96 protein-coding genes (1 of these 96 running past the window's edge) are annotated in these 109,153 nt (G+C 67.0%); 46 read left to right on the top strand and 50 right to left on the bottom strand.

Going from position 1 to position 109,153, the window contains the following annotated elements; all coding sequences use genetic code 11:
- The 10 genes from AC5P7U_RS16370 to AC5P7U_RS16325 form a co-directional block, all read left to right on the top strand.
- On the top strand, positions 1-1,607 hold a 1,607-nt coding region (locus AC5P7U_RS16370; protein ID WP_495221272.1), incomplete at its 5' end, for a DUF2345 domain-containing protein.
- On the top strand, positions 1,597-2,535 hold the full coding sequence (locus tag AC5P7U_RS16365; protein WP_006451560.1) for a DUF4123 domain-containing protein: 939 nt from the start codon (positions 1,597-1,599) through the stop codon (positions 2,533-2,535). The genes AC5P7U_RS16370 and AC5P7U_RS16365, both read left to right, overlap by 11 nt.
- Positions 2,522-5,440 (top strand): T6SS effector BTH_I2691 family protein, encoded by a 2,919-nt coding sequence (locus AC5P7U_RS16360; protein WP_495221271.1) that lies wholly within the window; start codon positions 2,522-2,524, stop codon positions 5,438-5,440. The genes AC5P7U_RS16365 and AC5P7U_RS16360 overlap by 14 nt, the downstream gene beginning before the upstream one ends.
- A 13-nt stretch (positions 5,441-5,453) precedes the next feature.
- Positions 5,454-6,167: a putative type VI secretion system effector gene (locus tag AC5P7U_RS16355; protein WP_414555959.1), complete on the top strand. Its 714-nt coding sequence runs from the start codon at positions 5,454-5,456 to the stop codon at positions 6,165-6,167.
- A gap of 153 nt (positions 6,168-6,320) precedes the next feature.
- Positions 6,321-6,488: a hypothetical protein gene (locus tag AC5P7U_RS16350; protein WP_495221270.1), complete on the top strand. Its 168-nt coding sequence runs from the start codon at positions 6,321-6,323 to the stop codon at positions 6,486-6,488.
- A 78-nt stretch (positions 6,489-6,566) separates the two neighbouring features.
- Positions 6,567-7,391, top strand: a complete 825-nt coding sequence (locus AC5P7U_RS16345; RefSeq protein ID WP_414555957.1) for a hypothetical protein — start codon at positions 6,567-6,569, stop codon at positions 7,389-7,391.
- Positions 7,388-8,119, top strand: coding sequence for a putative type VI secretion system effector (locus AC5P7U_RS16340; RefSeq protein ID WP_414555956.1), 732 nt, complete (start codon positions 7,388-7,390; stop codon positions 8,117-8,119). The genes AC5P7U_RS16345 and AC5P7U_RS16340 overlap by 4 nt, the downstream gene beginning before the upstream one ends.
- Positions 8,120-8,178: 59 nt before the next feature.
- Positions 8,179-8,415 (top strand): hypothetical protein, encoded by a 237-nt coding sequence (locus AC5P7U_RS16335; protein ID WP_414555954.1) that lies wholly within the window; start codon positions 8,179-8,181, stop codon positions 8,413-8,415.
- Positions 8,412-9,581 (top strand): hypothetical protein, encoded by a 1,170-nt coding sequence (locus tag AC5P7U_RS16330; protein WP_414555952.1) that lies wholly within the window; start codon positions 8,412-8,414, stop codon positions 9,579-9,581. The genes AC5P7U_RS16335 and AC5P7U_RS16330 overlap by 4 nt, the downstream gene beginning before the upstream one ends.
- Positions 9,578-10,345 carry a putative type VI secretion system effector gene (locus AC5P7U_RS16325; RefSeq protein ID WP_414555950.1) on the top strand — a complete coding sequence of 256 codons (768 nt, stop codon included), beginning with the start codon at positions 9,578-9,580 and terminating at the stop codon, positions 10,343-10,345. Before AC5P7U_RS16330 ends, AC5P7U_RS16325 begins: the two co-directional genes overlap by 4 nt.
- 44 nt (positions 10,346-10,389) lie before the next feature.
- Here the strand turns inward: AC5P7U_RS16325 and AC5P7U_RS16320 are convergent, their stop codons facing one another.
- From AC5P7U_RS16320 to AC5P7U_RS16310, 3 genes are all read right to left on the bottom strand, one after another.
- A complete protein-coding gene (locus AC5P7U_RS16320; protein ID WP_495221269.1) occupies positions 10,390-11,610 on the bottom strand; it encodes a multifunctional CCA addition/repair protein in 1,221 nt (406 codons plus the stop codon).
- A gap of 113 nt (positions 11,611-11,723) precedes the next feature.
- On the bottom strand, positions 11,724-11,960 hold the full coding sequence (locus AC5P7U_RS16315) for a hypothetical protein (RefSeq protein WP_495221268.1): 237 nt from the start codon (positions 11,958-11,960) through the stop codon (positions 11,724-11,726).
- Positions 11,961-12,026: 66 nt separating this feature from the next.
- Positions 12,027-14,012 (bottom strand): transglycosylase SLT domain-containing protein, encoded by a 1,986-nt coding sequence (locus AC5P7U_RS16310; protein ID WP_495221267.1) that lies wholly within the window; start codon positions 14,010-14,012, stop codon positions 12,027-12,029.
- A 151-nt stretch (positions 14,013-14,163) separates the two neighbouring features.
- Between AC5P7U_RS16310 and AC5P7U_RS16305 the strand changes: the two genes are divergently transcribed.
- The 3 genes from AC5P7U_RS16305 (at position 14,164) to AC5P7U_RS16295 (ending at position 18,172) form a co-directional block, all read left to right on the top strand.
- The gene (locus tag AC5P7U_RS16305; RefSeq protein ID WP_414555152.1) at positions 14,164-14,571 is read left to right on the top strand and encodes an ExbD/TolR family protein; all 408 of its coding nucleotides are present in this window, start codon (positions 14,164-14,166) and stop codon (positions 14,569-14,571) included.
- A gap of 57 nt (positions 14,572-14,628) precedes the next feature.
- Positions 14,629-15,078: a biopolymer transporter ExbD gene (locus tag AC5P7U_RS16300; RefSeq protein WP_495221266.1), complete on the top strand. Its 450-nt coding sequence runs from the start codon at positions 14,629-14,631 to the stop codon at positions 15,076-15,078.
- Between the two features lie 232 nt (positions 15,079-15,310).
- On the top strand, positions 15,311-18,172 hold the full coding sequence (locus tag AC5P7U_RS16295; RefSeq protein ID WP_006469928.1) for a TonB-dependent receptor plug domain-containing protein: 2,862 nt from the start codon (positions 15,311-15,313) through the stop codon (positions 18,170-18,172).
- A gap of 86 nt (positions 18,173-18,258) precedes the next feature.
- On the opposite strand, the gene fhuE is transcribed toward AC5P7U_RS16295, so the two are convergent.
- The 4 genes from fhuE to AC5P7U_RS16275 all read right to left on the bottom strand — a co-directional run bounded on the left by fhuE (position 18,259) and on the right by AC5P7U_RS16275 (position 22,321).
- A complete protein-coding gene (gene fhuE, locus AC5P7U_RS16290; protein WP_414555150.1) occupies positions 18,259-20,418 on the bottom strand; it encodes a ferric-rhodotorulic acid/ferric-coprogen receptor FhuE in 2,160 nt (719 codons plus the stop codon).
- Between the two features lie 227 nt (positions 20,419-20,645).
- Positions 20,646-21,122 (bottom strand): hypothetical protein, encoded by a 477-nt coding sequence (locus tag AC5P7U_RS16285; protein ID WP_495221264.1) that lies wholly within the window; start codon positions 21,120-21,122, stop codon positions 20,646-20,648.
- A gap of 74 nt (positions 21,123-21,196) precedes the next feature.
- Positions 21,197-21,748: a M23 family metallopeptidase gene (locus AC5P7U_RS16280; protein WP_197564714.1), complete on the bottom strand. Its 552-nt coding sequence runs from the start codon at positions 21,746-21,748 to the stop codon at positions 21,197-21,199.
- A gap of 90 nt (positions 21,749-21,838) precedes the next feature.
- Positions 21,839-22,321, bottom strand: coding sequence for an Lrp/AsnC family transcriptional regulator (locus tag AC5P7U_RS16275; RefSeq protein WP_308309122.1), 483 nt, complete (start codon positions 22,319-22,321; stop codon positions 21,839-21,841).
- Positions 22,322-22,393: 72 nt separating this feature from the next.
- On the opposite strand from AC5P7U_RS16275, the gene AC5P7U_RS16270 reads away from it, so the two are divergent.
- The gene (locus tag AC5P7U_RS16270) at positions 22,394-23,263 is read left to right on the top strand and encodes an EamA family transporter (protein WP_308309121.1); all 870 of its coding nucleotides are present in this window, start codon (positions 22,394-22,396) and stop codon (positions 23,261-23,263) included.
- Between the two features lie 65 nt (positions 23,264-23,328).
- On the opposite strand, the gene AC5P7U_RS16265 is transcribed toward AC5P7U_RS16270, so the two are convergent.
- From AC5P7U_RS16265 to AC5P7U_RS16250, 4 genes are all read right to left on the bottom strand, one after another.
- Positions 23,329-24,066 carry an endonuclease/exonuclease/phosphatase family protein gene (locus AC5P7U_RS16265; protein WP_180879119.1) on the bottom strand — a complete coding sequence of 246 codons (738 nt, stop codon included), beginning with the start codon at positions 24,064-24,066 and terminating at the stop codon, positions 23,329-23,331.
- A gap of 53 nt (positions 24,067-24,119) precedes the next feature.
- Positions 24,120-24,953, bottom strand: coding sequence for a thiol:disulfide interchange protein DsbA/DsbL (locus AC5P7U_RS16260; RefSeq protein ID WP_414555147.1), 834 nt, complete (start codon positions 24,951-24,953; stop codon positions 24,120-24,122).
- A gap of 106 nt (positions 24,954-25,059) precedes the next feature.
- Complete coding sequence (locus AC5P7U_RS16255; protein ID WP_049457690.1) at positions 25,060-25,710, bottom strand: thiol:disulfide interchange protein DsbA/DsbL; 651 nt, start codon at positions 25,708-25,710, stop codon at positions 25,060-25,062.
- 106 nt (positions 25,711-25,816) lie between these two features.
- Positions 25,817-26,617, bottom strand: a complete 801-nt coding sequence (locus tag AC5P7U_RS16250) for a c-type cytochrome (protein WP_053450785.1) — start codon at positions 26,615-26,617, stop codon at positions 25,817-25,819.
- 156 nt (positions 26,618-26,773) lie between these two features.
- Between AC5P7U_RS16250 and yihA the strand changes: the two genes are divergently transcribed.
- A complete protein-coding gene (yihA, locus tag AC5P7U_RS16245; protein WP_053450784.1) occupies positions 26,774-27,376 on the top strand; it encodes a ribosome biogenesis GTP-binding protein YihA/YsxC in 603 nt (200 codons plus the stop codon).
- 73 nt (positions 27,377-27,449) lie between these two features.
- Here the strand turns inward: yihA and AC5P7U_RS16240 are convergent, their stop codons facing one another.
- The 3 genes from AC5P7U_RS16240 to AC5P7U_RS16230 form a co-directional block, all read right to left on the bottom strand.
- Positions 27,450-28,421 (bottom strand): MBL fold metallo-hydrolase, encoded by a 972-nt coding sequence (locus tag AC5P7U_RS16240; RefSeq protein ID WP_495221263.1) that lies wholly within the window; start codon positions 28,419-28,421, stop codon positions 27,450-27,452.
- A gap of 644 nt (positions 28,422-29,065) precedes the next feature.
- Positions 29,066-29,890: a helix-turn-helix transcriptional regulator gene (locus AC5P7U_RS16235; protein ID WP_495221262.1), complete on the bottom strand. Its 825-nt coding sequence runs from the start codon at positions 29,888-29,890 to the stop codon at positions 29,066-29,068.
- Positions 29,887-30,591: a VIT1/CCC1 transporter family protein gene (locus tag AC5P7U_RS16230; protein WP_271260773.1), complete on the bottom strand. Its 705-nt coding sequence runs from the start codon at positions 30,589-30,591 to the stop codon at positions 29,887-29,889. The genes AC5P7U_RS16235 and AC5P7U_RS16230 overlap by 4 nt, the downstream gene beginning before the upstream one ends.
- Before the next feature lie 152 nt (positions 30,592-30,743).
- Between AC5P7U_RS16230 and AC5P7U_RS16225 the strand changes: the two genes are divergently transcribed.
- Positions 30,744-32,108, top strand: a complete 1,365-nt coding sequence (locus tag AC5P7U_RS16225; protein WP_495221261.1) for a glutamate--cysteine ligase — start codon at positions 30,744-30,746, stop codon at positions 32,106-32,108.
- Positions 32,109-32,231: 123 nt separating this feature from the next.
- Here the strand turns inward: AC5P7U_RS16225 and AC5P7U_RS16220 are convergent, their stop codons facing one another.
- Positions 32,232-33,290 (bottom strand): NAD(P)-dependent alcohol dehydrogenase, encoded by a 1,059-nt coding sequence (locus tag AC5P7U_RS16220; RefSeq protein ID WP_006469517.1) that lies wholly within the window; start codon positions 33,288-33,290, stop codon positions 32,232-32,234.
- Between the two features lie 107 nt (positions 33,291-33,397).
- On the opposite strand from AC5P7U_RS16220, the gene AC5P7U_RS16215 reads away from it, so the two are divergent.
- Entirely contained in the window at positions 33,398-34,282 is an 885-nt protein-coding gene (locus tag AC5P7U_RS16215) for a LysR family transcriptional regulator (protein ID WP_312564187.1), read from the top strand.
- A 67-nt stretch (positions 34,283-34,349) separates the two neighbouring features.
- Here AC5P7U_RS16215 and AC5P7U_RS16210 read toward each other — a convergent pair whose 3' ends face one another.
- Positions 34,350-35,003: a TetR/AcrR family transcriptional regulator gene (locus AC5P7U_RS16210; protein ID WP_495221259.1), complete on the bottom strand. Its 654-nt coding sequence runs from the start codon at positions 35,001-35,003 to the stop codon at positions 34,350-34,352.
- A gap of 84 nt (positions 35,004-35,087) precedes the next feature.
- Here AC5P7U_RS16210 and AC5P7U_RS16205 point away from each other — a divergent pair, with 84 nt between their 5' ends.
- Positions 35,088-35,783 carry a DAPG hydrolase family protein gene (locus AC5P7U_RS16205; RefSeq protein WP_006469489.1) on the top strand — a complete coding sequence of 232 codons (696 nt, stop codon included), beginning with the start codon at positions 35,088-35,090 and terminating at the stop codon, positions 35,781-35,783.
- 12 nt (positions 35,784-35,795) lie between these two features.
- Here AC5P7U_RS16205 and AC5P7U_RS16200 read toward each other — a convergent pair whose 3' ends face one another.
- Positions 35,796-36,212, bottom strand: coding sequence for a VOC family protein (locus tag AC5P7U_RS16200; RefSeq protein WP_197563947.1), 417 nt, complete (start codon positions 36,210-36,212; stop codon positions 35,796-35,798).
- Positions 36,213-36,257: 45 nt separating this feature from the next.
- On the opposite strand from AC5P7U_RS16200, the gene AC5P7U_RS16195 reads away from it, so the two are divergent.
- Positions 36,258-37,004 carry an SMI1/KNR4 family protein gene (locus tag AC5P7U_RS16195; RefSeq protein ID WP_414555146.1) on the top strand — a complete coding sequence of 249 codons (747 nt, stop codon included), beginning with the start codon at positions 36,258-36,260 and terminating at the stop codon, positions 37,002-37,004.
- A 50-nt stretch (positions 37,005-37,054) separates the two neighbouring features.
- Here the strand turns inward: AC5P7U_RS16195 and AC5P7U_RS16190 are convergent, their stop codons facing one another.
- A complete protein-coding gene (locus AC5P7U_RS16190) occupies positions 37,055-38,158 on the bottom strand; it encodes an alkene reductase (RefSeq protein WP_197563949.1) in 1,104 nt (367 codons plus the stop codon).
- Between the two features lie 130 nt (positions 38,159-38,288).
- On the opposite strand from AC5P7U_RS16190, the gene AC5P7U_RS16185 reads away from it, so the two are divergent.
- The 5 genes from AC5P7U_RS16185 to AC5P7U_RS16165 all read left to right on the top strand — a co-directional run bounded on the left by AC5P7U_RS16185 (position 38,289) and on the right by AC5P7U_RS16165 (position 43,192).
- Complete coding sequence (locus AC5P7U_RS16185) at positions 38,289-39,194, top strand: LysR family transcriptional regulator (RefSeq protein ID WP_006469459.1); 906 nt, start codon at positions 38,289-38,291, stop codon at positions 39,192-39,194.
- 70 nt (positions 39,195-39,264) lie between these two features.
- Positions 39,265-39,540: a formaldehyde-responsive transcriptional repressor FrmR gene (frmR, locus tag AC5P7U_RS16180; protein WP_008266233.1), complete on the top strand. Its 276-nt coding sequence runs from the start codon at positions 39,265-39,267 to the stop codon at positions 39,538-39,540.
- 58 nt (positions 39,541-39,598) lie between these two features.
- A complete protein-coding gene (locus tag AC5P7U_RS16175) occupies positions 39,599-40,708 on the top strand; it encodes an S-(hydroxymethyl)glutathione dehydrogenase/class III alcohol dehydrogenase (RefSeq protein WP_049455904.1) in 1,110 nt (369 codons plus the stop codon).
- 50 nt (positions 40,709-40,758) lie between these two features.
- Positions 40,759-41,589: an S-formylglutathione hydrolase gene (gene fghA / locus AC5P7U_RS16170; RefSeq protein ID WP_495221257.1), complete on the top strand. Its 831-nt coding sequence runs from the start codon at positions 40,759-40,761 to the stop codon at positions 41,587-41,589.
- A 157-nt stretch (positions 41,590-41,746) separates the two neighbouring features.
- Positions 41,747-43,192: a GGDEF domain-containing protein gene (locus AC5P7U_RS16165; RefSeq protein WP_049455906.1), complete on the top strand. Its 1,446-nt coding sequence runs from the start codon at positions 41,747-41,749 to the stop codon at positions 43,190-43,192.
- A gap of 34 nt (positions 43,193-43,226) precedes the next feature.
- On the opposite strand, the gene AC5P7U_RS16160 is transcribed toward AC5P7U_RS16165, so the two are convergent.
- Both AC5P7U_RS16160 and AC5P7U_RS16155 read right to left on the bottom strand, forming a co-directional pair.
- Positions 43,227-43,697, bottom strand: coding sequence for a hypothetical protein (locus AC5P7U_RS16160; protein ID WP_308308758.1), 471 nt, complete (start codon positions 43,695-43,697; stop codon positions 43,227-43,229).
- Positions 43,698-43,702: 5 nt separating this feature from the next.
- Complete coding sequence (locus AC5P7U_RS16155) at positions 43,703-44,149, bottom strand: universal stress protein (RefSeq protein ID WP_308308759.1); 447 nt, start codon at positions 44,147-44,149, stop codon at positions 43,703-43,705.
- A gap of 141 nt (positions 44,150-44,290) precedes the next feature.
- Here AC5P7U_RS16155 and AC5P7U_RS16150 point away from each other — a divergent pair, with 141 nt between their 5' ends.
- The 4 genes from AC5P7U_RS16150 to AC5P7U_RS16135 all read left to right on the top strand — a co-directional run bounded on the left by AC5P7U_RS16150 (position 44,291) and on the right by AC5P7U_RS16135 (position 49,405).
- The gene (locus AC5P7U_RS16150; protein ID WP_049455908.1) at positions 44,291-45,199 is read left to right on the top strand and encodes a LysR family transcriptional regulator; all 909 of its coding nucleotides are present in this window, start codon (positions 44,291-44,293) and stop codon (positions 45,197-45,199) included.
- Between the two features lie 176 nt (positions 45,200-45,375).
- On the top strand, positions 45,376-46,890 hold the full coding sequence (locus tag AC5P7U_RS16145) for an MFS transporter (RefSeq protein WP_495221256.1): 1,515 nt from the start codon (positions 45,376-45,378) through the stop codon (positions 46,888-46,890).
- 23 nt (positions 46,891-46,913) lie between these two features.
- Positions 46,914-47,996, top strand: a complete 1,083-nt coding sequence (locus tag AC5P7U_RS16140; RefSeq protein ID WP_197563954.1) for an HlyD family secretion protein — start codon at positions 46,914-46,916, stop codon at positions 47,994-47,996.
- The gene (locus AC5P7U_RS16135) at positions 47,993-49,405 is read left to right on the top strand and encodes an efflux transporter outer membrane subunit (protein ID WP_197563955.1); all 1,413 of its coding nucleotides are present in this window, start codon (positions 47,993-47,995) and stop codon (positions 49,403-49,405) included. The genes AC5P7U_RS16140 and AC5P7U_RS16135 overlap by 4 nt, the downstream gene beginning before the upstream one ends.
- Positions 49,406-49,510: 105 nt before the next feature.
- Here AC5P7U_RS16135 and AC5P7U_RS16130 read toward each other — a convergent pair whose 3' ends face one another.
- The 5 genes from AC5P7U_RS16130 to AC5P7U_RS16110 form a co-directional block, all read right to left on the bottom strand.
- Positions 49,511-49,849 (bottom strand): hypothetical protein, encoded by a 339-nt coding sequence (locus AC5P7U_RS16130; protein WP_006469105.1) that lies wholly within the window; start codon positions 49,847-49,849, stop codon positions 49,511-49,513.
- A 77-nt stretch (positions 49,850-49,926) separates the two neighbouring features.
- Entirely contained in the window at positions 49,927-50,868 is a 942-nt protein-coding gene (locus AC5P7U_RS16125; RefSeq protein ID WP_006469103.1) for a DegV family protein, read from the bottom strand.
- 95 nt (positions 50,869-50,963) lie between these two features.
- A complete protein-coding gene (locus AC5P7U_RS16120) occupies positions 50,964-51,596 on the bottom strand; it encodes a 2-hydroxychromene-2-carboxylate isomerase (protein ID WP_006469101.1) in 633 nt (210 codons plus the stop codon).
- A 20-nt stretch (positions 51,597-51,616) separates the two neighbouring features.
- Positions 51,617-52,900 carry an amidohydrolase family protein gene (locus tag AC5P7U_RS16115; RefSeq protein WP_006469099.1) on the bottom strand — a complete coding sequence of 428 codons (1,284 nt, stop codon included), beginning with the start codon at positions 52,898-52,900 and terminating at the stop codon, positions 51,617-51,619.
- Positions 52,900-54,309 (bottom strand): amidohydrolase, encoded by a 1,410-nt coding sequence (locus tag AC5P7U_RS16110; RefSeq protein WP_312564185.1) that lies wholly within the window; start codon positions 54,307-54,309, stop codon positions 52,900-52,902. Before AC5P7U_RS16110 ends, AC5P7U_RS16115 begins: the two co-directional genes overlap by 1 nt.
- 159 nt (positions 54,310-54,468) lie before the next feature.
- On the opposite strand from AC5P7U_RS16110, the gene AC5P7U_RS16105 reads away from it, so the two are divergent.
- The gene (locus AC5P7U_RS16105; RefSeq protein ID WP_005414446.1) at positions 54,469-55,245 is read left to right on the top strand and encodes an AMP nucleosidase; all 777 of its coding nucleotides are present in this window, start codon (positions 54,469-54,471) and stop codon (positions 55,243-55,245) included.
- 43 nt (positions 55,246-55,288) lie between these two features.
- A complete protein-coding gene (locus AC5P7U_RS16100) occupies positions 55,289-55,828 on the top strand; it encodes a DUF924 family protein (protein ID WP_495221254.1) in 540 nt (179 codons plus the stop codon).
- Positions 55,829-55,900: 72 nt separating this feature from the next.
- On the opposite strand, the gene grxD is transcribed toward AC5P7U_RS16100, so the two are convergent.
- The 3 genes from grxD to AC5P7U_RS16085 form a co-directional block, all read right to left on the bottom strand.
- Positions 55,901-56,827: a Grx4 family monothiol glutaredoxin gene (grxD, locus tag AC5P7U_RS16095; RefSeq protein ID WP_008265709.1), complete on the bottom strand. Its 927-nt coding sequence runs from the start codon at positions 56,825-56,827 to the stop codon at positions 55,901-55,903.
- 171 nt (positions 56,828-56,998) lie between these two features.
- Positions 56,999-57,616, bottom strand: coding sequence for an SGNH/GDSL hydrolase family protein (locus tag AC5P7U_RS16090; protein WP_006468826.1), 618 nt, complete (start codon positions 57,614-57,616; stop codon positions 56,999-57,001).
- 3 nt (positions 57,617-57,619) lie between these two features.
- Positions 57,620-58,894: a pyridoxal phosphate-dependent aminotransferase gene (locus AC5P7U_RS16085; RefSeq protein ID WP_053450757.1), complete on the bottom strand. Its 1,275-nt coding sequence runs from the start codon at positions 58,892-58,894 to the stop codon at positions 57,620-57,622.
- A gap of 113 nt (positions 58,895-59,007) precedes the next feature.
- Between AC5P7U_RS16085 and rsgA the strand changes: the two genes are divergently transcribed.
- Together rsgA and AC5P7U_RS16075 are read left to right on the top strand one after the other, a co-directional pair.
- Positions 59,008-60,117 (top strand): ribosome small subunit-dependent GTPase A, encoded by a 1,110-nt coding sequence (rsgA, locus tag AC5P7U_RS16080; protein ID WP_008265397.1) that lies wholly within the window; start codon positions 59,008-59,010, stop codon positions 60,115-60,117.
- Positions 60,118-60,309: 192 nt separating this feature from the next.
- The gene (locus AC5P7U_RS16075; protein WP_197564439.1) at positions 60,310-61,563 is read left to right on the top strand and encodes a flavohemoglobin expression-modulating QEGLA motif protein; all 1,254 of its coding nucleotides are present in this window, start codon (positions 60,310-60,312) and stop codon (positions 61,561-61,563) included.
- 450 nt (positions 61,564-62,013) lie between these two features.
- Here the strand turns inward: AC5P7U_RS16075 and AC5P7U_RS16070 are convergent, their stop codons facing one another.
- The 6 genes from AC5P7U_RS16070 to AC5P7U_RS16045 form a co-directional block, all read right to left on the bottom strand.
- Positions 62,014-64,314 (bottom strand): TonB-dependent receptor, encoded by a 2,301-nt coding sequence (locus tag AC5P7U_RS16070; protein ID WP_197564438.1) that lies wholly within the window; start codon positions 64,312-64,314, stop codon positions 62,014-62,016.
- Positions 64,315-64,462: 148 nt separating this feature from the next.
- Entirely contained in the window at positions 64,463-65,005 is a 543-nt protein-coding gene (locus AC5P7U_RS16065; RefSeq protein ID WP_197564437.1) for a hypothetical protein, read from the bottom strand.
- Positions 64,980-65,600 (bottom strand): hypothetical protein, encoded by a 621-nt coding sequence (locus tag AC5P7U_RS16060; protein WP_414555144.1) that lies wholly within the window; start codon positions 65,598-65,600, stop codon positions 64,980-64,982. Before AC5P7U_RS16060 ends, AC5P7U_RS16065 begins: the two co-directional genes overlap by 26 nt.
- A gap of 207 nt (positions 65,601-65,807) precedes the next feature.
- Positions 65,808-66,548, bottom strand: coding sequence for an acetoacetyl-CoA reductase (phbB, locus tag AC5P7U_RS16055; protein WP_006468753.1), 741 nt, complete (start codon positions 66,546-66,548; stop codon positions 65,808-65,810).
- A gap of 24 nt (positions 66,549-66,572) precedes the next feature.
- Complete coding sequence (locus tag AC5P7U_RS16050; RefSeq protein ID WP_049456280.1) at positions 66,573-67,901, bottom strand: CitMHS family transporter; 1,329 nt, start codon at positions 67,899-67,901, stop codon at positions 66,573-66,575.
- Between the two features lie 75 nt (positions 67,902-67,976).
- Complete coding sequence (locus tag AC5P7U_RS16045; protein ID WP_008268165.1) at positions 67,977-69,113, bottom strand: OprO/OprP family phosphate-selective porin; 1,137 nt, start codon at positions 69,111-69,113, stop codon at positions 67,977-67,979.
- Positions 69,114-69,346: 233 nt separating this feature from the next.
- On the opposite strand from AC5P7U_RS16045, the gene AC5P7U_RS16040 reads away from it, so the two are divergent.
- From AC5P7U_RS16040 to AC5P7U_RS16025, 4 genes are read left to right on the top strand one after another with little or no spacing between them, the layout of a single operon-like run.
- Positions 69,347-70,036 (top strand): response regulator transcription factor, encoded by a 690-nt coding sequence (locus AC5P7U_RS16040; RefSeq protein WP_019662067.1) that lies wholly within the window; start codon positions 69,347-69,349, stop codon positions 70,034-70,036.
- Positions 70,029-71,420, top strand: coding sequence for a sensor histidine kinase N-terminal domain-containing protein (locus tag AC5P7U_RS16035; RefSeq protein ID WP_197564441.1), 1,392 nt, complete (start codon positions 70,029-70,031; stop codon positions 71,418-71,420). The genes AC5P7U_RS16040 and AC5P7U_RS16035 overlap by 8 nt, the downstream gene beginning before the upstream one ends.
- Positions 71,417-72,472, top strand: a complete 1,056-nt coding sequence (locus tag AC5P7U_RS16030; protein ID WP_197564436.1) for an ABC transporter substrate-binding protein — start codon at positions 71,417-71,419, stop codon at positions 72,470-72,472. The genes AC5P7U_RS16035 and AC5P7U_RS16030 overlap by 4 nt, the downstream gene beginning before the upstream one ends.
- 28 nt (positions 72,473-72,500) lie before the next feature.
- Entirely contained in the window at positions 72,501-73,151 is a 651-nt protein-coding gene (locus AC5P7U_RS16025; RefSeq protein WP_008268765.1) for a response regulator, read from the top strand.
- Positions 73,152-73,684: 533 nt separating this feature from the next.
- On the opposite strand, the gene AC5P7U_RS16020 is transcribed toward AC5P7U_RS16025, so the two are convergent.
- Together AC5P7U_RS16020 and AC5P7U_RS16015 are read right to left on the bottom strand one after the other, a co-directional pair.
- Positions 73,685-76,327, bottom strand: a complete 2,643-nt coding sequence (locus AC5P7U_RS16020) for a PAS-domain containing protein (protein ID WP_197563791.1) — start codon at positions 76,325-76,327, stop codon at positions 73,685-73,687.
- Positions 76,328-76,393: 66 nt separating this feature from the next.
- On the bottom strand, positions 76,394-77,560 hold the full coding sequence (locus AC5P7U_RS16015) for an OprO/OprP family phosphate-selective porin (protein ID WP_008268245.1): 1,167 nt from the start codon (positions 77,558-77,560) through the stop codon (positions 76,394-76,396).
- Between the two features lie 334 nt (positions 77,561-77,894).
- Between AC5P7U_RS16015 and AC5P7U_RS16010 the strand changes: the two genes are divergently transcribed.
- Together AC5P7U_RS16010 and AC5P7U_RS16005 are read left to right on the top strand one after the other, a co-directional pair.
- A complete protein-coding gene (locus AC5P7U_RS16010) occupies positions 77,895-79,238 on the top strand; it encodes a dicarboxylate/amino acid:cation symporter (RefSeq protein ID WP_006468434.1) in 1,344 nt (447 codons plus the stop codon).
- A 230-nt stretch (positions 79,239-79,468) separates the two neighbouring features.
- Positions 79,469-81,760 carry an NADP-dependent malic enzyme gene (locus AC5P7U_RS16005; protein ID WP_006468371.1) on the top strand — a complete coding sequence of 764 codons (2,292 nt, stop codon included), beginning with the start codon at positions 79,469-79,471 and terminating at the stop codon, positions 81,758-81,760.
- Positions 81,761-82,180: 420 nt separating this feature from the next.
- Here the strand turns inward: AC5P7U_RS16005 and AC5P7U_RS16000 are convergent, their stop codons facing one another.
- Entirely contained in the window at positions 82,181-85,525 is a 3,345-nt protein-coding gene (locus AC5P7U_RS16000) for a GH92 family glycosyl hydrolase (protein WP_006468272.1), read from the bottom strand.
- Between the two features lie 376 nt (positions 85,526-85,901).
- On the opposite strand from AC5P7U_RS16000, the gene AC5P7U_RS15995 reads away from it, so the two are divergent.
- The 3 genes from AC5P7U_RS15995 to AC5P7U_RS15985 are packed head-to-tail and all read left to right on the top strand — an operon-like array spanning position 85,902 to position 88,542.
- Positions 85,902-86,099, top strand: coding sequence for a zinc-finger domain-containing protein (locus AC5P7U_RS15995; protein WP_005410967.1), 198 nt, complete (start codon positions 85,902-85,904; stop codon positions 86,097-86,099).
- Positions 86,100-86,114: 15 nt separating this feature from the next.
- Entirely contained in the window at positions 86,115-87,230 is a 1,116-nt protein-coding gene (locus tag AC5P7U_RS15990) for a glycosyltransferase (RefSeq protein ID WP_197563790.1), read from the top strand.
- Complete coding sequence (locus tag AC5P7U_RS15985) at positions 87,211-88,542, top strand: O-antigen ligase family protein (RefSeq protein ID WP_197563792.1); 1,332 nt, start codon at positions 87,211-87,213, stop codon at positions 88,540-88,542. The genes AC5P7U_RS15990 and AC5P7U_RS15985 overlap by 20 nt, the downstream gene beginning before the upstream one ends.
- 139 nt (positions 88,543-88,681) lie before the next feature.
- Here the strand turns inward: AC5P7U_RS15985 and AC5P7U_RS15980 are convergent, their stop codons facing one another.
- Positions 88,682-89,599 carry an LpxL/LpxP family Kdo(2)-lipid IV(A) lauroyl/palmitoleoyl acyltransferase gene (locus AC5P7U_RS15980; RefSeq protein ID WP_197563789.1) on the bottom strand — a complete coding sequence of 306 codons (918 nt, stop codon included), beginning with the start codon at positions 89,597-89,599 and terminating at the stop codon, positions 88,682-88,684.
- A gap of 60 nt (positions 89,600-89,659) precedes the next feature.
- Between AC5P7U_RS15980 and waaA the strand changes: the two genes are divergently transcribed.
- On the top strand, positions 89,660-90,958 hold the full coding sequence (waaA, locus tag AC5P7U_RS15975) for a lipid IV(A) 3-deoxy-D-manno-octulosonic acid transferase (protein WP_197563788.1): 1,299 nt from the start codon (positions 89,660-89,662) through the stop codon (positions 90,956-90,958).
- Between the two features lie 241 nt (positions 90,959-91,199).
- Entirely contained in the window at positions 91,200-92,426 is a 1,227-nt protein-coding gene (locus tag AC5P7U_RS15970) for an amino acid transporter (RefSeq protein WP_197563787.1), read from the top strand.
- Between the two features lie 98 nt (positions 92,427-92,524).
- On the opposite strand, the gene AC5P7U_RS15965 is transcribed toward AC5P7U_RS15970, so the two are convergent.
- The 3 genes from AC5P7U_RS15965 to AC5P7U_RS15955 all read right to left on the bottom strand — a co-directional run bounded on the left by AC5P7U_RS15965 (position 92,525) and on the right by AC5P7U_RS15955 (position 95,364).
- A complete protein-coding gene (locus AC5P7U_RS15965; protein ID WP_006468194.1) occupies positions 92,525-93,883 on the bottom strand; it encodes a TolC family outer membrane protein in 1,359 nt (452 codons plus the stop codon).
- 16 nt (positions 93,884-93,899) lie between these two features.
- A complete protein-coding gene (locus AC5P7U_RS15960) occupies positions 93,900-94,547 on the bottom strand; it encodes a protein-L-isoaspartate O-methyltransferase family protein (protein WP_006468193.1) in 648 nt (215 codons plus the stop codon).
- A 136-nt stretch (positions 94,548-94,683) separates the two neighbouring features.
- A complete protein-coding gene (locus AC5P7U_RS15955) occupies positions 94,684-95,364 on the bottom strand; it encodes a TetR/AcrR family transcriptional regulator (protein WP_197563786.1) in 681 nt (226 codons plus the stop codon).
- A gap of 117 nt (positions 95,365-95,481) precedes the next feature.
- Here AC5P7U_RS15955 and AC5P7U_RS15950 point away from each other — a divergent pair, with 117 nt between their 5' ends.
- On the top strand, positions 95,482-96,612 hold the full coding sequence (locus AC5P7U_RS15950; RefSeq protein ID WP_197563785.1) for an efflux RND transporter periplasmic adaptor subunit: 1,131 nt from the start codon (positions 95,482-95,484) through the stop codon (positions 96,610-96,612).
- 4 nt (positions 96,613-96,616) lie between these two features.
- Positions 96,617-99,778 (top strand): efflux RND transporter permease subunit, encoded by a 3,162-nt coding sequence (locus AC5P7U_RS15945; protein WP_006468190.1) that lies wholly within the window; start codon positions 96,617-96,619, stop codon positions 99,776-99,778.
- Positions 99,779-99,861: 83 nt separating this feature from the next.
- Here the strand turns inward: AC5P7U_RS15945 and AC5P7U_RS15940 are convergent, their stop codons facing one another.
- Positions 99,862-100,767, bottom strand: a complete 906-nt coding sequence (locus AC5P7U_RS15940; RefSeq protein ID WP_006468189.1) for a LysR family transcriptional regulator — start codon at positions 100,765-100,767, stop codon at positions 99,862-99,864.
- Between the two features lie 117 nt (positions 100,768-100,884).
- On the opposite strand from AC5P7U_RS15940, the gene AC5P7U_RS15935 reads away from it, so the two are divergent.
- Positions 100,885-101,658, top strand: a complete 774-nt coding sequence (locus AC5P7U_RS15935) for an SDR family oxidoreductase (RefSeq protein WP_495221252.1) — start codon at positions 100,885-100,887, stop codon at positions 101,656-101,658.
- 107 nt (positions 101,659-101,765) lie between these two features.
- On the opposite strand, the gene leuB is transcribed toward AC5P7U_RS15935, so the two are convergent.
- From leuB to ilvG, 8 genes are all read right to left on the bottom strand, one after another.
- Positions 101,766-102,827, bottom strand: a complete 1,062-nt coding sequence (gene leuB / locus AC5P7U_RS15930; RefSeq protein ID WP_414555222.1) for a 3-isopropylmalate dehydrogenase — start codon at positions 102,825-102,827, stop codon at positions 101,766-101,768.
- A complete protein-coding gene (leuD, locus tag AC5P7U_RS15925) occupies positions 102,817-103,395 on the bottom strand; it encodes a 3-isopropylmalate dehydratase small subunit (protein ID WP_049456961.1) in 579 nt (192 codons plus the stop codon). The genes leuB and leuD overlap by 11 nt, the downstream gene beginning before the upstream one ends.
- A complete protein-coding gene (gene leuC, locus AC5P7U_RS15920; RefSeq protein ID WP_495221251.1) occupies positions 103,395-104,813 on the bottom strand; it encodes a 3-isopropylmalate dehydratase large subunit in 1,419 nt (472 codons plus the stop codon). The genes leuD and leuC overlap by 1 nt, the downstream gene beginning before the upstream one ends.
- Before the next feature lie 60 nt (positions 104,814-104,873).
- Positions 104,874-105,647, bottom strand: coding sequence for a class I SAM-dependent methyltransferase (locus AC5P7U_RS15915; protein ID WP_053450731.1), 774 nt, complete (start codon positions 105,645-105,647; stop codon positions 104,874-104,876).
- Positions 105,648-105,657: 10 nt separating this feature from the next.
- Positions 105,658-107,244 (bottom strand): 2-isopropylmalate synthase, encoded by a 1,587-nt coding sequence (locus AC5P7U_RS15910; RefSeq protein ID WP_164242302.1) that lies wholly within the window; start codon positions 107,242-107,244, stop codon positions 105,658-105,660.
- Complete coding sequence (locus tag AC5P7U_RS15905) at positions 107,241-108,344, bottom strand: threonine dehydratase (RefSeq protein ID WP_447376201.1); 1,104 nt, start codon at positions 108,342-108,344, stop codon at positions 107,241-107,243. Before AC5P7U_RS15905 ends, AC5P7U_RS15910 begins: the two co-directional genes overlap by 4 nt.
- Positions 108,345-108,440: 96 nt before the next feature.
- Positions 108,441-108,692, bottom strand: a complete 252-nt coding sequence (locus AC5P7U_RS15900; RefSeq protein WP_005419108.1) for an ACT domain-containing protein — start codon at positions 108,690-108,692, stop codon at positions 108,441-108,443.
- A protein-coding gene (gene ilvG, locus AC5P7U_RS15895) for an acetolactate synthase 2 catalytic subunit (RefSeq protein ID WP_495221250.1) crosses the window boundary here: on the bottom strand, positions 108,676-109,153 show its 3' end. 1,259 nt of this gene lie beyond the right edge of the window; 478 of the gene's 1,737 nt are visible here — the last part of the coding sequence; its start codon lies off the right edge, out of view; its stop codon occupies positions 108,676-108,678. The genes AC5P7U_RS15900 and ilvG overlap by 17 nt, the downstream gene beginning before the upstream one ends.

Here is a 109,153-nt window from a genome sequence, read left to right as displayed (position 1 = left end):
GGCTGGCCTATGGCCAGGCGCCGGGGGAGGTGTCCACCGCGCTCTACGACAACCGCTTCGTCGCCATCCCCGCCGAAGTGAACTACCGGCCACAGACCGAGGACGGCCACGGCGCGCACCTGCATCCGCGGCCGACCATCAACGGCACGCTCAGCGCGATCGTGGTCAGCGATGGCGACCCGCTGCTGTCCGACCGCGACCATCGCATCAAGGTGCAGTTCCCGTGGCAGCGCGGCGGCAACGCCAGCAGCGGCCTGGCCCATCCCGGCGGCGACGACAACGCACCGGCCAATGGGGGCGCCTGGACCTGGGTGCGGGTGATGACGCCGTGGGCCGGCGACAACTGGGGCGGCGTGGTGCTGCCGCGGCGTGGGCAGGAAGTGCTGGTGGCGTTCCTGGAAGGCGATATCGACCGCCCGGTGGTGGTCGGTGCGGTCTACAACGGCCGTGGCCAGCAGGACGCGCAGCACAACCAGATCAACGGCGGGGGCGCCACCGCCACCGGCAACGCCGCCGCCTGGTTCGAGGGCAACGACCACGCCGCGGTGTACACCGGTTTCAAGAGCCAGGCGCTGGCCGACAGCCAGGGTGGCACCGGCGGTTACCAGCAGCTGCGCTTCGACGACACGCCCGGGCAGGGCCGCGCGCAGCTGTCCACTACCCAGCACGAGACCACGCTGACCCTGGGGCATCTGAAGGGAGGCCAGGACAACGTGCGCGAGGGTGAGCGCGGCTTTGGCGTGGAGCTGTCCACCCAGGCACAGGGCGCACTGCGCGCCGGCCGCGGCCTGCTGCTGACCACCGAGCAGGGCGCGCCACAGATGGCCGCGCCGCAGGCATTGAGCCAGCTGCAGGAAAGCCAGCAACTGCTGCAGCAGCTGGCCGAATCGGCCGCCAACCAGCAGGCGCAGCTGCCCGGCGAGCCGAACGAGCTGCCGGTGGACACCACCCTGACCGAGCTGCAGGAGACGCTGCGCGCCACCCACAGCGGCAGTGCCGCCGGCAGCATCGCCGGTGGCGAGGGTGAAGCGCCGGGCTGGAGCGCGCCGGTGCTGCTGGGCAGCGGCGTGGCCGGTGTGCTGAGCCTGACCCCGGCCGACCAGGTCTGGGTGAGCGGCACCCACACCACGTTGGCCAGCGGCGTGGCACTGAACTGGATGACGCAGGGCTCGCTGACGATGGCGGTGGCCGGCGGTCTGGTGCTGTATACCGCCGGCGTGCAGCCCAGCGGTGAAAGCCCGAACCAGGAGCGCGGCATCGCGTTGCACGCCGCGCAAGGCAAGGTGAGCGCGCGTGCGCACAAGAACCAGATGATCGTGGCGGCCAAGACCAAGGTACGCATCGCCAGTACTGAAGCGGACGTGCAGCTGTCGGCACCGAGCAAGCATCTGCTGGCGACGGCGGCAGGGGCCTACATCCGCATTGAGGGCGACAACATCGAGCTGGGCGCGCCGGGAAAAGTGGAGTTCAAGGCCAGCCAGCGGGATTGGGTGGGGCCGCTGATCAGTTCGGAGGAGACCGACGTTCCAGCTGGGCAGTTCAGTGGCTGCGAGCCGCACTTGAACGCAGCAGTATGCCGACAGGAAGGGTGCGCTGATGTCGGTTGAATCGTTGTGCGAACAGCTGATCGGTATCGATCGCAGCAGCGCAGGTCAGTGCCACCTGCTGATGCAGCCAGCTGTAGAGCGATCTGAGATGGGCGAGGCCTTTGACGCGCTGCTGGAATCGGCTGGAATCCAACCGATCCCGATCGCCATTCGACAGATACCAAAAACCCTGTGGCCGTTCCTGATCCCGCTCGACCTCAGCAAAGGAATGCACTCCCTGTTGTCTGGTCAGGCGGTGGAAATGGCGATGGCACAGCGCTCGGCATCGTCGCTGCTGGCTGCGCGCCCACAGCGTGCGTGTGCGTGGGTATGGACGCCGTTGCTGACACCACAGCTGGCCAGACAGCTTGCCGAGCGTGCGGTGGCGCACTGCCCGCATGCGCAGGGCCGGAAGCGGTGGCTGCGCTTCTACGACCCGATGGTGACGGATCTGTTCCTGCAGTGCTCATCGCGCTCGCAACGGGCGTATCGGTTTGAAGGTGTGACCACGTGGATGTTCCTGGACCGGTGGGGAGAGTGGGCCATCAGCAACGCTGTCGCGCCTGCACTGCGCGGTGACCCTGCCGTGTCCTGGCCCGAGCTGGAATCCATTGGTGCATTGAACCAGGCGTGGATCGGCGCGCTGCGGGCCGGAACCCCACCGGATCGCGCCACGTTCGCGCAGGTGCAGTGCAGTGTCGGAGAGGGGCGCCGTTGTGGTGTCTCCAGTGGTACTGATCTGGATCTGTTCGCCACGCATGCGCTCTTGATCGGGCCTCAGTTCCACAGGCATCCCACTGTCCAGACGCTACTGGCGCAGATCGCGCACGGTGAGCGGTATGGCGATCTGATTCGACGGATTGGAGACACGGAGTGGCAGGACATCCGCATCGCGGCGTCCGCACACGCAAGTGCGATCAAGGGAGACGGGGCACATGACGCGCGATAGCAAAGATAGGTACGACTCCAGCGGGCCCTTCACGGGTGAAAGCAACGTCGGGATCCGCAGCGCGGGCAGTCCAGACATCGTCGATCTTCCGGCGGTTGCCGCCACGCTGCCGGACGAGACAGAGAAATCAGCCTGCGACGTCTGCCGCTCCACTGGGCTGGCCATCCTGCCGGTGCGCTACACGGTGGTGCCTGCCAGCTGCAACGTGAGCCTTGGTGGCCTGTCGCCCGCACACGCCAGCGACGTTGATGTAAGTGCGGCGGGATACACCTACGCGCTCAGAACGTTGCGCCAGGGTCTGCTGTACCTGTACTACGAGCAGGGTCCCTACGGTCCGGAGTACTGGGAGTGCTACGCCATCGCCGAAAACGGCACCCTGTGGCGGCAACCCACCGCCTACAGTGCGCGCGCGATCGCAGGCGGTGGCCTGCCCAGCTGTGGCCGCAGTGGCCACGATCCGATGCGCACGGAGTTCATCACCATCCAGCGCCCGCATGTATGCGGGACGGTCTGGCTGGCCTACTCCCAACACCCCTGGACGCCAGCGACGTTGGATCGCTATGGATCCGACCCGGCCCTGCGCGCCGAGCGGATGCAATCGATCGAGCCAGCCAGATGGATCACGTCGGCGAGAGCAGAAGGCGACCAAGCGCCATTGAAGGATGCCGCCGGGCTGGCCTCGATCATGGAATATCGATGGCTGGATAACCCCTCAGGCGATCCGCCAGACCTTCCGTACAGCAGCGCACTCCCGGGTGCCTCTAATCCGGACGGGGCGCTTCGCAACGTGCGGCTGCACGCGCATGGCACGCGTTACCCCTGGTCGCGGCGGGATTACCCTCGTAGCGACGGTGTCGACCCGCGCCAGCAGCGGTTTGAGCGCCTGAAGCAACACAGCAGCAACGGGCGCATCGGCAGTGATCGTCAGGAGTACCCGCCCATGCTGCTGGGCTTGTGGGATGCGGTTGGCGTCGTGCACGAGCTCAGTGGTTACTGCAATGACCTGGTCGCCTGCATCAACCAGTTCAAGAGCGAGCGCGAACTGGAAGTCAGCGCTGTTGACCAGATCGAACAGATCTCGCGCCTGCTGGAGCTCAACGGTGCGGTGATGGCAGGGAACTACGCAGCACAGACCGTCCGCGAGGTGGAGCGGCAGCGCCGCCTCGGCAATCCCTCGCTTCCCTCATGGGACCCCAAGGTAAAGCTCTCCGAGGAGGAGAAGCGGGAACTCGCGCGGGAGTATGAGCGCCAGTTCCTGCCGCTCTATCTGAAGGACGCCCAGGATGCGTGGAAAAACAAGTACTGGCCGCTGATTGACGAGCCCCGTTTCACCGCGTTCAAGAGAAACATGGACGCGATGACGCAACAAGTACTCGACCGGCTGGGACCGAAGATGTCGGTGCTGGTTGCCTGGCTCCGCCACGATCTGCTGCTGGCGACGCTGGAAGACTTTGACGGCAAGTCTGCGGCGCAAGGGGAGTGGTTCGAGGAGATCATCACAGAGGCGATCGCCGTGCTTGGTATGCACGAGATAGGCCGTGCGTTGCTGACTGAACTGTCCCACGATATAGAAGTTACCGGAAGAAAATCCCTGCTCTGGCGAGTCATTGCGAAGAACGACGAAGAGTCTCGCAAGGAGCTGCAGCAGACACTCACGGCGGCGCAGGTGTGCGCCAACACGATTCTCGATGTGGCCGGCGCAGGCTGGGCGGCATTTGTCGCAGGCACCGCGCATCTGAAGTCTTACTTGGCCCTTTACCGCAAGTTGGAGGCGGCGCAGAAGGAGGCCGCGCCCCCCACGGCCAGTGCCCGCATCCTTCGCGACAGTGGCGTCGATCGCTTCGTCACTACCGCAGGTGCCTACCTTCTGAATCGATTCCCGATGAAGGGCATCCAGGACACCGCCGGCAATGCGATGGTCCGGTTCGTGCTTCTGACGCGGGCGCTGATGGAGCGCGATGAGGCTATCAGCCTGGTGGCCGAAGAGCTGAGCAGTGGCCAGCACGGCAAGCGCTACTTCCTGGAGCGCATCCAGTTCTACCGAACCAAGGACAGTGCACTGCCGATGCAGTTCGCGCTTCGGGACCTGGAGCTGCATCACGGCGCGCTGGCGATGCGCAAGCGTTGGCAAGCTGCGGCAGAAAGCAGCCGGAATGTGGTGCGCCTTAGTTCGCTGACCGGCGTGCTGGAAATGGTGAATTTCATCCATCTGGCCACGAAGGTGGACAAGCAGACGCGAGACTACGCGACCTTACTGGCCTCTGGAATGTCGCTTGTGGCTGTGTATACCAGTGTGCATGAAACGGTAGCCAAGGAGTTCTTTGGCGCGGGTAGCGCCAGTGCCATACGGATGAAGGTTGCCGGAAGTGTGATGGCGGGGGCGGGTAGTTTTATTGGGGCGTACTACAGCGTCCTGGAGGCTGAGAAGGCAAGTGAATTTGGTATGCGCGCCCCTATAGCGTTGGTGATAAAGGGGGGAGCAATGGCAGCTACCGCCTCTGCTCAGTTCTTGACCGCTCTTGCCTATTCTTCCCCTGTCATTGAGCGCGTGGTAGGACGCAACTCACTAACGATCGGCCTTAGAGGTTTAAGGGCTGGCATTGAGGTAGCGGCGGGTGGAGAAGGCGGGCACATCGTTTCCTCTCAAGCCATGAAACGTATCGGTACATGGATCTTGCGACTTAGTGGATGGGAGGTAGCTTTGGGTCTTCTGCTCGTCGAAGTTTTGATATGGGCTGTTAGCGCGAATGATCTGGAGAAGTGGTGTATGACCAACGTCTTCGGTAAGAGGATTGGTGACAGGTCGAGAGGGCGTCGCTCGCCCGACGATGTCTATGCGACTGCACAGGAGCAGCAGCTGGCATTTGACAGGGCTATTGGCTCGGTTTCGATTCGGTCTCAATAGGTGGGGTGCTCTAGTGAGTGTTGGTGAGGACGTGTTGCTTGAAACAGAGATCGGAACTATTTCCGGTCAGAGGGTTAAGTACGTCATGGAGAATATTTTTTGGCGAGATGGGGATTGCGTGGGAATGGCTGCGACTGGTGCTTTGTCCGCTGCGCTGGGTCATAGCGGCGTCGCTGCCGGTATGGCGGTGATGTCTTCAGAGGAAATGGAAGAGCCGGTTGCGAGGGTTGAGTTTTTACTCGGTGAGGTGCCTGTTGAAGGGCTGCTTTGGAACTGGCCTTTCAGCGAGGGAGATTTCGTCAGGGTAGTCGGAAAGCGAGATGGCGAAGGGAAATTCTTCGCTCTATCAGTGCTTGATGAGAGTAAGAGATTAATTGTTTCCTATCCGCATGTAAGTGCCGGAAGTTGGGCGCATTGGATTTCTGTAGCGAAGTATTCTCTTATGTTTGCCGTTCCATACTGGGCAGTCTTCTTGGGTATTTTGTCTGTAGTCTCGTCATTGTCGGTTGAGATTCTTGTGTACGCATATTTTGCAGGGATAGTTTTTTCTCTTGCGGTTGGGTACCGGATTGGGCGCAGATTCACTCGCTATGCAAAGATGGCGGATTCGATATTCTCTGCGCTTGGTTGGAGTCGAGGGGCGGCAATTGACTTGCGGAAGATAACAAGGGCGGCGCGCCAAAAGGGTGATCATGTTGCATTGGGTGATACCTATTTCAGATACTGATCGATGTGAGTTTATTGCGGAATTCAAGCCAAACTTCCTTGGTCAGGGGAATTGGGATGACCGCATTGCACTTGGCGGTGCATGCTTTGACTATTAACATTGCGAGGTTATGCGTGCTGATGGCGCCTGACATCTAGCGCCTTTGGGCGGCCCGTGCACAGTGGCGTTGATCGCTTCGTCACCACCGCCGGCGCATTCCTGCTGAATCGATTCCCGATGAAGGGCATCCAGGACACCGCCGGCAATACGATGGTCCGGTTCGTGCTTCTGACCCGATCGTTGATGGAGCGCGATGAGGCTATCAGCCTGGTGGCTGAATAACTGAGCAGTGGCCAGCAAGGCAAGCGCTACTTCCTGGAGCGTATCCAGTTCTACCGAACGAAGGGCAGTGCACTGCCGATGCAGTTCGCACTTCGCGATCTGGAACTGCATCACGGCGCGCTGGTGATGCGCAAGCGTTGGCAGGCAGCGGCAGAAAGCAGCCGGAATGTGGTGCGCCTTAATTCACTGACCGGCGTGCTGGAAATGGTGAATTTCATCCATCTGGCCACGAAGGTGGACAAGCAGACGCGTGACTACGCGACGTTATTGGCCTCTGGAATGTCGCTTGTGGCTGTGTATGCCGGTGTGCACGAGACCGTGGCGAAAGAGTTCTTTGGTGCGGGTAGCGCCAGTGCCATACGGATGAAGGTTGCCGGGAGTGTGATGGCCGGGGCGGGTAGTTTTATTGGGGCCCTTTACAGCCTCGCTGACGCTCTGAGCTCTTTCAGGAATGGCAAATACGCTCTGTCCACGGTGCTCTTGGTCAAAGGCGGGACGGTTGGGATAAGCGGGTCTGCTCAATTTTTGACGGCGCTTGCCTATTCATCTCCTGTAATCGAGCGGACTCTCGGGAAGAATGCGCTCACCCTAGGGCTGAGAGGACTGCAAGCTGGACTTGAGATCGCTGCCGGAGGGGAGGGCGGAAGTATAGTCGCATCGCAAGCTATGAGGCGCGTTGGCGTATGGATTTTGCGACTAAGCGGATGGGAGTTGGCTCTAGCCCTGCTGGTCATCGAAGTCCTGATATGGGCGATCATCCCAAACGAGTTGGAGAAATGGTGTGCGTCAAACTCATTTGGAAAGAATGCTGGGAAGAGAGGAAGTAGCTTCTACGCAACAGCGCGGGAGCAACGGCTGGCGTTCGAGAAGGCTCTTGGCTCTGTGTCGATGAGGACGCAATGATTACTCAAGAGCAGGTGGGACTTGGGGGCAATGGCCCCCTCGAGACTGAGGTCGGTGTAGTCTCCGATCTTCGAGTTCAGCATGCTGTCAAGAATATATTCTGGCGCGATGGTGATAGTGAAGGAATGGCAGCAACTGGTGCCTTCGCAGCTGCGCTAGGCCTCAGTGGACCAGCAGCGGGTATGGCGATGATGTCTGCGGAGGAAATGGCCGAGCCGGTCACTAAGGTCGAGTTCCAGCTTGGTGATCTCGCCGTAGAAGGGCTTCTCTGGAACTGGCCATTTAGCGAAGGTGATCTTGTTCGAGTTGTCGGGACACGGGATAGCGAAGGAAAATTCTTTGCTATCTCTGTTCTTGATGAGCAGAAGAGGTTGATCGTCTCCTACCCGCACGTTAGTGCTGGCTCGATAGCGCATTGGATTGTCGTTCTGAAACTATCACTAATCGTATCGATTCCTTGGTGGGGACTTATAATAGGGTGGTTTGCCTGGATGACCTCCGCGCCATTTAATTTCTTGGCTCGTTCGTACTTGATTGGTGTTCTCGTATTTTGTGTAGTTGGGTATCGAATTGGCCGTAGATTTGTCAGTTACGCCAGAATGGCGGATTCAGTTTTCTCTACGCTTGGGTGGAAGGGGGCGAGGCGAATGAATCTTCGTAGAGTGACTAAGAGGAAGCGACAGCCGGGCGACCATCCCGCCCTAGGCGATACCTATTTCAGATATTGAATGGTGTTTGTCAGTGTTGGGGCGATGACCGGCAGGTAGTCGACCGGCTGGTACCCAAGATGCGTGTGCTGGTTGCGTGGCTCCGCCACGATCTTCTGCTCGCAACGCTGGAGGACTTTGATGGCCAATCTGCGGCGCAGGGAGTGTGGTTTGAGGAGATCATCGCCGACGCCATCGCGGTGCTTGGCATGCACGAGATCGGCCGAACGCTGTTGACTGAACTGGCTGGCGATCTGGCTGTGACCGGAAGATCGTCCTTGCTGTGGCGGGTCATTGCACAGAACCAGGACGCTTGAAGACCTTCATCTCCAACTATCGCAAGCTGGAGGCTGCGCAGAAAGAGGCAGCACCTTCCACCGCCAGTGCCCGCATCCTTCGCGACAGTGGCGTTGATCGCTTTGTAACCATTGCCGGCGCATTCCTTCTGGATCGATTCCCGATGAAGGGCATTCAGGACACTGTCGGCACTCCCATGGTCCGGTTCGTGCTTCTGACGCGGGCGCTGATGGAGCGCGATGAGGCCATCAGCCTGGTGGCCGAAGAGCTGAGCAGTGGTCAGCAGGGCAAGCGCTACTTCCTGGAGCGTATCCAGTTCTACAGAACCAAGGGCAGCGCGCTGCCGATGCAGTTCGCGCTTCGGGACCTGGAGCTGCATCATGGCGCGCTGGCGATGCGCAAGCGTTGGCAGGCAGCGGCGGAAAGCAGCCGCAATGTCGTCCGTTTGAACTCCCTTACGGGCGTGTTGGAGATGGTGAATTTCATCCATCTGGCAACCAAGGTGGATAAGGACACGCGCGACTACGCAACGTTACTGGCGTCCGGCATGTCGCTTGTGGCTGTGTATACCAGTGTGCATGAAACGGTAGCCAAGGAGTTCTTTGGGGCGGGCAGTGTGAGTGCCATTCGGATGAAGGTTGCCGGCAGTGTGCTGGCGGGAGCAGGTAGTTTTACTGGGGCGGCTTACAGCTTGTCAGATGCGGAACAAGTCTACGCGTATCGAAACAAGATGGCGCTCGTAGCGCATCTTGCCAAGGCCCTGACGCTGGCGACGATCGGATCATCTCAATTCCTAACCGCGCTCGCTTACTCATCCCCTGTGATCGAGCGCAGCATTGGGCGGAATTCGTTGACTTTGGGGCTGAGAGGACTGAGGGCTGGACTTGAGGTGGCGGCCACGGAGGGTGGGAATGTCGTTGCGTCGCAGGCTATGAAGCGAGTCGGTGTGTGGATGCTGCGATTGGCAGGATGGGAGGTTGCATTGGTTCTGCTCGGCATTGAAATATTTGTATGGGCCATTAGCCCAAATGACTTGGAGACGTGGTGCATGACAAATGCGTTCGGAAAGAAGGGAAGCAAGGCTTTAGGAGGAACTCTCTTGTCTAGCAAAAGCTATGTAACTTCACTAGAGCAGCAAGTGGCTTTTGAAAAGGCTATCGGCTCAGTTTCCGTGAGGCCGCAGTGAGTATCGAACTCCAAGTGAACCCTGCCGGAAATAGGTCGCTAAATAGGTCGCTGGATACTCACGCTGGCATCATCTCTGACTTGAAAGTTCAGCATGTAGTGCAGAACGTCTTCTGGCGGAGAGGAGACCGTGAGGGCATGGCAGCGACTGGCACAATCGCGGCAGCGTTTGGGCTTAGCGGTCCGGCCGCAAGTATGGCGATGATGTCTGCTGAGGAAATGGAGGAGCGGGTTGCGTGGGTTGAGTTTCGGCTCGGCGCAATCAAAGTAAAAGCAATGCTCTGGAACTGGCCATTCCTGGAGGGCGATGATGTCCGAGTGGTTGGTCGACATGAGGACGACGGAAACTTCTTCGCCCTTTCAGTCCTGCAAGAACAGAGTAGGCTGATTGTGTCTTATCCGCACGTTAGTGCGGGCACGTGGGCTCATTGGATGACGGTGGCAAAATATTCCCTGATGTTCTCGGTGCCTTGGTGCGCACTTGTTATCGGATTTTTTTGGCTGGTTCAGCTTAAGGATAGTATTGGCAGGAATGAAGGCGGAAGTGTGTTGGTAGCTCAGGCCTACTTGGTCTGCGTTTTGCTCTTCTGCTTCATCGGATACAGAATGGGGCGGCGTTTCACTCGGTTTGCAAAGATGGCTGATGCAATATTCCAGACGCTTGGTTGGCCCAACGCAAAGCGGATCAATCTGCGGCGGATCACCAAGCAGAAGCGTCAGCCGGGCGACCACCCCGCCTTGGGCGATACCTATTTCAGGTACTGACCATCAGCGACTGACACGGCGCCTTCCCAGCAAGCCGCACATTCCTATCGCGCTGCCGCAATCGCCTTCACCCTGGCCCTCGCCAGGGCCTCGCCCACCGCAGGGCCCTTCAAATGGACTAGGTCCAAATCCCGCGCCTGCACCGACAGCGCCGCCTGGTGCAGGCGCTTGAGCGTTTCACCCTGTGGGTAGTCGGCATCCTCAAATCCCAGCCGGCCCCGCTTGTCGGCCTCGCAGCACAGCGCGATGCGGGCCACGCGCTCGGGCCGGCGCAATGCATCGCAGCGGCCCAGCAGCTCCAGCACGGTGGCATCGCGTAGTTCATCGATGCGGTGCACGTTCAAGTGCTCGCGGCAGACCGCTTCGGCCAGTTGCTGGTGCTCGGTGGGAATCTTCATCCGCGCGCACAGATCCTTCAGCGGCTTGATGCCGCGCTGCTCGTGCATGATGTGGCGCGGCCATTCGTCCGGCGGGGTCAGGCCCTTGCCGAGGTCGTGGGTGAGGGCGGCGAAGCCGACCAGGTCATCACCCGGCGCCAGTTTCGCGGCCATGTCGCTGACCATTTCCTGGTGGATGCCGGTGTCGACCTCCGGGTGGAACTCCGCGCGCTGCGGCACGCCGTACAGTGCTTCCAGCTCGGGCAGGATCGGGCCCAGCGCATGCGCGTCGTGCAGCGTGCGCAGGAAGGCAGAGGGCCGTTCACTGGCCAGCGCCTTGCGCAGTTCCTGCCACACTCGCTCCGGCACCAGTGCATCCAGTTCGCCACTGGCGGCGACCTCGCGCATCAGCGCCATGGTCTCTTCGGCAACGGTGAAGCCCAGTGGCGCGAAGCGCGCCATGAAGCGCGCCGCGCGCAGCACGCGCAAGGGATCTTCGACGAACGCAGGGCCGACGTGGCGCAACACGCGCTGTTCAAGATCACGCACGCCGCCGTAAGGGTCGACCAGCGCGCCGGTGCCTTCGTCGCAGGCAATGGCGTTGATGGTGAAGTCGCGGCGCTGCAGGTCCTCTTCCAGCGTCACCGCCGGATCGGCGTCGACCACGAAGCCGCGATAGCCGCGGCCGGATTTGCGCTCGGTACGTGCCAGTGCGTATTCCTCGCCGGTCTGCGGGTGCAGGAATACCGGGAAATCGCGGCCCACCGCAGTGTAGCCCTGCGCTTCCATCTGCGCGGGTGTGGCACCGACCACCACCCAGTCGCGGTCGCCGGCGGGGCGCTGCAGCAGGCGGTCGCGCACGGCGCCGCCGACAAGATAGATCTTCATGGGGCGATGATCGCATGGTCGGCGCAGATGCACCGGTAGTGCCGGCTGCTGGCCGGCAACCCGTGGACAATGGCGGTTGCCGGCCAGGGGCCGGCACTACCGATGCAGAGGCATTACGCCAGGCCGCGCCATTCCGGCACGAACAGGCCGGCCAGGAACCACAGCCCGTAGACGATCCACAGGCAGAGGAAGTACAGCTTGATCTGCGCTTCGTCCCACAGGCTGCCCCAGCTGTCGACGAAGGCCAGTGACTTCCAGCCTTCCATCCAGGCCGCGCCACCCCAGCGCAGCACCCAGGTGGCGAGCAGGCTCCAGGCGGCGAACATCCCGATCCAGGCCAGCAGGCTCATCGTTTCCCTCCCCAGGGAATGGATACCGGGCAGTGCCGGCCAGCGGCCGGCACTACCGTGTTGCGATCAATCGCCGCCCTGGTCGGCGTTGGCGGCGCAGCTGAAGCTCTTGCGCTTGTCCACCAGGCGGCCCATCAGGCGGTCGCTCAGCGGCAGCGCATCGCCGTTGAGGCGCCAGTCGTAGATCACGCTGAAGGCCAGCACGCGGGCCACGTACTCACGGGTTTCCTTGTAGCTGATCGTTTCGATCCACAGGTCCGGATCGAAGCCCGGTCGCTGGCCCTGCCAGCGGGCGGTCGGGGTCGGGCCGGCGTTGTAGGCAGCGATGGTCACGTACGGCAGGCCGTCGTACTTGTTCATCAGCTGGCGCAGGTACGCGGTACCGATGGCGATGTTGGTGTCCGGGTCGTACAGACTGTCGGCACCGCCGTAGCCGGTCAGGCCGATCGACTTGGCCACGCCGGCACCGGTGGCCGGCAACACCTGCATCAGGCCCATTGCGTTGGCAGGCGAGCGCGCGCGCGGGGTGAAGGTGCTCTCCGCGCGGATTTCCGCCGCCACCCAGGCCGGGTCGATGGCGTTGCGTGCCGATTCGCGGCGGATGGTGGCGTCGTGGTGCAGCGGGAAGCGCAGGTCGTACAGGCGCTGTTCCTGCGGCTGCTTGCCGAGTGCGAACACGGCGCGGTCGAACCAGCCGTTGTCCTGCGCCACGCGCACGGCGAGGCGGCGCTGGGTGTCATCGAAGCGCGACAGCGCGCTGTTCCATTCGGCCACGGCCCAGCCGGTGCGGTCGATCTGGTACAGCGCCATCGCACGCTGGATGGCCGGGTCGCGCGCGATCACGGCCTGCGCCTGCGCGCTGTCGTTCGGCTTCCACGGGCACAGCGTATAGCCCTGCTGCAACTTGTCGGCGGCGAGGAAGCCGTGGAAGGTGGGGGCACGTGCGGCATCGCGGAACAGCGCCTGGGCCTGCTGTGCCTGGCCGGTCTTCTCCAGCATGCGGCCTTCGAAGTAGCGCCAGCGCGGGTCGCTGCGTTGCTTGCTGCCCATCTTGCGCAGCGCGGTCAGTGCCGCCGGCCAGTCGCCACGCGACATGGCCTCGCGCACGCGCCATTCGTGCAGGCGCTCGTCATACGCTGACTCCGGCACCGCATTGAGGCGGCGCGCCGACTCCGGCAGATAGGAGGCCACCGTCCACAGCGCGATCTGGTACAGCACCTGGCCCTGCTGGTCGGCGCTCAGGCCGAGGGCCTGCGCGTACTGCGGCAGCTGCTGCTCGGTGGCGCCCGGGTCGGCCTTGGCCAGTTTGGCCAGGCCATCGGTGGCGATGCGCCGGCTGCGCTCGTTGCGCGGCCAGTTCAGTGCGCTGGCGTTGGGTTTGTCGACGAAGGCGGCGTACGTGTTGGCCAGTGCCAGGTCGGTGGAGGGCAGGCCGCGCGCTGCACTGCGCATCACCGCCGGCTGCTGCGCGTCGGCGGCGGCGTCGATGCGTTCCCAGCGCAGCGCGTCACTCAGCCCGCCCTGCGCCTGCAGCACGGCGAAAACCGCATCGCAGCCGTCGGGCAGCGACTTGCCGTTCTTGCGCCACAGGTCCTGTGCCTCGCTGATCCACTGCGGATCGACCTTGCCGGTCACCTGGCGCGCGGTCAGCTGGGCGCAGCGCAGGCCGGCGTTGTCGGTCGGTGCCCAGTTGGCCAGCAGGGTCGGCCAGTCCTGGCGTCGCGCGACCGAGGGCAGCCACACGCTGCGGAAGGTGGTGGCCACGGCCTGGCCGTCGTAGCGCTTGAGGAAGGCCTGTGCCTGTGCGGTATCGACGGTATCGATGTTGCGGCGCAGGTTGGCGTACTCCAGCCAGCCATAGGCCGGGTGGCGGCTGAGCGCACCGGCCTGGCCGGGATCGAACTGGCCGCGCTCGGCGGCAGCGATGGCGGCTTTCAGCTGCGCGTTCTGGGCATCGAGGGACTGGGCATTGGCGCAGCCGATCAGCAGCGTGGTGGCCAAGGGCAGCAGGGACAGGGCGGTCGAAGAGCGTCGGGTCATGGCGCCCAGCATAGCGGGCGCTGGCTGAATTCAGTTTCGCATTGCGTGCACGCCGCAGCTCGGCAACGGCAGCTGAATGTTGCGGATACCGGCACTGCCATTCGGGGCGGCACGCGCCGTAGTGTCGGCCTTGGGCGAACCGCCCGGCTGCAGGGAGCGGCACATGGCGTTCAGTAGCGCAGGACGAAGCGGCCCGCTGGCGGAGATCAATGTCACGCCACTGGTGGATGTGATGCTGGTGCTGTTGATCATCTTCATCGTGACCGTGCCGATCGTGGCCCGGCCGATTGCCGTGCAGTTGCCACAGGCCACCGATCGCACGATCGATCGCCCGGAACCGCCACCGCCGATCGAGCTGCGCCTGGATGCGTCCAACCAGCTGAGCTGGGACGGGCAACCGATGGCGATCGGCGATCTGCAGGCGCGCCTGCAGGCGCAGGCGGGTGAGCACGCCGGCAACCTGCCGGAGCTGCGTATCGCCACCGATCCGGCGGCCGAATACGAAGGCATGGCCAGGATCCTGGCCGCCGCCGAGGCGACCGGCATGGAGCGCATCGCCTTCGTGCGGTGAGTGGGTCAACGGGCGGCCTGCCATCGGCAGGCCACCCTCCCTGCGACGGAGCGCGGTATGCAATACGGGACACAGCACGCGACCCCACTGATGGCCACGCTCAATCTGGCACCGCTGGTGGATGTATTGCTGGTGCTGCTGGTGTTGGTGATCACCACGCTTCCAACGGCGCAGGCCATCGGCGTCCTGCCGTTGCAGCAGCGCACCTGGTGCCCGCCCTGGCCGTACCAATCATCACCGGAATCGATCGATCTGCACATCGATGCCGCAGGGGGCATGTTCCTGAGGGGACAACCGCTGGATATGCCGGCGCTGCAGCAGCTACTGGCGCAGGCGCAGCAGCTGCCACTGCCGCGTCGCCCGGCGGTGCGCCTGTCGACCGCCGACGACACCGATTACCAGGACATGGCGCGTGTGCTGCTGGCTGTCAGCCAGCACGGCGTGCGCGTGGACGCACTTGCCCGCCCGTGGGGGCACTGGCAAGACGGCTTGATGAAAGACGGTTGATCTCGGCGCGCACTGTCGCAGCTGGCATCTGTGCTGCGCACGGCGAACAGTACCGTCCGGTCTTAATCTGTCGTCATTTGACGTAATCAGCTGTCAATTGCGTCAATTCCGCGTGAAAGGGTGTCGATCATCACGCCGTGATTTTTACCGCTTGTTTACAAAGGAGACGCTGCCGCCATGCAGGGGGGAGCGCGGCAGTCCATGTCCCGACATTCCTTTGGAGAGAGAGCGAATGATTCACCTGCATCACCGCCCGTTGGCGGTCGCCGTCGCGCTGTGCGTGACGGCCCTGGCACCGCTGGGTGCCGCTGCACAATCCACCACCAACCTCGATGCGGTGGAAGTCACCGGTACCCGCATCAAGCGCGCTGAAGTCGAAGGCCAGGTGCCGATCCAGACCCTGACCCGCGGTGACATCGAGCGCACCGGCCTGACCTCGATCGGCGAGGTGCTGCAGCAGCTCACCGGGTCCGGTTCGGCGCTCAACGCCAAGTTCAATTCGTCCGGCAACTTCGGCTTCCCGCCCGATGGTAGTGGCGTGGGCGCCGGTTCGGCGCAGGTCGATCTCCGCCACCTGGGCGCCAAGCGCGTGCTGGTGCTGGTCGATGGCATCCGCTGGGTCAATGAATCGTCCGCGTCCGGCGTGGGCTCGGCCACCGACCTCAACACCATTCCGCTGGCCATCGTCGAACGCATCGAAGTGCTGGAGGACGGTGCGTCATCGCTGTACGGCTCCGACGCCATTGCCGGCGTGGTCAACATCATCACCCGCCGCGATTTCGATGGCGGCCAGGTGACGTTGAACTACGGCGAATACAGCAAGGGCGACGGCACGCAGAAGGGCGTTGACCTGGCCTGGGGCAAGAGCGGCGATCGCTTCAGCCTGTTCCTGGGCGCCAGCTGGACCAAGCAGGACCCGGTGTTCGCCAAGGACCGCGAGCAGTCGCGCTTCCCGATTCCGGGCACCGGCCTGGCGTTCGGCAGTGGCGGCATTCCGCAGGGCCGCTTCGCCTTCGTCGATCCGAACACCGGCGCCTCGCAGAACATCGTGCCCAATACCGGTGTGAGCAATCCGCGTTACGACGGCAGCGCCGGCTGCAACCGCAGCGATGACTACCATTGCTTCACCAGCGCCGACCGCTTCAACTTCGCCGAATACAACATGGTGCTGACGCCGTCGGAGCGCAAAGGCCTGTTCGGCCAGTTCCGCTTCGACATCACCGACAACGTGCAGTGGTACGTCAAGGCACTGGGCAACCGCCGCGAGTCGACCAACCAGGCCGGGCCGGAGCCGCTGTTCTTCGGCCCCGACGGTGCCACCGGCAATCCGCTGGCCGACAACATCGTGGTCTCGCGCCTGAACCCGTACAACCCGTTCGGCTTCGACCTGGTGTCTGGCGACAACATGAGCCTGATCGGCCGCCGCCCGGTGGAAGGCGGTGCGCGCGTGTTCAAGCAGAAGGTGGACACCACCTATTTCGCCACCGGCCTGGTCGGCGACTTCCATGCCGCCGACCGCAGCTGGTACTGGGATGTCAACGGCATGTACAGCAAGAACAAGGCCGAACAGACCAACTACGGCAGCTATGACATCTACAAGGTGAACATGGCACTGGGCGATCCGGCGGTGTGCGCCGCGACCCCGGGCTGCGTGCCGCTGAACATCTTCGGCGGCGTCGGCTCGATCACCCCGGACATGCTGAAGTGGATCCAGCCGGTGGTGCGCGACCGCAGCCAGAATGAGCTGAGCCTGTTCACCGCCAACCTGTCCAGCGAGCTGTTCTCGCTGCCGGCCGGCCCGGTGTCCTTCGCCACCGGCGTCGAGCATCGCAGGTACAAGGGGTCCTACCAGCCCGATCCGTTGACGGTGATCGGCCACTACAACGGCGTACCGTCGCAGCCGACCTCCGGCTCCTATGACGTCAACGAGGCCTACCTGGAGCTGAGCGTGCCGATCTTCGCCGACTCCTCATTCGGCAAGAAGCTCGATCTCAGCCTGGCCGGGCGCTATTCGGACTACTCCACCTTCGGTGGCGAGTTCACGCCGAAGTACGGCCTGCGCTGGCAGGTGACCGACGACTTCGTGCTGCGCACGACCTATGCCGAAGGCTTCCGCGCACCATCGATCGGTGAACTGTACGGCTCGGCCGCGCGTGCCGACCTGCAGCTGTTCGATCCGTGCTCGGTGGGCCTGGGTGGCACGCCGCCGCGTGGCAGTGCGGCCAACTGTGCCGCGCTGGGCGTACCGACCGGCTTCCAGCAGGCCAACTCGCAGATCTCGGTGACCACCGGCGGCAACCGCGAGCTGGACCCGGAACGTTCGCGCAGCTTCAGCGCCGGCTTCGTGTGGAGCCCGTGGTTCGGCAACAACGCGTCGTGGTCGGAGCGCTTCGATGTGGAGGTGACCTTCTACCGCCATGCCATCGACGGCGCGATCCAGGCGATCAACGCGCAGACCCAGCTGGACCTGTGCGTGGATACGCTGGACCCGATCTACTGCAATGGCATCACCCGCGCCAGCACCGGTGCGGTCAGCAGCTTCAACAACCGCCTGACCAACCTGGGGTCGATCAAGACCGATGGCTGGGACGTGGACCTGTTCTGGACGTTGCCGCAGACCTCCATCGGCCAGTTCAAGCTGGCCTGGAAGAACACCTTCGTCGGCCGTTACGAGGCCACCGGTGCGGCCGGGCAGAAGCAGCCGCAGAAGCCCGGCGTGGAAGTGGCCGACAGTTCGATTCCGGAGTGGACCAGCAACGCCAGCATCGGCTGGATGATGGACCGCTGGAGCGCCAACTGGACGGTGCGCCACATCTCCGAGCTGACCGAGAACTGCGGTGATGCTGCGGTGTTCCCGGTGTGCAGCAACCAGGCGGCCGGCACCAACACGCTGTCGGCCACCACCTTCCACGACATGCAGGTGGGCTACAAGATCGACTGGATGAAGGGGCTGCAGCTGACCGCTGGCCTGAACAACGTGTTCGACAAGGATCCGCCGATCTGCCTGTCGTGTTCGTTGAACGGCTACGACGCCTCGACCTACGACATCCCGCGTGGCCGCTACTGGTACCTGCGCGCGGACCTGCGTTTCTGACCTCGGGATGCCGCGCCGGGACCCTCCCGGTGCGGCACTCGACGCTACGGAATGCACGGCGCCGGGTTACCCCGGCGCCGTTTGCATCAGAACGACCAGGTAAAGGTCAGCGAGCCGTTGCGGCCATCACCGAAGGCACCGTAACCATTGATCTGCGACAGGTATTTCTTGTCCAGCAGGTTGTTGAGGTTGGCCTGCACGCTGAACTCCGGCGAGATGCGATAGCGCACGAAGGCGCTGGCCAGCGCATAGCCGCTCTGCTCGATGCGGCCGTAGGCGGGCACCGTGTAGTAGATGCGGTTCTGCCAGTTGGCGCCGCCGCCGACGGTCAGTTCCTGCAGCGACTGCGGGGTGTAGCTGGTGAACAGCTTCAACGCGGTCTGCGGCAGGTTGGTGTTGATGTCGCTGCCGTTGATGTCCTTGGCCACGTAGCGCGATGCGCCGAAGGTGGCATTCCAGCCCGGTGCCAGCTCGCCGTTCACTTCGAACTCGAAGCCGCGGCTGACGGTGCCACGCGCGGCAATCGAAGCGAGTTCACCCGGCCGGCCGATGATCGGTTCATTGGTGGCCTGGGCGACGTTGTCCTGCTCGATGCGGAAGACCGCCAGCGAGGCATTCAGGCGATTGTCGAACCAGGCGGCCTTGACGCCCACTTCGTAGCTCTTGCCATCCACCGGATCGAGGTAGCGATCGTTGCGGTCGCGCGCGGTCTGTGGCTGGAAGATTTCGGTATAGCTGGTGTAGGCAGACCAGGTGTCGTTGATGTCGTACACCAGGCCGGCGTAGGGCGTGGTCACCTTGTGTTCGCGGTCATCGTTCTCGCCTTCGCTCTTCCAGTCGGTGTAGCGCGCACCGAGGATCAGCTTCAGCGGGTCGGCCAGCGACAGGCGGGTGGCGAGGTAGCCGGCCTTCTGGGTGATGGTGCCGCGGCTGGCCAGCGCCAGCGGGTTCCAGTTGGGCTGGCTGATGTTGCCGGTCCAGTTGAAGTAGCTGGCAAACGGATCCCACAGCAGGTTGGCGCCGCCCACCTGGTAGTCGCCGTAGTTGGCGTATTCACGCTTGTTGTAGCTCAGGCCGGCCATGAACTGGTGTTCGCGGCCGAACAGGCGGAACGGACCATCCACGTAGCCATCGATGGCGTTGACCTTGCGCTCGGTGTTGTAGAAGCCGGCCGACGGCGAGATGCCAGCACCGGTGGTCTTGTTGAAGTTGGAGGCCCCGGTGACCCAGTTGTTGTAGGCCGGATAGAACAGCTTGTCGTCGGCCTTGGTCTCGTCGTGGGTGGCGCCGATCTTGAACTTCCAGCCGTTGCTGAAGGCATGCTGCAGCGTGGTGAAGGCACGCTTGCTGGTGGTGTCCCAGTAGGTCCAGTCCGGGCTGGCATTGAAGGACTCGTCATACGGCGTGCGGCTGCCGTCCGAGTACAGCATCGGGAAGCCGCCCCAGGTGGCGCCATTGGCGCGCTTCTGCTGGTAGTCGTAGCCCACGCTCAGCTGGGTGTCCGGGGTCAGGTCGGCATCGATGACCGCGTAGCCCAGCGTCTTGCGCTGGTTGTAGCGGTCCATCTGGCCGTCGGTATCCAGGTAGCTGCCGATGACGCGGCCACGCACGGTACCGCTGGCATTGAGCGCGCTGCCCACGTCCACGGTGGTGCGGGTGCGGCCCCAGCTGCCCACGTTCACCGAGACGCTGCCGGTCAGTTCGGCGCTGTCGGCATGCTTGCGGATCAGGTTCACCGATGCCGACGGATTGCCGGCACCACTGAGCAGGCCGGTGGCACCGCGCACCACTTCCACGCGGTCGTACAGGGCCAGATCGAGGCCGGAATCACCGTAGCTCCAGTTCTGCACCATCTGCGTCGGCAGGCCATCGAACTGGTAGGCATCGATGTAGAACCCACGCGCGTAGAACTCGGTGCGCTCGCTGTCGGACTGGGTGCTGGTCACGCCGGTGGTGTTGGCCAGCACGTCGATGATGTCGTCCAGCTTCTGGTCTTCGATGCGCTGGTGGCTGATGATGCTGATCGACTGCGGGATCTCGCGCGGTGCCAGGTCGAAACGGGTACCGGCCGAGGTGCGGCGCACCGAATAGCCTTCGGCGCGCTCGCCCTTGACCACGACCTTGTCGAGGGTGGTCGGGTCGGCGGCGGCGTCGGCGAAGGCGGCCGGGGCGATGGCCAGGCCGAGGGCGGACAGCACCGCCGCGGACAGGCGATGTGGCAGAACGGGGGAGGTCGAACGGATCATTGGGGTTCCTGGACGGGCACGTGCGTGCGTCCGACCGGCTTCCCGGATGGTCTGGCGCCGCGGCTGGTGGGGATCTCACGCCGCTGGCGGAACCCTGCGTTCAGGGCGGTGGCTGGGCAATGCGAGCACGGACGAACCGTCCTGGCCGTCCGCAAAACGCAAATAGCGTAATGGGAATTGTTTCCGTTTACAAATGGGCGAGGGCGGTGCGCATGCTGTCGCGGTCTCTAGTCCTGCGGTGGCAGGCGTTCGGCCTGGACCTTCATGCGCGGCCGTTCCCCCTCGATGCCGACGGCGTATTCGACGGTGATCACTACGTCCTCGTCGAGTCCGCGCACATCCAGGGACTGCACCTTCCCGGTCACGTATTCCGGGAACAGCCGTTCCGAGTCGGCGTAGTTCGTCCCGGCGGCCAGGCAGGCCAGGGTGCGCTGGATGTTGATCGTGGCGAATTCGGTGGACGTATTGGGCAGCAGCCAATCGCAGAACTGCCTGCCCGCAGGGGTGCCGCCATGCGTGCAGTGCTTGCTGAAGCTGCTCCAGTCGCTGACCAGTTCAATCGCCGGCTGGGTGCCGATCGAGGCGCTGTTGGCGAAGGCAAGAAGATGCGCACACAACGGGTCGCGGCGTGCCTGCACGGTGCTGCAGCTGGTGACCAGCAGCGCCAGGGTGACGAACGGCGCGATGGTGCGAAGGCGGGTCATCGGTGTGCTTCCCTGTCACTGCGGTCGATGATGCGTCTGGCCGGGCGTGGCGTCGAGCCTGGTCGGCCAAGGGGTCAGCGCAGCAGCGGCAGCGGGTCGCGCGCGCCCTGGGAACCGTAGATGCCCCAGTGCAGGTGCGGCGGCGTGCCCTTGGCGTTGCCGCTGTCGCCGACATGGCCGAGCAGGTCGCCGGGCCGGACCACCTGGCCGCGTGCCAGACCGTCGGCCCAGCTTTCCAGATGCGCGTAGTAGTAGCGTTCCCGTCCCGGCCCGATCACCCACACCTGGCGGCCGCCAAGCCCGCGTTCGCTGACATCGGCGACGACGCCAGGCGTGGCGCTGCGCACCGGCGTACCGCGCTTGGCAAAGATGTCTATACCCGCATGCGTGCGGTCACGACCGCGCGGCGCACCGAAGGTGTCGGCGATCTGCCTTGGGCGCACGCCCTGCACCGGCACCGGCAGCGCGGTGGCGGCGGGCATCCGCGCGAGTGTCCACAACATCTTCGGTGCAGCCGCCCACGGGCTGTTCCACAGTGCGACCCCCGCAACCACGGCGATGGCCAGCCACAGGCCGCGCAGCAACCAGCGGCGCAATCGACGGGCCGGGGAATTCAGTATGCTCATGTCTGCAGAATGTAGGATCGAGTCATGCTCGACGGCTGTTGCTTTGCGGTCAAAGGGGAGTCGTCAAAGGGCAGTCGAGCAAGCTCGACTCTACAGGGCCGGTAGCAGCGGCACTTCGAAACTCCGCTTCAGCGTCCCCAGTGCCACCGAGGTCCGGAAGCGCTCGATGTTGCCATCACCGCCGAACAGGCGCTCGGTGATCGCCTCGTATTCTTCCATCGACGCCGCTGAAAGCAGCAGCAGGAAGTCGCCGTCGCCGGTGATCGAGTAGCACTGCTGCACCGCCGGGTCGTCCTGCACGCGGCGCTTGAACGGCGCCACGCGCTCGCGCTGCTCGCTGACCACGCGCACCTCGACGATGATGGTCAGCGGTCGCCCGACCTTGGCTGCAGCGACCACTGCCACATTGGCCGCGATCACGCCGCTGTCCTGCAGGCGCTTGATCCGGCGCTGCACGGCCGGGGTGGACAGGTGCACGGCCTCGGCGATTTCGCGCTGCGGCAGGGTGTTGTCCCGCTGCAGCAGGTCGAGGATGGCGCGGTCGAAACTGTCGAGCACGGGGGCGATGGCCATGGCGAGCAGAAATTGCACGAACGGGCTGTCAATTGAGCCAAGTGCTCGGCGTGGGCGCAATAGACTTTGCCCATGCAGACCTCACGATTCGCGCCGATGTTGCCGGCGCTGGCGGTGCTGGGCTCGGTCACCTCGCTGGCCATCGGCACCTCCTATGCAAAACACCTGTTCCCGCTGATCGGCGCCCAGGGCACCAGCGCGCTGCGCGTGGGCTTCTCGGCGCTGTTGCTGCTGCTGTTCTGGCGGCCGTGGCGCTGGAAAACCAGCCGCGTGGATGTGATCACCATCCTGCGCTACGGGCTCACCCTGGGCCTGATGAACCTGCTGTTCTACATGGCCCTGCGCACGATTCCCTTCGGCATCGCGGTGGCCATTGAATTCACCGGGCCGTTGACGGTGGCGATGCTGTCATCACGACGACCGATCGACTTTGTCTGGGTAGGCTGCGCGGTGGTGGGGTTGTTGCTGCTGCTGCCGTTGGGGGGCGGCCCGGCGCTGGACCCGGCCGGTGTGCTGTATGCCATGGGTGCGGCGGCGTGCTGGGGCCTGTACATCGTGTTCGGCAAGCGCGCCGGCCACCTGCACGCCGGGCATTCGGTGTCGCTGGGGCTGCTGGCGGCATCGCTGGTGGTGGTGCCGGTGGGCGTGGTGCATGCGGGTAGCGCGCTGCTCGATCCGAAGATCCTGGCGGCGGGGCTGCTGGTGGCGCTGGTATCCAGTGCGATCCCGATGTCGCTGGAAATGATGGCGCTCAAGCGCCTGCCCAAGGAGACCTTCGGCATCCTGATCAGCATGGAACCGGCGGTGGCCGCGCTGTGGGCGATGCTGCTGCTGCACGAGCACCTGCATGGGCTGCAGTGGCTGGCGATCGGCTGCACCGTGCTGGCCTCGGTGGGCAGTACGATGACCGCGCGAAGGCTGAAGGTGCCGGTCACCGCATGAAAAAAGGGACGGAGGGGATTAAGTCGTTTGTGCCACAAACGACTTAATCCCCTCCGTCCCTTTTTTCAGCGCAGGGCGTCGGCCGGGACGTCGATCGCCATCGCCAGGGCGAGGTGATCGGAGAACGCGGCCGGTACGGCCTCCACGGTGCGGGTCTGCAGCCCGCTGCTGACCAGGATGTGGTCGATGGCGCGGTCGGGGCGCCAGCTGGGGAAGGTCGGCACGATGCAGCCGGGCGGCTGCAGCCGGGTCTTCTGGTACAGCACCTGCATTTCCGGGCGTTCGGCCAGGCAGTTGAAATCGCCCATCAGCACCGCGTTGGGATGGTCGGACAGCAGCTCGGCGATGAAGCCCAGCTGCGACATCCGCGAGCCCGCGCCGAGTGACAGATGCGCCACCGCCACGGCGAGGCCGTCGGTACCGTCGCCGAACTTGGCCAGCAGCACGCCGCGCCCGCCGATGCGGCCGGGCAGGGCGTGGTCCTGCACTTCCACCGGTTCCAGCTTGCTCAGCAGGCCGTTGGCGCTGGAGGCGACCCCGCCCATGCGCCGGTTCGGCTGGTGGCTCCAGTAATTGAAGCCGGCGCGCTGGGCCAGGTAATGGGTCTGGTTGGTGAAGCCCGAGCGCAGGCTGCCCGGGTCGGCCTCCTGCAGGCCGACGATGTCATGTTCGCGCGCCAAGGTGGCAATCGCGTCAAGGCTGCTGCGCTTGCGACCCGCCGGCAGCGCATGTGACCAGCTGCGGGTCACATAGTCGCTGTAGCGGCGGGTACTTGAGCCGGCCTGGATGTTGGCCGTCAGCAAGCGCAGGGTCCGTGTACGGGGGGAATTCACGGCCGGGAAACGCTTCTCTTGGATCAGTGAGCCTGGGCCGCACCGCGTTCGCGGGCGATCAGGTGGTCGGCAATGCGCAGCATGTCCGGGAAGCTCTTGCCCTTCACCAGGTACTTGCCATTGACGATGATCGACGGGGTGCCGCTGATCTGGCTGCGCTGGGCGAACTGCTTGGCCGAGTTGGTCTTGGCGTTCACCGCGAAGCTGCCCATGGTGGCGGCGAACTGCTTCGGATCCACGCCATAGGCGCCGTAGAACTTGGCGATGTCGTCCACCGAGTCACGGCCGCGCTCGCCCTTCAGGGTCTTCTGCGAGTGGATGGCGGCGTACAGCGCTTCGTGGGTCTTCTCCTGCACGCCCAGGGTCTGCGCGGCGTAGAAGGCACGGGCGTAGTCATCCCAGGTGCCGCCGAACATGGCCGGCACGTAGACGAAGTTCACGTCGCTCGGCAGGCCGGCCTTCCACGGGCCGACCAGCGGCTGGAACGCGGCACAGGCCGGGCAGACGTAGCCGAAGATCTCGGTCACTTCGATCTTGCCGGCGGCCGGCTGGAACGGCTGGCCGTTCGGGATGACCTGGTAGTCGGCGCCTTCCACCGGGGCCGGGCCGGTCAGCGCGGCGGTGGTCGGGGCCGGAGCGGCCGCCGGAGCGGTTTCGGCCGCAGCCTTGTCGCCTTCGGCAGCGGCCGGGGCAGCGCCTTCGGCGCCCGCCGCCGGAGCGGCCGGCTCGTTGCTGGCCGGGGCCGCTGCCGGTTCGGCCGGAGCCGCGGTGGTGTTGGTGCTGCCGTCGTCGGCCTTGCAGGCGGCCAGGATCGGCAGCAGCGCTGCGAGGGCGAGGGCGGCGAAACGGGTCTTCATGGAAACGTCTCCAGCATCTGGAATGGTGGGGCCGGCGTCAGGCACCGGCCAGAGGGAAATGATGACACGCGGCGGCGACAGCGCCGTGTCGATGGTGGGTGTTGGTTCAGCGGCCGCGGGCCGCGCGGGCCTGGGCGATCAGTGCCGAGGCGATGCGCAGCTGGTCGTCGAAGCTGTTGCCACGTACCAGGTACTGGCCGTTGATGATGATGGCCGGGGTGCCCGGCACCTTGGTGCGCTGGGCGAACGCGCGGGCGGCATCGACCTTCTTCTGCACCGCATCGCCACGCAGCGCCTGCAGGTAGCGGTCCGGGGCCACGCCGTAGGCCTTGTAGAAGTTGGCGAGCTCATCGGCCGAGATGTTCTGCATCGGCAGCGCGCCGTCCTGGTGCAGGGCCTTGAATACGGCGGCATGGCTGCGCTTGGCCACGCCCACTTCGTCAGCGGCGTAGTAGGCCAGGGCCCAGGCATCCCAGGCGCCGCCGAAGGCGGCCGGCACCGGGGTGAAGCGCACGTCGGCCGGCAGCTTGGCCGCCCAGGCTTCCAGCTGCGGTTCGAAATGGGCGCAGTGCGGGCAGGTGTAGCCGAAGACCTCGACCACTTCGATCTTCCCGGCCAGCGGCTGGAACGGGCCCGGCTGGGCAATGCGTTCGTAGTCTTTGCCTTCCACCAGCGGTGCGTTGGCAGGGGTGGCGGCACTGGCGGCCAGCGGCAGCAGGACCAGCAGGGACAACAGCAGGCGGGGAATCAACCTCATCGACACGCATCTCCGTTGAAAAAAGCAACGCCGGCGCGGTCGCCGGCGTGAAGGAAACATACCGCAGGCAGGGGCCGCGGTGGCGGCCCGGGCCGACCAGTGGTGGTCAGGGGGCGGCAGCCGGTTGCGTTGGCGTGGCCGCAGCGGCCAGGTCGTCGGCCTTGTTGTGCAGGCCCTGCAGGTAGCTCGACAGCGCCTGCACCTCCTGTTCGCTCAGCTTCTGCGCGACCGTGGCCATGATCTGGAAATGGGTCTTGTCGGTCTCATGGGTCTGCCCGGCCTGGTACTCCTGCAGGCGTCGCGCGACATAACTGGCGTGCTGGCCACCGAGATGCGGATAGGCGGGCCCCGGATTGCCCGCGCCGCTGGGGCCGTGGCAGGCCATGCAGGCCGGCAGGCCGCGCTTGGCGTCGCCACCGCGGTACAGCTGCTGGCCGATCTCGTAGAACTTCATGCCCTTGTACGGGCCGTCGGTGACCGCCGTATCGTCGGCGATGCCGGCCGTGGCCTTCTGGGTGGCGAAGTAGGCGCCGATGTCACGCATGTCCTGCGGGGTGAGGTTCTGCACGAACGGCACCATCGCCACCGCCGCGCCGGAACTGCGCTGGCCATTGGCGATCAGGGCCATCTGCTGGGCCACGTAGCGTTCGCTCTGGCCGGCGATGGACGGGTACATCTCCACCGTGGCGTTGCCGTCGGCGCCGTGGCAGGCCGCGCAGGCCGACGCCTTGGTCTGGCCGGCCTTGGCATCGCCCCAGTGGGTCTTGCTGAAATCCACCTCCAGCGAGGCGGTGTTGATCGGCCCGTTGTCGGGCAGCGGGGTCAACGTGGTCTGCGCGAACGCAGCGGCGGCAACGACTACGGCAGTGGCAAGGGCGGATACGGCAAGAACGCGAGCGTGGCGCATGCTGAAGCTCCGTATGGACCGGGCCGGGCGGTGGCCGCCGGCATCGCCCGGATTATCAACGGCGTTTCCGCGCACGGTCAACGCAGCAGTGCAGCAAAATGCCCGCAACGGCCGCCGGCACGGGCGCGCGGCGCCGCAACATGCGATCCTAGGCACATGTCATTGCTCATCGAACGCGCCCGTTACCACCTCTCGGCCCACAACGTGCGGCAGCTGCCGCCCGATGAAGGCGCCGAAGTGGCCTTCGCCGGACGCTCCAACGCCGGCAAGTCCAGCGCCCTCAACGCGCTGACCCGCCAGAACGCCCTGGCCCGCGTGTCCAAGACCCCCGGCCGCACCCAGCAGCTGGTGTTCTTCCAGATCACCCCGGACGCCCACCTGGTCGACCTGCCCGGTTACGGCTACGCCAAGGTGCCGCTGGACCTGCAGGCGCACTGGCAGGCCTTCATCGACCGGTACTTCCGCACCCGCGAAGCCCTGAAGGGCCTGGTGGTGGTGATGGATATCCGCCACCCGCTGAAGGATTACGACCGGCAGATGCTGTCCTACGCGGTGCAGCGCGGCATGCCGGCGCACGCACTGCTGACCAAGGCCGACAAGCTCAGCCGCAGCCAGCAGATGCAGACCCTGCAGAAGGTGCGCAAGGAGCTGCACTCGGCCTACGGCGACAGCGTCAGCGTGCAGGTGTTCTCCGGCGAGGACCGTACCGGCGTGGACGAGGCCCGCGCCGTGATCGGCGGCTGGCTGGGGCTGGAATAAGCATTCCCCCGTCGCCCGGCTGGCAGCCGGGCGCTACCCGATCGGGTGGGTGCCGACCTTGGTCGGCACCCCCTCACAACGGCGAATACTCCGCCGGCACCCACGCATAGGCTTGGCCTTCGCTGCGCACATGGCCCAGGCCCGGGAACGGCAGGTGCGCACCGGCCACCCACCAACCGTTGGCGGTGGCCTGCTGCAGCAGGCCGCGACGGCTGGCCGTGGCCGCCTTGCGGTCCGAATCGGCCTCGAACGCGGCCTCCGGGTGTGCGAACTGCACCGCGTGGAAGTGCAGCACATCGCCCCACACCAGCAGTGACTGGCCCTGGCTGTCGAACCGGTAGGAGACGTGGCCCGGCGTGTGGCCGTGGGTATCCATCGCCACCGCGCCACCGGGCAGGGCATCGCCGGGGCTGAAGGTGCGCAGGTGGCCGCTGGCCTGGTACGGCGCTACTGCGGTGCGCGCCAGTGGGAAGGCGAAGCGCACGCCCTTCGGCGCCGTGGCCTCGCTGGCCGGGTTGAGCCAGTAATCGGCATCGGCCCTGGACAGCCACACGGTGGCATTCGGGTAGGCCGGCTTGCCCTGCGCGTCGAGTACGCCGCACAGGTGGTCGGGATGGGCATGGGTCAGCAGCACCTCGTCCACCTCGGCCGGGTCCACGCCGGAGGCGCGCAGGTTGCCCAGCACCTGGCCCAGGCCGGGGCCGAAGCACTGCGCGGTGCCGGTGTCGACCAGGGTCAGGTGGTTGCCCTGGCGCACCAGGAAGGCGTTGATGGCGGTCTGCAGGCCCTTCTTGTCTTCCGGTACGTAGCGGCCTTCCAACAGGCGGCTGACCAGCGTTGGCGGTACGTCCACCACTTCCTGCCGGCCGAGTGCGACCACGCCATCGAACAGGGCGGTGACCTGCAGCGCACCGACGCGCTGATGGTAGACGCCGGGCACCTGCTGGGTGGGAGCGGGCGAGCTGGCTTCGGCCAGCGCGGCCAGCGGCAGGGCGGACAGGGCCAGCAGCAGGGCGCTGCGCAGGGGCAGGTGATGCAGGGTCATGGCGGTTCTCGGTGGATGACGGGCGGTTCCGTTGCCGGACAGCGTGCCGTGGCCAGCGTGTGCGCGGCGCTCAAAGCAGTGCGCGGAATGCTCAGGGAGGGGGGGTGTCTGCAGGGCTGCGCCCTGCACCTGCTGCAGGCAACAGCAACAGCAACAGCAACAGCCGAAGCAACAGCAACAGCGGGCTATCCGCGGGATGGCGGGATGGGTCCGGTTGCGGGGGACGCCGTAAATACGTCCATGTAGGCTCGGTCGCGCCATCCATGGCGCTCACGCCCCCGCAACCGGACCCATCCCGCCTTCGACAGTTCTCTGCGATCTGTCGGAACGGCGTTCTGTTCTGGTGGGTGTCGACCTTGGTCGACACGGTAGATCTGAACCAAATTTGATTATCGATATCTGACAGATGTGCCGACCAAGGTCGACACCTACCAACAGCACACGGAATCTGTCAGAGGCGGGGCGGTGTCGGAGTGCGGGGTGTCAGCCGCATGGATGCGGCTGCCAAGCCCCCAGGGATGGGTTCACGGCGTCCCCGCACTCCGACACCGCCCCGCCATCCCACGGAATGCAAGCTGTTGCCGTTGCTTCGGCTGTTGCTTCAACGCTTCGGCGGGTGCAGGGCGCAGCCCTGCCGAACCCCCTTAAATGTCTGTGGGAGCCAGTCCGTACTGCTCGGCGAAGCGCTTGCTGAAACTGGCCGCAGACCGGTAACCCGCGCGTGCGGCGACGGTCTTCAACGGTAGGTCGGTGGTGTACAGAAGCTGCATGCCATGCGCCAGGCGAGCTTCCGTCAGCAGCTGGCGCAGGCTGGTGTGCTCAGCGGCAAGGCGGCGACGCAGGGTCGCGCCGCTCAGCGCGAACTGTTCTTCCACATCCCGCGATTGCCAGTCGCGTGCCGGTTCGGCGGCAATGCGGTCGCGGATCTGTTCGCCCAGGCTCGGTGCCTGCGGCAGCAGCAGGTTGCCATGGCCCTGCCGGCACAAGGTCATCACCAGCGAGGCCAAGGCCAGGCGTGCGTCGCTGTAACGGCCATCCTGCAGTGATTGCCGCCACTGGCGCAGCACGACGCCATGTTCGATCAACGGCAATCGGGCCATCGCCGGGCCTGGGCTGGGTAGTTCCTCGTTCCACAGCGTGCGCGCTGCCGCCAGCACTTCGGCACACAGCGGCACAATGGCACTGAGATAGCGGCCACTGCGCGGATCGGGGCTGTTGACCACGTCGATGCGGCAGCGCTGGGTCAACAGCAGGATGTCGCCGGGCGCGAATGCCAGCGACTGGTGCGCGGTGCGCACCTGCTTGCGGCCCTCCAGCAGGATCGCGAACTGCGGTTGCGGAATCTCCACCGAGCTGGCGCCATGCTCGCGGCGTGCGGTGATGCAGGCATAGCCTTCGGCGCGTTCGCAGCCGGCCAGGCCGGTCATCTCGGCCAGCAGGGCGGTGGCGGCGGGCAGCATGGCGGTCATGACACGTGCGCGCCCAGCAGGCGGCCGACAGCGGCGGCGGCGGCCATCGCCAACGCGCCCCAGAACATCACCCGGAGCGCACCACGCAGCGGCGGTGCGCCACCGGCCTGGGCCGCCATCGCGCCGGTCAGGCACAGGCCGAGCAGGGTGCTGGCGGTGGTGATCATCGCAACCTTGTCGACCGGCGCGAGCAGGGCGGTCAGCACCGGCAGCGCGGCGCCGCAGGTGAACGCCCCGGCCGAGGCCAGCGCGGCCTGCAGTGGGCGGGCACGCAGGGTGTCGGTAATGCCCAGTTCGTCGCGGGCGTGGGCGCCCAGCGCGTCGTGGGCGGTGAGCTGCTCGGCGACCTGCCGCGCCAGCGCCGGGTCCAGGCCGCGGTGGCGGTAGATTGCACTCAGCTCTTCCAGTTCACTGTGCGGGTCTTCGTGCAGTTCACGTTTTTCGGCCGCCAGGTCGGCTGCTTCGGTGTCGGCCTGGGTCTGTACCGAGACATACTCGCCGGCGGCCATCGACATCGCGCCGGCCACGGTGCCGGCCACGCCCGTCGCCAGCAGGGTGCTGGCCGAGGCGCCGCTGGCGGCCACGCCGACCACCAGCCCGGCCACCGAGACAATGCCGTCGTTGGCCCCCAGCACAGCGGCACGCAACCAGCCGACACGCTCGGAGCGGTGCAGTTCGGGGTGTCGTGAATGGCGACTCATGGCCGTGAGTGTACGAGGGTCAAGAGGGCGTCGGTAGGATGCTGAAACCCGTCACCGTCGCATGACGTGACGGAGTGCCACGCTATAGTGCGCCCTTGCGATGGAAGGCCTCCAGCCCCACATCCCCCGCCACAGTCCAGCGAGCCTTCCCCTTGTCGAGCCCCAGCCACGTCGCCGATACACCCATTACCGACCGCTCGCAGCTGGTGGAGGTGATCGCCTCCGGCGAGAAGCCCCGCACGCAGTGGCGCATCGGCACCGAGCACGAGAAGTTCGGGTTCCGCCTGGATGACCTGCGTCCGCCGACCTTCGACGGCGAGCGCGGCATCGAAGCGCTGCTCAACGGCCTGGTCCGCTTCGGCTGGGAGCCGGTGCAGGAAAACGGCAACACCATCGCCCTGCTGCGCGATGGCGCCTCGGTGACGCTGGAACCGGCCGGCCAGCTGGAACTGTCCGGCGCGGCGCTGGAGACCATCCACCAGACCTGCGTGGAGACCGGCACCCACCTCAACGAAGTGGCGCAGGTGGCCGGTGAACTGCAGCTGGGCTTCCTCGGCATGGGCTTCCAGCCGAAGTGGAAGCGCGATGAAATGCCGTGGATGCCGAAGGGCCGCTACAAGATCATGCGTTCGTACATGCCCAAGGTCGGCTCGCTGGGCCTGGACATGATGACCCGCACCTGCACCGTGCAGGTGAACCTGGACTACGCCACCGAAGCGGACATGGTGAAGAAGTTCCGCGTGTCGTTGGCGCTGCAGCCGATCGCCACCGCGCTGTTCGCCGATTCGCCGTTCACCGAAGGCCAGCCGAACGGCTACCTGAGCTACCGCTCGCACATCTGGACCGATACCGACGCCGACCGTACCGGCATGCTCGACTTCGTGTTCGAGGATGGCTTCGGCTACGAGCGCTATGTCGATTACCTGCTCGACGTGCCGATGTACTTCTCCTACCGCGATGGCATCTACCACGACGCCAGCGGGCAGAGCTTCCGCGACTTCATGCAGGGCAAGCTGCCGGTGCTGCCGGGCGCGCTGCCGACCCTGCGCGACTGGTCGGACCACATGACCACCGCCTTCCCGGAAGTGCGCCTGAAGAAGTACCTGGAAATGCGCGGCGCCGATGGTGGGCCGTGGAGCCGCCTGTGTGCGCTGCCGGCGTTCTGGGTCGGCCTGCTGTACGACGACACCGCGCTGGATGCCGCCTGGGACCTGGTGCGTGACTTCAGCCTGGCTGAGCGTCATGCGCTGCGCGACGGCGTACCGAAGCATGCGATGAACCTGCCGTTCCGCACGGGCACAGTGCGCGACCTGGCCCGCGAAGCAGTGAAGATTTCGGTGGAAGGCCTCAAGCGCCGCGGCGCTCGCAATGCCGACGGCCAGGACGAGAGCAAGTTCCTGGACGTGCTGCAGGAAATCGTTGAATCCGGGCTGACCCCGGCCGAGCGCAAGCTGGCGCTGTTCCATGGCCGCTGGCACGGCGACGTCGATCCGGTCTTCCGCGAGTTCGCTTATTGATCGCCTCGCGGTAGTGCCGGCCGCTGGCCGGCAGATGTACGGGGTTGCCGGCCAGCGGCCGGCACTACCCAAACGAAAAACCCCGGCATTGCCGGGGTTTTTCATTCTTGCATCTGCCCTGGATCAGGCGGCGTTCGGCAGCGTCGCCATGTCGATCACGAAGCGGTAGCGCACATCGTTCTTCGCCATGCGCTCCCAGGCCTCGTTGACGTTCTTGATGTCGATCATCTCGACATCGCTGACGATGCCGTGCTCGGCACAGAAGTCCATCATTTCCTGGGTTTCGGCCATGCCGCCGATCGCCGAGCCGGTCAGGTGCTTGCGGCCGAAGATCACGCTGCCACCGGTCAGCGGCGGGTCCAGCTCGGTCAGCACGCCGACCAGGCACATGGTGGCCTCGCGCTTGAGCAGGCCCATGTACGGGTTGGTGTCATGGCCGACCGGGATGGTGTTGAGCAGGAAGTCGAAGCTGCCGGCGTGCGCCTTCATCTGCGCAGCGTCGCGCGACACCAGCACTTCGTCGGCACCCAGGCGCTTGGCATCGGCACCCTTTTCCGGCGTGGTGGTGATCATCACCACGTGTGCGCCGAGCGCCTTGGCGAACTTCACGCCCATGTGGCCGAGGCCACCGAGGCCGATCACGCCGACCTTCTGGCCCGGGCCGACCTTCCAGTGGCGCAGCGGCGACCAGGTGGTGATGCCGGCACACAGCAGCGGCGCGGCGGCCTTCAGGTCGAGGGTGTCGGACACCTTCACCACGAAGCGCTGCTCGACCACCACGTGGTCGGAATAGCCGCCGTAGGTCGGTGCGCCGCTCTGGCGTTCACGGCCGTTGTAGGTCCAGGTCGCGCCTTCGGCGCAGTACTGCTCCAGGTCGTGCTCGCAGGCGTCGCAGTGGCGGCACGAGTCGACCATGCAGCCGACGCCGGCGTGGTCGCCGACCTTGAAGCGGGTGACGTTGCTGCCGACTTCGGTCACGCGGCCGATGATCTCGTGGCCCGGCACCATCGGGTAGATCGAGCCACCCCAGTCGTCGCGGGCCTGGTGCAGGTCGGAGTGGCAGATGCCGCTGTAGAGGATCTCGATACGGACATCGTCCGGGCCGACTGCGCGGCGTTCGAATTCGTAGGGAATCAGCGGGTCGGTATGTGAATGGGCGGCGTAACCACGGGCGAGGGACATGGGGAATCCTTGGCAGGGTTTGTCGAAAGGCGTTTTACAATACGCCCCGTACCCAGCGGCAAGAAGCCCGGATATCGGCATGATTCATCAAGTGAAACTGCACAATCATGGCCACTGACAATCTATCCCACCTGGCCGCGTTCGCGGCGGTCGCCCGTCACCGCAGCTTCCGCCGTGCCGGCGCCGAGCTGGCGCTGTCGACCTCGGCGGTGAGCTATGCGATCCGTGCGCTGGAGGAAAGGCTGGGGGTGGGCCTGTTCCACCGCACCACCCGCAGCGTGGCCCTGACCGAGGCCGGGCAGCGCCTGCTGGAACGCTTGCAGCCGGCCCTGGGCCAGGTGCACGACGCGCTGGAAGAGATGAACCAGTTCCGTGCCGCCCCGGCCGGCCTGCTGCGCATCAACGCCACCCGCGCGGCGGTGGCGACCCAGCTGGGGCCGCGGCTTGCACGCTTCCTGCACGCGCATCCGGACGTGCGGGTGGAGCTGACCGAGAACGATGGCCTGGTCGATATCGTTGCCGAAGGCTACGACGCCGGCGTGCGCCTGCATGAGTTCATCCCCGAGGACATGGTGGCGGTGCCGATGGGGCCGCCCCTGCGCGGGCTGATCGTCGGCTCGCCGGACTACCTGCGGCGGCGTCCAGCCCCGCAGCATCCGCGCGACCTGGCCACGCACGAATGCATCCGCTTCCGCTTCGCCAGCGGGCATCTGTACAAGTGGCAGTTCGAGCGCGGTGGGCAGGCGCTGGAGATCGACGTGCCCGGAAGGCTGACGCTGGGCGAGCAGGGCACCGTGGTCGGCGCGGTGCTCGATGGCATCGGCCTGGCTTACGTGCTGGAAGACACCGCGCGGCCGTACATCGAATCGGGGCAGATGGTGGCGGTGCTGGAAGACTGGAGCGAACCGTTCGCCGGCTTCGCGCTGTATTACCCGAAACAGCGGCAGATGCCCGGCGCACTGCGCGCATTCGTGGACATGCTGCGCGAGTGAGTCGCTGCAGGAGTGCCGACCAACGGTCGGCACTCACCGGGACAGGGCATTCCTGGATGGCGCCAGGCTACGGCACCTGCAACACCGGCCCCAACAACGCCACGCACTCACTTAGATGCACGTCCACCGGTGCATCCTCGCCCACCACGCCGATCACGCGCTCGCGCAGTGGCTCGGCCACGGCCATCGCCAGGATCAGCCTTGCCGTGCACGCGGGGTCTGCATCGCGCAGCAGCCCTCGCTGTTGCTGCCGCGCCAGCCAGTCGGCCAGCAGCGCGCGGCCACGTTCGATGCCGTTGTCCAGATAGGCCTGCAGCAGCGCGTGCTTGCCGGGGAAGTCGGTGGCGAGCAGGCGGAAAACCTGCACTGCCTGTGCTGACAGCGCCTGTGCGCAAACCGCCTGCAGGATTGCGTGCAGCAGCGGCAGCACTTCCTCATTGTCACGCGCGTCGCGCTGCAGCTGCGGTGCGAAGCCGTCGGTCCACTCGCGCACCGCCAACCCCACCAGTTCCTCGCGGTTGCTGGCATGGCGGTACACGGTCTTCTTCGCTACCCCGGCATGCGCTGCCACCGCTTCGATGGTGGTCGCTTCGTAACCCTGTGCCAGCAGCAGTTCCAGGGTGGCCTGCAGTACCGCATGGCGGACTTCGGCTTCCGGTCGCGCGGGGCGACCGCGGCGACGGGTCGGCGTTGTGGGCTCGGGCAGGGTGGTGCTGTTCATTGCGCCCCATCTTACCGCATCCGATTAATTGCGAAACGCATATCGTTTCCGTATTGTTGAATCTCCAACCCACAGGAAACGTCGATGGATACCGCTGTGAACGCTCGCGCCTGGCTGGACCACCACGATCTGCTGGACCCGGCGCCGATGCGTCTGGAGACCGGCATCCAGCGCCGCGAAGACGGCACCCTGCGGGTGGCCGTTCGTACCGATCTGCACGGCTGCAAGGGCCGCATGCTCGACTGGTGGTTCACCTTCTTCGAGACCACCCAGCACATCCGCTGGTGGCATCCGCTCGATCACGTCGAGCATCGCGGCTGGGACGCAGCCTGGCAGCGTGGCCGTAGCTACCACGGCGCCAGCATCCATGCGGTGGAATCGCTGGCCGACATTCCGCCAGTGGCGGCGCGGCTGAAGTTTCATGACCCGCGCAGGTTGCTGGTGCCCGAGCGCCTGCAGGCGGCGCAGGACGCTGGTGATGTGTCGGCGGTGATTGCCGCCCGCATCGGCTTTGGCGATCACGTGCGCCTGGATGCGCATGGCGACCCCTGCGACGGGCAGATGCTGCACGTCGCGCGCGATACGCCGTTCGGCTGCGTGCTGCGCAGCCGCTTCGTGCTGGGCCTGGACAGCGCCGAACCGCAGCGCGATGCCAGCAATGCGGTCGGACTGGGCCTGCTCAAGCACTGCTACACGGAGTTCAGTTACCTCTCGCGGCTGCTGCCGTCGCTCTACTACGGGGAGCGCGCCAACGGTGAGGCGGTGCCGTTGCCGTGGTGAAAACCGCGCCGGTCATTCGAGCAGCGCGTCGTAGCCTTCGCCACTGAACTGGATCAGGCAGAAGCCGTGGCCGAACGGGTCGGCCAGTACCGCGATGCGGCCCCAGCGAAGCTCGCGCACCGGCTGCTCCAGCGTTGCTCCAGCGGCAACCGCACGCGCCAGCGCGGCCGCGATGTCATCCACCACCCAGTCCAGGTGCAGCGGCGTCCAATGGCGCTCGTAGTCGCGCACGTCGCCGTCCTCGGTGGCGGCGCTGCCGGCCTCGTTGTGCAGCAGGTACAACGCGGTTGGCCCGCCGAGCAGTTCCACGGCACCGGGCCCGAGGCGGCGGCCGATGCGCAGGCCGAAGGCTCGGATGTAGAAGTCCTCGGCGGCGGCCAGGTCGGGCACGTCGATGTTGACAATGAAGCTGTGGGCAGTGGCGTTCATGGCAGCGATGGGCGGCATCCGGTTATCGCAGTCTAGTACTGCCACGTGCTGCTGCCGGTTCATCTCCTGCGGGGATTCGGGCAAGCTGGGCGGTCTCTATCGACAAGGACATCCATGAGCGCGCTATCTGGCATCGAACAGGCCACCGGCCAGACCTTCCCGCCCCTGTTCAAGCAGTTGCATGCAGCGGGTCGGTTGAGCTGGGGGACTCCTCATCCGGAATGGTCCGAGGTGGTATTCCCGACGCTGCAGGCGGATCCACCGGTGCTGCTGTACGCCCAGGACTATGAGCCTTTGGAACATGATGAGCTGCTCGAGACGTGGCAGGAGCTGACCGCGGAGGATCATTACAATCCCCTGCGCACTGACCTGCAGTTGCTGCCCTTTGCGCGGACCGGCGCGGGTGACAGCTACTGCTTCTGGAGCAACGCGCCCGGCTTCAGTGAACCGCCGGTGGTGATGGTGTGGCATGACGACGACCGTGCCGATGTGCTGGCCGCCAGCTATCAGGATTTCCTGTTCCGCAAGATGGTCGAAGCGGTTGCGGACTACCAACGGCCTTACACGCTGCTGTCGCATGGCGAGCTGGCCGGGAATCTGCAGCGCTGGCTGCAGACCCACCATTCCTTCCTGCGCGGCGACCAGTGCCTGACATTGCAGCGGCTGTTCGCCCGCGTTGATGATATTGAAGAAGGAAACTTCAGCGAAGAAGACGCACAGGCCATCGTCGCTGACGTGATCGGCTTCGAGCGGTTGGACGAGTCGTTCGCCTACGTGCGCGAGGACGCCTGAACCAAGGCTCGGAGCCCCGCCTGCGGCGGGGTTCCGACCCCCGTGCGGGATCAGCCTGCGACCGGGTAGTCCAGATAGCCTTCCCTGCCGCCGCCGTAATAGGTGCTGCGGTCCGGAGTGGCCAGTGCAATGTCGTGCTGCAGGCGTTCGACCAGATCCGGGTTGGCGATGAACGGCTGGCCAAACGCGGCCAGATCGATGGTGCCGGCCTCGACCAGCTGCAGGGCGCGCTCGCGGGTCATGCCGCCGGCCAGGATCAGCGTGCCGCCGTAGGACTGCCTGAACTGCTGCAGGAATGCCTCACCCAGCACCGATGCACCCTGCTGCAGATTGTCGTTGAGGTGCACGTAGGCCAGCCCACGCTTGCCCAGCGCGTCGGCCAGGTACAGATAAGTGGCTTCGTTGCCGGGGTAGAACGGCATGTCGAAGGTGAGGTTGTTCGGGGCTAGCCGCACGCCGATGCGGTGCGCGCCGATGCGTTCGGCCATCGCATCCACCGTTTCCAGGATCAACCGCGCACGGTTCGGCAGCGAGCCACCGTAGCGGTCCTCGCGCTGGTTGATGAGCGGGTTGAGGAACTGTTCGAACAGGTAGCCGTTGGCGGCATGCAGTTCGATGCCGTCGAAGCCGGCGGTGATCGCGTTGTCGGCACCGCGCACGAAGTCGTCGACGATGCCTGGAATCTCGGCCGTATCCAGCGCACGTGCCGGAGTGGGATCGGCGTGGCCGCGGCTGCCGTCGTCCAGGTACACGAACGAGGTGTTCTTCGGTGCGCTGGCGACCGGGCGGGTGCCGGCGCTGACCGGCTGGCCACCCCCGGGCTGCAGCGAGGCATGCGACATGCGGCCCACGTGCCAGAGCTGGGCGAAGATCGTGCCCTGTGCGGCATGCACCGCCTGGGTGACCTGCTTCCAGCCCGCCACCTGTTCGGCCGACCAGATGCCCGGCACGTCGATGTAGCCCTGGCCCTGCGGCGAGACCGGCGTGCCTTCGCTGATGATCAGGCCGGCGCTGGCACGCTGCCGGTAGTACTGCGCGGTGAGGTCGTTGGCGACCGATCCGGGGTTGCGGGCACGGGTCATCGGCGCCATCGCGATGCGGTTGCGCAGGGCGGTGCCTGCCAGGTCGAACGGGTGGAACAGGGCGGCGGTCATGTCGATCATCTCGGTGCGGGGGAGGGGCGCCAGCGGCGCCATGTACACAGGATGGAGTTGACATGCAGGCGCATAAAGCGCTTCGATTTCCCTTGGTGTGGGACTATTTGTCCCTAATGAGGGATTGAAGATGCTGCCGCTGGAATCCTTGAATGGCCTGGTCACGTTCGTCACCACGGCCCGCTCGGGCAGTTTCACCGAGGCCGCCGATGCGCTGGGCATCTCGCGCTCGGCCGTGGGCAAGGCCATCGCCCGGCTGGAAGTGCGGCTGGGCGTGCGCCTGTTCCATCGCACCACGCGGCGCATCGCGCTGACCACCGACGGCGAGGCCTATTACGCTTCGTGTGCGGCGGCGCTGGAAGAAATCTCCGCGGCCGAGGCCTGCCTGGGCTCGGCTGGCCTGCCGAGCGGGCGGCTGCGCATCGACATGCCGTCCTCGTTCGGGCGGCTGGTGGTGCTGCCGGTGCTGTTGCGCCTGTGCCGGCAGTATCCGGACCTGCAACTGACGATGACCTTCACCGATCACTTCGTCGATCCCGTCGAGGAAGGCATCGACCTGCTGATCCGCTTTGGCGGCCTGCACCAGGCCGAGCACCTGGTCGCGCGCCGGCTCGGCCGCCAGCGCCTGGTCACCTGCGCCGCACCGGCCTACCTGCAGGCGCACGGCGTGCCGGGCAGCGTGGAGGAACTGGCACAGCACCGCAGCATCGTCGGCTTCCGCCACGGGCAGCCGGTGGCGTGGCGCATCGGCAGTGATGACGCCGAGGGAACCTTCATTCCCAACGCGGCCTACCAGCTCAACGACGGCGATGCGGTGATCGATGCTGCCATCGCCGGGCTGGGCATCTGCCAGATGCCGGAGTCGCTGGTACGCCGTCACCTGCAATCCGGCGCGCTGCAATCGGTGCTGGATGCGCACATGCAGCGCCACATCGACATCCACGCGCTGTGGCCGCCGACCCGCCACCTGCGGCCGAAAGTGCGCTACGTGGTGGACGAACTGACCCGGTTGGCGGGCGAGGGATTGTTCGATTGAGCGCGCGGGATTGAGTCGCCCGGGGTCGGGTGTATACTATCCCCCAGTATAGTTCCGAGGTGGCCCCGGCATGCCGCACTCCCCCGAAGAGAAAAAGAAGGTCCTGGCCCGCGTGCGCCGCATCCGCGGCCAGTGCGATGCACTGGATCGCGCGCTGGAAGCCGGTGCCGACTGCGCGCCGGTGCTGCAGCAGATCGCCGCCATTCGGGGCGCGGTCAACGGCCTGATGTCCGAGGTGATGGAGGCGCATCTGCGCGAGGAATTCGGCCAGCCTGCGGCCTCCGACGAACAACGCGCCGAGCGCGTGCGCGACATGAGCGCGTTGATCCGCTCGTACCTGAAATAAACGACGGCGCAACATTGCGCCGCCCATCCTGTCATTGCCTGTCTTTGGAGAAGCCACCATGAAGTCCCGTGCCGCCGTCGCCTTTGGTCCCGGCCAGCCGCTGCAGATCGTCGAGATCGACGTCGCCCCGCCAAAGGCTGGCGAAGTGCTGGTCAGGATCACCCACACCGGTGTCTGCCACACCGATGCGTTCACCCTGTCCGGCGATGATCCGGAAGGCCTGTTCCCGGTCGTGCTGGGCCATGAGGGTGCGGGCATCGTGGTGGAGGTGGGCGAGGGCGTGACCAGCGTCAAGCCGGGTGACCACGTGATTCCGCTGTACACCGCCGAGTGCGGCGAGTGCCTGTTCTGCAAGAGCGGCAAGACCAACCTGTGCGTGTCGGTGCGTGCCACCCAGGGCAAGGGCGTGATGCCCGACGGCACCAGCCGCTTCAGCTACAACGGCGAGCCGCTGTACCACTACATGGGCTGCTCGACCTTCAGCGAGTACACCGTGGTGGCCGAAGTCTCGCTGGCGAAGATCAATCAGGACGCGAACCCGGAACACGTCTGCCTGCTCGGCTGCGGCGTCACCACCGGCATCGGCGCGGTGCACAACACCGCCAAGGTGCAGGAAGGCGACAGCGTGGCGGTGTTCGGCCTCGGCGGCATCGGCCTGGCGGTGATCCAGGGTGCGCGCCAGGCCAAGGCCGGCCGCATCATTGCGGTGGACACCAACCCCTCCAAGTTCGAGCTGGCCCGCGAGTTCGGCGCTACCGACTGCATCAACCCGAAGGACTTCGACAAGCCCATCCAGCAGGTCATCGTTGAAATGACCACCTGGGGCGTGGACCACAGCTTCGAATGCATCGGCAACGTCAACGTGATGCGCGCGGCGCTGGAATGCGCGCACCGTGGCTGGGGCCAGAGCGTGGTGATCGGCGTGGCCGGTTCGGGCCAGGAGATCTCCACCCGCCCGTTCCAGCTGGTGACCGGCCGCAAGTGGATGGGCACCGCCTTTGGTGGCGTGAAGGGCCGCAGCCAGCTGCCGGGCATGGTCGAGGACGCGATGAAGGGCGATATCGAACTGGCCCCGTTCGTCACCCACACCATGGACCTGGACAAGATCAACGACGCCTTCGACCTGATGCATGAAGGCAAGTCGATCCGTTCGGTGGTCCACTACTGAGCCACGCCGGGTGGCAGGCTTGAGGGCCTGCCGCCCCTCGGGAGGAACCCATGGAACGCATCGAACACCGCGCCTGCTTCGCTGGCTGGCAGGACGTCTACCGTCATCATTCGACCACGCTGGGCTGCGACATGCAGTTCGCCGTGTACCTGCCGCCACAGGCGGAGACACAGGCGCTGCCAGTGCTGTACTGGTTGAGCGGGCTGACCTGCACCGAGCAGAACTTCATCACCAAGGCTGGCGCGCAGCGCTATGCGGCCGAGCATGGCGTGATCATCGTTGCGCCCGACACCAGCCCGCGTGGCGATGACGTGGCTGATGCCGAAGGCTACGACATCGGCAAGGGCGCAGGGTTCTACCTCAATGCCACCCGTGCACCGTGGGCAAAGCACTACCGCATGCATGACTATGTTGCGCAGGAACTGCCGGCGCTGATCGAGGCGAGCTTCCCCGCGACCGGCGCACGTGCGATCAGTGGCCATTCGATGGGCGGCCACGGTGCGCTGGTGATCGCGCTGCGCAACCCGGGGCGCTACCGCAGCGTGTCGGCGTTCTCGCCGATCGTTGCGCCCAGCCACGTGCCGTGGGGGCAGAAGGCGTTCCACGCCTACCTGGGCGACAACCCGGCCGACTGGGCGCAGTGGGATACGTGCGCGCTGGTGGCGACGGCCAGCGAGCGCCTGCCCCTGCTGGTCGACCAGGGCGAGGCCGACGAATTCCTGCAGGCCCAGCTGCAGCCCGAGCGCCTGCAGCAGGCCTGCGATGCGGCCGGCCACCCGCTGACCCTGCGCCTGCAGCCCGGCTACGACCACAGCTACTACTTCATCGCCAGCTTCATCGGCGAGCACGTGGCGCACCACGCCCGCGCCCTCCAAGGCTGACACCCCCGAAAAGGGGACGGAGGGGATTAAGTCGCTTTTGCCATTGTGCCGAAAGCGACTTAATCCCCTCCGTCCCCTTTTTCTGCGCTGGATCACGCCATCGTGGCGCGACGCCGCGCTATCGTGCGCGCATACGGCCTTGCGGATCGGGGGAGGCATGCCGGTAGTGCTGGCGCTGCTGTATGTGCTGTGCCATGGCTTGGTCGTGACCCTGTGGCCGGGGGCGACCGGCGTGGGCTCCTTCGTTTTCCTGACCGGCGCGCCGCTGCTGGCGGCGATGGCCTGCCTGTGGCGGGCGCGCCGCGACCGTGCCGCGCTTGGCTGGCGTGCCACGGCGCTGGCGTTGCTGCTGTGGGCCGGCGGCATGGCCTTCAACATGATCGATGCACTCGGCGCCGGTCGCGCCGATATCACGCCGCAGGCCAGCCTGTTCCTGTACGTGCTGTATGGCGTCCCGCTGGTGTTCATCCTGGCCCGCGCGCGCCGTGAGCGGCTGAGTATCAGCCTGATCGACGCCGCGATGGCGGCGCTGCTGGGTGTGCTGTTCTTCGTGCATACGCAATCGTTCGCCGCCCGTATCGATATCGACGATTCGGCGATGGCCAGCATGCAGCGCATGTTCGATATCCAGAACCTGTGCATTGCCGGGTTCGCGGTGGTGCGCTGGCTGGCCGGTGATGTGCCCGAGCGGCGCGGCTTCTTCCGGGTGCTGGCGCTGTACGCGCTGGCGTACCTGCTGGTGGCCTACTACATCAACCACTACACCTCCGGTGATTCCTTCGGTGCCTACAACGATCTGCTGATCGACCTGCCGTTCCTGCTGCTGGCGTTGCTGGCGCTGAGCCGGGCGCCGGTACCGGGCTCGGCGCCGCATCCACGGCTGGCGCGCACCGTGCAGGCTGCGGGGCCGATGATCCTGCCGTTGCTGCTGCTGGTGGTGGGCACGCTGGTGGTCGACCATGCGCGACCGCTGGCGGTCAGTGGCTTCGTGGTGGCCACGCTGGGCTTCGGCCTGCGCAGCATCCTGCTGCAGACCGACCTGATGGAACGCCAGGCCGGCCTGGACCAGCTGGCGCGGCAGGATGGCCTGACCGGGGTTGCCAACCGCCGCGAGTTCGACGCGCTGCTGCTGGCGGAGTGGAACCGCGCACGGCGCAGTGGCAGCCCGCTGGGCCTGCTGCTGGTGGACATCGACCACTTCAAGGCCTTCAACGACCAGCACGGCCATCCGGCCGGCGATCGCTGCCTGCAGGCCGTGGCCGCGGTGTTGAAGGCCATCGCCGGCCGCGCCGGCGACAGTGTGGCGCGCTATGGCGGCGAGGAATTCGCGGTGATCGTGCCTGGAAGCGCGCTGTCGGGCGTGCTGGCGCTGGCCGAACGGCTGCGCGAGGCGGTGGAGGCCCTGCCGCTGCCGGAAGGGTCGGTCAGTATCAGCATCGGCGTGGGCTACCTGCATCCACCGGCCCTGGCCAGTGCCGATCAGTTGCTGGCGGATGCCGATGCCGGCCTGTATGCCGCCAAGCGGGCCGGCCGCAACCAGGTGGTGCTGCACGCGCATGTGCTGGATGACGAAGGCAGCACGCACGGCACGATGGATTGCTGAAGGCCACGGTTCCCGTGGTGCCTGCGCGTGCGCATCATCGCTGCCGCAGCCAGCCGGCCGGATCGAGCAGGCGGAGCCCGACCGGTGACAACGAGCGCTGCCGCAGTGGCAGCTTCGCCGCGTGCACCGCGAATGCACAGCGTGCCAGTTGCCGGCGCAACGGCGCCAGCGTGTCATCGTCGCGGGGGCGTGCGTGCCGCCACTGTGCAATACGCAGCAGGCAGGCCAGCAGGTCCAGTTCGCTGGCGGCGATGAACGGCGAGCCGGACCGCAGCAGGTCGATCGGCGCGGCCGCCGTGGCCAGCAGCGGCAGCAGGTTGATGAACGCGTCGCAGCCCTCGGGATCAAGGCCGAGACCGCTCAACCCGGCCAGCCCATCGGCCCGCAGGTCGGGCTCGTGCAGCTGGCGTATCGCGGCAAGCAGTACCTGCTCGCCACGACCCAACTGGCGGGCGAATGCCCGGTAGTTGACGCGGGTAGGAAACAAGGGGGAACGGGAGGCCATGGCAGCTAGGGTTGGGGGTCGCGGGTTTCCACCAGCACGGGACAGGGCGCGTGGTCGATGGTCCATTGCCCGATCGAGGGTTCGAACAGGCGTTGCAGGCGGGACAGGTGGCGGTGGCCGATCACGATCAGGTCGCACTTCAGGCGCTTGGCCTGTTCGCTGATGATTTCGCCGGGATCGCCGGAGGGAATCTGCGCGATGGCATCAACGCCGCGTTCGCGCAGTTCGGCCAAGGCTTCAGCCAGCACCGCTTCGGCGCGCGAGCGCTGGCGGGCAGCTTCCGGATATTCGATGCGGTCGGCTTCGCTGGCATCGGCGGCCAGCGCGAATTCGGGATCGAGCACGCACAGCAGGTGCAGACGGCTACGCGGGCCGGCGATGGCCGCGGCGAGGTCCAGCACGCGCGCGTGCTGGGGGCCGCCGTCGAGGGCGACCAGCAGGGTATTGAACATGGATGTCTCCTTGGCAGGCCGGGGATGGTCGCCGATGTCGCTGCGCGCACCCATGCCGTGCGGCGCAGGCAATGCGTGCGCGGCATGCAATCGACTTTTACTTGGAGTGTCGTAGAGTCATTCCATTTGTTGGAGACTGCCATGCCCTTGCCCGATCTCAACCTGCTGCTGGCCCTGGATATCCTGCTGGACGAAGGCAGCGTCGCCGGAGCGGCTCGGCGCATGAATCTGAGCGCGCCGGCGATGAGCCGCACCCTGGGGCGGATCCGCGACGCGCTGGGCGACCCGGTGCTGGTACGCGCCGGCCGCGGCCTGGCGCCGACCCCACGCGCGCTGGAACTGCGCGAGCAGGTGCGCGACGTGATCGAGCAGGCCCACCGGGTGTTCAACGAAGGGCGCGAGGTGGATATCCAGACCCTGGAACGTACCTTCAGCATCCGCGCCAACGACGTGTTCATCGGCAGCTACGGCGGCCGCCTGCGGGACGTGTTCCGCGAGCACGCGCCAGGCTGCACGCTGCGGTTCATGCCCGAAGGCGATACCGACGATGACGCGATGGTGCAGGGCCGGATCGACCTGTATATCAGCACTGCCGGCAAGCACACGCAGGAAACCAAGGTGCAGAATCTGTTCACCACGGCCCTGCTGGGCGCAGCGCGCAAGGATCACCCGCTGTTCGACGGCGATATTACCGCTGAACGGTTTGCCGCCTGCGATCACATCGCCGTCTCGCGGCGCGGCATCGCGCATGGGCCGATCGACGACGAACTGGCACAGCTGGGCCTGCAGCGGCGGGTGGCGATGGTCATTCCCACCTTCCATGGCGCGATCTTCGCTGCAGCCGCCTCGGACCTGGTGCTGCCGCAGATGCCCAGCGTGATGCTCGATCGCATCGCCTACATGGGGCTGCCACTGCGCATGTTCCCGTTGCCGGTGCCGGTACGCACCGTGGCGCTGGTGCAGGCCTGGCACCCGCGCATGGACAACGACCCGGCGCACCGCTGGCTGCGCCGTGCGATCAAGAGCATGTGCGACGCCGACGCTGTGTAATCGCGTGCCGACCAACGGTCGGCACCCACCCAAACCCGTGCGTCCCGCGCACGCCTGGCATTGCATCCACGCCATTTTTCGCAGCAGTGGGCCTGCCTAGACTGCGCTCCCCACATTCACGGAGCGCACGCCATGTCGCTTCACCTGCCGTGCGCCGCACGGATCGGCCCGCGCCCATGAGCGCGATCACCGTGCCACAGGCCCCGGCCGCCCCGCTTGTCCCCGCGTTCGATCGCCGCATCGTGGTCGGACTGTGCGGCGTGCTGCTGGTGGTGCTGCTGTCGGGCTTCAACGAGAACGTCACCAAGGTGGCGTTGGCCGACATCCGCGGTGCGATGGGATTCAGTGCCGATGACGGCAACTGGATCACCGGCATCTACAGCGCCATGTCGGTCAGCGCGATGGCCTTCGCGCCCTGGTGCGCGGCCACCTTCTCGCTGCGCCGCTTCGGCCTGGTGATGATCGCCGCCTTCATGGTGCTGGGGGTGCTGTGCCCGCTGGCGCCGAACCTGCCGACTTTCCTGCTGCTGCGCGCATTGCAGGGCCTGGCCGGCGGTGCGCTGCCGCCGCTGCTGATGAGCGTGGCGCTGCGCTTCCTGCCGCCGGGCATCAAGCTGTATGGCCTGGCGGGCTACGCGCTCACCGCAACGTTCGGGCCGAGCATGGGCACGCCGCTGGCCGCACTGTGGGTCGAGCACGCCGGTTGGCAGTTCGCGTTCTGGCAGATCGTGCCGTTCTGCGTGGCCGGCATGGTGATGGTCGGCTGGGGCCTGCCGCAGGATTCGATGCGCCTGGAGCGCTTTGCCCAGTTCAACGGCGTAGGTCTGGCCCTGGGGTTGCCGGCACTGGTGATGCTGGTGCTGGGCCTGACCCAGGGCGCGCGCCTGAACTGGTTCGATTCGCCGCTGATCACGGTGCTGCTTGGCGGCGGCACCGGCCTGCTGGTGTTGTTCTTCATCAACGAGTGGTTCCACCCGCTGCCGTTCTTCAAGCTGCAACTGCTGGCCCATCGCAATCTCAGCTATTCGCTGGTCACCTGCGTGGGCGTGCTGTTCGTACTGCTGGCGGTCATCTCCATCCCCTCCGGCTTTCTCGCCAGCGTGCAGGGCTATCGCCCGCTGCAGACCGCGCCGATGCTGTTGTGGGTGGCACTGCCGCAGGCCATTGCGTTGCCGCTGGTGGCTGCGCTGATGAACCAGCGTGCGGTCGACTGCCGCTGGGTGCAGGCGGCCGGGCTGCTGCTGCTGGCGGCGGCGTGCTTCATCGGAGCACACCTGGATGTGCAGTGGAACCGCGACACCTTTCTGTGGGTGCAACTGCTGCAGGTGGTGGCGCAGCCGATGGCGGTACTGCCGTTGCTGCTGCTGGCGACCACCGGCCTGGCGCCGCAGGACGGTCCCTATGCCTCGGCCTGGTTCAACACCGTCAAAGGCTTTTCGGCGGTGTTCGCCGGTGGCGTGCTTGATGCGGTCGGACAGTCACGGCGCCACCTCCATTCCACTGCGCTGGTCGACCACCTGGGCAACCAGCCGTGGTTGCCTTCCAGCGCCGATCTGCCCGCGCGCCTGCACGCCCAGGTGCAGGCGCTCACCTCGGCGGACCTGTACTGGCTGGTCGCGCTGGTGGCCCTGGGCTGCCTGCCGCTGCTGCCGTGGGCCACCCGTGTCCACCCGCCACGTGCCGTGGCCTGACCCTCACCCGCAAGGACTCCCCCATGAGCCTCAACAAGACAACCCTCAACACCGGCCTTGTGCTGGGCGTGCTGGCCCTGGCCATCGGCAGCTGGCTGCTGCTGCGCGACGGGCGCTACCAGCGCACCGACAACGCCTACGTCAATGCGGATTTCACCGTGGTCGCACCGAAGGTGGCCGGCTTCGTCAGCAGCGTCGAGGTGGACGACAACCAACCCGTGAAGGCCGGCGACGTGCTGGCCCGCATCGACGACCGCGACTACCAGGTGGCCCTGCAGGCAGCGCGTGCCGACCTGGCCAACGCCCGTGCACAGCTGGCCAACGCACAGGCCGCACTGGCCCAGCAGGGCTCGCTGATCGAACAGGCCAGGGCCAGTGTCGATGTCAGCCGCTCCGAACTGAGCCTGGCCAGCGCCGACCAGCAGCGCTACCGCGAACTGGCCCGCGACGGCGCCGGCACCGTGCAGAACGCGCAGCAGGCGCAGTCGAAGCAGGCGGTGGCCAGTGCGCACCTGCAGCAGGGCCAGGCCGCGCTGTCGACCGCACGCCAGCGCACCGACATCCTGACCGCTGGCGTGCAGGCCGCGCAGGCCGCGGTACAACGCGCCGAAGCCGCGCAGGCGCGTGCCGAACTGGATCTGTCGCACACCGTGCTGCGTGCGCCGTTCGACGGCATGGTCGGTCGCCGTGCGGTACGCGTCGGCGCCTACCTGACCCCGGGAACGCCGGTGGCCGCCGTGGTGCCGTTGAAGCGCGCGTTCGTGGTCGCCAATTTCCAGGAAACGCAGATGACCCGCATGCAGGCCGGCCAGCAGGTTGAGCTGAAGGTGGACGTGTTCCCGGGCAAGTCGCTGCGTGGCCACATCGACAGCATCGCACCGGCGACTGGCGTTACCTTTGCCGCCATCGCGCCGGAAAACGCCACCGGCAACTTCACCAAGGTGGTGCAGCGCATTCCGGTGAAGATCGTGCTGGAGCCGGGCCAGCCGCTGCTGGAGCAGCTGCGTGCCGGCATGTCGGTGGAAGCCCGCGTTGACCTGGACAGCCGCGTGCGTGTGCAAAGCGCGCAACGCGTGCAGGACCGCACGGGCGGGGAGGGCGCATGAGCGCTCGCAGCGTGTTTCAACCCTTTGTGGCGGCGACCCTGTGCACGGCCCTGGCTGCCTGCACGATGGGACCGGACTTCGTACGCCCGCGGGCAGAGCTGCCCAGCCACTGGCAGGGTGAGGCCGTCGCCGGCAACGCCATCGACCAGGACGCGGCCTGGTGGGCCGGCTTCGACGATCCGCTGCTGGGCCAGCTGGCCAGCCAGGTGCTGGCGGCCAACCTGGACCTGCAGTTGGCGGCCAACCGCGTGCAGCAGAGCCGCGCCGCGCGTGGCATCAGCGCCGCCGACCGTCTGCCCAGCGTCAGCGCAACCGCCAGCGGCCTGCGTGCACGCAACAGCGAAGTGGGCTTGAACGATCCGTCCGGCAACGGCGGGCGCGAGGACTACGGGCTGTTCCAGGCCGGCATCGGCCTGAGCTGGGAGCTGGACCTGTGGGGCCGCGTGCGCCGCCAGGTGGAAGCGGCCGATGCACGCGTGCAGATGGCCGAGGAGGATGCACACGCGGTGCGCATCGCGCTGCTGGCGGAAACCGCGCGTGACTACCTGCAGCTGCGCGCGACGCGGCAGTTGCGGGCGATCACCGAGGACAATCTGAGCATCGCCCACGATATCAAGCGCCTGACCGAAGCGCGCCAGCGCCAGGGTGTGGCCAGCACCTTGCAGGTTTCCAGTGCGGCGGCGCAGGTCGCTTCGCTGCAGGCGCGCATCGCACCGCTGCAGCATCGCGAATCGCAGCTGCGCAATGCGCTGGCATTCCTGCTGGCACAACCGCCACAGGCGCTGGACGCACAGCTGCAGGACGCGCGCCGTGACTGGCCGGCGTTGCCGACGGTGGCGGTGGGCGTGCCCAGCGAACTGGCCGAACGTCGCCCGGACATCCGCCGTGCCGAAGCGGCATTGCATGCGGCGACGGCGGGCATCGGCGTGGCCAAGGCCAGCTTCCTGCCGCGCATCACCTTGAATGGCGATGCCGGTTTCCAGGCCAGGCAGCTGGATGACCTGGACGGCTGGAACGCGCACCGCTTCAGCATCGGGCCGTCGATCAGCCTGCCGATCTTCCAGGGCGGCCGGTTGAAGGCCAACCTCGCGTTGAGCAAGCTGCAGCAGCAGCAGTCATCGCTGCAGTTCCAGCGCACCGTGCTGCAGGCCTGGCATGAAGTGGACGATGCGATCGATGGCTACGCGGCCGAGCAGCAGCGCAGCGTGCAGCTGCATGTGGCGGTGGACGAAAGCGAGACCGCACTGGGTGCGGCGCGACGGCAGTATCAGGCCGGCGTGGTCGACATGCTGGACGTGCTGACCACCCAGCGCATCGCGCTGGACAACCAGGCTGCGCTGGCCAACAGCCAGGCCACCGCGGCGATTGCACGGGTGGAGCTGTACCGCGCGCTGGGTGGTGGCTGGTAGTGCCGGCCGCTGGCCGGCACTACCGTGTGACCCGGTAGTTGCCAACCTTGGTTGGCGACTTTCCCGGAAGCGCCAACCAAGGTTGGCATCTACCCGAGCCAGGCCTCAACGCACGTCGCGCAGTTCCCAGTGGTGGCCGGCCAGCAGGCGCAGGCGCTGCTTGAACACGTCACTGTCGATGCGGGTGGTGGCGACCAGGTTGATGCGCAGGTCCTTCTGCTCACCGGTCACGGTGGCGTCCGGGTCGGTGACGCCCCACTGCGGTTCCACCGCATCCGGGTCGGGCTGCTTGGCCTTCCAGCGCTCGAACAGCGTGCCGCTGCGCAGGGCGTCCTGCAGCTCTTCGGCGAAACCGGCGGCGCCCTGCGAATGGAAGGACAGGTCAGGGTCGTTGCCGCGGGCCTTGGACGGGTCGGGCAGGCTGATGTGGTACTGCGCAGGCATGGTGTTCTCCTTGAAGTGCGGCAAGGCTGGCACACGTGCGGTGGAATCGATGTGCAGAGTCCGGCCGTGGCCAGTGCTCATTCGAACCGATGCGGCCCATCGGCGAAGCCCACGGTGACCGCGCCCTTGCCGACGTTGACCATGCCGGTCAGGCTCATCACCGATTCGTACACGGTCACGCCATGGGTGGCGCAGACCTCTTTCAGCGGTGCATAGCCGGGCAGGGTGCGCAGCTCGTCCAGCTCACCGCCGTAGCTGACACACACCGTTGGCGTCATCAGGCCGGCACGCACGCGCTGGCCAACCACCGCGAACAGCTTCTGCACCGCGTTGTCGAAGCCCTTGATCTTGGCCACCGGCCCGGTCTCGCCGCGGTAGCCGTGCAGCACCGGCTTGATGTCCAGCGCGCTGCCCAGCGCGGCGCTGAGCAGGCCGACGCTGCGGTCGCCCTTGTGCCGCGCACGCGCGCGCATGTAGTACAGGTCGCGGGTGACCATGTAGCCGTGCACGTTGCCGGCCAGTTCCTCCAGCCGCTCGCGGATCTGCTGCACGCTGGCGTTGCTGTCGCGCAGGCGCACCGCCTCCACCGCGGTCACCGCCTGCGCGGCGAACAGGTTCTGGGTGTCGAGCACGCGCAGTGCGAACGGCGAGTTGTAGCCCGCGGCCTGCCGCACCGGCTTGTAGTCGTTGAGGATGGCGAAGCTGGCCTGCAGCGCGTTGTCGTGGATCGGGCTGCGGGTCTTGGTGATGGTCATGCAGAACACGTGGTCGTAATCGATCACCAGTTGCTGCAGGAACAGGTCACGGATCTGGTTGACGCTGAAGGGGATGGTTTCCGCCTCCGCACCATGCTCGGCCACGTGCGCGTGCAGGAAGCTCAGCGTGGCCTGCTCATCGCGATGATCGGCCAGCACGGCCTCGCCGATCCGTACGGTGATCGGCAGCAGCACGATGTTGTGCGCGGCAATGAAGTCCTGCGGCAGGTCGCAGGCCGAGTCGACGACGATTCCGATGCGCATCCGCGGCTCCCCCTCCAGGGCGGTTGTAGGTTCGGAAACGTGAAATCTATCTCAAAACCGGGCGTGGCGCGCGAGGGAAACGCGCCACGCCCTGTTCAGCGGTTGCGCTGCACCGCTACCGGCAGGCTGGCCAGGCGTTGCCATTCGGGCTGCAGCAGCAGGCCTGGGTCGGCCAGCACGGCGGCCATCAGCGGGTGCGCGTCGTTGCCCCAGAACAGCTCGTCGTCGATGGCCAGGGTGGGTACACCGAACACACCCGCGGCGATCGCGGCTTCCGTGTTGCGCCGCAGCTGCTCCTTGACCGCTGGCTCGGCGATGGCACGGTCAGCATCCTCGATGCCCAGCCGCGCCGCCGGCTCGCGCAGGGCATCGGCACTGTCGGCGGCATTGCCGTCGCGCCAGATCCAGTCGAACAGTACGTCCACCGCCTGCGTGCTGGTACCGGCGGCCAGGCACAGGCGCAGCGCCGACAACGGGTTGAACGGATGGCCCGGCGGGAATCGCAGGGGCGTACCCTCGGCCTGCGCGGTCCACAACAGCTGGCGGTAGATGAAACGACGCTTGGCGGGAATCTCGGCCGGCCCGAGGTTGCCCAGGTGGTGCAGCACCGCACCGAAGGCAATCGGCACCGGCTGGATCTGCGCGAACTGCGGCAGCTGCTTCAGCTTCTGCCAGTGCAGGTAGGAATACGGCGAGACGAAGTCGAAGTACCAGCGCAGCGTGGCCATTGGAATCTCCTCGTGTACGGTCAGGGCTGCGCGTTGCGCTGCAGGTAGCGGTCGCGCAGCTCGGTCTGGCGCGAGCGCATCGGCATCGCGCGGCCGCCCAGCCAGACCTGTTCGGCATAGTGCGCCACGTCCAGCGGGTCGCCTTCCCACAGCACCAGGTCGGCGCGCTTGCCGGGCTCGATGCTGCCGATCTGGTCGGCCACGCCGAACGCCTGCGCCGGTACCCGGGTCAGGCCGGCCAGGCCGTCGGCCCACGGCAGGCCATGGGCGACCGCATTGCCGGCCAGCTGGCGGATCTTGCGGGCGTTGTGGGTGGCGTCGCCGCGCTGCACGAAGGAGACCGCCACGCCCGCGCGCTGCAGGCGCGCCGCATTCTCCAGCGTGGCACCGATCTGGTCGAAGCTGGCCGGCAGGTTGGCCAGCACATCAACGAACACCGGCACGTGGGCAGCGGCCAGTTCCGGTGCCACCTGCCACGCTTCGCTGGCCCCGGCGATGGCGATCTTCACCTTCTCGCGGGCGGCCCAGCGCAGCAGCTGTCGGATGTCGGCGGCACGGTCCACTTCCACCACGATCCGGCCCTGGCCGGCCAGGTAGCGGCTCAACGTGCGGCGGCCTGCCGGGGTCAGCAGCGCATGCGGCGAGTCTGCGGCCACCTGGCCACGCGCCTCGTCGATCATCTGCTGCAGCAGCATCCACTGCGCGGCGCGCGACTGGCCGGTCAGCTCGGAAGCGGCTGCGCCGATGCGCAGGAACAGGGCACGCGGGCCGATCGGATCGATGCTGCCATCGAGCCGCATCACGCCGCCCTGGCCAGCCACGAAGCCACCGCCGGGGGTTGCCCCCAATGCGGTGAAGCCGATCCCTTCCAACCGGGTCACCGGAATCAGCACCGAGGCCGGGTTGTAGGCCAGGGTCACGTCGAACTCGGGCCGCAACGGCTGCTCGCCGATCTTCAGTGCGCTGTCGACGGTGCTCCTCTCGACCAGCACCTCTTCGATGCCGGTCTCGGTGATGCCGCCGAACAGCGCAGGGGTCAACGGGCGGCCACTGGCCTCGACCACGGTTGCGCCAGCGGGCGCGGACAGGCCGTTGCCCACCGCACGGATGATGCCGCCCTGCACCAGCACGTCGGCGTTCTGCAGGCTGCCGCGTGTGCTGGCGGTGTGCACCGTGGCGTTGCGCACCAGCAGGTCCTGCGCCTGTGCGGATGCGGAGATGCACGCCAGCACCATGGCGGTAGAGCCGAGCCATGCCCGGCTGCCCTTCGCGGCAGAGTGCAGCCACTGCTTGAGCACCCTCATCAGCGCACCTCCTGGCCAAGCTTGAAATCGGAACGCGGCGTCGCCGCCGGCGCACTGCGGTCGTACAGGCGGCGGCCGTCGATGAAGACCTGCTCGGCCAGCGCGTAGGAACTGAAGGGATTGCCGTTCCACACCACCACATCGGCCATCTTGCCGGCCTCCAGGGTGCCGGTCTGGCCCTCGATGCCCAGCGCCTTGGCGGCGTTGGCGGTCATCCAGGTGATGGCGTGCTCGGGTGTGATCTCCGGCATGCGTGCGCGTCGCGCCGAGGCCATCACCTTGGCCGCCTCCTGGTTGAGGCGCTGGATGCCTTCGGGTGAATCGGAATGGACGATGGCACAGCTGTTCTTCGGCCGGTCGACCAGCGCGATGTTCTCCGGGATACCGTCGAAGGCCTCCATCTTGAAGCCCCACCAGTCGGCCCACAGCGCACCGCAGACGCCATCGGCGGCCAGCCGGTCAGCCAGCTTGTAGGCCTCCACGCCGTGGTGGAACGCGGCCACCTTGAAGCCGAATTCCTTGGCCAGGTCGAGCATGGTGGCCATCTCGTCGGCGCGGTAGCAGTGGATGTGCACGCGGATGTCGCCCTGGATGGCGCCGGCCAGCGTGTCCAGCTTGAGGTCGCGCTTGCCGCCGGCATCCCCGGCGCTGTCGCCCTTGTCGCTGCCGAACCAGCCCTTGCGCTTGGCCGGCTTGGGCGTGTTCTTGGCGATGTAGTCGGCGGCATCGATGAAGGCCGCACGATAGCCGGCCACGTTGCCCATGCGCGTGGCCGGGGCCACGCCCTTGCCTTCGCCATAGACCCGCTTGGGGTTCTCGCCGCAGGCCATTTTCAGGCCCCACGGCGCGCCGGGGAACTTCATCGCCTGGTAGGTCACCGCCGGTACGTTCTTCAGGGTCACGCCGCGGCCACCGACCAGGTTGGCCGAACCAGGCAGTACCTGCATGCTGGTCACGCCGCCGGCCAGCGCCGTGGCGAAGCCCGGGTCCTGCGGCCACACCGAATGCTCGGCCCAGACGTTGGCGGTGACCGGCGCGGTCATCTCGTTGCCGTCGCTGTGCGCACCGACGCCCGGGCTGGGATACACGCCCAGGTGCGAGTGCACGTCGATCAGTCCCGGCGTGACCCACTTGCCCTGGGCATCGATGCGGGTGACGCCGGCGTCGGCCTGCAGCTGCTGGCCGACCGCCACGATGCGGCCCTCGCGCAGCAGCACGTCGGCGTTGTCCAGGCGCTGGCCGGTGCCGGTCAGCACGGTGGCGTTCTGGATCAGCACCGGCGCATCGGGATGCGCCTGGTAGGTGCTGGGGTAGGGGTCGGCGAGGAAGCGCGAGGCGCCCACCGCCGGTGCCGTACTCAATGAAAGCAGCGCCAGTGCCACCCCGGCGCGCAACAGCGTCGATGCCATGCAGTTCCCCTTGCTTGCGGCTTGGTCCAACCGCCGACGCTAGCCGGGGCGTGGTGGGCTTGCCAAGTGACCTTCTTCACAGGCCGGCCGCTGGCGGCTCGACGGCACCGCCGGTCTGGCCGAAAATAGCCGGTCCCCCGCCGTGCCGGACCCCCGCCCATGAAGAGCAAGCAGGAAATCGTCGACAACTGGCTGCCGCGCTATACCGGCGTGCCCCTGGACCAGTTCGGCCAGCACATCCTGCTGACCAACTTCGGCGGCTACCTGCATACCTTTTCCGAGCTGACCGGCGCGCCGGTCATCGGCCTGGACCGGCCGATGGCCAGTGCCACCATCGACGGCATCACCATGATCAACTTCGGCATGGGCAGCCCCAATGCTGCGATCATCATGGACCTGCTGTCGGCGGTGATGCCCAAGGCGGTGCTGTTCCTGGGCAAGTGCGGCGGGCTCAAGCGCAAGAACCAGCTGGGCGACCTGGTGCTGCCGATCGCCGCGATCCGCGGCGAGGGCACCTCGGGCGACTACCTGCCGCCGGAAGTGCCGGCGCTGCCCGCGTTCGCGCTGCAGCGTGCAGTGTCGACCATGATCCGCGACCTCGGCCACGACTACTGGACCGGCACCGTCTACACCACCAACCGCCGGGTCTGGGAACACGACGAGGCCTTCAAGGAGCGGCTGCGGGCGATGCGTTGCATGGCCATCGACATGGAAACGGCCACGGTGTTCGCCGCCGGCTTCGCCAACCACATCCCCAGCGGCGCGCTGCTGCTGGTGTCCGACCAGCCGATGATCCCCGACGGGGTCAAGACCGAGGCCTCCGATGCCAAGGTCAGCTCCCAGTTCGTGGAAAACCATATCCAGATCGGCATCGAGGCGCTTAAGCTTATCCGGCGCAACGGCAAGTCGGTCCGCCACCTGCGCTTCGACGAATGATGATGATGGCCTGGCGCGGCGCGCCGGCCCTGGGGAGTAGGTGATGGATGTTGCCGCGCAAGTGGTGGAATTCTGGAAGGAGGCGGGCCCGGAAAAGTGGTTCGCCCGCGACGATGCGTTCGACGCGCAGTTCCGCCGGTTGTTCCTGGATGAGCATTTCGCCGCGGCGTCGCGCGCGCGCGAGCATTGGCTGGGCAGCGCCGAGGGCGCGCTGGCGCTGATGCTGCTGCTGGACCAGTTCCCGCGCAACTGCTTCCGCGGTACCGCCCATTCCTACGCTACCGATGGCCTGGCCCGGCACTACGCCATGCGTGCGATCGAGGAAGGCCTGGACCTGCAGCTGGTGCCGAAGCTGCGCGCCTTCATCTACCTGCCGTTCGAGCACTCCGAGGATCCGCTGGACCAGGACCGTTCGGTGGCCATGTTCGACGTGCTGGGTGACAAGGAATACCTGCAGTACGCCGAACTGCACCGCGACATCATCCGCCGTTTCGGCCGCTTCCCGCATCGCAACGCGGCACTGGGCCGCATTCCGGCGCCGGAAGAGCTGGACTACCTGGCCGAAGGCGGGTTTGCGGGGTAGATCCACGCCATGCGTGGATGCAAAAAACGCCGGCGTTCGCCGGCGTTTTTCGTAGGTTTCAACCGCTGCCGATCAGTACTTCGGCACGCCGTTGTCCACCTCTTCGGACCAGGCGTTGATGCCGCCGGTGACGTTGAACACCTTGGTGAAGCCCAGCGCACGGAACTGCTCGGCGGCCTGCGCGCTGCGGCCACCGTGGTGGCACATGAAGGCCAGCGCGGTGTCCTTCGGCAGGGCTTCCAGCGTGGCGCGGCCGTTGCCGTCGAAGCTCTTGAACGGCACGCCGACGGCGGCGATGGCGCGTTCGTCGGCCGGGCGCACGTCCACCAGGGTGATGTTGCCGGCGCGCACCAGGTCGTCGGCATCGCGAACGCTGATTTCCTGCACCGGCTTGGGCGCGTTCGGGTTGTCGATGGCCAGGCCCTTGCCGCGGATGTCGTCCACCCAGTCGATGGTGATGCCGTTGGCGCGACGGGCGCTGGCCAGGTCGAACTGCACGCGCAGGCCGTTGGACTCGGCGGCGATCGCGCCTTCGTCGTGCGGGGCCAGCTGGAAGTTCGGCTGGAAGCCGGCGTCGATGGTCAGCTGCAGCGCGGCGCCCGGGGCGTCGGCCAGCGCGCCCTTCAGCATTTCCACGGCGGCCGGGGTCACGGTGATGCTCGGCGGGGTGCGGTCCGGCGCGGCCAGGCCCAGCACGCTGCTCAGCTCGCCGCTGGCGGCCATCTGCAGCACGATGTCGCTGCCGCCGACCAGTTCGCCGTCGATGTACAGCTGCGGGATGGTCGGCCAGTCGCCATAGGCCTTGATGCCTTCACGGATTTCCTGGTCGGCCAGCACGTTGACGTGGGCGAACTCGACGCCGAGGTCCTGCAGGGCGCCCACGGCCTTGGCCGAGAAACCGCACTGCGGCATCGACGGCTGGCCCTTCATGAACAGCACGACGCGGTTGTCGTTGAGGATGGATTCGATGCGCGAACGCAGGGCGGGATCGAGGGACATGGACGTCGGGGTTCCGGGAATTCGAATGATCAATTCTACCCCCGGCGGCATCGCGCGGGATGAGCAGGGCAGGAACATTGCGTCGCATCCCGCCATGGCGCGGTCGGGCCTGCCAGGCCCGGGTGTCGCAGCCGGCCCTGATCCTGGCCCGGGCCGCCCCGCTGGGGGATGTCAGCCGGCGCCGCCGAGCAGGTGCGCGGCCACCGGCAGCGCCCGTTCGCTCCACAGCGCGTACATCCGCGCCGAGGGATGCAGGCCATCCTCGGCGATCATCGCCGGGTCCTCGCCCTGGGCGCGGCTGATGTCGGTGATATCGACGAAGGCCACGTTGTGCTGGGTGCTGATCACCTCGGCGGCCGCGTTGAACTCGTCGGTCTCGATCTCGATCGCGGCCAGGTCACGGCCACTGCCGGCGCCGAACGGGGTCGCGCCCCAATCCGGGAAGGACAGCACCAGCACCCGCTCGGGGCGACCGGCGGCAAAGCCGATCGCGCGCTGCAGCAGGGCTTCGAACTGGGCGCGGTACTCGTCCAGCGGGCGCCCGCGGTACTGGTTGTTGACACCGATCAGCAGGCTGACGAAGTCGAACGGGCCCTGTGGCGAAGCCAGGTCGATACCGGCGTCCAGTTCATCGGTGGTCCAGCCGGTGGTGGCGATGGTCTGCGGATCGGCCAGGTCCACGCCCTGCGCACGCAGCGCGGCGGCCAGCTGGTGCGGCCAACGGCCTTCAACCGCAACCGCTTCGCCGATGGTGTACGAATCGCCCAGCGCCAGATAGGACAGCGCCACCGCTCAGGCCACCGAACGGCGCGGCTTCAGCGGCACGACCTTGGTCGCGTCCTCGGCACGTCGGGCCAGCACGCGGTCGATGCGGGCGAACACATCGCGCATCACCGAGGCTTCCGGCATCAGGGTCACGCGGAAGTGGTGGCGGTAGGGCACGTTGAAGCTGGAACCGGGCACCACCAGCACGCCTTCGTTGTTCATCAGGTCCAGTGCGAAGTTGTGGTCGTCGAAGCCCTTGGCGGCGGCGCCGACCACGGCCGGGAACGCATACAGTGCACCGGCCGGCGCGACCAGCGACAGGTGCTCGCTGGCTTCGCAGGCCTCGATCACCGCGCGCCGGGTCTCATACAGGCGGCCACCGGGCGTGCACAGTTCGGAAATGGTGTCCGGGCCGTTCACGGCGGCCTCGATGGCGTACTGGCCGGGCACGTTGGCGCACAGGCGCAGCGCGCCCAGCAGGTCCAGCGCTGCACGGAAGTCGCCGAGCCGGGCATCGTCGCCGCTGAGGTGGGCCCAGCCCACGCGCCAGCCGCAGGCGCGGTGCACCTTGCTCAGGCCGCTGAAGGTCAGGCACGGATGATCGCCGGCCAGCGGAGCGACCGGCTGGAACACCGCGTCGTCGTAGAGGATCTGGTCGTAGATCTCATCGACCAGCAGCAACAGGTTGTGGCGGCGTGCGATCTCCACCACGCGTTCCAGCAGTTCGCGCGGATAGCTGGCGCCACTGGGATTGTTCGGGTTGATCAGCACGATGGCGCGGGTGCGCGAAGAGACCAGCGTCTCGATCTCGCTCGGGTCCGGCTGGAAGCCGTTCTCCGGCGCGCAGCGGTAGTACACCGGGCGGCCATCGTTGAGGATGGTCGAGGCCGACCACAGAGGGTAGTCGGGCGAGGGCACCAGCACTTCGTCGCCCGGGTTGAGCAGGGCGCGCAGCGAGAGGTCGATCAGTTCGCTGACGCCGTTGCCGAGGAAGACACGGTCCGGGTGCGCATCGGGCGCGCCACGGCGGGCGTAATAGCCAGCGATGGCTTCACGTGCGACCGGCAGTCCCTGCTGGTGGGTGTACGGGTCGGTGCGGCCCATGTCGTCGGCGATCGCGCGCTGCAGGTGCTCGGGCGCACGGAAGCCGAAGGCACCGGGGTTGCCGATGTTGAGCTTGATCAGCTTGCGGCCCTGCGCCTCCAGCTCCCGGGCTCGCCGCGCCAGTTCTCCGCGGATTTCGTAGCGCACTTCGGAAAGGCGCTCGCGGATGGCCAGGGGCTTGGGCGAGGGGGTGGACATGGGGGCTGGGCCGTCAAAAGGCATGGGGTTTCCATCCTACCGGAATTGCTGCAATGCATGGCAAGGGCGCGGGCCTGCCGTTGCTGGGCTGGCAGGGCATCGGGCCGGTTAGAATGGCGGCGATGACCCAGACCCCCGATTTCACCGCCCTGCAGACCATCGGCTGGCCCTGGCCAGGCCCGGCGCAGCAGGCCGACTGGCAGGCCGCGATGGCTGCCCATCCGCAGGCCCGCCCGGCGCGGGTGATCGAACAGCACCGCACCCATTACGTGGTGGCCGACGGCCCGGATGCATCGATCAAGGCCGAGTCGCTGCCGGAATGGCAGCGCCCGCGCTTCCCCAGCCATGAGCGGCCGGCGGTGGGCGACTGGGTGCTGCTTGATGGCATCCGCATCGTCGCCCTGCTGCCGCGCCGGACCGCGATCAAGCGCGGTGCGGCCGGTGAGCATTACCACCAGCAGGTGATTGCGGCCAACATCGATACGGTGTTCATCGTCTGCGGCCTGGATGCCGACTTCAATCCGCGCCGCATCGAGCGCTACCTGCTGCTGGTCGGCGGCGGTGGTGCCGAACCGGTGGTGGTGCTGACCAAGGCCGACCAGACCGAATACAGCGAAGATGCACTGGCGGTGCTGGAAGAACTGGAAATGCAGGGCATCGCACTGCATGCGATCAACGGCCTGGATGCCGACAGCGTGGCGGTGCTGCAGCCCTGGCTGGGCCCGGGCCGCACGGTGGTGCTGGTCGGTTCTTCCGGTGCCGGCAAGTCCACGTTGACCAACACCCTGCTCGGCGAGCAGCGGATGAAAACCAATGCCGTGCGCGCCAACGACTCGCGTGGCCGCCACACCACCACCCATCGCGCGCTGATGCCGCTGCCGACCGGCGCCTGCCTGATCGACACCCCCGGCATGCGCGAGTTGAAGCCGACCGGCGAAGAAACGCTGTCCGAGGGCGGCTTCGCCGATATCGAAGCACTGGCCGCACAGTGCCGTTTCAACGACTGCAAGCATCAGCAGGAGCCGGGCTGCGCCGTGCGTGCTGCCATCGACGCAGGCGAGATCGAAGAGAGCCGGCTGCTGAACTACTTCAAGTTGAAGGAAGAGGTGGCTGCCGCAGCGGCCAAGCTGGCGGTGCGCCAGGCCGAGACCGCGCAGGAGCGCGGCGGCAGGAAGGGCAAGGGCCAGCAGTTCCGGCCGGCTGGCAAGCCACGCCGGCGTTGAGCCGGCGGTGTCGGAAACCTGTTCCTGGTGGGTGCCAACCTTGGTTGGCACGAAGGGCTCCGAAGCCAGCCTTTGCCAGCCCTTGGTAGGTGCCAACCTTGGTTGGCACGGATGTGTCCGCAGCCCGCCGTCGGCGCATGCCCACCAACGTTGGCAGCTACCAAAGCAAGGGCAGAGCGCTATAGTCCGCGCATGGAACCGACCGCGACGCTGGACCGTGACGTGGCCCACCATGCAGCGCTCGATGCGCGCCTGGTCGAGGCCGTGGGGGGCATCCGCCTGCTGGGGCTGACCAGCTGGCCGGCAACGGTACAGGCACCGTTCCTGGACAGCGTGGCACGCGGCCAGCCGGTGCTGCCGAAGGTGGACTACCCGCGCCTGGATTTCGGCGAGGAGCGCCGCGCGCTGGCCAGCATCGCGGCTGACTGCGACGACAGCCATCCACTGGGCCACTACGTGCGGCAGTCGGCGCAGAGCTGGGACCTGGCCGCGCAGCTGCTGGAAGGGTTGGGCACCGCCGCCGTCGATACCTGTTCGGTGCAGCTGTTCGGCGCGCCCGAGCAGCCGCTGCCGGGCAATGGCCCGAGCACGCGCGAAGCGGCGCGGCACTTCATCCAGATTGCCGCCGAACTGGACCACGAACTGCTGGCGCCGGAAGAGCAGGTGCCGGTCTCGGCCATTGCCCTGCAACTGCAGCTGCAGAACGACCTCGATGCCTTCTTCGAATCGCGCATCATCCAGGTGCAGCTGGATCCGGAGCTGGTCTCCAAGGCCGCCGCCGGCCCGACCCGCATCCGCCTGCGCACCAGTGCGCGTTTCAGCGCCTACGACCGCGCGCAGCTGTTCCACCATGAAGCACTGGTGCATTCGCTGACCGCATTGAACGGCCGCGAACAGCCGGTGCTGCCGAGCCTGGCGCTGTCGTCGCCGCGGGTGACCGCGACCCAGGAAGGGTTGGCGACGTTCGCCGAACAGATCACCGGCAGCATCGACATCGAGCGCCTGAAACGCATCAGCCTGCGTACCGAAGCGATTGCGATGGCGCGCGAAGGCGCCGATTTCATCGAGGTGTTCCGCTATTTCTGCGATGCCGGGCAGAACACCGAAGAAAGTTTCGCCTCGGCGCAACGCGTGTTCCGCGGCGTACCGCCCAGCGGTGGCCTGGCCTTCACCAAGGACACGGTGTACCTGCGTGGCCTGGTGTCGGTGCACACCTTCTTCCGCCATATGCTGGCCGAAGACCGGCTGCAGGTCTGCCGCTGGTTGTTCGCTGGCAAGATGAGCCTGACCGATGCGATTGCGTTTGCGCCGCTGTTCGAAAGTGGGGTGCTGAAGCCACCGCGCTGGCTGCCGCACTGGGTGAGCCGGGCGAACGGGCTGGCCGGCATGCTGGCGTTCTCGTTGTTCGCCAACCGGATACGGATGGACCAGCTGGCGCCGGAATGAAATGCGTTGGCGGCCTGTGGCGTCTTGATTGATATCGGAGAGAGCGGGGGGCTTGCGCTGGCCAGGACACGCCGCAAGTACGTCCCTGTAGGCTCGGCCACGGCATCCATGCCGTGGACGGTCCTGGCCAGCGCAAGCCCCCCGCTCGAGACAATTTCCTGCGAGACGGCCAGCAATCCACCAGAGGAATTGCGTTTGAAAAGCTTGAAAAGCAAAGAGCCGGGCAGTGCCCGGCTCTTTGCTTTTGCTTTTGCTTTTGCTCTTGCTTTCAATTGCCTCCGCGCCGGCGCGGGGAACTGTCCAGCGTGGGTAGGCAGGCCCATGCAGGACCGTGAGGCGCATGGATGCGCCGATCGAGCCCCCAGGGATGGGTTTACGGCGTGTCCTGCATGGGCCTGCCTACCCACGCCATGCAGGAACAATCAACGCGCCGCAGCGCACGCTTTCGATTTAAAACTCCGCCGCCACCGTCATGAATACCTGCCGCGGCGCGCTCGCATGGATCGCATAGCGAGTGCCGTTCGGATCGGTCGGTGCAAACGAGCTCAGCTGGCCGGCATAGCGCTTGTTGGTCAGGTTGGTCGCGTTCAACGACACCCGCACGTTGCGCAGGCCCAGGCCCGGGCCAAAATCGTAGCCCGCGCCAGCGTCGAAGGTGGTCACGCCCGGCACCGACTGGTCGTTGGTGTAGGTGTAGTAGCGCTTGCCGGTGTACTTCGCGCGCAGGCTGGCGAAGAAACCATCACGGTTCCAGCTGATTTCACTGGAGGCCATGCGCTGCGGCGTGTCCACGGTGATCTTGCCGGCCACCGGCACGATCGCACCGCCCGAGGTGTAGTCATCCTCGTAGGTGGTCTTGTTCCAGGACAGCGCGTTGTACCACTGCAGGCCGTCGATCGGCTTGAGGATGAAGGTCAGCTCCGCGCCATGGCTCTTCACCGAACCGACGTTGATGAAGCGCGTCACGCACTCCGGACGCGTGCCCACCTCGATGCTCGAGCACGGGTTCAGCGACAGCAGTCGGTTGTCGAACTTCACGTTGTAGGCGGCGATGGACGCCTGGTACTTCTCGCCGAAGGTACGGAAGCCGGCTTCCAGGCTCTTGGATTTTTCCGGCTCCAGCCCGGCGCTGGCCGCGAACGATTCCGGCGAGACCTGCAGCGGGCCGCCGCTGCCACCGCCGACGAAGGCGGCGATGTTCTCGGCGTACGAAGCGAACAGCTCATTGTTGGCGTTGAGCTTGAAGCCCAGGCCGACCTGCGGCAGCACCGATTCCTTGGCGGTCAGCGTGCCCGAGGCGATGCTGGTCTCCACGCCCGGGTTGGCGGTGGCGCGCATGCGGGTGTTCGGGCTCTTGATGCCGACGTCCACGGTCAGGCGCTGGTCCAGGAAGCGCATGCGGTCCTGCACGTAGAACTGGCGCGTGCGGATGTCGAAGTCCTGGTTGAACAGCAGGCGGTCCGGGTTCTTCAGGTACAGATCGTCCAGGAACGGGCCGCTGATGTAGTAGAAGTTGCGCGAGACGTTATGGTCGTTCTGCTCGAACCACAGGCCGGCTTCCAGCTCGTGGATGCCCACCGTCCACGACAGCGCGGCGGTCAGGCCATCGCGGTTGATGGTGTAGTTGGTGCTGCGGATCGAGATCGGCAGCATCTTGTCGGTACCCGGGTAGGACGGCTGGCCCGGCGCCCACCAGTGGCCCTGGCCACGGTTGTCATGGTGGTAGGCCAGCAGCTTCAGGCGGCCCTGCTCGCCCAGGCGCAGGTCGGCATCCACCGAGTACAGGTTGTCGTCACGCAGTGCGCGGCTCTGGTAGTAGGCGTCGTCGATGCTGCGGACATTGCCGCTGAATTTGCACTTCGAAGCATTGAAGGTACCGGGCGCGCAGTACGCGGCCGCCACGGCGCGGTCCCAGTCCGGCGCATAGATGTTCCAGTCATAGCCCAGGCCGCGGGCCAGCATGTCCTTGGACAGGTAGGCGTAGTTGGCCTGGCTGGCACGCGAGGTCGCCACGAACGCACCGAAGCGGTGGTCGCCGACATTCCACACCGCCTTGGCGTTGAACTGGCGCGTGGTCTGGTTCTGGTGCGGCGCGGCCCACATGTCCTGGTCCTGGTGCACGCCGGACACGTAGGCCGAGAAGCCGTTGATGTCGCCGGTGTCCACACGCAGGTAACCGCGACGCTGGTTGTTGTCACCGACGGTGACGCTGGCGCGGCCGCCGAATTCGGTGGACGGGTCCATCGAGAAATACTGGATGGTGCCACCGAGATTGCTGGTCGAGGCTACGCCCAGCGAACCGATGCCCTGCGACAGTTCGGCGCCGGCCAGGTTCTCGGCGATGATCGCGCGGGCGATGCTCAGGCCGTTGTAGTTGCCGTAGCTGTTGTCGCCCAGCGGGATGCCGTCCAGTGTGTAGCCGAGGCGACTCTTGTCGAAACCGCGCAGGCTGATCGTCTGCGATTCTTCGTTGGCACCGAAGGCATCGTTGGACTGCACCGACACGCCGGGCAGGCGGTCGAGGATCTTCTGGCCGCTGGTACCCGGCGGCAGCACCTGCTTGTCGACTGGGGTGATGCGCTGCACCTGGCGGGTCTCGCCCTGGCCAATCACGGAGACGGTATCCAGCGTCTGCGCGCTCAGCGCGGCATCGGTGCTGGCATTGGCGCCGGTATCGGCCACGGTGGTGGCATGGGCGCTGGCGGCGGAAAGCGCGATCGCCACGGCGATCGTCAGGTGTCGGGTCTGCATGGTGGTCCGTTGCATTGGGGGTGGTCACCGGCATGCATGCGCGGTGCATGGCCACTATGCGAACGGAACATGAAACCTTCTTTACGAAAAACCAACGAACGGTGCACGCGCGTGATGCGTGTCCAGCACTACCTACGACAAGGCAGGATCAGAAGCGCTCGCCGGGCCAGCTGAACCTGAGCTGGGTCATGCAGTCACGGTCATGTTCGGAGAATGAGAATCCGATCTGGATTCCGCTCATCACGGTGCCGAACACCGTCGACTCGTCCAGGCTATGTCCTGATGGAACGGATAGAACACTGAAGTTGGGGAAGCGGCGACCCATCTGCTTTCGCGAGATGCAGGCGCCGCCCAGCGAGAGCGTCACGCCTTTGATGATTCGCCCGGAGGCATCGGTATGGATCTGGCCAGAAGGCCCTTTGATCCTTCCGGCGACCACGAATGGCGCCAGATCGATGGTTGCGCTGTCGCCTCCGCCCATTCTTGCTTCCGAACGCGAGTTGGCCGGAGCCAGTGGTGATAGCTGCACGACAAGGTCAGAGCGCGCCAGCTGCGAGGACCAGCGCTCCACGAGCCGCCATGTTGCGTCCGCCTCCTCTGCACTGGCGGCGGGCGTGGCTGCTGTCGCAGAACCGGCAATCAACAGGCTCAGGAGCAGAAGAAGTTCAGGGACGGGCTGCGATCGCTTCATCGTAGATCCTGCCGTAGAAGTCGTTGTAGTTCTCGCCGGTGGTTGAAGTTACGTTGTTGTCGCAGAACAGCTTTCCCACCTGCCGGTCCAGTTCTTCACCGCCAGCATCGGCCCGCGCGATGAGGCTGGCGCCGTTGGACGCCGCCACACCGATGTCGTAGTACCCCAGGCTGGTTACCAGAAGCTCGCTGCGCGCGGTGAGGTTGTTGAGTACCGCTTTCCCCTCCATGGTGCAGAAGTGCTGGATGAACGCACTTTGGGTACTCAAGGCGATGCCGTCGAAGTACAGTGCGTGCCCGACTTCATGGGCAATGGCTGCGATCCGGAAATAATAGCCGGCAATGTCGGAGGAATCGCAGTCGAAGGACTGGATGTAGATCCGGATGGGATCGCGATTGGTATAGGACGCGGGCGCCCAGGAAAAGGTCCACTCCGGATGCCCGGTGATCTGTGCATCGAGAGTGGGGGCACCTGGTATCAGCCAGTCGGGGCAGCCCAGACCCGTGATCACCCGCATCGGCGGGGGCTCCGCCCGGGCCTGTGTCGTCAGCAGCGTAGTGGCGACCACAAGAAGCGCAATCAGCAATGCACGCATGCCAACCTCCTTGATCCGCGATTCCAGCCGTTGGTCCATCAGGCTCAGTGAGCGTTGGCAGGTATAGCATCGGTTCTGCCGATGTATCGGGCAGTGCGTCCCAGAATTGCAGAAACAAAATGGGGCCGGATCCCCCTCGCACGCGAAGGTTCACCGGCCCCGCGCACTCCGTGGGGGAGGCAGTCCACGCGGTGCGTGGAAGCGGGCTCAACCCATGTACAGGCCGCCATTGACCGGGTAGTCCGCGCCGGTCACGTACGAAGCCTCGTCCGACGCCAGCCAGGCCACCAGGCCCGCCACTTCCTCGGGGCGGCCAAGGCGACGCACCGGCACCGACGCGGCCAGCCGGTCCAGTACATCCGGTGGGAAGCTGCTGATCGCCTGGCTGGCGATGTAGCCCGGCGACAGCGTATTGACCGTGACGCCGCGCGAGGCGACTTCGGCGGCCAGTGCACGGCTGAAACCATGCATCGCGGCCTTGGCCGTTGCGTAGTTCACCTGCCCGATCTGGCCCTTGTGCGCACTCACCGAGCCGATGTTGATGATGCGGCCCCAGCCACGCGTGGCCATGCCGTCGACCACCTGCTTGGTCAGGTTGAACAGTGAATTGAGGTTGGAAGCGATCACCGCGTTCCAGTCTTCCACCGTCATCTGCCGGAACAGCAGGTCGCGGCTGCCGCCGGAGTTGTTGACCAGCACGTCCACTTCACCGACGTCGGCGCGCACCTTGGCGAACGCCGCGCTGGTCGAGGTCCAGTCGGTGGCGTTGCCTTCGGACGCGATGAAGTCGAAACCCTGTTCGCGCTGTTCGCGCAGCCAGTTGGCCTTGCGCGGCGAATTCGGCGCGCAGCCGGCGACCACGGTGTGGCCGCTGCGGGCCAGGCTCTGGCAGATGGCAGTGCCGACACTGCCCATGCCGCTGGTGACGTAAGCGATTCGAAGCGTCATTGCAGAAGGCTCCTTGGTAAGGGGTCAGGCGGCGAGCGGGTACAGGCCGAACAGCAGGCTGCCGACCATCAGCAGCATCGAGATGGCAATGGCCCACTTCAGGGTGAACTTCTGGTGGTCGGCGAACTCGACCTTGGCCAGGCCCACCAGCAGGTAGGTGGACGGCACCAGCGGGCTGAGCAGGTGCACCGGCTGGCCGGCCAGCGACGCGCGTGCCATTTCCACCGGAGTGATGCCGTAGTTGCCGGCGGCCTCGGACAGGATCGGCAGCACGCCGAAGTAGAACGCGTCGTTGGACATGAAGAAGGTGAACGGCATCGACGCCACTGCGGTGATCACCGCCAGGTACGGCCCCCACGACTCCGGAATCACCGCCAGGAAGCTGTGCGACATCGCTTCGACCATGCCAGTGTTGTTGAGGATGCCGGTGAAGATGCCGGCGGCGAAGATCAGCGACACCACCGACAGCACGTTGCCGGCGTGGTTGACCACGCGGCGGCGCTGCTCGGCCAGGTTCGGGTAGTTGATCACCAGGGCGATGGCGAAGCCGACCATGAACAGCACCGGCATCGGCAGCACGCCGATGATCAGTGCGGTCATCAGCGCCACGGTCAGCGCCAGGTTCACCCACAGCAGCTTCGGGCGCTTGATGTCTTCGGCGTCTTCGACGGTCGGCAGCGGGTTGCTGTCGTCGGACACGCTGTTGTCCATCCAGCTGCCGCCCTTGGGCAGGGTCACCACGCCGAGACGACGGCGTTCCTTCAGGCCCAGGTACCAGGCCAGCAGCAGCACGCCGGCACAGGCGATCACCATCGACGGGATCAGCGGCACGAACACATCGGCCGGGTCCACGTGCAGCGCGGTGGCCGCGCGTGCGGTCGGGCCGCCCCACGGGGTCAGGTTCATCACGCCGCCGGCGAGGATGGTCACGCAGGTCATGTTCAGCGCGTTCATGCCGAGGCGCTGGTACAGCGGCAGCATCGCCGAGACGGTGATCATGTAGGTGGTCGAGCCATCACCGTCGAGCGAGATCAGCATCGCCAGCACCGCGGTGCCGAGCACGATCTTCATCGGATCGCCCTTGACGAAGCGCAGGATCACCCGCACCAGCGGATCGAACAGGCCGGCATCGATCATCACGCCGAAGTAGAGGATGGCGAACATCAGCATCACGCCGGTCGGCGCGATCTTCTTGATGCCCTCCAGCATCATTTCGTCGATGTTGGCGCCGAAGCCGCCCAGCAGGGCGAAGATGATCGGGATGGTGATCAGGGCGACCAGCGGCGACAGGCGTTTGCTCATGATCAAGTACATGAACGTAATGACCATGCCAAAGCCGAGGATGCTCAGCATCATCTGCGGACTCCTTGCGAAAACAGGACGTGGGGGAGTGGAAGCGGCCCGGGCGGCGTGCCCGGGATGCCGGGCTTAGAAGTCGTACTGCAGGCGGCCGGTGACCGCGCGCGTGCGGTCCACCGTGACCCCGGCCAGGCGGTCGCGGTTGCGGCTTTCGATCACGTTGAGCATGAAGCGCAGGTTGTCGCGCAGGTACCAGTTGCCGCCCAGCGTCCACGCTTCGGTGCTGCCACGGCGCAGGTCGGGTGCACCATCGAGATGCTGCGCGCCCCACATCTGGTCGTAGCGCAGCGCCACTTCGAAGGCACCGGCCTTGTGGCGGATGTCCTTGACCCGCGCGAAACGGCCGGTCTTGCGGTCGTAGGCGCGGCTTTCGCCGGTGACGAACCAGCTGAGCATGCCGTAGGCGGCCATCACATCGCCGCGCTGGGCGCCGTCATCGAAGGTGGCACCGCTGAACTCGCCCTGCCACGACAGCGGGCCGCGCACCTGCGCGTACTCCAGCGACCACTTGTTGACGTCGGTATCGCGGCCGGCGGAGAAGTCGACCAGGGTCAGGCGGCTCTCGTCGGACAGATGGCCAGCCGGGCGCGGGCGGATCTTCAGGCCCGGAACGCCGTTCGCACCCGGGTTGTCATAGGCCTCGCGGGCCAGCGACAGGCCCAGGTGCAGCACGTCACCGTCGCGGGGCGAGGGCGCCCAGGTGACGCGGCCGCCGGCGGCGCGGCCCTTGACCTGCCAGGCATCGATGCTTTCCAGGCTGTAGACGCTGGCGGCCCAGGTGAAATCACCCGGATTGGCCTGCCACGACGCGCCCAGCCGGTACAGCGGTGCCAGCGTGGTGCCGGCGTTGCCGCGCTCCAGGAAGCTGCCGTAGTTGGAGCTGGTGCGGTCATCCAGCGAGAAGTACTGCTTGAACTGGCCCACGGTCAGCTTGCCGGCCTTGCCGAAGCTGCGTGCCAGGTACACGTCCTTGGCCTCGACACGGTCGCCGGAGAAGTCGGCTTCCAGCTTGTAGTCGACCACGAAGAACTTGCCGGACACATCGACCCAGGCGCGGCGGATCTCGGTGTCGTCCTTGTTCGGCGTACCGCGGTTGTCGTTGTCGAAGGTGGCGAAGTCCAGGTGCAGGCGGCCACCGAGGGTGGCGGTGACCGGACGGTCGTCTTCGGCGAAGGCCGGCGCCGACAGGGCAGCCAGAGCCATCATGGCGGCAGGACGCCGCCAGGCAAACGTGAATTCCACAAACCCTCCCAGGTGCGCGCCAGGCGCGCGGCAATCGTGGGCACCGGACGGTGCGCGGCCGCAGTCTGGGTCGCCGTAGCTGTCATCGTCCTGTCAACGGTTTGTGCGCTGCAGCGTAAATGGTCGCCAGGCAGGGCGCGGCAGGCGCACCCTGCGCCATGCGGTAGCATTCGTTTCCCCCCCCCACCCGTGTGCCCATGCGCCTGCTGCTGGTCGAAGACAACCCGGATCTGGCCGATGCGATCATCCGTCGCATGCGTCGTAGCGGCCACGCCGTGGACTGGCAGGCCGACGGGCTGGCCGCGGCCAGCGTGCTGCGCTACCAGAGTTTCGATCTGGTGGTGCTGGATATCGGCCTGCCCAAGCTGGATGGCCTGCGCGTGCTGGCCGGCATGCGCGAGCGCGGCGACAGCACGCCGGTGCTGATGCTGACCGCGCGCGACGGCATCGAAGACCGCGTGCAGGCGCTGGATGTGGGGGCCGACGACTATCTTGGCAAGCCGTTCGATTTCCGCGAGTTCGAAGCACGCTGCCGGGTACTGCTGCGGCGCGCGCGGGGCCAGGCCAGTGAAGTGGTGCAGATTGGCGGCTTCCAGTTCGACAACGCCGCGCACCGGGTCAGCCTCGACGGCGAGCCGATCGAGCTGCCGAACCGCGAATACCGCTTGCTGGAGATCCTGGTCGGTCGCCTTGGCCAGGTGGTCGGCAAGGACGAGATCGGCAATGGGCTGTTCGGTTTCGACGACGAGGCCGGGCCCAATGCCATCGAGTTGTATGTCGGGCGCCTGAGAAAGAAGCTGGCTGGTGCCCCGCTGCGCATCACCACGGTGCGCGGCGTGGGCTATCTGCTGGAAGCCAGTGACGGCAGTGCCGACGCCGATGGTTGACGCGCGCACGGCGAACGCCGCACCGGGGTCGCTGCGGCGCACATTGCTGCTGTACCTCGGCGCGTTGCTGGCGGTGTTCGCGGTGGCCCTGCTGTTCGCCGCGCGCGACTACGGCCAGCGCGCCGCGAACCGGTCCTACGACCACCTGCTGGTGTCTTCGGCACTGTCCATCGCCGATTCGGTGGCGCTGGTCGATGGCCAATGGCAGGTCGATCTGCCGTATGCGGCGCTGGACCTGCTGGCGATGGCGCCGGAAGACCGCGTGTTCTACAGGGTGGCCGACAACCGCGGCAACCTGATCACCGGCTACGGCGACCTGCCGGCGCCGCCGCGCCGGCCCGGCACGCAGCCGCAGCTGTTCGATGCTCCCTACAGCGGCGAGACCGTGCGTTTCGTGGTGGTCGGCCGCAGCTTCGCCGCGGCCTCGGCGCAGGGCGAAGTGCAGGTACAGGTGGGCCAGACCCGGCGCGCGCGCGAAGCGGTCGCACAGGACATGGTCAATCGCGCGCTGCTGGCAATTGGCGTGTTGTCCGGGCTGCTGCTGGCGCTGGTGGCGTTCGGCGTGCATCGGGCGTTCCGGCCGCTGGTGCGGGTGGAGCGCGAGCTGTCGCGCCGCGAGCCCTCCGACCTGAAGCCATTGGACGCACGCGTGCCGCGCGAGATGGACCAGATGGTGGCCGCGTTGAACCGCTTCATGGAGCGCTTGTCCAGCAGCAACGAGACCCTGCGTGCGTTCATGGCCGAGGCCGCGCACCAGATGCGCACGCCGCTGGCGGCGCTGCGTGCGCAGGCACAGCTGGCGCTGGACGACGACGACCCGGAAGACATGCGGCGCAGCCTGCAGGCGATCGAGCGCAATGCCACCCATATGAGCCGCCTGCTCAACCAGCTGCTCAGCGATGCCAGCGTGATCCATCGTTCGCACCTACAGCGTTTTGCGTCGGTGGACCTGGCCGAAACCGTGCACCAGGCCCTGCATGAAGCCCTGCCGCAGGCGGGCCCGGCACCGCGGGTGCAGCTGGCGATGACCGCTGAACCGGTGCTGGTGCATGGAGATGCACTGCTGCTGCGCGAGGCGATCAAGAACCTGGTCGACAACGCGCTGAAGTACGGCGGCGATGGTTCATTGCAGATTGCGTTGACCGTGGAGGGTGGGCAGGCCGTGCTGACCATTGCCGATCACGGCGCAGGCATCGCGCCCGCCGATGCCGAACGTGTGTTCGAGCGCTTCGCCCGCGGCGAAGGTGCGCCGTCCGGCGGTGCCGGGCTTGGCCTGGCCATCGTCAAGCGGGTGGTCGACAGCCACGGTGGCCGCATCGACCTCAGCAACCGCCCGCAGGGTGGGCTGGTCGCCACCATCCGCCTGCCCCGGAGCAGCTCATGATCCGTCTGTTCGCCACGGCCATCGCCCTGCTGCTGGCCCTGCCGGTGCTGGCCGCGCCGGGCGACGTGCGCCGCTTCCCTGCGCAGGGAACGGCCATCGCGCAGCTGCGCATCCACGGCACCACCGACATCGAAGTGTTCGCGGTGGTCATCGCCGATTACCAGCGCCTGCATCCCGGCACCGAGGTGGTGTACGAGGACATCATCACCCAGGACCTGTACGCGCGTTACCTGCACGACCGTGCCGGGCCATCGTCGCCTGACCTGCTGATTTCCAGCGGCATGGACCTGCAGACCAAGCTGGTCAACGATGGCCATGCACTGCCGCACCGCTCTGCGCAGACCGCGGCGCTGCCGGCGTGGGCACAGTGGCGCAACGAGGCGTTCGGGATCAGCTACGAACCGGTGGTGATGGTCTACAACACGCGCACGCTGCCGGCCGCGAAGGTGCCGCATACGCGCCGCCAGCTGCTGGACCGGCTGCGTGCCGAAGGTGCGCCGCTGCGCGGCAAGGTCGGCACCTATGACATCGAGCGCAGCAGCGTGGGTTACCTGCTGGCCACCCAGGATGCGCAGCGTGGCAGCATTGCCGGCGCATTGCTGGGCGCTCTCGGCGACAACGACGTGGTGCGTGAGGAGCGCACCGGCGTGCTGCTGGACAAGGTGGCCAGCGGCCAGCTGTCGCTGGTCTACAACGTGCTCGGTTCCTACGCTCAGGCGCGCATCGATGCAGGCGCGCCGCTGGCCATCGTCGAGCCCGAGGACTACACGCTGGTGGTGCTGCGTACCGCGGTGATTCCGCGCACCGGCCCGCATCCTGAAGAAGCGCGCCGCTTCCTCGACTACCTGCTGTCGCCGCGTGGCCAGCAGGTGCTCTCGCGCGAGGCGCGGCTGATGCCGATCGTGACCGGCAATGCGCGCAGCGATGACGCGCCGGGCCGCAGCCGGCGTCCGATCCAGCTCGGCCCGGGCCTGCTGGTGTACCTGGATGCACTCAAGCGCCGCCAGTTCCTCGACGCCTGGCGCAGCAGCGTGGAGCCAGCAGGGCGCTGACGCGGCGGCCTGCCCGTACAATGGCGGCATGAGCGAATACACCATCCTGATCGCCGACGACCACCCGCTGCTGCGTTCGGCGGTGGTGCAGTCATTGCGGCAGAGTCTGCCGCTGGCACAGGTACGCGAGGTGGCCAGTGCCGAGGCTTTGGCCGAAGCCCTCGACGCGCACCCGGATGTGGACCTGGTGCTGCTCGACCTGACCATGCCCGGCGCGCACGGTTTCTCCGCGCTGCTGCACGTACGCGGCTCGCATCCGGACATCCCGGTGGTGATCCTCTCGTCCAACGACCATCCGCGTGTGATCCGCCGCGCGCAGCAGTTCGGCGCGGCCGGTTTCATCCCGAAGTCGGCCCCGGCCGAGACCATCGGCGAGGCGGTGCAGGCGGTGCTCGACGGTGGCCTGTGGTTCCCGGCGATGGCCGCCGAGCGCTCGGAGGCCGACGCGCTGCTGGCGAGCCGCCTGGCCCAGCTGACCCCGCAGCAGTTCCGCGTGCTGCTGTGCCTGGCCGATGGCCTGCTCAACAAGCAGATCGCCTACACGCTGGGGCTGGCCGAGAACACGGTGAAGGTGCATGTCACCGCGATTCTGAAAAAACTCGAATGCCACAGCCGCACGCAGGCAGCGGTACTGGTGAAGGCGCTGGAACCGGAAGGCGACGCCGGCGCCGGGCTGTAGTTTCCAGCCAACGGCGCAGCCCCTCGTGGGTGGAGTCTGGTTGGTCGCGGAAAGCCGGATTACTGAGGGCTGGCCGGGTGGGTGGGTAGTGCGGGGACGCCGTGAACCCATCCATGGGGGCTTGGCCGCGGCATCCATGCCGCGGACACCCCGCACTACCCACCCACCCGGCCGCTGACAGATTCCGGGTGTTTGCCACCCACGGAAAAGAAAAAAGAAGATCAAAATCAAAAGCAGCCTGGCAGGCGCCTTTTGTAGAGCCGAGCCCACGCTCGGCTCTACACGAGCAAGCGCAGCGCGCGACCCGCTTTTGATCTTCTTTTTCTTTTCCGTGGGTGCAGGCCACCGAAATCTGTCAGAGGACGGTCGGGTTGGGTGCGCGGGGGTGTCAGCCGCATGGATGCGGCTGCCAAGCCTCCAGGGACGGATTCACGGCGTCCCCCGCGCACCCGACCCGACCGGCCCACTCGCGGCTTCTGCTTTCCGCGACCAACCAGACTCCACCCACGAGGGGCTGCGCCGTTGGCTGGAAACTACCCGCGATGGCGGATCAGCAGCTGGCTCATCAACGCCCGCAGCGCCGGCGGCTTCACCGGCTTGGCCATCATTCCCCAGCCGCGCTCGGCGGCCATCTCGCGCAACCCCGCATCGCGCTCGGCGGTCACCAGCACCACCGGCGGGCGTGCCTGCCACAGCCCCGCCAGCGTCTCGTACAACACCGGACCATGGTGATCGCCCATGCGCACGTCCAGCAGCACCAGCTCCGGCACGCTTGTGGTACTGGCCAGCTGCAGCGCGGCCTGCGGACCATCGGCCAGCATCACCTCGCAGCCCCAGCGTTCCAGCAACGCGCGGCTGGCCGCGCAGACGTGGGGATCGTCATCGATCACCCAGACCCGACGCCCGCGCAGCGGATTATCCGCGGCCGGTTCCTGCACCAGCACCGGCGCCGGTGCCGTGGTGGGAATCGCGCTGGCGTCGCCGAACGGCACACCCACCGCGAACACGCTGCCCTGGCCCACGTGCGAGCGTAGCCGGATCGGATGGCCAAGCAGGCGGCCGATGCGGTCGACGATGGCCAGGCCAAGGCCGGCACCGCGCTGCTGGCCGTCGTGCAGGCGGCGGAATTCCTCGAAGATCTCGCCCTGCAGCGCATCGGGAATGCCGGGTCCCTGGTCGTGTACTTCGATCCACAGCAGCCCGTCGCGGCGCCGGCAACCGAGCAGCACGCGGCCGCGTTCGCTGTAGCGCAGCGCATTGGACAGGAAGTTCTGCAGGATGCGCCGCAGCAGCGCTTCATCGCTGACCACCACCGCATCGGTATCGACCCAGTCCACCACCAGCCCGCGCGACTGTGCGGCGATGCCGAACTCGCGCGCCAGTGTCTGCAGCAGCGGCCCCAGCCGGAAGGCCTGCACGCGGGTCGGCAGGCTTCCCGACTCCAGCCGCGCGATATCCAGCAGGCTGTTGAGGATCGCGTCCTGCGCCGCGAGTGCAGCGTCGATGTGGTCGCTGGTCTGCTGCTGTGCCGGATCGCTCAGCTTGCCGCGCAGTACCGAGACGAACATGCGCGCGGCATTGAGCGGCTGCAGCAGATCGTGCACCGCCGAGGCGACGAAACGGGTCTTGTAGCGGTTGGCCTGCTCGGCTTCGCGGCGGGCTTCGTCCAGGTCGTGGGTACGCTCGGCGATGCGGTGCTCGAGTGCGTCGGCCAGCGAGCGCAGTTCGCGCGCGGCGTTCTTGTAGCTGGTGATGTCGGCATAGCTGGTGACGAAGCCGCCGTCGGGCAGCGGATTGCCACGGATCTCCAGCACCGTGCCATCGTCCTTCTCGCTTTCGCGCATGTGCGGGCGGCCACTGCGCAGGTGGTTGAGGCGGCGTTCGATCGCCTCGTCGACCGGGCCCGGGCCAAGCAGGCCGCGGCGCGCGTTGAAGCGGAACAGCTCCTCGATGGGCCGGCCCACGCGCACCAGTTCCAGGGGAAAACGGAACAGCTCGAGGTAGCGCGAATTCCACGCGACCAGGCGCAGCTCGCGGTCGATCACCACCACGCCCTGTGGCAGGTGTTCCAGGCTGCGGCTGAGGCCACTGTCGGCGTCGGTGGCGGCCTGCAGCAGGCCATCCTGCGCGGTGCGCAGCTCCTGCGCGTGCTGCTTGAGCAGGGTTTCCAGTTCACGGCGGCTGCGCAGGCGGTGCTTGGCCAGGCGCCGGCGCTGCTGCACGAACAGCACCAGGAAGCCCAGTGCGAGCCACGCTGCGCCACCGGTCAGGGCCGCCGCACGGCCGGCGGCGGTGGCAGCGCTGGCGTCGTGCAGCAGGTGCAGGTTCCAGCCTTCGGCGGGCAGTGCAAGGCTCTGCCACAGCATCGGCTGTAGCAGGGCAGGGTCGAGCAGGCGCACCATGCGGCCACCGTCGGCCAGTACGTCCTCGGTGCGTGCGCGCAGCGGCTGCAGGGCACGGTCGGCGTACTGCCGGGCGTCGAGCATTTCGCGGCGTTCATCAGCGCCCAAGGGGCGCAGCAGGCGGTAGCGCCAGTTGTCCCGGTTGGCCAGGAACACCACGTCGTGGTCGTCGCTGGCCAGCACCACGTCCGGGCTGCTCAGCCATTCCTGCTCCAGCGCCGACAGCTCGACCTTGATCACCACCACGCCCAGCCGCTTGCCGTCTTCCTCGATGGCCTGCGACAGGTAGTAGCCGGGCACGCCAGTGGTCATGCCGATGCCGTAGAAACGGCCACGGCCCTGGGCCAGCGCCTGGCGGTAGTACGGGCGGTAGCTGTAGTTCTCGCCGACGTTGGTGGTCGGCTGGTCCCAGTTGCTGGCCGCCACGGCCACGCCGTCGTGGCCGACCAGGGTCAGGGTGGAGGCGCGGGTGACCTCGTTGGCACGCTGCAGCTTGAGGTTCAGCCGCTGCCGTTCGGCAGGCGAGGGGGGCACGCGCAGGGCATGCAGCAGGTCCGGATCAAGTGCCAGCACCTGCGGCAGCGTACCGAAGCGGTCGATGCGCTGCTGCAGGCCCTGGCCATACAGCTGCAGCTGGCGTTGCACCTGGCTGCTTTCCTCGCCCAGTGCGCGGCGCCAGGCGTAATGTCCGGCGGCGACCGCGCACAGCACGGTACCGCCGACCATCACCAGGATGGTCAGCAACAGCATCCGATGGCGGCTGAGCCAGTACATGGCGGCAGTCTACGCAGGGCCGGCGGGCGTGGCATGCACGCCCGCCGGGGTCTGACGTGGAAGGGGTCAGAAGTGCATCTGCGCGCGCAGCTCGAAGATTTCCGGCGTGCTGTGCACGCCACGACGGCTGGCGTCGACCTTCACGTAGTTGGCCTGGAACTTGAAGTGGCTGGTGAGGTACCAGTTCGCACCCAGGGTCAGGTCGTGCTGGCGGCCACCGAGGATGCTGCCGTCGTCGAGGTCCAGGCGGCTGTAGCGTGCCACCAGTTCGACCGCGCCGTAGTTGTGCGCGGGCTTGATGTTGGCCACAGCACCGGCGTTGTACGGGCGCGATTCGCCGGTCAGCACCCAGCTGGCCATCGCGTACTGGCCACTGCCGGTGTAGTCGGGCAGGCCCTTGCGGGTGACGGTGGCCTGCAGGGCTTCGGCCTGCAGCGAGAACGGGCCGCGGATCCAGATGCCTTCCAGGCCGGTGCGGCGGATCTGGTCGGCGGTGACCAGCGCGCCGGAGTCGACGTAACGGATGTCGGTCAGGCCAGCTTCCGGACGTGCGCGCAGGCGTGCGCTGGCTTCGTGGTGCACATCGCGGCCATCGCTGTAGCCGCGAGGATTTTCCTGCGAGTAGGCCACGCCCAGGTGGATCACGTCACCCGGCGCCTTCACCGGCGTCCACACCGCGCGTACCGCCTGGGTGGTGCCGGGGTTGTCGCCCTGCAGGTCCTTGCCGCCATAGGCGCCGGCCTGCAGCAGGTACTGCGGACGCTCCAGCACCCATTCCACGCCGGTACGGCGGCCGGCGTAGAACGCCTGCACCGGCAGCGCGGTTTCCAGGAAGCTGCCGGCACGCGAGGAGGTGTTCGCATCCAGGCCAACCGGGGTCTTCATGTAGCCGAAACGGAAACGGCCCACGTCGCGGCCGAAGAACGCCTTGCTCTCGAAGCGCACGAACACGTCCAGCCAGGTGTCGGCCTGGAAGTCGTAGTAGACCATCGCGTCGTAGACGCCCTTCTTCTTCAACGTTGCGCCGAATTCCTTGCGGCGCACGGCATCATCGTCCTCAAGGCCGCTGGCCGAGGAGAAGTCGTTGTAGTCGTAGGCGATGTTGGCGGTGGCGGCCAGCTCGGTGCCATCGCCGAAGGTGTACTTGGTCGGCCAGTTGTCGAAATCCGCTGCCGAAGCGAAGGCGGGAAGGGCGGCCAGCGACAGGGCCAGCAAGGTGGGAATCGGGCGCATGTTGGGTGCGGCTCTCTCGGATTGCGTGTGGACAGGACATCAACGGCCGCAAGGGCCGGAACTTTCGCAAGGACGCGCCCGGCCGTTCAGCCTGGGCCACCGGCCTCCCCGGGATCGGGCGGTGCGGCGCCAGTGTAGGCACCGTGGCCGCCTGAACCGGGGGGCTAGTACCAATAGGTTATCTGCGCCGGCGTGCCTGGCGCGTACAAAGGCGTCCATTGGTCGCACCCCCCCGTGCATGCAGCACGGGGCCCGCGATCAGTTTCCACGGTAACGGTTCCCGTGCTGTCCCGGGGGCCGTACGTGCCTGAAAACGCCCCTTCCGGAGTACGCCATGCACATCCCGACCGCAGCCCCGGCGCCTGCAAAGCCGTTGCCGATCTATCGCCAGCTGTACTTCCAGGTGATCGTGGCGATCGTCCTGGGCGCCATCCTCGGCCACTACGAACCGCTGATCGGCGAGAAGATGAAGCCGCTCGGCGACGCCTTCATCAACCTGGTGAAGATGATCATCGCCCCGGTGATCTTCCTGACCATCGTCACCGGCATCGCCAGCATGACCCACCTGCGCACCGTGGGCCGGGTGTTCGCCAAGGCGATGGCCTACTTCCTGTTCTTCTCCACGCTGGCGCTGATCGTCGGCATGATCGTGGCGCACGTGGTGCAGCCCGGCGCCGGCATGAACATCAACCCTGCCGAGCTGGACCAGACCGCGGTGCACAGCTACGTCGAGAAGTCGCATGACCTGACCCTGGTCGGCTTCCTGATGGACATCATCCCGAAGACGCTGCTCAGCGCCTTCGTCGACGGCAACATCCTGCAGGTGCTGTTCGTGGCCGTGCTGTTCGGCATCGCACTGGCGATGGTGGGCGAGAAGGGCAAGCCGGTGCTGAACTTCCTGGAGGCGCTGGTCGCCCCGGTGTTCAAGCTGGTGCACATCCTGATGAAGGCCGCCCCGATCGGTGCCTTCGGTGCGATCGCCTTCACCATCGGCAAGTACGGCGTCGGTTCGCTGATCAACCTGGCCTGGCTGGTGGGCTCGTTCTACCTCACCGCGTTCCTGTTCGTGGCGGTCATCCTGGGCCTGGTCTGCCGCCTGTGCGGCTTCTCGGTGTTCAAGCTGGCGCGCTACCTGAAGGCCGAACTGCTGCTGGTGCTGGGCACCTCCTCGTCGGAGTCGGCGCTGCCGTCGCTGATGGAGAAGATGGAACGGGCCGGCTGCAGCAAGTCGGTGGTGGGCCTGGTGGTCCCGACCGGCTACTCGTTCAACCTGGACGGCACCAACATCTACATGACCCTGGCCGCGCTGTTCATCGCCCAGGCCACCAACACCGAACTGACCCTGGGCCACCAGATCGCCCTGCTGCTGGTCGCCATGCTCAGCTCCAAGGGCGCGGCCGGTGTTACCGGTGCCGGCTTCATCACCCTGGCCGCCACCCTGGCGGTGGTGCCGGAAGTGCCGGTGGCCGGCATGGCGCTGATCCTGGGCGTGGACCGCTTCATGAGCGAATGCCGCTCGCTGACCAACTTCATCGGCAATGCCGTGGCCACCGTGGTGGTCTCGCGCTGGGAAGGCGCACTGGACCGCAACCGCCTGCAGCTGGCGCTGGATGGCCGCGAAAGCGAGCTGCCGCCGCCGGTGGATGCGCTGCCCGAGGCGCTGCCGGCCAAGGGCTGATCCAGGTGTGTGGTACCGCGGGGCCGATCACGACAGTGGTACGGCCCCGCGGCGTTTCAAGGCGTCCCACGGCTGTCACGCGAGGCGCCGAAGCTGGTATCAAGGTCTGGTCGCATACGGCACGGAATTGTGCGGTCGCAGCATGCCTGCGACAGGATAGCGACAGGTCCAGACGCTCCAACGGGGGTATCATCCCCTGTCCCTTCTGCCCATTCATGTAACCCACATCGATGTCCAACGAAGATTTCAAACAGGCCGCCCTCGATTACCACCGGATGTCTCCGCCCGGCAAGATCAAGGTTTCCGCTACCAAGCCCATGCTGACCCAGCGCGACCTGTCGCTGGCGTATTCGCCGGGCGTGGCGTACGCCTGTGAAGCGATCAAGGCCGACCCGCAGCAGGCCAGCGAGCTGACCGCGCGCGGCAATCTGGTGGCGGTGATCTCCAACGGCACCGCGGTGCTGGGCCTGGGCAACATCGGCGCGCTGGCCGGCAAGCCGGTGATGGAAGGCAAGGGCGTGCTGTTCCAGAAGTTCGCCGGCATCGATGTGTTCGACATCGAAGTGGATGAAACCGACCCGGACAAGCTGGTCGACATCATCGCCTCGCTGGAGCCGACCTTCGGCGGCATCAACCTGGAAGACATCAAGGCGCCGGAATGCTTCGTGGTCGAGCGCAAGCTGCGCGAGCGCATGAAGATCCCGGTGTTCCATGACGACCAGCACGGCACGGCGATCATCGTCGGCGCAGCCGTGCTCAATGCGATGGCGATCACCGGCAAGAAGATCGAGGACGTGAAGCTGGCGACCACGGGCATGGGCGCGGCCGGCATTTCCTGCGTGAACATGCTGGTGCAGCTGGGCCTGAAGCCGGAGAACATCCTGGCCTTCGATCGCGAGGGTGTGATCCATACCGGCCGTACCGACCTGGATCCGGAAAAGCAGCGCTATGCGCGCGACACCGACAAGCGCACCCTGGCCGAGATCGTCGACGGCGCCGATATCTTCCTGGGCCTGTCCGCACCGGGCATCCTGACCGCAGAGATGGTCAAGACCATGGCGCCGGATCCGGTGATCTTCGCGCTGGCCAACCCGACCCCGGAAATCATGCCGGAAGTGGCGCGTGCCGCGCGTCCGGACGCGATCATCGGCACTGGCCGTTCGGACTACCCGAACCAGGTCAACAACGTGCTGTGCTTCCCGTACCTGTTCCGTGGTGCGCTGGACGTGGGCGCGACCGCGATCAACGAAGAAATGAAGATCGCCTGCGTGCGCGCCATCGCCGCGCTGGCACGCCGTGCCGCCACCGACATGGGCTCGGCCTATGGTGGCGAGACCCCGAGCTTCGGCCGTGAATACCTGATTCCGCGCCCGTTCGACCGCCGCCTGCTGGTGGAGCTGTCGGCTGCCGTGGCCCAGGCCGCGATGGATTCGGGCGTGGCTGCGCGTCCGATCGCCGACATGGGCGCCTACCGCGACAAGCTGGCCCAGTTCGTCTACCGCACCAGCCTGATGATGAAGCCGGTCTACGACCGCGCGCGCAGCGACAAGCAGCGCGTGGTGTATGCCGAAGGCGAAGAGGAAGTGGTGCTGCAGGCGGTGCAGAACGTGGTCGATGACGGCCTGGCGCACCCGATCCTGATCGGCCGCCCGGAAGTGATCGAGTCGCGCATCGAACGCCTCGGCCTGCGCCTGAAGATCGGCGAGAACGTTGAAGTCACCAACATCAACGACGACCCGCGCTTCAACGAGTACTGGCAGTACTACCACGGCCTGACCGGCCGTCGTGGCGTGACCGTGGCCGCGGCGAAGAACCTGATGCGTTCGCGCCCGACCCTGATCGCCGCGGTGATGGTGGCGCGTGGCGAAGCCGATGCGATGCTGACCGGCATCGTCGGCCGCTTCCACAAGAAGCTGGGTTACGTGCGCAGCGTGCTGCCACTGGAGCCGAAGGTCACCTCGACCTCGGCGATGACCGGCGTGATCAACCAGCAGGGCGTGTTCTTCTTCGTCGATACCCACGTGCAGGAAGATCCGACCGCCGAGCAGCTGTGCGAAGCCACGCTGCAGGCGGCCTACCGCATGAAGCTGTTCGGCATCGAACCGAAGGTGGCGCTGCTGTCGCATTCCAACTTCGGCAGCCATGATTCGAAGGACGCGCTGAAGATGCGCCAGGTGCGCGAGCTGCTGCTCAAGCGCAACCCGCGCCTGAACGTGGACGGCGAAATGCAGGGCGACACCGCGTGGGATGAAGCACTGCGCCAGAAGCTGCTGCCGGGCTCGACCCTGCAGGGCCGCGCCAACCTGTTCGTGCTGCCGAACCTGGAAGCGGCCAACATCGCCTACAACCTGGTGCGTGTGTTCACCGACGGTGTGGCGATCGGCCCGATCCTGATGGGCGTGAACAAGCCGGTGCACATCCTGACCACCAGCGCCACCTCGCGCCGGATCCTGAACATGACCGCGATCGCCGCGGTGGATGCGCAGATCCGCAAGCAGCTGGAAGCGGAAAAGAAGGCATAAGCCTTCTTCCCGATTCCAGTTGCAGAAGCGCGCCCCACGGGGCGCGTTTCTGTTTCCGCAAGGCGGAAACGGGTCCTGCCGGCCGCTGGCCGGCAACCGCAATCATGTCCACCACCACCGCAGCCGGCCAGCGGCCGGCTCTACCGCTGGTCCGTGCCACACGCGCTTCGCAACCCGGTCATTTGCCTGCAACGCCGCTGCGGCCCAATACGCCCACGCGGCCCGGCCGTGGGAAGGGACCGGACCGGCCTTCCCACCCTGGGCCCGACCATCTCCCCATCGGCGAAAGTGTCATGCGCAATCGAGTGACCCGGCGGTACTTCCAGCAGTTGTTCGCGCTGTACGCAGGATTCGTGCGGTCGCGCTGAGGCCGCCAGCTGCCGCGGCGCGGCGGGCATCCGTGCCCACCGTGCATGCGGCTTACTGCGCCGCGCCGGGTGCCAGCAGTTCAATCTCCGCCAGCGGCATCCGGCCCGGCGCCACCAGGCGCAAGCGGTATTCGCTGTAGCGGCCGGGCCTGGCGATGCGGAACGGCCGGGTCTGGCGAGCGGATTCGAAGTCTTCGCCGCTGCGCTGGTCCAGCAGCGTCCAGCTGCCGTCGCCGCTGCGGGCCTCCAGCGCCCATTCGCCACCGCGGATGCTGCCGTCGCCGCTGGTCAGCGTGTACATCGTCGGGGCGCCCTCGGCCAGCCCGGTCAGCGCGATGGTCGCGCCCCCGCCCAGGCCGACCGTGGTGCCGGCATCGTCATCCACCAGCACCGGCAGGGCGCGGCCATCGGCCAGCGTCGCCTTCGCGGTGTGGCCTAGCAGGTCGTGCAGCAGCTGCGGACGCTGGCCACGCGCGGTCAGCGAAGGCGGCACGTCGTCCACGCCACTGCCCCAGCGCGACGGCTGCGGGCCCATCACGAAGTCCAGCGTTGCCCCCTTGGCGATCAGTTCATGCGGCACCCAGGTCCTGGTCCAGGGCTTGCCGTTGATCTTCAGTGACTGCACATAGACGTTCTCGCGTGAGTTGTTGGCCGCGTTCACGGTCAGCACCGCGCCGCCCTGCAGTTCCACGCGTGCGTGGCGGAATGCCGGCGAACCGATCACGTACTCCGGGGCGCCCATGCGCAGCGGGTACAGGCCCAGCGAAGCCAGCACGTACCATGCCGAGGTCTCGCCGTTGTCCTCGTCGCCCGGATAGCCCTGGCCGATCTCGCTGCCGACGTACAGCCGCGACAGGATCTCGCGCACGTACTGCTGGGTCTTCCAGGGCTGCCCGGCGTACAGGTACATCCACGGGATGTGGTGCGCCGGCTGGTTGCTGTGCGCGTACATGCCCATGCGCACGTCGCGTGCTTCGGTCATTTCATGGATGGTGCCGCCGTAGGAGCCGGCCAGCGCCGGGTCGGCGGTTTCCGGGGTGGAGAAGAAGGCATCCAGCTTCGCCGCCAGCCTGTCGCGGCCGCCGTACAGCGCGGCCAGGCCCTCACCATCGTGGGCGGCGGTGAAGGCGAAGGTCCAGCCATTGGACTCGGTGTAGTCGTGGCCCCACACGCGCGGGTCGTAGCGGCTGGAATCCACACGCCAGTGTCCGTCGGCAGTGCGGCCCTGGAAGAAACCCGCCGCCGGATCGAACATCGTTGCGTAGCTGGCCGCGCGGTAGCGGAAGTAGTCGGCCTCGGTGCTGTAGCGCTCGCGCGCGGCAGGCGTGGTTGCGCGCTTGGCCAGGGCATCGGCCATGTTGGCGACGCCGAAGTCATTGAGCGCGCCTTCCATCGTCCACGACATGCCCTCATGCACGTCCGCACTGGCGTAGCCGCGGAAGGTCGAACGGTCCATGCCCTTGCGGCCGACGTGGCGGTCCGGCGGTACCACGGTCGCGTTCTTCAACGCGGCGGCATAGGCCTCGGCCGGATCGAAGCCGCCGATGCCCTTCAGCCACGCATCGGCGAAGGCCACGTCGGAGCTGGTACCGACCATCAGGTCGGCATAGCCCGGCGACGACCAGCGTGCGATCCAGCCGCCGGCGCGGTACTGCTCGATGAAGCCCTGCACCAGCTGCCCGGCATCGTCGGGCGTGAACAGCGCATAGGCCGGCCACGTGGTGCGGAAGGTGTCCCAGAACCCATTGTTGACGAACACCTTGCCATCGCGCACGGCGGCGAAGGTCCGGGTCGCGCTGCCGTCGGTGTTGTCCTCGCTGGCACTGGCCTGGTTGGCGTAGCGCCAGTCCGGTGCGGCCGCGCTGCCCACGTTCTCGTGGCCGGAATTGGGATACAGGTACAGCCGGTAGAGGCTGGAATACAGCGTGGTCTTCTGGTCGTCGCTGGCATCGCCGATATCGAAGCGGGCCAGGCGTGCATCCCAGGCATCCTGCGCGCGGCCGGCCACGCTCTCCAGCGTATCGGCCGCAGCAATCTCCAGCGCCAGATTGTGCCGGGCCTGGTCCACCGAGATCAGCGAGGTGGCGATGCGCATGGTCACCCGCCGCTCGCTGCCGGCATTGAACTTGATGTAGCCGGTGGGGCGGCCGGTGTCGATGCGGCCGCTGCTGCGCCACGGCTTGTCGAAACTGGCCGCGACGTACATGCGGCTGGCGCCGTTGGACAGGCCGCTGCGCGTATCGGTGTAGCCGGTCAGGGTCTGCGTGGCGGCATCCAGGCTCAGCCCGCCGCGCGCATCGACATTGTCGAACAGCAGGTTGGCGTCGCCGTCTTCGGGGAATTCGAAGCGGAACAGCGCCGCATGGTCGGTCGGCGCGATCGACGCTGCGATGCCGTTGTCGAAGCGCACGTCGTAACGATAGGGGCGCGCACTCTCGTGGCGGCGATCGAACGACAGCGCACGCTTGCGGCGGTCGGCATCGGGTACGCCTCGGCTGGCCGAGGGCATTACCTGGAAGGTCTGGCGGTCGCCCATCCACGGGCTGGGCTGGTGGCTCAGCGCAAGCGCCTGCAGCTGCGGACGGTTCTGCGCATCGTTCTGCTCGTTCCAGCGGTACAGCCAGTTCAGTGCACCGGCATCGGTCACCGGGGTCCAGAAGTTGAATCCGTGCGGCACTGCCGTGGCCGGGAAATTGTTGCCGCGCGAGAAGGTGCCGTTGGCCTGGGTGCCGCGGGTGGTCAGCACCCAGTCGGAGACCCGCTGTGGCCGGGAATGTGGCTGTGCGTCCAGGCGCACGTCATCGATCCAGCCGGACACCGGTGCACCTTCGGCACTGGCCACCTCCAGTTCGATCGCCACCACGCGACGCCCCTGCAGTGCGGATACCTCGCCCAGGCGTATCGCCTTGCGCGCCCACTGCTGCGGATACAGCGTCTTCGACGCGCCCTGCGCGCGCGCGCCGATGGCCACGCCATGCTGGTCGCGTGCAGCGCTGGAGGACACGCGGCTGCCATCGTCCAGCAGCAGGTCCAGCGAGACATACGTCGAGGCCACCGTGTCCTTGCCGACGATTTCCGGAAGCACCAGCCATGACAGGGTGGTATCGGCCTCGATCGGCAGATCGGTCTTGAACAGCGCGCGCCGCGCGCTGCCGCCGTCGCTGCTGTAGCGCAGTGCGTGCAGGCCGCTGTAACCGGCATTGCGCTTGGCGGTGTAGGGCGCGGCAGGACCGTTGCCGATCGAAACCTGCAACCCACCCGCCGCCGGGGCCGGGGCCGGTTCGCCCGGCTCAAACGAGGTCTGCAGCCCCTGTGCCAGGGCCGGCGTCGCAGTGGTCGCACAGGCCAGGGCCAGGGCGAGCGGAAGCAAGGCGCGGCGTGGATCGGACAGGGTCATGCAGGGATCTCCCGGGAGGGCTGGCGGCGGGCAGAACCCGCATCGGCGGGCACCACGGACAGCATCGCTCCGCCCGCCGGGATGGCAGTGGGAGAGGCGATGCAGGTCCGGTGGGGGCGGGCCATGCGATCGGGTCGAAGAGGGCAGGTCGGGTCGCGACCTGGCCCGATCCTGCAACAGCCGCCGCGAGCTGGCAAGTGCCATTTAGTTCGATCCAAATGCGGGAAATAGCGCGGTCGGCGGGTTTCCAGCGCGAACCCGCTGGATCGATTGAAGAAATCGCCCTGCCGTTCCGGCCTGCGGGGCGTCGGCGTAATGTCGAGGCGGCCCGGATGCTAGAATCACAGCCCTCGCAACCCGTTCATCGACATCCGCCATGAGCCATACCGCCACCGCGCCCGCCAACGCCGAGAAGCGCTACACCGTGCACCGCAGCGACCTGCCGCTGAGCTGCCCGACCCCGGAAATGGCGCTGTGGAACTCGCATCCGCGCGTGTACCTGCCGATCGAAGACGAGCCCAACGGCGAAGCGCAGTGCCCGTACTGCGGGTCCGTGTTCGTGCTGGCCGACTAAGCGGCCGCCCCTTCGATGCGCCGATTGACCGTGGTGCAGTTGCTGCCGGCGCTGCACTCCGGCGGTGTCGAGCGCTCGACCCTGGAAATCGCTGCGGCCCTGGTCGCCGCCGGCCATCGCGCGCTGGTGGTTTCCGCCGGTGGCCGCCTGGTGCAGCCGCTGCTCGATAGTGGTGCCGAGCACCTCACCCTCGACATCGGCCGCAAGTCGCTGCTGACCCTGCGGCATCTGCCGACCCTGCGTCGCCTGTTCTCCGAGGTCGGCGCGGACATCGTGCATGCGCGTTCGCGGCTGCCGGCCTGGCTGGGCCTGTACGCGATCCGCGCCATGCCCGCCGCACAGCGCCCGCACTGGGTCACCACCGTGCACGGGCTGAACTCACCCAGCCGCTACAGCGCAGTGATGACCAGCGGTGAGCGCGTGATCTGTGTATCCAACACGGTACGCGACTACGTGCGCCGGCATTACCCGACGGTGCCCGAAGCGACGCTGCAGGTGATCCCGCGCGGCGTTGACGTCGCCCAGTTCCCGCGCGTCGCGCGCGCCGACCGTCGGCCGCGGCTGGCATTGGCCGCCGATTATCCGTGGCTGGGGCAGGTGGACGGCCCGCTGATGCTGCTGCCGGGGCGGGGCACCCGCCTGAAGGGCCATGCCCATGCATTGCAGCTGCTGGCCGACGTGCGCGCGGCCGGTGTGCCGGCCCAGCTGTGGATGCTGGGCACCGATGAACCGGGCCGCGAAGCCTATGTAGCGGATCTGCGCAGGCAGGCGGCGGCGCTGGGCGTGGCCGACGCTGTGCAGATCAACTCGCCGACCGCGCGCATCGCCCAGGCCTACGCGGCCAGCGACCTGGTGCTGCAGTTGTCGGACAAGCCCGAAGCGTTCGGCCGTACCGTGGTCGAGGCGCTGTCGGTCGGCCGCCCGGTACTGGGTTGGGACCATGGCGGCGTGGGTGAACTGCTGCGGCAGTTGCAGCCCGGTGGTGCGGTTGCGCTCGGCGATGCGCGCGCACTGAGTGAACGTGCGCTGGCCCTGCTGGCGCAGCCGCCGTCGCTGCCGGCGCGCATCCCGTTTACCCTGCAGGCCATGCAGCGTGACACCCTCCGCCTCTATGCCGACCTTGCCGGCTGACGCCACCGTTGCTCTGCGCGACGACCGCGCCGGGCGCTGGGCACCCTGGTGGGTGCTGGCGTACGTGGCGATGTGGCCGCTGCCGGGCATCGCCGAAACCGTGCTGGGACTGGGCGCGGTCTATGCTGCCGCGCGCATGGTCACGCGCCGGCTGCAGCGCCGCCCGCACCTGTTGAGCACGGCGGCCTGGGCGCTGACCTCGATCCTGTTCCTTGGTTACTGGCTGCCGCAGGCGTTCTCGGTCATCGATGCCATCGACCCGTCGGCGTCGTGGACCAAGGCCGCTGCCGGGCTGCGCTACCTGCCTTTCATGTGGCTGGTGGCAATCGCCGTGGCCACGCCGGAACGGCGGCGGCTGACCTTCGGTGGCCTGGCGCTGATCACCGGCGCGTGGACGCTGGATGCACTGGTACAGGCCGTGGCCGGTACCAGCCCATGGTTCTGGTCGCTGGAACACCTGAAACTGGCGGTAAGTGGCCGCGCGTTGTGCCCCGCGGACGAAGCCGCGCTGGCTGACCGCCTCAGTGGCGCGCTCGGGCCGTGCAACCTGAAATTCGGCCAGGTGCTGGCCAGCCTGTCACCGTTCCTGCTGCTGCCGGTCGCACGGCGCTTCGGCAATGCGGGCTGGTTGCTGGCGGCCGCCGCGCTTGGCTGCGTGCTGTTGCTGGCAGGGGCGCGTGCCGCGTGGATCACCTTCGTGCTGGTGCTGGCCTACAGCGGCGTGCGTCAGTTCGGCTGGAAGCGTCTGGCGCTGTTGGCGCTGATCGCGGTGCTGGCAGCGGGCGCGTTGACCGCCAGCGTGCCGCAGCTGCGCGAACGCTTCGCGCGGACCGCGATCGCCTGGGAAGGGAGCGAAGGCGGTGTCGACCAGGCACTGTCCGGTCGCACGCGGATCTGGCAGGCCGCCGTGTGCATGATTGAAGAACATCCGGTCAATGGTGTCGGCGCACGCGGCTTCCGCGATGCCTATCCGGCCTGCGTCGCCGATGACGGTCCGGCGGTCTGGGGCAATGCCCCTGCGCTGCATGCCCATCAGATCGTGCTGGAAATCCTGGCGGAGACCGGTGTGCTCGGCCTGCTGCTGTGGCTGGCGGCGGTTGCCCAGGCCTGGCGGGCATGGCGCTATGCACCGCCGGCCGCGCGTGAGCGCGCGCGCCCGGCGATGCTGGCGCTGGCGGTGACGGTGTTTCCGCTGAACACCCACCTGGCGTTCTATTCCGCGTTCTGGGGCGGCCTGACAGTGATGCTGGCGGCCCTGTTCGCCGGCAGCCTGCTGGCGCGCGAGGCAGGGGATTCCCCGCCAATACGGTAGTTGCCAACCTTGGTTGGCCCTCCCCAAGGTCGAGGGTCAGATCATCGGCGCCAACCAAGGTTGGCGACTACCTCGCGCATGCAGACGCCCAGCAGTCCGGTCGATGTCAGCCCTGGCTGGCACCGGCTGCCACATCGAGCTAATTGTAGAAATCGCTCCGGCCGCCCGGCTGGCGCTTGAAACGGCGGTGGATCCACAGGTACTGGTCGGGGGCCTCGCGCACCATGGCTTCGATGGCCTGGTTGACCCGCGTGGTATCGGCTTCCACGTCTTCGCTGGGGAAGTTCTCCAGCGGCGCGCCGATCTTCAGGAAGTACTTGCCGCCTTCGCGGCGGTGGAAGTATGGGATCACGGCGCAGCCGGTCATCCGCGCCAGCTGGTGGGTGGCGGTGATGGTCGAAGCGGTGTGGCCGAAGAAAGGCACGAATACGGTGTCCTTGCCGCGCATGTCCTGGTCCGGCGCGTACCAGAGGAAGCCGCCCTTCTTCAGGTGCCGCACAGTGGCGCGGATGTCTTCGTTGGCATACATCGCCTTGGCGTAGCGCAGGCGGCCGAACTTCACCGCCCACTCGTACACCGGGTTCTTGTGCTTGCGGTACATGCCCGACAGGTCGACGTAGTCGCACAGCAGGCGGCCACACATCTCCAGGGTCATGAAGTGGCCGGAGACCAGCAGCACGCCGCGGCCTTCGGCCTGCATCCGCTGCAGATGTTCCAGGCCCTCGATCTGCACCTGCGGGCGGATGCGGTCGATGCTGCCCCACCAGGCGCGGATGCATTCGAACACGCCCACGCCCAGAGCATCGAAGCTGTCGCGCACCAGGCGCTGGCGCCAGGCCTCGTCCTTTTCCGGGAAGCACAGCTGCAGGTTGACCTCGGCGGCGCGGCGGCGGCTGCCGAGCAGGCGCCAGCTGATCCAGCCGACGCCACGGCCCAGCGCGCGCTGCAGCATCCACGGCAGGCGGGCAATGGCGAAGGCGCCGAACATGACGGCGAACATCGGCCAGTTGCGGGGATCGCGCAGCGACGGGCGGACGGCAGTGGAGGCATCGGACATTGCGCCATTCTACCAATCCGGCCGCGTGTCTTTCCCAGGGGGCTCCCGTATCCTTGCCCCATGCGTAAAGACCCTGTCGAATGGATCCTGCGCGGCCTGTATTCAGCCGTGCTGTACCTGCTGCTGCCGATCACCGTGTACCATCTGGTCTGGCGCGGTTTCCGGGTCCGTGAATACTTCCGGCGCTGGGACGAGCGCTACGCCTCCTACCCACAGCCGACCGGCCAGCCGCGGGTCTGGCTGCATGCGGTGTCGGTGGGCGAGGTCAATGCCGCCGCGCCGCTGGTGAACGCCCTGCGCCAGCAACGCCCGGATATCCGCTGGGTCATCACCACCATCACCCCGACCGGGTCTGAACGTGTGCGCGCGCTGTGGGGCGACGCGCTGGACCACGTCTACCTGCCGTACGACGTGCCGGGCAGCGTCAATCGCTTCCTGGGCCACTTCCGGCCCAGCCTGGCGTTGATCCTGGAGACCGAGCTGTGGCCGAACATGCTGTTCGGCTGCCGCGATCGCCGCATCCCGGTCTACATCCTCAATGCCCGCCTGTCGGCCCGCTCGCTGCGTGGCTACCGGTTGCTGGCAGCGCTGATCCGTCGCGCCCTGCGCACGGTCACCTGCGTCGCCGCCCAGTCGCAGGATGATGCCGAGCGTTTCGTGCAGCTGGGCGCGACCCCCGGGCAGGTACAGGCGCTGGGCAACCTGAAGTTCGACATCGCCACGCCGGACGTGCAGGACTTCGTCGCGCAGTTCCATGCGCAGGTACCCGCTGGACGCCCGGTGTGGATCGCCGCCAGCACCCATGACGGTGAGGAGCAGGCGGTGATCGACCTGCACCGTCGCCTGCGCCAGCAGCATCCCGACCTGCTGCTGCTGTGGGCGCCGCGGCATCCCGAGCGCTTCCCGAAGGTGGAGGCCCTGGCGCGCGAGCAGGGCTGGAATGTGGCGACCCGGCGTGCGATGCAGTGGCCAGACGCCGGCACCGATGTGTTCGTCATCGATACCCTGGGCGAATTGATGCCGTTCTATGCCTGTGCGCAGGTGGCGTTCGTCGGCGGCAGCCTGCAATCGATCGGTGGCCACAACCTGCTGGAACCGGCGGCGATGGGTACCGCCGCAGTGACCGGTCCACACCTGCACAACTTCTCCGAGATCTCACGACGCATGCGTGAGGCCGGCGCCTTGCTGGTCGGCGAGGACGTGCAGGCGGTTGGCGATCTGCTGCAGCACCTGCTTGATGACGCACGCGCACGCCAGGACATGGCGCGCGCGGGGTGCACCCTGGTCAGCAATGGTCGCGGCGCGTTGCAGCGCACGCTGGCATTGGTGGCCCCCCACCTGCCTCCTCCGCGCAGCTGAGGGTGTGGCGAGGCTTCGATCAGCAACGATCCGTTCCCTGTGTTGCGGATTGAATGACGTGATCGACTGCATCAATTCTGCTTAGCGGCCAGATTCCTGTCGTTGCAGGCCCGGGGGGCGGTCTACCTGCGTGCCTGCGGTCACACTGCGGCGTGCACGCCACGGATTCTGATACCGCCCTTCGCCGCAGGGTGCCAGCCTGCTGTCGAACGCGCTTGGGCGGGCATCAAGGAACCTTGCGATGGATAGCGACAGTGACCCGGGCGGCATGCGCGATGCAGGGCCGGGCATGGATCATCTTGCAGTGGTGGCCCTGACCCTGATGCTGGGTGGCAGCGTGATCGCGCTGGTGGGGCAGCACACTGCCGCCCAGGCAGGCCCCGCCATCGTGTTGAGCCTGTTGCTGGCTGCGCTGGGCACAGGGCCGCTGCTGTACTGCCTGCACATCCTGGGCCAGCAGCTGCCGGCGGCCGACGGCCTGCATGGTCTGCTGCAGGCCCGCTGGGGCAGCGCCCCGGCCGGCCTGCTCGGCGGCGCGCTGCTGGCGGAGCTGGTGGCGACCAGCGCTGGCGTGGCGCAATCCATGGCCAGTCATATGCATGCACTGCTGGTCAGCGCTGGCATCGAGGCCGGCAACGCGATGCCGGTCGCGCTGACGGCCACCCTCGGCCTGCTCCTGCTGGGCGTGACCGTGTTGTTGCCACCGAGGCGCGCTGCACTGGTGGCCTGTGCGCTGTTGACGGTGAAACTGGGTACCGGCCTGCTGTTGCTGGCGCTGGCAGCCCGCCACGTGCATTACGCGCTCTGGATTCCGTGGTTGCCGGAAGCCACGGCGCCCTATCGCTTCGGGCCAGGCGGGGTATTGGCGGCGAGCGTGCCGCTGCTTGGCGTGTTCGCCTGCGCCGGCCTGGTGCTGGGATTTCCGGGCATGTGCGGCCAGGCGCGCGCGCGACAGACGCTGCTGCTTGCGGGCGTGCTGCTGCTGGCGATGCTGCTGCTGATCGCGCTGGCTGCGTTGCAGGCCGGCCTGGTCGAGTTCCCGGCATTGGCCAGTACGCGACCGCTGTCGATGGCGTTGCGGCAGCATCCACAACTGCAGTGGATGATGCCGCTGCTGCCGCTGGCCGGGGCGGCCGGGTTGGCGGCGTTGCTGCTGGTGCTGCTGCGGGTGGCGGCGCGGTTGGCAGCGCAGCTGTGGACTGCCGCGCGCGATGCAGCACCCGGATCTACCGCACCGATGATGCGGGTCGTCGTGGTGCTGTCGGCGGCGCTGTTGGCGCTGGCGATGCCGATGGGCACATTGCCGGTGCTGCCTGGCCCGGCAACCCTGCTGGTGATGGCGGCGCTGTGCGTGGCTGTCCTGCGCGCGCAGGTTCCGCTGCCGCGCGCCGTGCCGGTGCTGGCCCCCCTGGCCGCCGCGCTGTGCCTGCTGGCTGCGGTGGAGCGGATGCGTGCCTGGCCCGGCTGACGGCAGGGAGGCGCCCAATGCAGGGAAGTGTCTGTCTGCCTCGCCCACAAAAAAGCCACCCTCGCGGGTGGCTTCTTCATTCCCGGCAAGGCGACGGCTCAGTGCGTGGTCGTTGCCGGGTTGCCCGCGTCCTGGGTCAGCAGGCGGTTGACGTCCTGCAGCTCGGCCACATCCAGTGCGCCCAGCGACTGGCTCAGCAGCAGGCGGTTCTGCAGGAAGGTGTAACGCGCATTGGCGTAATCCAGCTGCGCGGAGAACAGGATGCGCTGGTTCTGGATCACGTCCAGCACGGTACGGGTACCGACTTCCAGGCCAACCTGCGAGGCGTCGTACGCACTCTGTGCCGAGACCACCGCCAGGCGGCGCGCTTCCACTTCGCTGATGCCCTGCACCAGGGTCTGGTAGGCATTGCGGGTGTTGCGGTCCAGCGCGCGCTTCTGCTGCTCGTAACCGTCCTGGGCGATGTCACGCTGGGCCAGCGCCTGGCGCACGCCGGACTGGGTGGCACCGCCGGCGAAGATCGGCACGCTCAGGGTCAGGCCGATGCTGTTGGTGCGCGCATCGGGCGACAGCGAGCCGGAACCGGTGCTGTCACCCCAGGTCGCGCTCTTGCCCCAGCTGCCGCCCAGCGACAGGGTCGGGTAATGGCCACCGCGGGCGGCCTGCACGCTGGCTTCGGCGGCACTGACCTTCAGTTCCTGCGCCTTCAGCGCCGGATTCTGGTTGGTCGCCTGGTGCACCAGCTCGTCGATGTTGCCGCGGTTGGCCGGCACTTCCGGGCGGAAGTCGGCCGGCAGGCCGCGCAGGTTGACCACCGGCTGGCCGGTCAGTTCGGTCAGGGCCTGGTAGTTATCGGCCAGGGTGTTCTGCGCAACGATGGTGTTGGCGCGCGCCTGGTCGTACTGGGCGCGTGCTTCGTGCACGTCGGTGATCGGCGCCAGGCCCACTTCCAGGCGCTTGTCGGCGAAGTCGAACTGCTTCTTCGCGGCCGCTTCATTGGTCTGTGCGGCGTTCAGCGATTCGATCGCCACCAGCACGTTGAAGTAGGCCGCGGAGGTGCGCACGATCAGGCTGTCGTTGGCCGAATCGAGGGTGAAGTCCGCCGCCTTGCTCAGCTCGCGCTGCGAGCGCAGGTTGTTGATCTGGGTCCAGTTGAACAGCGTCTGGCTGCCGTCGATCGTGTAGTTGCGACGCTTGTTGGTGAACGAGCCCGAATTGACATCGGCGTTCGGCTCACTGCGTGTGCGGTTCAGCGTGGCTTGGCCATTGATCTGCGGCAGCAGGGCAGCGCGCGCCTGCACGGCGCCTTCCTTGTCGACCAGCCGGGTCGATTCGGCGGCGGACAGCTGCGGATCGCCATTGCGCGCCATCTCGTAGACCTGCAGCAGGTCGGCGGCATGGGCGGACAACGGCAGCAGGGCAGTGGCCAGCGCAACAGCGAGGGATCGGCGGATCATTGCGGCTTCCTTGGACTCAGAGGTGGAACTGGGGTGCCGGGGCGGCACCGCGCAGGTAATCGATATCGGTTTCGAACAGCGATTCGGTGCTGCCGTCGGCCTTGACCAGCAGGGCCTCCATCGCCGGCGAGCGGCCCTGGATCACGAACAGGCGGCCACCCGGACGCAGCCACGAGGCGAACTGTGACGGCACCACGTCGACCGCACCAGTGACACAGATCACGTCAAAACGGCGTTCGGTCTGCCAGGACAGGGCGTCGGCCACTTCGACACGGACATTGGTGCCCAGGCCGGACGCGTCCAGGCGGGCGCGTGCGGCGGCGGCCAGTTCCGGGTCGATCTCCAGGCTCAGCACGTCGCGCGCCAGCGCGCCGATGCAGGCAGCCAGGAAGCCGCTGCCGGTGCCGATCTCCAGCACTTCGTCACCCGGCTGCAGGTCCAGTGCCTGCAGGGTACGGCCCTCGATGACCGGCTTCATCATCTTCTGGCCATGGCCGATCGGCAGTTCGACGTCGGCGTAGGCCAGCGCCCGGTGCGCGTCGGCGACAAAGGCCTCGCGCGGCAGGCGGGCGAGGACGTCGAGCACCTTGATGTCCAGCACGTCCCAGGGACGGATCTGCTGTTCCACCATCAGTTCGCGGGCGTGGGCGTAATCAATCGTCATGAGGTTCAAATCCAGCGCAGTGGGCCGGCCATTTTACCGGTGCCGGAGGCCGGCGGCGCGCCCAGAGCATCAGCTGCCGGGTGGCCGGGGTCGCAGTGCCGGAAGTCATCGCGACCTCCGGTTCGTTCAGTTTTGGTTATCCGGCCGTCCCGGCCCCTCGCGGCGCATAGGCGCGCAGGAAGAAGTCGATGCTGGCGGTCACGTGGGTGAGAGGGTCGCACTGCACCGGTGACAGTGGCATGCCGCACATCATATGCATGTGCACTTCGCCCTTCACCAGGGTCAGGAACTGCTGGCCGGCGAGGTAGTAATCGGCAATCTCCAGCTCGCCGCGTTCGCCGCGCGCGCGCAGGAAGTCGGCCAGGGCCGCGCAGGTACGTTCCGGGCCGGCTTGCCAGAACAGCTCGCGCAGGCGTTCATCGGTTTCCGGGGCCATCATCATGCGCTGGATCGAGATCGCCGCATCGGAGGTGATCAGCTCGAAGAAGGCCAGGCCGATGCCGATCAGCTGGTCTCGCAGCGGGCCGTCCGCGTCGGCCACGAACAGGGCGTCGGGCAGCATTTCAATGCATTTGGACTGCACGGCCTCGGAGAACAGGGTCTCCTTGTCGCCGAAATGGCTGTACACGGTCAGCTTCGAGACGCCGGCCTGAGCAGCGATGGCGTCCATGCTCACGCCGGTATAGCCCTGTTCGATGAACAGTGCCTTGGCTGCTTCAAGGATCGCCGCGCGCTTGCCGAGATCCTTGGGGCGCCCGGGTCCGGCGGCCTTGGCAGCGGGCTTGGCCGACGGCTTGCGGGAAGTGGGAGAACTCATCGCAACAATACTAGACCAAGCGGTTCGATATTTATACTATACCGACCGGTTTATTAAATTGGGCCGGCAGTCGCGGCTCCCCCCTTGTTGGACCCTGCGTTTTCAGGACGTTGACCGATGAAGATCGTGCGCTGGATGGGCGGTATGGTGTGGGTGGCTGCGCTGGCAGCCTGTTCGGGACAGGAACAGGCGCCGCAGGCGGCCGTGCCGGTGCTGGTGGTTCACCCTGGCGAGCAGGCCGGGCAGGCGCCGGCGGCGTTCCCGGGCACGGTGCGTGCCCGCCAGGAAAGCCCGCTGTCGTTTCGCGTCGGCGGTAACCTGGTCAAGCGCCACGTCGATGCCGGCCAGCGGGTGAAGAAGGGCGACGTGCTGGCCGAGCTGGACGTGGCCGACTTCGCGCTGCAGGCCCGCGCTTCGCAGGCCCAGCTGGCCGCGGCCGAAGCCGACCTGGTGCGCGCCCGCGACGACCTCAAGCGCTATCAGGTGCTGGCCGACCAGCAGCTGGTCAGCCGCTCGCAGCTGGACCAGCAGTCTGCCGCGTTCAAGGCGGCGCAGGGCCAGGCCAATGCGGCGCGTGCCAACCTCGATGTGCTGCGCAACCAGGCCGACTACGCGCAGCTGCGTGCACCGGCCGACGGCGTGGTCGCCAGCCGCGAGGCCGAAGCCGGGCAGGTGGTGTCGGCCGGCCAGACCATCTTCAACCTGGCCGCCGACGGTGGCCGCGAAGTGCTGATCGACCTGCCTGAAGCCACCATCCGCGATTACGCGGTCGGCCAGCCGGTGGAGGTGGAGTTGTGGAACCGCCCGGGCCAGCGCCTGCCGGGCACGATCCGCGAGATTGCCGCCGCCGCCGATCCGCAGGCACGCACCTATGCGACCCGGGTCAGCCTGGCGGCCGACGCACTGGCCGATGTCGAACTGGGCCAGAGCGCACGTGTCTACAGCAGCGCCGGCCGCCACGGCACCCTGCAGCTGCCGCTGGGTGCGCTGCAACGCGGTGCCAACGGTGCCGCCAGCGTGTGGGTGGTCGATCCGGCCAACAGCACGCTGAAGGCTGCGGCGGTCACCACCGGTGCCTATGGCAGCGAGACGGTGCCGGTGCTCACGGGCGTCGGCGCAGGCGACTGGGTGGTCGCCGCCGGTGGCCATCTGCTGCGTGCCGGCCAGCCGGTGATCGCGGTGGACCGGCAGAACCGCCCGGTGCTGAAGCCGGCCGCACCTGCCGCCGCCGCCAAGGCCAAGGAGTAAGCCGGTGCGCCGCTTCAATCTTTCCGAGTGGGCGCTGGCCAACCGTCCACTGGTGCTGTTTGCGATGCTCGCCTTCGCGCTGATCGGCGCGTGGTCGTACAAGCACCTGGGCCAGTCCGAGGATCCGCCGTTCACCTTCAAGGCGATGGTGGTGCGCACGCTGTGGCCGGGCGCCACCGCCGAGCAGGTTTCGCGGCAGGTGACCGAGCCGATCGAGAAGGCGCTGATGAACACCGGCGAGTACGAGTTCATCCGCTCGTACTCGCGCCCGGGCGAATCGCAGGTGATCTTCATGGCCCGCGACAGCCTGCGTTCCCGGCAGATTCCGGACCTGTGGTACCAGGTGCGCAAGCGTGTGGGCGACATCCGGGCGACGCTGCCGCGCGAGATCGTCGGCCCGTTCTTCAACGATGAGTTCGGCGACACCTACGGCAACATCTACGCGCTGACCGGCAAGGGCTTCGACTACGCCGTGATGCGTGACTACGCCGACCGCATCCAGCTGGAACTGCAACGCGTGCCCGACGTCGGCAAGATCGACCTGGTCGGCCTGCAGGACGAGAAGGTGTGGATCGAGCTGTCCAATACCCGCCTGGCCACGCTGGGCGTGTCGATGCAGCAGGTGCAGCAGGCATTGGCCGACCAGAACGCGATCACCGCTACCAGCTTCTTCGAGACCGCCACCGATCGCGTGCAGCTGCGCGTGACCGGCCAGTTCAACGATATCGAGGCGATCCGCCAGTTCCCGATCCGGGCCGGCGACCGGACCGTGCACCTGGGTGACATCGCCGAGGTGAAGCGTGGCTTTGCCGACCCAGCGTCGCCGAAGATGCGCTTCATGGGCGAAGAAGCGATCGGCCTGGCGGTGGCGATGAAGGACGGCGGTGACATCCTCAAGCTCGGTGCCAACCTCGATGCCGAGTTCGAGCGCCTGCAGAAAACCCTGCCGGCCGGCATGCAGCTGCGCAAGGTGTCCGACCAGCCGCAGTCGGTGGAGGAGTCGGTGGGCGAGTTCGTGCAGGTGCTGACCGAGGCGGTGGTGATCGTGCTGCTGGTCAGCTTCTTCTCGCTGGGCCTGCGTACCGGCCTGGTGGTGGGGGTGACCATTCCGCTGGTGCTGGCGATGACCTTCTTCGTCATGCACTACTTCGACATCGGCCTGCACAAGATTTCGCTGGGCGCGCTGGTGCTGGCGCTGGGCCTGCTGGTGGACGATGCGATCATCGCGGTGGAGATGATGGCCACCAAGATGGAGCAGGGCTACGACCGCCTGCGTGCGGCCAGTTTTGCCTGGGAGTCGACCGCGTTCCCGATGCTGACCGGTACCCTGATCACCGCGGCCGGCTTCCTGCCGATCGCCACGGCGGCATCGAGCACCGGTGAGTACACCCGCTCGCTGTTCCAGGTGGTGACCATCGCGCTGGTGGTGTCGTGGATCGCAGCGGTGCTGTTCATTCCGTACCTGGGCGACAAGATGCTGCCGGACCTGTTCAATCCGCAGCCGCCGAAGCCGGGCAGCCTGTCCGCGCGCTGGCATGCCAGGCGCCAGCAGTGGGCCGACCGCTACCCGGCGCTGGCCAACCTGATCGCACCGCCGCAGCACGGGCACGACCATGACCCGTACCAGCGCCCGTTCTACCGCAGCTTCCGTCGCTTCCTGGACGCCTGCCTGCGCCGTCGCTGGTGGGTGATCGCCGCGACCATCGCCCTGTTCGTGTTCTCGCTGATGATGTTCCGCTTCGTGCCGCAGCAGTTCTTCCCGGATTCGACCCGGCCGGAGCTGATGGTGGACATCGAGCTGGCCGAGGGCGCGTCGCTGCGCTCGACCCAGGCCCAGGCCGAGAAGCTGGAAAAGCTGCTGTCCAGCCGCGACGGCATCGCCAACTATGTGTCCTATGTCGGCACCGGTTCGCCGCGCTTCTACCTGCCGCTGGACCAGCAGCTGCCGGCGACCAACTTCGCCCAGTTCGTGGTGCTGGCCAAGGACATCAAGTCGCGCGAAAGCACCCGCGACTGGCTGCTGCACGAGGTGATCCCGAAGTTCCCGGATGTGCAGATGCGCGTGACCCGCCTGGAGAACGGCCCGCCGGTCGGCTACCCGGTGCAGATGCGCATTTCCGGCGAGCACATCGAGAGGGTGCAGGCGATCGCGCGCCAGGTCGAGGCCAAGGTGCGTGAGAACCCGCACGTGATGAACGTCAACCTGGACTGGAGCGAGCCGAGCAAGGTGGTGCGGCTGGTGATCGACCAGGAGCGTGCCCGCGCGCTGGGCGTGAGCAGTGCCCAGGTCAGCCAGTTCCTGTCCAGTTCACTGGCCGGGCAATCGGTGAGCGTGTACCGCGAAGGCAACCGCCAGATCGAGATGCTGCTGCGCGGCCCGGCCGATGAGCGCAACCAGCTGGAACTGCTGTCGAGCCTGTCGATGCCGACCGCCAACGGCGGCAGCATCACCCTGTCGCAGGTGGCGACGATGGAGTACGGCTTCGAGGACGGCATCATCTGGCACCGCAACCGACTGCCGACGGTGACCGTGCGCGCCGACATCAGCGATGGCATGCAGCCGCTGGACGTGGTGCACCAGATCCTGCCGACGCTGGACGGCATCCGTGCCGAACTGCCCAGCGGCTACCTGCTGGAAACCGGCGGCACGGTGGAGGATTCGGCCCGCGGCCAGAACTCGATCAAGGCCGGCATGCCACTGTTCCTGGTGGTGGTGGCGACGCTGCTGATGCTGCAGCTGCGCAGCTTCTCGCGCGCAGCGATGGTGCTGGTGACCGCGCCGTTGGGCATCATCGGTGCAACCCTGTTCCTGCTGCTGTTCCGTGCGCCGTTCGGCTTCGTGGCACTGCTGGGCACGATCGCACTGGCCGGCATGATCATGCGCAATTCGGTGATCCTGATCGACCAGATCCAGCAGGACATCGACGCCGGCCATGACCGCTGGCATTCGATCATCGATGCCACGGTGCGCCGCTTCCGTCCGATCGTGCTGACCGCGCTGGCTGCCGTGCTGGCGATGATTCCGCTGTCGCGCAGCGCGTTCTATGGCTCGATGGCAATCTCGATCATGGGTGGCCTGATCGTGGGTACGGTGCTGACCCTGGTGTTCCTGCCGGCGCTGTACGCGGCCTGGTTCCGGGTGAAAGCGGACGAATCCGGGGCATGATGCCCCGGGTTTTCCCGGCCTTGGCCTCTGGCAGGTGCCAACCTTGGTTGGCACTGACGCATGCATCCACGCATGGCGTGGATCTACTGCAACTGCAGCCCCGCCCGCAGTACCGGCAACAGCCACTCGATGAAGACCTGCACACGTTGCGCGCGATGCTGCCGGTGCGGCTGCAGCAGGGTCACCGGCAGTGGCTGCGCAACGTGCTGCGGCAGCACTTCCACCAATGCGCCTGATTGCAGTTCAGCCTGCACGTCGTAGCGCGGAATCTGCAGCAGCCCGAGCCCAGCCACGCAGCAGGCAATCGACGCTTCGGCGCTGTTCACCCTTACCCAGCCTGGCATCGGTAGCGTGCGCAGCTGGTTGCCGTCCTGCCACTCCCACGCTTCCACCCGCGCCGTGGTCGGCGAAGCGTAGTTCACCGCGCGGTGCTGCTGCAGGTCGGCAGGATGCTGCGGCTCGCCGTGCTCGCGCAGATAGGCCGGTGCGGCAACGTTGACGAAGTCGAGCTGGCCCAGGGTGCGGGCCACCAGGCTGGAGTCGCTCAGCTGGCCGACGCGGAGTACGGCATCGCAGCCATCTTCGATCAGGTTCACCGCACGGTCGGTCATGCCCAGGTCCAGCTCCACCTGCGGGTAGCGTGCGAAGAAGTCGGGCAGGGCCGGGGCGAGGATGCGGCGGCCGATGCGGCTGGGCACGTCGATCTTCAGCAGTCCCACCGGCTGTGCGTCGTCCTGGCGGAACAGTGACTCGGCGTCCTCGACCTCGGCAATCAGGCGCAGGCAACGGGCATGGAACACGTCGCCATCGTGGGTGGTGGAGACCCTGCGGGTCGAACGCTGCAGCAGGCGGGTGCCGAGCCGCTGTTCAAGTTCCGCGATGGCCGCTGACACCGTCGAACGGGGCAGCCCGAGCTGGTCGGCGGCGCGTGTGAAGCTGGCGCACTCCACGACCCGGGTGAAGATGCGGAAGCGATCGATCCGGTCCATTGTTCGCTGGCTCTGGAAAGTTAAGTCAATGTGGCGGGCTTTATCCGCGTTTTCTGCACGATATCGTCGTCAGGGCAGGGTTGCCACCCCGGGCAGCCCCCTCCCGAGACCAACGCCATGACCGACCATTCCCTCAAGGGCAAGACCGTGCTGATTGCCGGTGGCGCCAAGAACCTGGGCGGCCTGCTGGCCCGCGACTTTGCTGCGCAAGGGGCCAGGGCCATCGTCATCCATTACAACAGCGCCGCCACCCAGGCCGACGCCGAAGCGACGGTTGCCGCCGTGCAGGCCGCTGGCAGCAAGGCCGTCGCACTGCAGGGAGACCTGACCTCGGCCGAGGCGATGGAGCGCTTGTTCGCCGATGCGGTGGCGGCAGTGGGCCGTCCTGACATTGCCATCAACACGGTCGGCAAGGTGCTGAAAAAGCCGCTGCTGGAGATCAGCGAAGCGGAGTACGACGAGATGAGCGCGGTCAATGCCAAGGCCGCCTTCTTCTTCCTCAAGGAGGCCGGTCGCCATGTCAATGATGGCGGCCGCATCTGCACCCTGGTCACGTCGCTGCTGGGTGCGTTCACACCGTTCTATTCCAGCTATGCCGGTACCAAGGCGCCGGTGGAACACTTCAGCCGCGCGGCGTCGAAGGAGTTCGGCGAGCGCGGCATCTCGGTGACCGCGATCGGCCCCGGTCCGATGGACACGCCGTTCTTCTATCCGGCCGAGAGTGCCGATGCGCAGGCGTACCACAAGACCGCGGCGGCGCTGTCGGCATTCACCCGTACCGGCCTGACCGACATCGCCGACATCGTGCCGTGGATCCGCTTCCTGGTCACCGATGGCTGGTGGATGACCGGGCAGACCATCCTGGTCAATGGTGGGTACACCACCAAGTAGAGCAGCCACGCAGGGCGTGGCTGCGGCGTACCTGTAGAGTCAAGCCATGCTCGACTGCTGTTGCGTGAGTCGAGCATGGCTCGACTCTACAGGAGTTGCAGGACAGGTCAGCCCAGCTTCGCCAGCACCGCATCCGTCGCGGCGGCGGTACTCACCGCCTGACCCTTGGCGGCCAGGTCGGCGGTGAACACGCCGTCGTCCAGCACGGCATGTACTGCGGCTTCCACCGCCGCAGCCTCGGCTTCCAATCCCAACGAATGGCGCAACAGCATCGCTGCGCTGTAGATCGTCGCGTACGGGTTGGCGATGCCCTTGCCAGCGATGTCCGGGGCCGAGCCATGGATCGGCTCGTAGATGCCGACCGCGCCCGGTTCGCCCAGCGACGCCGACGGCAGCAGGCCCAGCGAGCCGGCCAGCATCGAGGCCTCATCGGTGAGGATGTCGCCGAACATGTTCTCGGTCACGATCACGTCGTACTCGCGCGGCTTGGCCAGCAGGTGCATGGCCATCGAATCAACCAGCTGGTGTTCCAGTGCCACGTCCGGGAATTCTTCCCGGCCGATGCGTGCGGCCACGTCACGCCACAGGCGCGAGGTCTCCAGCACGTTGGCCTTGTCCACCGAGGTGACCTTGCCACGGCGCTGTTGCGCCAGGCGGAAGGCACTGCGCAGCACGCGCTCGATCTCGGCCACGGTGTAGCGGCACAGGTCGCTGGCGCTGTCGGCGTCGCGGGTCTTGTCACCGAAGTAGATGCCGCCGGTCAGTTCGCGCACCACCACGAAGTCCACGCCCTGCAGCAGTTCGGCCTTGATCGGCGAGGCGTGCAGCGCCGCCTCGTGGGTGCGTACCGGGCGCAGGTTGGCATACAGGCCCAGCGCCTTGCGGATCGCCAGCAGGCCCTGTTCCGGGCGTACCCTGGCATTCGGGTCGGACCACTTCGGGCCCCCCACGGCGCCCAGCAGCACTGCATTGGCGGCCTGGCAGGCTGCCAGGGTTTCGGCCGGCAGCGGCTCGCCGTGACGGTCGATGGCGATGCCACCGATATCGTGTTCGCTGAAAGCAAAGGTGTGATTGAAGCGTTCGGCGACGGCCTTCAGGACGGCAACTGCCGCGGCGGCCACTTCCGGGCCGATGCCATCACCGGGCAGGACAACAATTTCAGCGTGCATGCTCACTCTCGTAACGTTCGATTTCAGGGACGCGGCCCAACAGATACCCCAACTGGTCGACACCTTCCAGCAGGCAGGTCTGCGAGAAGCCATCCAGCGGGAAGGAATAGACGCGGCCATCCGGGGTGCGCAGTTCGCGCGTGGCCACATCGATGGTCAATTCATCGTCCGGACGCTGCATCAGCGCCTGCACGTCGGCCTCGTCCAGCACGATCGGCAGCAGGCCGTTCTTCAGCGAGTTGCCGCGGAAGATGTCGGCGATCTCGCTGCTGACGATGGCGCGCAGTCCGAGGTCGGTCAGCGCCCACGGTGCATGCTCGCGCGAGGAACCGCAGCCGAAGTTGCGGCCCGCCAGCAGGATGCTGCGGCCGGCGTTGTGCGGCTGGTTGAACGCAAAGTCGGCCACCGGCGAACCATCGGCCTGCCAGCGCCAGTCATTGAACGCATTGCGGCCCAGGCCGGCACGTTCGGTGGTGGACAGGAACCGCGCCGGAATGATCTGGTCGGTGTCGATATTGGTCTGGCGCAGCACCACGCTGGCCGAGCTCAGGGTACGGAAACCGGCCATCACGCGACCTCCTGTGCGAACAGTTCGCGGGTATCGGCCACCTGGCCTTTCACCGCCGCCCATGCCGCGCTCATCGGCGACGCCAGCAGGGTGCGTGAACCTGGGCCCTGGCGGCCCTCGAAGTTGCGGTTGCTGGTGCTCACGGCCAGCTGGCCCGGGGCGACCAGGTCACCGTTCATGGCGATGCACATCGAGCAGCCCGGCTCGCGCCACTCGGCACCGGCCGCGCGCACGATCTCATGGATGCCTTCGGCCTCGGCCTCGCGCTTGACGATCTCCGAGCCCGGCACCACCAGCATGCGCACGCCGTCGGCAACGTGGCGGCCACGCAGCACCTGCGCCACTTCGCGCATGTCGCTCAGGCGGCCATTGGTGCACGAACCAACGAACACCACGTCCACCGGGGTACCCGCCAGCGCCTTGCCGGCCTGGAAGTGCATGTAGTCCAGGCCCTTCTGCGCGGCGGCATCGTTGGCGGCCGGAATCGGCGCATCCACCGCGATGGCAGTACCCGGATGGGTGCCCCAGGTCAGGGTCGGGCGGATATCGGCGGCGTCGATGTGCACTTCGCTGTCGAAGCGTGCGCCGTCATCGCTGCGCAGCTGCTGCCAGCGCGCCACGGCGGCGTCGAAGTCGGCGTCCTTGGGGCCGCGCGGGGTGTTGGCGACGAAGTCGAAGGTGACCTGGTCCGGGGCGACCATGCCGGCACGCGCGCCGGCCTCGATCGACATGTTGCACAGGGTCATGCGCTGTTCCATGTCCATCGCCGTGATGGTGCTGCCACGGAACTCGATCACGTGGCCGGTACCGCCGTTGACGCCGATCACGCCGATGATGTGCAGGACCACGTCCTTGGCGCCGACGCCGGGTGCCAGCGAGCCATCCACGGTGATCGCAAAGGTCTTGGCCTTGCGCTGCAGCAGGCATTGCGTGGCCAGCACGTGACCGACTTCGCTGGTGCCGATGCCGAACGCCAGCGAACCGAACGCACCATGGGTGGAGGTGTGGCTGTCACCGCAGACGATGGTCATGCCGGGCTGGGTGAAGCCCTGTTCCGGTGCGATCACGTGGACGATGCCGCGGTTGTCCGAGGCCATGTCGAACAGCTCGATGCCGTGCTCGGCGCAGTTGCGCGCCAGCGTGGCGACCTGCGCCTCGGAGGCGGCACTGGCGTAGGGCAGCGTGCCGTCGGCGGCAGCCGGCAGGGTCGGCGTGGAGTGGTCCATCGTCGCCTTGGTGCGGTCCGGCCGGCGCGGCGACAGGCCGCGCTCGCGCAGCTCGGTGAACGCCTGCGGTGACGTGACCTCATGGATCAGGTGCAGGTCGATGTACAGCACGGCGGGCGCGCTGTCGGATTCGGGAACCACCACGTGGGCGTCCCACAGTTTGTCGTACAGGGTGCGGGGTGCGGAAGTCATGCGTGTGCCTGGCAGAAGTACGAAGGTGCGGACATCGGGAAAGATAACGAACGGATCATGTCAGCGGCGACGGGCGAGTACCCGCAGCCGCACGTAGTCGGCCAACGGCTGGCCGGCGGCGTTGCGCGGCAGATCGGCCAGCAACGCGGTGGCGGCCTCGCGCACGGTGGCGCGGACCTCGGCGGGCAGATCGTCCAGCAACGGCGCAGCGAATACCCGCAGCCATCCGGCCACACCGGTCGGTAGCGGGGTCGGGCGCGGCGTGCACTCGATCAGCTGCACCTGGAAGCCATGCTGGCGCAGGCGGTCGGCGTAGGCGTCGGCACTGGGGAAATACCACTGGAAGGCGCTGGCACCGTGGCCATGCGCCACGCGCGCGGCCTGTACCGCGGCGATGATCGTGGCCACATTGCCATGGCCACCGAACTCGGCAACAAAGCGGCCACCCGGGCGCAGGGCACGGCGCACGCCTTCCAGCACGCGGTCAGGCGTGCCCATCCAATGCAGGGCGGCATTGCTGAACACTGCGTCGAACTCGCTGTCGAACGACAGCGCATGGCCATCCATCACCTGCGCATCGACGCCACGCGCACGGGCCGCGATCACCAGTTCCGGCGACGCGTCCACGCCGTGGATGCGTGCGCCGCTGAGGGCCAGTTCGGTGCTGAGCACGCCATCGCCACAGCCCAGGTCGAGGATGCGTTCACCGGCGCGCGGGTCGAGCAGGCGCGCCACCGCGCCGCCGAGCAGCGGCACGAAGCCGGCGTCGATCGCATAGTCCTGGGCGTTCCAGTGCTGCCCTGCAGGCAGCGCAGTGGTGTCGAAGGCGCTCATGGCGGGTTCCTCAGGCGGTGGCGGGGGTGGGAATGTCGGTGCTGCTGTGGGCGGCGGCCTGGCGCTGGCGCAGCAGGCGGTTGGCAACATCCAGCCAGGCCAGCGCGGAGGCTTCGATGATGTCCTTGCTGGTGCCGGTGCCGTCGTACTCCACGCCCTCGTGGCGCACGCTCAGGTTGGCTTCGCCGCGCGCATCGGCGCCGATGCCGACGCTGTGCACGTGGTAGCTGTCCAGCATCAGCTGCACGCCGGTGGCCGCCGACAGCGCGCCGAACAGCGCATCGACCGGGCCGTCGCCCTGCGCGGTCTCGGCCACGCGGTTGCCATCGGGGTCGGACAGTTCGACCAGCGCGTTGGCGCGGCTGCCGACGTCACTGATGGTCATCGACGCCAGGCGATAGCCCTGCGCGTTGGAGCCGCCCTGCATCAGCGTCTGCAGGTCGGCATCGGTAACCACGCGCTGCTGTTCGCACAGGCCCTTGAACTGCTCGAACACCAGCTTCAGTTCGTCTTCGTCCAGCCAGAAGCCCAGCGCACGCAGGCGCGCTTCGACGGCGGCGCGGCCACTGTGCCGGCCCAGCACCATCTGCGAGTCTTCCCAGCCCACATCTTCCGGGCGCATGATTTCGTAGGTGCCGCGATGGCGCAGCATGCCGTGCTGGTGGATGCCCGATTCGTGGGCGAAGGCGTTGGCACCGACGATGGCCTTGTTGCGCTGCACCGGCATGCCGACCAGGCGCTGCAGCAGCTGAGAAGTGCCGACGATGCGCGGGGTGTTGATCGCGCTGTCCTGCTCGTAGAAGGCCTGGCGCACCTTCAGGACCATCGCGATCTCTTCCAGCGAGCAGTTGCCGGCGCGCTCGCCGATGCCATTGACGGTGCATTCGACCTGGCGCGCACCGCCTTCGATGGCGGCCAGCGAGTTGGCCACGGCCAGGCCCAGGTCGTTGTGGCAATGCGCACTGAAGATCACGTTGGTGGCATTGGGAACGTCGGAAACGCCGGCGATGACCTGCTGGAACATCGCGCGGATCTCTTCCGGCGTGGTGAAGCCGACGGTGTCGGGCAGGTTGATGGTGGTGGCGCCGGCGGCAATGGCCACGCGCGAAACTTCGATCAGGTAATCCAGCTCGGTGCGGGTGGCATCCTCGGCCGAGAATTCGACATCGTCGATGTACGAGCGTGCCAGTGATACGTGCTTGCGTACCGACTCCAGTACCTGCTCGCGGGTCATCCGCAGCTTGTGCTCGCGGTGCAGCGGGCTGGTCGACAGGAACACGTGCAGGCGCGGGTTGGCAGCCGCTTCCAGTGCGCGTGCCGAGGTTTCGATGTCGGCCTGCAGGCAGCGCGACAGCACCGCCAGGCTCAGGCTCGGGCGGCGCAGTTCGCGGCCGATCAGGGCCATCGCCTCACGGTCGGACTGCGAGCTGGCCGGGAAGCCGGTCTCGATGATGTCCACGCCCAGTTCGTCCAGCGCACGCGCCATCACCAGCTTCTGCGGCGGGCTCATGCTGCAGCCGGGGGACTGCTCGCCGTCACGCAGGGTGGTATCGAAGATGCGGATGCGCGGGGTGGTAATTCGTTCAATGGTGGTCACAGGGAAATCTCCTCGACAGCGGGTGCGACGGCTTGCAGGTGGGAAGGGGAAGAAGCAGGGGATGCGGGGGCGCTGGCCTTGCCGGGCGAGCGCGGTGGTGTGCGGTTGGTGTCGCTGCGCCGTCGCCGTGGCTTGCGCGGTGGGCGCGGACGGATGTCGGTGAGCAGGCCGGCCAGGACGCCGGCATCGATGTTCCCGCCCGACACCACCGCGCACTTGCGGCGGCCGGCGACGCGGCGGCCGGCGGCCAGCGCCAGCGCACCGGCGCCCTCGGCGATGATGTGTTCCTCCAGTGCCAGCCGGACCAGGGTTTCGCGCAGCTCGGCCTCGCGCACGATCACCACGTCGTCCAGCAGCGAGGTGCACAGCCGGCGGGTCAGGAAGCCGGGGACCTTCACCCGTACGCCATCGGCCAGCGAAGCGGCCGGGGCGATCTCGCGGACGTCGCCACGGATCGCGCGCGCCATCGAATCGACGCCTTCCACCTGCGCACCCACCACGCGAACGCCCTGCGATTTCAGTGCCAGCGCGACGCCGGAGGCCAGGCCGCCACCGCCGATCGGCACGATCACCACATCCGGTGCGTGTGCGGCCAGTTCGATGCCGACCGTGCCCTGGCCGGCGATCACGTCGGCATCGTCGAACGCGGACAGGAAGCGGTAGCCGTGGCGCTGCGCCAGTTCCACCGCGAAGGCATAGGCCTCGTCGTAACTGTTGCCATGCTGGCGCACGGTGGCGCCCCAGTGGGCGACGCCGGCGATCTTGGTTGCCGGAGCGCCGTGCGGCATCACGGTGATGGCGGGCACGTCCAGGCGGTAGGCGGCCCACGCCACGCCCTGGGCGTGGTTGCCGGCCGAGGCGCAGATCACCGGCCGGGTGTCGCCGCGCTCGCGGCCGGCCAGCAGCGCGTTCAATGCGCCGCGTACCTTGTAGGAACCGGTGCGTTGCAGGTTTTCCAGCTTCAGCCAGGTACCGAAGCGCTCTGCGTGGTGCAGCGGCGTGGGTGGCAGGAAGCGGCGCAGGCGGGCCTGCGCAGCCAGTACGTCGGCGACGCTTACGTCGCCGACATCGCTTTCCTGGCTGGCATCAGCGGCCGGCATGGGCCACCAGCGGGGTGCGGTCGACCGCCGCATGCGGGCACGGGCGGCGAAGAAGACGCCTCCGTACCGGCACCGTGGTCGCTACGGTACGGGTGTTCATACGGATGCTCCTTCCACGGCGGTGACCTGCACGGACACGCAGTCGTAGATCTTCTCGATCTGCCGGCACAGCGTTTCCGCCGGGCGCTGGCCATCCACCACCAGCTGCAGGTGCCAGCGGCCATCGTCGGCCGCCACCGGCGCGCCGCTGATCGCACGCGGCGCGAAGCCACGGCGTTCGGCCATGCCGATCACGCGCAGCAGCGCGCCTTCGGCCGGGTGCAGCACCAGGTCAAGCCGGTAGTGCATTGGGGGTCTCCTGGCGGGCGTGGGCGGGATTGCTTTCCAGCATCGTGCTGTTGGCGGTGTTCGGCGGCACCAGCGGCCACACGTTGGCGCGTGCATCGATGGCCACGTGCAGCAGGGCCGGGCCTGGCTCGGCCAGCAAGGCAGCCAGGCCACCTTCCACGTCATCGCGTGCGTCGATGCGGGTCGCGGCGATGCCGAACACCTGCGCCAGCGACACGAAGTCCGGGTTGTCGGACAGGTCGATCTCGCTGTAGCGCTCGGCGAAGAACAGCTCCTGCCACTGCCGCACCATGCCCAGCGAACTGTTGTCCAGCAGCACGATCTTCACCGGCAGCCGGCAACGCGCGATGGTGGCCAGCTCCTGCACGTTCATCATGAAGCTGCCGTCGCCGGACACCAGTACCACCGTGCGATCGGGGCAGGCGAACTGGGCGCCCATCGCCGCCGGCAGGCCGAAGCCC

This window comes from Stenotrophomonas sp. YJH_SMC_57 (genome assembly GCF_059369755.1).
Note: the sequence above shows the minus strand (reverse complement) of the source record. Positions and strands in the feature narration are given on the sequence as shown.

Excerpts from the sequence above, each read along its gene's own strand:
- AC5P7U_RS16365 (WP_006451560.1), top strand. The coding sequence starts at position 1,597 with ATGTCGGTTGAATCGTTGTGCGAACAGCTGATCGGTATCGATCGCAGC.
- AC5P7U_RS16360 (WP_495221271.1), top strand. The coding sequence starts at position 2,522 with ATGACGCGCGATAGCAAAGATAGGTACGACTCCAGCGGGCCCTTCACG.
- AC5P7U_RS16345 (WP_414555957.1), top strand. The coding sequence starts at position 6,567 with ATGCAGTTCGCACTTCGCGATCTGGAACTGCATCACGGCGCGCTGGTG.
- AC5P7U_RS16340 (WP_414555956.1), top strand. The coding sequence starts at position 7,388 with ATGATTACTCAAGAGCAGGTGGGACTTGGGGGCAATGGCCCCCTCGAG.
- AC5P7U_RS16335 (WP_414555954.1), top strand. The coding sequence starts at position 8,179 with ATGCGTGTGCTGGTTGCGTGGCTCCGCCACGATCTTCTGCTCGCAACG.
- AC5P7U_RS16320 (WP_495221269.1), bottom strand. The coding sequence starts at position 11,610 with ATGAAGATCTATCTTGTCGGCGGCGCCGTGCGCGACCGCCTGCTGCAG.
- AC5P7U_RS16315 (WP_495221268.1), bottom strand. The coding sequence starts at position 11,960 with ATGAGCCTGCTGGCCTGGATCGGGATGTTCGCCGCCTGGAGCCTGCTC.
- AC5P7U_RS16310 (WP_495221267.1), bottom strand. The coding sequence starts at position 14,012 with ATGCTGGGCGCCATGACCCGACGCTCTTCGACCGCCCTGTCCCTGCTG.
- AC5P7U_RS16305 (WP_414555152.1), top strand. The coding sequence starts at position 14,164 with ATGGCGTTCAGTAGCGCAGGACGAAGCGGCCCGCTGGCGGAGATCAAT.
- AC5P7U_RS16300 (WP_495221266.1), top strand. The coding sequence starts at position 14,629 with ATGCAATACGGGACACAGCACGCGACCCCACTGATGGCCACGCTCAAT.
- AC5P7U_RS16295 (WP_006469928.1), top strand. The coding sequence starts at position 15,311 with ATGATTCACCTGCATCACCGCCCGTTGGCGGTCGCCGTCGCGCTGTGC.
- fhuE (WP_414555150.1), bottom strand. The coding sequence starts at position 20,418 with ATGATCCGTTCGACCTCCCCCGTTCTGCCACATCGCCTGTCCGCGGCG.
- AC5P7U_RS16285 (WP_495221264.1), bottom strand. The coding sequence starts at position 21,122 with ATGACCCGCCTTCGCACCATCGCGCCGTTCGTCACCCTGGCGCTGCTG.
- AC5P7U_RS16280 (WP_197564714.1), bottom strand. The coding sequence starts at position 21,748 with ATGAGCATACTGAATTCCCCGGCCCGTCGATTGCGCCGCTGGTTGCTG.
- AC5P7U_RS16275 (WP_308309122.1), bottom strand. The coding sequence starts at position 22,321 with ATGGCCATCGCCCCCGTGCTCGACAGTTTCGACCGCGCCATCCTCGAC.
- AC5P7U_RS16270 (WP_308309121.1), top strand. The coding sequence starts at position 22,394 with ATGCAGACCTCACGATTCGCGCCGATGTTGCCGGCGCTGGCGGTGCTG.
- AC5P7U_RS16260 (WP_414555147.1), bottom strand. The coding sequence starts at position 24,953 with ATGAAGACCCGTTTCGCCGCCCTCGCCCTCGCAGCGCTGCTGCCGATC.
- AC5P7U_RS16255 (WP_049457690.1), bottom strand. The coding sequence starts at position 25,710 with ATGAGGTTGATTCCCCGCCTGCTGTTGTCCCTGCTGGTCCTGCTGCCG.
- AC5P7U_RS16250 (WP_053450785.1), bottom strand. The coding sequence starts at position 26,617 with ATGCGCCACGCTCGCGTTCTTGCCGTATCCGCCCTTGCCACTGCCGTA.
- yihA (WP_053450784.1), top strand. The coding sequence starts at position 26,774 with ATGTCATTGCTCATCGAACGCGCCCGTTACCACCTCTCGGCCCACAAC.
- AC5P7U_RS16240 (WP_495221263.1), bottom strand. The coding sequence starts at position 28,421 with ATGACCCTGCATCACCTGCCCCTGCGCAGCGCCCTGCTGCTGGCCCTG.
- AC5P7U_RS16235 (WP_495221262.1), bottom strand. The coding sequence starts at position 29,890 with ATGACCGCCATGCTGCCCGCCGCCACCGCCCTGCTGGCCGAGATGACC.
- AC5P7U_RS16230 (WP_271260773.1), bottom strand. The coding sequence starts at position 30,591 with ATGAGTCGCCATTCACGACACCCCGAACTGCACCGCTCCGAGCGTGTC.
- AC5P7U_RS16220 (WP_006469517.1), bottom strand. The coding sequence starts at position 33,290 with ATGTCCCTCGCCCGTGGTTACGCCGCCCATTCACATACCGACCCGCTG.
- AC5P7U_RS16215 (WP_312564187.1), top strand. The coding sequence starts at position 33,398 with ATGGCCACTGACAATCTATCCCACCTGGCCGCGTTCGCGGCGGTCGCC.
- AC5P7U_RS16210 (WP_495221259.1), bottom strand. The coding sequence starts at position 35,003 with ATGAACAGCACCACCCTGCCCGAGCCCACAACGCCGACCCGTCGCCGC.
- AC5P7U_RS16205 (WP_006469489.1), top strand. The coding sequence starts at position 35,088 with ATGGATACCGCTGTGAACGCTCGCGCCTGGCTGGACCACCACGATCTG.
- AC5P7U_RS16200 (WP_197563947.1), bottom strand. The coding sequence starts at position 36,212 with ATGAACGCCACTGCCCACAGCTTCATTGTCAACATCGACGTGCCCGAC.
- AC5P7U_RS16190 (WP_197563949.1), bottom strand. The coding sequence starts at position 38,158 with ATGACCGCCGCCCTGTTCCACCCGTTCGACCTGGCAGGCACCGCCCTG.
- AC5P7U_RS16185 (WP_006469459.1), top strand. The coding sequence starts at position 38,289 with ATGCTGCCGCTGGAATCCTTGAATGGCCTGGTCACGTTCGTCACCACG.
- frmR (WP_008266233.1), top strand. The coding sequence starts at position 39,265 with ATGCCGCACTCCCCCGAAGAGAAAAAGAAGGTCCTGGCCCGCGTGCGC.
- AC5P7U_RS16175 (WP_049455904.1), top strand. The coding sequence starts at position 39,599 with ATGAAGTCCCGTGCCGCCGTCGCCTTTGGTCCCGGCCAGCCGCTGCAG.
- fghA (WP_495221257.1), top strand. The coding sequence starts at position 40,759 with ATGGAACGCATCGAACACCGCGCCTGCTTCGCTGGCTGGCAGGACGTC.
- AC5P7U_RS16165 (WP_049455906.1), top strand. The coding sequence starts at position 41,747 with ATGCCGGTAGTGCTGGCGCTGCTGTATGTGCTGTGCCATGGCTTGGTC.
- AC5P7U_RS16160 (WP_308308758.1), bottom strand. The coding sequence starts at position 43,697 with ATGGCCTCCCGTTCCCCCTTGTTTCCTACCCGCGTCAACTACCGGGCA.
- AC5P7U_RS16155 (WP_308308759.1), bottom strand. The coding sequence starts at position 44,149 with ATGTTCAATACCCTGCTGGTCGCCCTCGACGGCGGCCCCCAGCACGCG.
- AC5P7U_RS16150 (WP_049455908.1), top strand. The coding sequence starts at position 44,291 with ATGCCCTTGCCCGATCTCAACCTGCTGCTGGCCCTGGATATCCTGCTG.
- AC5P7U_RS16145 (WP_495221256.1), top strand. The coding sequence starts at position 45,376 with ATGAGCGCGATCACCGTGCCACAGGCCCCGGCCGCCCCGCTTGTCCCC.
- AC5P7U_RS16140 (WP_197563954.1), top strand. The coding sequence starts at position 46,914 with ATGAGCCTCAACAAGACAACCCTCAACACCGGCCTTGTGCTGGGCGTG.
- AC5P7U_RS16135 (WP_197563955.1), top strand. The coding sequence starts at position 47,993 with ATGAGCGCTCGCAGCGTGTTTCAACCCTTTGTGGCGGCGACCCTGTGC.
- AC5P7U_RS16130 (WP_006469105.1), bottom strand. The coding sequence starts at position 49,849 with ATGCCTGCGCAGTACCACATCAGCCTGCCCGACCCGTCCAAGGCCCGC.
- AC5P7U_RS16125 (WP_006469103.1), bottom strand. The coding sequence starts at position 50,868 with ATGCGCATCGGAATCGTCGTCGACTCGGCCTGCGACCTGCCGCAGGAC.
- AC5P7U_RS16120 (WP_006469101.1), bottom strand. The coding sequence starts at position 51,596 with ATGGCCACGCTGCGCTGGTACTTCGACTTCGTCTCGCCGTATTCCTAC.
- AC5P7U_RS16115 (WP_006469099.1), bottom strand. The coding sequence starts at position 52,900 with ATGAGGGTGCTCAAGCAGTGGCTGCACTCTGCCGCGAAGGGCAGCCGG.
- AC5P7U_RS16110 (WP_312564185.1), bottom strand. The coding sequence starts at position 54,309 with ATGGCATCGACGCTGTTGCGCGCCGGGGTGGCACTGGCGCTGCTTTCA.
- AC5P7U_RS16105 (WP_005414446.1), top strand. The coding sequence starts at position 54,469 with ATGAAGAGCAAGCAGGAAATCGTCGACAACTGGCTGCCGCGCTATACC.
- AC5P7U_RS16100 (WP_495221254.1), top strand. The coding sequence starts at position 55,289 with ATGGATGTTGCCGCGCAAGTGGTGGAATTCTGGAAGGAGGCGGGCCCG.
- grxD (WP_008265709.1), bottom strand. The coding sequence starts at position 56,827 with ATGTCCCTCGATCCCGCCCTGCGTTCGCGCATCGAATCCATCCTCAAC.
- AC5P7U_RS16085 (WP_053450757.1), bottom strand. The coding sequence starts at position 58,894 with ATGTCCACCCCCTCGCCCAAGCCCCTGGCCATCCGCGAGCGCCTTTCC.
- rsgA (WP_008265397.1), top strand. The coding sequence starts at position 59,008 with ATGGCGGCGATGACCCAGACCCCCGATTTCACCGCCCTGCAGACCATC.
- AC5P7U_RS16075 (WP_197564439.1), top strand. The coding sequence starts at position 60,310 with ATGGAACCGACCGCGACGCTGGACCGTGACGTGGCCCACCATGCAGCG.
- AC5P7U_RS16070 (WP_197564438.1), bottom strand. The coding sequence starts at position 64,314 with ATGCAGACCCGACACCTGACGATCGCCGTGGCGATCGCGCTTTCCGCC.
- AC5P7U_RS16065 (WP_197564437.1), bottom strand. The coding sequence starts at position 65,005 with ATGAAGCGATCGCAGCCCGTCCCTGAACTTCTTCTGCTCCTGAGCCTG.
- AC5P7U_RS16060 (WP_414555144.1), bottom strand. The coding sequence starts at position 65,600 with ATGCGTGCATTGCTGATTGCGCTTCTTGTGGTCGCCACTACGCTGCTG.
- phbB (WP_006468753.1), bottom strand. The coding sequence starts at position 66,548 with ATGACGCTTCGAATCGCTTACGTCACCAGCGGCATGGGCAGTGTCGGC.
- AC5P7U_RS16050 (WP_049456280.1), bottom strand. The coding sequence starts at position 67,901 with ATGCTGAGCATCCTCGGCTTTGGCATGGTCATTACGTTCATGTACTTG.
- AC5P7U_RS16045 (WP_008268165.1), bottom strand. The coding sequence starts at position 69,113 with ATGATGGCTCTGGCTGCCCTGTCGGCGCCGGCCTTCGCCGAAGACGAC.
- AC5P7U_RS16040 (WP_019662067.1), top strand. The coding sequence starts at position 69,347 with ATGCGCCTGCTGCTGGTCGAAGACAACCCGGATCTGGCCGATGCGATC.
- AC5P7U_RS16035 (WP_197564441.1), top strand. The coding sequence starts at position 70,029 with ATGGTTGACGCGCGCACGGCGAACGCCGCACCGGGGTCGCTGCGGCGC.
- AC5P7U_RS16030 (WP_197564436.1), top strand. The coding sequence starts at position 71,417 with ATGATCCGTCTGTTCGCCACGGCCATCGCCCTGCTGCTGGCCCTGCCG.
- AC5P7U_RS16025 (WP_008268765.1), top strand. The coding sequence starts at position 72,501 with ATGAGCGAATACACCATCCTGATCGCCGACGACCACCCGCTGCTGCGT.
- AC5P7U_RS16020 (WP_197563791.1), bottom strand. The coding sequence starts at position 76,327 with ATGTACTGGCTCAGCCGCCATCGGATGCTGTTGCTGACCATCCTGGTG.
- AC5P7U_RS16015 (WP_008268245.1), bottom strand. The coding sequence starts at position 77,560 with ATGCGCCCGATTCCCACCTTGCTGGCCCTGTCGCTGGCCGCCCTTCCC.
- AC5P7U_RS16010 (WP_006468434.1), top strand. The coding sequence starts at position 77,895 with ATGCACATCCCGACCGCAGCCCCGGCGCCTGCAAAGCCGTTGCCGATC.
- AC5P7U_RS16005 (WP_006468371.1), top strand. The coding sequence starts at position 79,469 with ATGTCCAACGAAGATTTCAAACAGGCCGCCCTCGATTACCACCGGATG.
- AC5P7U_RS16000 (WP_006468272.1), bottom strand. The coding sequence starts at position 85,525 with ATGACCCTGTCCGATCCACGCCGCGCCTTGCTTCCGCTCGCCCTGGCC.
- AC5P7U_RS15995 (WP_005410967.1), top strand. The coding sequence starts at position 85,902 with ATGAGCCATACCGCCACCGCGCCCGCCAACGCCGAGAAGCGCTACACC.
- AC5P7U_RS15990 (WP_197563790.1), top strand. The coding sequence starts at position 86,115 with ATGCGCCGATTGACCGTGGTGCAGTTGCTGCCGGCGCTGCACTCCGGC.
- AC5P7U_RS15985 (WP_197563792.1), top strand. The coding sequence starts at position 87,211 with ATGCCGACCTTGCCGGCTGACGCCACCGTTGCTCTGCGCGACGACCGC.
- AC5P7U_RS15980 (WP_197563789.1), bottom strand. The coding sequence starts at position 89,599 with ATGTCCGATGCCTCCACTGCCGTCCGCCCGTCGCTGCGCGATCCCCGC.
- waaA (WP_197563788.1), top strand. The coding sequence starts at position 89,660 with ATGCGTAAAGACCCTGTCGAATGGATCCTGCGCGGCCTGTATTCAGCC.
- AC5P7U_RS15970 (WP_197563787.1), top strand. The coding sequence starts at position 91,200 with ATGGATAGCGACAGTGACCCGGGCGGCATGCGCGATGCAGGGCCGGGC.
- AC5P7U_RS15965 (WP_006468194.1), bottom strand. The coding sequence starts at position 93,883 with ATGATCCGCCGATCCCTCGCTGTTGCGCTGGCCACTGCCCTGCTGCCG.
- AC5P7U_RS15960 (WP_006468193.1), bottom strand. The coding sequence starts at position 94,547 with ATGACGATTGATTACGCCCACGCCCGCGAACTGATGGTGGAACAGCAG.
- AC5P7U_RS15955 (WP_197563786.1), bottom strand. The coding sequence starts at position 95,364 with ATGAGTTCTCCCACTTCCCGCAAGCCGTCGGCCAAGCCCGCTGCCAAG.
- AC5P7U_RS15950 (WP_197563785.1), top strand. The coding sequence starts at position 95,482 with ATGAAGATCGTGCGCTGGATGGGCGGTATGGTGTGGGTGGCTGCGCTG.
- AC5P7U_RS15940 (WP_006468189.1), bottom strand. The coding sequence starts at position 100,767 with ATGGACCGGATCGATCGCTTCCGCATCTTCACCCGGGTCGTGGAGTGC.
- AC5P7U_RS15935 (WP_495221252.1), top strand. The coding sequence starts at position 100,885 with ATGACCGACCATTCCCTCAAGGGCAAGACCGTGCTGATTGCCGGTGGC.
- leuB (WP_414555222.1), bottom strand. The coding sequence starts at position 102,827 with ATGCACGCTGAAATTGTTGTCCTGCCCGGTGATGGCATCGGCCCGGAA.
- leuD (WP_049456961.1), bottom strand. The coding sequence starts at position 103,395 with ATGGCCGGTTTCCGTACCCTGAGCTCGGCCAGCGTGGTGCTGCGCCAG.
- leuC (WP_495221251.1), bottom strand. The coding sequence starts at position 104,813 with ATGACTTCCGCACCCCGCACCCTGTACGACAAACTGTGGGACGCCCAC.
- AC5P7U_RS15915 (WP_053450731.1), bottom strand. The coding sequence starts at position 105,647 with ATGAGCGCCTTCGACACCACTGCGCTGCCTGCAGGGCAGCACTGGAAC.
- AC5P7U_RS15905 (WP_447376201.1), bottom strand. The coding sequence starts at position 108,344 with ATGCCGGCCGCTGATGCCAGCCAGGAAAGCGATGTCGGCGACGTAAGC.
- AC5P7U_RS15900 (WP_005419108.1), bottom strand. The coding sequence starts at position 108,692 with ATGCACTACCGGCTTGACCTGGTGCTGCACCCGGCCGAAGGCGCGCTG.